Below are 87,294 nucleotides of genomic sequence, written 5' to 3'. Positions count from 1 at the left end.
GGTGCGGGTGGGTGGGGGCTGTTCGCGCAGTTCCCCGCGCCCCTGAAAAGCAGGGGCTGCGCCCCTCTGCTTTTCGGCCCGCAGGGGCCGTGTCTTTCAGGGGCGCGGGGAACTGCGCGAGACGCCCCACCGGGCCCGCAGCCGACAACGCACCCCCCGACGGCTACGCCGGTTCGTCGTCCGTGTGTGGGGCGCAGCCCAGGACGTGGGACTTGACCAGGTCGGCGATCCGGGGGTCGCGACGACGGAACGCCGCCACCAACTCCTCGTGCTCCTCCGCATAGGACTGCTGGACCGTGCCCAGCCAGCGGATGCTGAGCGCCGTGAAGACCTCGATGCCCAGCCCCTCCCACGTGTGCAGCAGCACCGAGTTGCCGGCCGCCCGCACCAGCTCACGGTGGAACGCCACCGTGTGCCGCACCTGGGACGTCCCGTCCGCGTTGCGGTCCGCCTCGTAGAGCGCGGCCACATGCGGCTCCAGGGCCGAGCAGTCCTCCGCCAGCCGCTCCGCCGCCAGCTCCGCCGCGATCGCCTCCAGCCCGGCCCGTACGGGGTAGCTCTCCTCCAGGTCCGCCGCGGTCAGATTCCGCACCCGTACGCCCTTGTTCGGCGCGGATTCGATCAACCTCAGCGACTCCAGCTCGCGCAACGCCTCCCGCACGGGAGTCTGGCTGACCTCCAGCTCCGTGGCGATCCGCCGCTCCACGATCCGCTCACCCGGCTTCCAGCGCCCGCTCACGATCCCCTCCACGATGTGCTCGCGGATCTGTTCGCGCAGCGAGTGGACGACGGGCGCGGTGGTCATGCGGGCTCCTTCGGCGGGGGACCGGCGGGGGACGGGACCCGAGGGCGTTGACCTCTAGACAATAAAGCCGTGCCCCTCCCGTGGAGAGGCGCATGAGGGTGCTTTCGCGCAGGTGAGACGAGACTTACACGCTCCCCCGGGGAGCCGGTTTGTAAAGACCCGTACCGGCCAGGCTCAGGGGCCTCGTCCTCGACCCGGCGCGAACACGGCGGTGCCCCGCCCGGAGAACTCCGGACGGGGCACCGCCGTACTGCGTGGAACCCGGGGGTTACAGGCCGAGCTCGACCTCGAACTCGCCCGCCTCCAGGATCGCCTTGACGGCCGTCAGGTAACGGGCCGCGTCGGCGCCGTCGACCAGGCGGTGGTCGTAGGAGAGGGTCAGGTACGTCATGTCGCGGACGCCGATGACCGTGCCCTCCTCCGTCTCGATCACGGCGGGGCGCTTGACCGTGGCGCCGATGCCGAGGATCGCGACCTGGTTCGGCGGCACGATGATCGTGTCGAAGAGCGCGCCGCGCGAACCGGTGTTGGAGATGGTGAAGGTCGCACCGGACAGCTCGTCCGGCGTGATCTTGTTCGCCCGGACCTTGCCCGCCAGGTCGGCGGTGGCCTTGGCGATACCGGCGATGTTGAGGTCGCCCGCGCCCTTGATGACCGGGGTCATCAGGCCCTTCTCGGAGTCCACCGCGATACCGATGTTCTCGGCGTCGAAGTAGGTGATCGTGCCCTCGGCCTCGTTGATCCGGGCGTTGATCGGCGCGTGCGCCTTCAACGCCTGGGCCGCGGCCTTGACGAAGAACGGCATCGGGGAGAGCTTGACGCCCTCACGCGCCGCGAACGAGTCCTTCGCGCGGGCCCGCAGCTTCATCAGACGCGTGACGTCGACCTCGACGACCGACGACAGCTGCGCCTGCTCGTGCAGCGCCTTGACCATGTTGTCGCCGATGACCTTGCGGATGCGCGGCATCTTGATGGTCTGGCCACGCAGGGGCGAGGCCTCCAGCGACGGCGCCTTCTTCGCGGCGGCAGCAGGGGCCGCGGCGGCCGGAGCCGGGGCAGCGGCGGCGGCCTTCGCGGCCTCGGCGGCGGCGATGACGTCCTGCTTGCGGATACGGCCACCGACGCCGGTGCCCTTGACGGAACCCAGATCGACACCGTTCTCGGCGGCGAGCTTGCGCACCAGCGGGGTGACGTACGCACCCTCGTCGGTCGCCTGGGCGGCGGCCGGCGCGGGAGCGGCCGGAGCCGGGGTGACCGGAGCGGGCGCGGGAGCCGGCGCGGCCGGAGCAGCGGCGGCGGGCGCCGGGGCCGGGGCGGCCGGAGCCACCGGCGCGGGGGCCGGAGCCGGAGCCGCGGGGGCGGCCGGGGCGGGCGCGGGGGCCGGCGGGGCCGGGGCAGCGGCGGCGGGCGCCGGAGCCGGGGCGGCCGCCGGAGCGGCACCCGGGGCGCCGATGACGGCCAGCTTGGCGCCGACCTCGGCCGTCTCGTCCTCGGCGACGGTGATCTCCAGGAGCACACCGGAGGTGGGCGCCGGGATCTCGGTGTCGACCTTGTCCGTGGAGACCTCCAGCAGCGGCTCGTCGGCCTCGACGGAGTCGCCGACCTCCTTGAGCCAGCGGGTGACGGTGCCCTCGGTGACGGACTCGCCGAGCGCCGGGAGGACCACGTCGGTGCCCTCGGCGGAGCCGCCGCCGGTGGCCGCCTCGGCGGTCGGGGCGGGCGCGGGGGCCTCCTGCTCGGTGGAGGGCGCGGCCGCGGCGGGCTCGGGGGCCGGGGCCTCTTCGGCGGCGGGGGCCGGGGCGGCGGCGGGCGCACCCGTGCCGTCGTCGATCAGGGCCAGCTCGGCGCCGACCTCGACCGTCTCGTCCTCGGCGACCTTGATGGACGCCAGCACGCCGGCGACCGGGGAGGGGATCTCGGTGTCGACCTTGTCGGTCGACACCTCCAGCAGAGGCTCGTCGGCCTCGACGCGCTCACCCTCGGCCTTCAGCCAGCGGGTGACAGTGCCCTCGGTGACGCTCTCGCCGAGCGCCGGAAGGGTTACGGAAACCGCCATGGTTTCTGTTGCTCCTTAACGATTGCGGAAGTCTGGATCGTCGCTTCGTCGACCGAGGGGTCAGTCGTGCGAGTGCAGCGGCTTGCCCGCGAGGGCCAGGTGGGCCTCGCCGAGCGCCTCGTTCTGCGTCGGGTGGGCGTGGATGAGCTGGGCGACCTCGGCGGGGAGGGCTTCCCAGTTGTAGATCAGCTGGGCCTCGCCCACCTGCTCGCCCATGCGGTCGCCGACCATGTGGACGCCGACCACGGCACCGTCCTTGACCTGGACGAGCTTGATCTCGCCCGAGGTGTTGAGGATCTTGCTCTTGCCGTTGCCCGCGAGGTTGTACTTCAGAGCGACGACCTTGTCCGCGCCGTAGATCTCCTTGGCCTTGGCCTCGGTGATGCCCACGGAGGCGACCTCGGGGTGGCAGTACGTCACCCGCGGGACACCGTCGTAGTCGATCGGCACGGCCTTCAGGCCGGCCAGACGCTCCGCCACCAGGATGCCCTCGGCGAAGCCGACGTGCGCGAGCTGGAGCGTCGGGACCAGGTCACCGACGGCGGAGACGGTCGGGACGTTGGTGCGCATGTACTCGTCGACGAGGACGTAGCCGCGGTCCATGGCGACGCCCTGCTCCTCGTAGCCGAGACCGGCGGAGACGGGCCCGCGGCCGACGGCCACCAGCAGCAGCTCGGCCTCGAACTCCTTGCCGTCGGCGAGGGTGACCTTGACACCGTCCTGGGTGTACTCGGCCTTCGAGAAGAAGGTGCCCAGGTTGAACTTGATGCCGCGCTTGCGGAACGCGCGCTCAAGAAGCTTGGAGGAGTTCTCGTCCTCGAGGGGGGCCAGGTGCTTCAGGCCCTCGATGATCGTGATGTCGGTCCCGAAGGACTTCCAGGCGGAGGCGAACTCGACGCCGATGACACCGCCGCCGAGGACGATCGCGGACTTCGGCACACGGTTCAGGACCAGGGCGTGGTCCGAGGAGATGATGCGGTTGCCGTCGATCTCCAGGCCCGGCAGCGACTTCGGCACGGAGCCGGTCGCCAGCAGGACGTGACGGCCCTGGACACGCTGGCCGTTGACGTCGACGGAGGTCGGGGAGGACAGCCGGCCCTCACCCTCGATGTAGGTGACCTTGCGGGAGGCGATGAGCCCCTGCAGACCCTTGTACAGGCCCGCGATCACGCCGTCCTTGTACTTGTGCACGGCGGGCACGTCGATGCCCTCGAAGGTGGCCTTCACACCGAACTGCTCGCTCTCGCGGGCCTGGTCGGCGATCTCGCCCGCGTGGAGCAGGGCCTTCGTGGGAATGCATCCCCGGTGCAGGCAGGTGCCGCCGACCTTGTCCTTCTCGATCAGGGCGACGTCCAGGCCCAGCTGAGCCCCGCGCAGGGCCGCGGCGTAACCACCGCTACCACCGCCGAGGATCACTAGGTCGAAAACGGTGCTGGCGTCGTTCGCCACGTCACGTCCTCCATGCATGTGCGCCGTACGCCGGTCGTCCATGACCGCGCGGCGGCTGGGTCCGGCCGCTCTTCTTCGGCCCTGTGGTGGGGGCCCTGTCCTGCCGAGCCCCATCTTCGCACTTGTCGGGAAGGAACGAGACGCCGGGCCGGGGTGTGAGACACCACACGCTCAGATGTGACGGACCCGGGCCCCGAGGGGCGCGGGGAACTGCGCGACGAGCCCCACGGACCCGCAGCCGCCCACGCCCCTCAGGCATCGAGCTCTTAGGCGGACATCACCCCAGGTCGCCGGAGGCAGCCCGCTCGGCCAGCCGCACCAGCGTCCGCACCGCCGTCCCGGTCCCACCCTTGGGCGTGTACCCGAAGGGACCGGACTCGTTGAACGCCGGGCCCGCGATGTCCAGGTGCGCCCAGGTGATCCCCTCGCCCACGAACTCCTTCAGGAAGAGCCCGGCGACGAGCCCGCCGCCGTACCGCTCGCCCATGTTCGCGATGTCGGCGGTGGGGGAGTCCATCCCCTTGCGCAGGTGGTCCGGCAGCGGCATCGGCCACGCCGGCTCGCCCGACTCCTCCGCCGCCTCGTGCACCGCGGAGCGGAACGCGTCGTCGTTGGCCATGATCCCGAACGTCCGGTTGCCCAGCGCCAGCATCATCGCGCCGGTCAGCGTCGCCACGTCGACGATCGCGTCCGGCTTGTCCTCGGAGGCCTTGGCGAGTGCGTCGGCGAGGACGAGGCGGCCCTCCGCGTCGGTGTTCAGCACCTCGACCGTCTTGCCGCTGTACATGCGCAGCACGTCACCCGGGCGGGTGGCGGAGCCGGACGGCATGTTCTCGGCGAGGGCGAGCCAGCCCGTGATGTTGACCTCCAGGCCGAGGCGCGCGGCGGCGACGACCGCGGCGAACACGGCGGCGGCACCGCTCATGTCGCACTTCATCGTCTCGTTGTGCCCGGCGGGCTTGAGGGAGATACCGCCCGAGTCGTAGGTGATGCCCTTGCCGACGAACGCCAGGTGCTTCTTCGCCTTGGAGTGGGTGTACGACAGCTGCACCAGCCGGGGCGTGGCCGCGGAGCCCGCGCCGACGCCGAGGATGCCGCCGTAGCCGCCCTTGGCGAGCGCCTTCTCGTCGAGGACCGTCACCTTGACGCCGTGTTCCTTGCCCGCGGTCTGCGCGACGGCGGCGAAGGCCTCCGGGTCGAGGTCGTTCGGCGGGGTGTTGATGAGGTCGCGGGCGCGGTTCAGCTCCTCGGTCACCGCGATCGCGCGCTCGACGGCCGCCTTGTGGGCCTTGTCGCGGGGCTTCGCGCCGAGCAGGGTGACCTCGGCGAGCGGCGCCTTGCCGTTCTTCGCCTTCGCGTTCTTGCCCTGCTCCTTGTAGGCGTCGAAGGAGTACGCGCCGAGCAGCGCGCCCTCGGCGACGGCGGCCACGGCGTCGGCGGTCTCGACGGGCAGCGCGAACGCGGCCTTCTTCGTCCCGGACAGGGCGCGGGCGGCGGCACCGGCCGCGCGGCGCAGCGCCTCCGCGCCGAACGAGCCGTCCTTCTCGGGCACCGCGCCCAGGCCCACCGCCACCACGAGCGGCGCCTTGAAGCCGGACGGCGCGGGCAGCTTCGTCACCTCGCCCTCGGCGCCCGAGGCACCGAGGGTCGTGAGGAGGCCGGCCAGCCTGCCGTCGTACGCCTTGTCCACGGCCTCGGCACCCGGCGCTACGACCGGTGCCTCGGCGCCCTTCGCGACACCGACCACGATCGCGTCGGCCCTGAGGCCCGGCGCGGCGGCGGTACTGAGAGTGAGAGCAGTCACGGTGGTGAAATCTCGCTTCCGATTGAGTTTCGGTGGCCGAACGGATGGGTCGACGTGCCGAGAACGAGCCTAGGCCCTTGTTCGGCCCATCGGACCTGGGGCGTCGGCCGGTTGCGCTCCCGCCGTCCGTACACCGTCCGCGCGGTGTCCGCTGCGACCAGCCTCCCCGACTTTCCGCTCCGGCCGTGCAGGGAGATCCCCATGTCTTCGGCATAGGGGGATCCCTTATCGCCGGATGGGGCGCCGCGCCTCCGGTGGGTCCGCGCGCGGGGCGCCATGGTCTCCGCGCGTAGCGTGCCCGCCGGATTTCGCTCACTCCTGCGGGCATTCACCCCTATGTGGCTTCATGGTCATTTTCGTGCTTCGGCTGCCCTGACCTGGGCCACACTCGTCCCGCCGGTGAGTGATCAACTCATCGGTCCTCATCTATTTCCACGGATTCCCCCCGGCATGCGCTCCGGTCCTGCCGCGGGACATCTTTTTCGGAAAGGGCGAACATGACGCACAGCGTGCCCGGATGGAGAAGCGCCGCCGCGGTCGTGGCGAGCGCGAGCCTGCTGGCGGCGGGCGTCGGCATACCCGAAGCGTCGGCCGCCGCCGCACCGCGCGTCGACCTCAGGGTCCTGGTGCTGGACAACGGCGACAGTCCCGTACAGGCCATCGCCGAGGAACTGAAGAGCACCGGCGTCCCGTACACCCGCGTGAACCTGAACGACACGAACCGCCCGACGATCGACGCCGCCTTCCTGAGCGACACGGCCGGCGGCACCCCGCGCGCCAAATACCAGGGAGTGGTCCTGCCCAACGAGGCCCCGTTCGGCGCGGGTTCGGCCGAGCAGACCGCCCTGGAGACGTACGAGCGGACGTACGGCATCCCGCAGGTCGACGCCTACACCTGGGCGCACCCCGGGGTCGGGCTCGACTACACCAGCGAGGGCGGCTGGGCGGGCTCCCTCGACGGCCGCGAGGCCACGGTGACCGCCGCCGGGAAGGCCGGCCGCTTCGGCTATCTGGACGGAATGTTCACCTTCGAGGACAACTCCGCGTCCACGCAGGAGAGTTACGGCTTCGTCGCCCGGCCCCGCGCGGGCTACACCAGTTACGTCGACCTTCCGGTGCCCGGCGGCAGCGGCCGGGGCAGCCTGGTCGGCGAGTACGCCCACGACGGGCGCCGCGAACTGGTCGTCACCTTCGCCTACAACCAGCACCAGCGGCAGTTCCGGGTGCTGGCCCGGGGCATCGTCGAATGGCTGACCGACGGGGTGCACCTCGGGCGCAACCGGAACTACTTCGCCGTCCACGTCGACGACGTCTTCGCGCCCGACAGCCGCTGGGACACCGAGCGCGACTGCACGCCCGGCAGCTTCAACTGCGGTGAAGGGGAGGGCGCCGGGACCGAGCCGATCCGGATGACCGCCGCCGACGCCGAGTACGCCGGGCAGTGGCAGCAGTCCAGCGGCTTCACCCTCGACATGGTCTACAACGGGGGCAGCGGCGAGGAGTGGAAGGCGGCGAACGGCAACGCCGACGCCCTCACCGACCGGCTGGTCGCCGACCGGGCCGCGTACCGCTGGATCAACCACACCCACACCCACCAGTACCTCGGCTGCGTCCAGGACACCTCGACCGTCCCGTGGAGCTGCGCGAAGAACGCGAACGGCACCACCCGCTATCTGAGCCGCGCCGAGATCGCCCGGCAGATCCGCGACAACCACGACTGGGCCGTCGCCCGTGGCCTCGCGGTACGGCGCGACGAACTGGTGACCGGCGAGCACTCGGGTCTGCGGACGCTGCCGCAGCAGCCGGACGACAACCCGAACCTCGCGGGCGCCCTCGCCGACAACGGTGTCAAATGGATCGCCTCCGACAACTCCCGTGAGCCCGCCCAGCGTCCGGTGGGCGCCGCGCTGACCGTGCCCCGGCATCCGATGAACGTCTACTACAACGTGGGCACGGCCGCCGAGATGGTCGACGAGTACAACTGGGTCTACACCTCGGCGGCCGACGGCGGCAGCGGGATCTGCGAGAACAACGCGACCTCCACCTGTCTGGCCGCCCCGCTGGACCCGGCCACGGGGTACGCGGCGCACATCGTCCCGCAGGAGGTCCGTACCGCCCTGCTGCACGTCGTCGGCAACGACCCGCGACCGCACTACGCCCACCAGTCCAACCTGGCCGAGGAGCGCCTGCTCTACCCGGTCCTGGACCAGGTGCTCGCCGACTACCGGGCCCTGTTCGCCTCCGACACCCCGCTGGAGAGCCCCCGGCAGAGCGCGGTCGGCACCGAACTGAAGCGCCGGACCGCCTGGCAGACCGCCGTCGCGAACGGCACGGTCACGGCGTACCGGATCGGCACGACGGTGACGGTGACGGCCCCCAAGGGGATCGAGATCCCGCTGACGGCCCCGAAGGGCACAGTCCAGCAACTCCCGCTCGGCACCACCACGTTCGGCACCCCGTACGCGGGAGCCCGCTCGACCTGGATGACGCCGGCACCACTCCAGTCGGCCGTAAAACTCAAGTTGCCGTAGAGCGCCCCTGAAAGGGGCGCGGGGCTGTATCAGATATGCGGCTCCGCCGCGGGGCGCGATCAACCCCCACCGACCCGCGGTCGGCGTCCGGGCCCGCAGTTCCCCGCACATCATCCGCGTAACAGCAACAGGGGGGAGCGGCGCAGCCATGCGCACCGGCAGTCATGTCACCATGCTCACCGAAGGCACCTACCCGCATGTCCACGGAGGGGTCAGCACCTGGTGCGACCAACTCGTCCGCGGCATGCCCGACATCGAGTTCCACCTCGTGTCGCTCACCGGAACCGGCCGCGAACCCGTGACCTGGGAACTGCCGCCGAACGTGTACCGGCACACCTGCGTACCGACCTGGGGCCCGCGCCCCGGCCGCGCCCGCGCCCCGTACGGCGCGGCCCGCCGCCGCTTCACCGACGCCTACGAACGGCTCCTGCTCTCCGTCCTCGACCCCCGAGCGCCCCGCGACTTCGGCACGGCCCTGTACGAGCTGGCCGGACTCGCCCGCGACGGACACCTGTCGGCGGCCCTGCGCACCGAGTCGGCACTGCGTTCGCTGATGTGGATCTGGACGATGCCGCACCTGCCGACCGCCGCCGCGCACCCCACGGTCCACGACGCGCTCACCGCCACCGACCTGCTGGAACACGCCCTGCGGCCGCTCGGCGCCCGCATCCCGGAGGACTGCGTGGCCCACGCGGTCAGCGGCGGCCTGGCCACCCTGCCCGCGCTCGCCGCCCGTGAGCTGGACGGCGTACCGTTCCTGCTCACCGAGCACGGCATCTACCTCCGTGAGCGCTACCTCGGCCACCGGGGCAGCGACCAGCGCTGGCCGGTGAAGGCGTTCATGCTCGGCTTCCACCGCGAGCTGACCCGGCTCGGCTACCGCGCCGCCGACCTCATCACCCCCTGCAACCAGTACAACCGCCGCTGGGAGGAGCGCGGCGGCGCCGACGCCGAGAAGATCCGTACGGTCTACAACGGCGTCGACCCGGCCGCCTTCCCGCACGCCGGCCCCGAACCCGAGGTGCCCACCCTCACCTGGTGCGGGCGCGTCGACCCCATCAAGGACCTGGAGACGCTGCTGCACGCGTACGCCCTGGTCCGCGCCGAGATCCCGCGGGCCCGGCTCCGGCTGTTCGGGCCCGTGCCGCCCGGCGGCGAGGAGTACCGGACCGAGCTGGAGAAACTCGCCGCCGAACTGGGCGTCACGGACGGGCTCACCTTCGAGGGCCGGATCACCGAGGTCCGGCGGGCCTACGCCGCCGGGCACATCGTGATGCTCTCCTCCATCTCCGAGGGCTTCCCGTTCTCCCTCATCGAGGCCATGTCCTGCGGCCGTACGACCGTGTCGACCGATGTCGGCGGGGTCCGCGAGGCCGTCGGCGACACCGGGATCGTCGTCCCGCCGCGCGAGCCGGAGACGATGGCCGCCGCCGCGCTCACCCTCCTCCGCGACGACGAACTCCGCCTGGGACTGGGCGAGTCGGCGCGCCGACGGGTGATCGACCGGTTCACCCTGCGCCGGTCCGTGGACGCCTTCCGCACGATCTACCGGGAGCTGGCGGGCCGGGACGAGACCGTGTACGAGCCCGCCGTGGAGACGGTCGCCGACTGGACCGTCGAACTGCGCGACCCCTGGTACCGGTCCGGGGCGACGGACGGATCCGACTGGTGAGCCGCGACCTGCCCCCGCCCCCCTCCGCCCGGCCGGGCGCCCTCCCCGCCGTCCCCCGGCAGCGCAGACCGCGCTGGGCCGAGCCCGACCCCGTCGACCAACTGGCCGAGCGACACCGGGAGTTCGTGGCCGCGGCCGTCCACCCGGACGAGATAGCGGCCCTGCTGGAGTCCGACGGCATGTCGGACGACCGGACCCGTCAGCGCTACGGCTGCCGCAACTCCTTCGCGCTGGCCGAGGAGTTGTACGACCGCGTCGAGCGCGCCCACCCCGAACCGCCGGGCCCCGCGCCCGACCCCTGGCGGATCGGTCTGCTGGGCTGTCTGCTGCGCGGCGTGGTCTTCGCCCTCCCCGGCCTCGCCTACGTCCTCGGCGCCCCCCTCCTGGCAGGCCCCCGGGACGGCTCCGGCCTGCCCGCCGGTACGGTCCCGCTGCTGGCCGGTGCCCTGTGCGGCTGGATGTGGAACCAGGGGCTCGCCCACCGGGCGTACTCCTGGCTGGGGTTGGGCGACCGGGACGCGTGCCTCCGCTCGCTGGCCGTCGGGGCGCCGGTGGGCGCGCTGCTCTGCACGGCGGTCGCCTCTCTGGCGGCGGGTGACGGCGCCCCGGGCCCGGTGCTCTTCGCCGCCGGGGAGGCCTGCTATCTGGGCGCCGCGACCGTGCTGCTCGTCCTGGGCCGCGAACGGGCGCTGCTGCACAGCCTGACGCCGATGGCCCTGGGCGCGCTGTTCGCCCTCGCCCAGCCGGTGCCCGTCTGGGCGAGGCTCACCCTGCTGGCCGGCTCCCTGGTGGCGGTCGTGCTCCTCGCGACCCACGAAGTGGCGCCCGTCGTAGGGCAGTTGCGGTTCCGAGGAGCCACCCTCCGCAGCGCCTCCGGTGGTGGCAGGGAGACAAACCCGGCCTCGCCCCGGCTCGCCGCCTCCCTCCCGTACGCCTTCTTCGGCCTCGGCATCGGGGTGCTGGTGCTGTACGCGGCCGTCGGGGACGTGCTCGCCCACGAGGGACGCGGCTCGGTCGCGACCCCCGCCGCCGTGGCGCTCACGCTCAGCATGGGCCCCGCCGAATGGCTGCTGTACCGCTTCCGCAGCGGAGGCCTCACCGGACTGCGCTCCACCAGCACCCCGGGCGCCTTCTGGCGGGCCACCACGGTGACCCTGGTCCAGTGCCTGGCCGGCTACCTCGCCTCCCTGCTGGTCCTGGCGCACGCCACGGCCGCGCTGTGGCCCGGGGCCCCACGCCTCGACGCCGTCCACTTCGCGGGCCTGCTCCTGCTGGGCGCGGTGCTCTGGACGGGCCTGCTGCTCCAGTCGTTCGGCGCGGTCCTGGGCGCCGCCGCCGTCTGCTGCGCCTCGGCCCTCGCCCAGACCCTGGCCCTGGCGGCACACCCGGGCGACCCGCACGGCGTCGGGCTGCTCGTGTACGGCGGCACGGCGGCCCTCCAGGCCTGCCTGGTCTGCGGACTGCTGGGGAGGGCGACGGCACACCGATGATCACAACGACCCCACTGCCCCGTTCCCGCCCCTCCCTTCTGGTCCCCTACTACGAGCACCCCCGCGACCGCCCCGCCGAATGGGACGCCCTCGTCGCGGCGGCGCCCCACCTCTACGGCGTCGTCCTCAACCCGGCCTCCGGCCCGGGCGACGCCCCCGACCCGGCGTTCCTGCGCATCGCGGGCCGGCTGCGGACGGCCGGCGTACGCCTCCTCGGCTACGCGGACACCGGCTACGGCCGCCGGCCCGTCGCGGAGGTCGTCCGCGAACTGACGCGCTACCACGCCTGGTACGGCACCGACGGCGCGTTCCTCGACCAAGTGGCCGCCGAACTCGGCGAGTTCGACTACTACCGGCGGCTCGCGGCAGCCGTCTGGGGCGCCGGCCCCGCCACCCTCGCCCTCAACCACGGCACCCCGCCGCACCCCGCGTACGCCAGGATCGCCGACCTCGTCGTCACCTTCGAGGGCACCTGGGAGACGTACCGGGACCAGCCGTCCGAGCCCTGGCCCGGCGGCACCGGCGGCCTCGGCGCACGGGTCTGCCATCTGGTGCACGGAGTGCCGCCGGACATCGACGTCGGCGCCCTGGCCCGGGCCCGGGGCGCCTCCGTGCACTGTGCGGTGCCCGGGGTGGGGGATCATCCCTGGGGTACGTTGCCGCACGCTTTGGAGCCCGTCCGATGAGCCGCGCCCTCGCCCGTAGCGCCCTGTTGTCCCTGCTCCTGCTGATCGCGGGGTGCACCAACGCCTCCGACGACGAGCCGGACACCGGCGGCGGGACGGGCGGGGGCGGTGGTGCGGCCCGCTGGCGGCCGGAGCCCGGCACCGCGTGGCAGTGGCAGCTCAGCGGGCGCCTGGACACCTCCGTCGACGTGCCCGTCTACGACATCGACGGCTTCGACCAGTCCGCCGACACCGTCGCCGACCTGCACGACGACGGCCGCAAGGTCATCTGCTACCTCTCCACCGGCGCCTGGGAGGACTGGCGCCCGGACGCCGACGACTTCCCGAAGTCGGTGATAGGCCGGACCAACGGCTGGGAGGGCGAGTACTGGCTCGACATCCGCGAGTTGGACGTCCTCGAACCCCTGATGGCCGCCCGGATCGACATGTGCGCGGAGAAGGGCTTCGACGCCGTCGAGCCCGACAACATGGACGGCTACCGCAACAGGACCGGCTTCCCCCTGAAGGCCGCCGACCAGCTCCGCTACAACCGCCTCGTCGCCCGCCTCGCCCACGAACGCGGCCTCGCGGTCGGCCTGAAGAACGACCTCGACCAGATCCCCGAACTCGTCGACGACTTCGACTTCGCGGTCAACGAACAGTGCGCCCAGTACGAGGAGTGCGAGGAGCTGACCCCGTTCATCGAGGCCGGCAAGGCCGTCTTCCACGTCGAGTACGAGTTGCCGACGGGCGACTTCTGCCCCGAGGCCCGGCGCCTGGAACTCAGCTCGCTGCTGAAGAAGTGGGAGCTGGGGGTGTGGCGGAAGGCCTGCTGAGCACCCCGGGCGGCAGGTCCGGGATCACCCCAGGGTGAACACGACGAGGGCCGCCGTCGCCGCCGTCTCCGCCAGACCGCCGAACACATCACCGGTGACGCCGCCGAACCGCCGTACGCAGTGGCGCAGCAGGAGTTCGGCGGCACCGCAGCCGAGGACGATCGCGAGGACCGCACGGGCGAGGTCGTACGGCCCGAAGAGCGCCCCCGCGCCCGCCGCCGCGCCCCCGACCACGACGGCCGCGAGCAGCGCGCCCCGGACCGGCACCACCCCCGCCACCGCCGCCCCCAGCCCCTCCGGCCGGGCGGCGGGTACGTCGGCGCGCGCGGCCAGGGTCAGGGCCAGCCGGGCGGCGGTCGCCGAGACGGCCGCCGCGAGCACGCCCAGCGCCCAGGACTCGCCGTACGCCTCGGCGAGCGCGGCGACCTGGGCCAGCAGCACCAGGACGAGGGTGACGACCCCGAACGGCCCGATGTCCGACTGCTTCATGATCCGCAGGGCGTCCTCGGCGGGCCTGCCGCTGCCCAGCCCGTCGGCGGTGTCGGCGAGCCCGTCCAGGTGCAGGCCCCGGGTGAGCGCGGCCGGTACGGCGACGGAGGCCACGGCGGCGAGCAGCGGCCCGGCGCCCAGGAGCAGCAGCAGCCCGCCGAGCGCCGCCGAGGCCAGGCCGACGACCAGCCCGGCGACGGGCGCGCACAGCATCCCGGCGCGCGCCGCCCCGCGGTCCCAGCGGCGCACGGTCACCGGCAGCACGGTCAGGGTGCCGAAGGCGAAACGCAGACCGTCGGTGACGGTGGCCGTGGCGGGGGGAGCGGGATCGGGAGCGGGATCGGGGGTCGTGGACACCGGCGCAGGCTACCCGGCGGAGCCGAGGGGCTCGGCGGCGGCCGGGGGGCGGTCGGCGGCGGGCCGGGGGCGGCCTGGGGCAGCGCTGGATAAAGTTCGCATATGGGTCACTGGTGGGAGCGGAACATCATCGAGCCGGGCAAACTGCCCCTGCTGCTCGCGCTCACCGCGTTCATACTGACGTTCCTGATCACCCGGGTCATCACCCGCCTCATCCGCGCGGGCAAGGGCCCCTTCCGCAACATCAGCGGCAGCGGCGGCGTCCACATCCACCACGTCGTGCCCGGCGTCGTCCTCACCGTCGCCGGCGGCTTCGGCTCGGTCGCGGGCGACGGGCACGGCTTCGGCGCGCTGATCTCCGCCGTGCTGTTCGGCATGGGCGTGGGCCTGGTGCTGGACGAGTTCGCGCTGATCCTGCACCTCGACGACGTGTACTGGAGCGAGGCCGGCCGGCAGAGCGTCGAGGTGGTGGTGCTGACGGCCGCCCTGGTGGGCCTGATGCTGATCGGGTTCCTCCCCTTCGGCGTCAACGACCTCGACGACGAGGAACTCCAGGACCGGGGCGCCCTCATGGCCACCATGGGCTCGAACTTCCTCATCGCCCTGATCGCCCTGGCCAAGGGCAAGGCCCGCACCGCGATCTTCGGCGTGATCATCCCGTTCATCGCCGTCGTCGGCGCCATTCGTCTGGCCCGCCCCACCTCCACCTGGGCCCGCCGCTTCTACCGCCGCCGGCCCCGCGCCCGGGCCCGCTCCTGGAAGCGCGCCTACCGCCACGACCGCCGCTGGACGGGCCCCAGCCGCCGCCTTCAGGACTGGATCGGCGGCACCCCGGACCCGCCCCCCGCACTGCGACCGGCGACCCGCCCCTCGCTGCCCCCGGGGCCGTCCGGCCCCTCCGCTCCGGCCGGCCGACCGGGTCCGCCCGACCCGCCGGAGCACCGCTGACGTACGGCCTCGGCCCCGCACACCACCAGCACCGCCGCGATCGCCGCCAGATGCTCCTTGCCCGCGAGGTTCTCCTTCACCAGCACCTCGACGGCCATCGCCACGACGACCGCGCCCGCGGTGACGTACGCCCGGCAGCGCCACCCCAGATACACGGCGAGCCCCACCACGGCCGCCGAGGGCCCGGTGTCCACGACCCGCGCGTCCGAGGCGGGCAGCCCGACGAGGAACACGTCCGGGCCGAGCGCGATGCCCACGCGCGCGTACAGCGTGCCGGCCAGCGTGGCGACGTACGCGAGCGCCAGGGTCCGCCGCAGTCCCAGACAGATCTCCGCGATCCCGAACACGACCAAAATCTGTGCCAGCGCACCCCACACGGGCAGATCCAGCGCCGGTACGAAGAGGGAGAGCGGGGTGCGCAGGAGCGCGAGCCAGAGCGGCTCCCCGGCGCGCACGGCACCGGCGTTCTCGATGAAGCGGTAGCCCCAGGACTGGCCGTGCACGAAGTGGACGCCGGCCGCGAGGCAGACCGCGGCGAGCGTCATGGGGACCGCCCGCAGCCGGCGGCGTACGAGCACCGGGCGCACGGTGTCGTACAGGAGCCCCCATTCGGCACGGGCCCAGCGGGCGGCCCTGTTCATGCTGCTCGTGTCCTCATGCTGCTCGTGTTTTCATGCCGCGTCCGTCCTCATCCTGCTGATGCCCTCATCCGTGCGACTCCAGGTGCCTGCGGTGCAGCCACTTCGGCAGTCCCGGTGCCTCCAGGAAGCCTTCCGCGCGGGCCGAGGCGATGGCGATGCGCGGCAGGTCCGCGCTCTTCTCGAAGAGCAGGAACCGCGGCTCCCAGATGGGCCGGTACTTGGCGTTGGCCCGGTACAGCGACTCGATTTGCCACCAGCGCGAGAAGAAGCTGAGCAGCGACCGCCACAGCCGCAGTACCGGCCCGGCGCCGAGGCGCCCGCCACGTTCGAAGACCGAGCGGAACATGGCGAAGTTGAGCGAGACCTGCGTGATCCCGATCTCTCCGGCCCGCTGGAGGAGTTCGATCACCATGAACTCCGTCAGCCCGTTCTCCGCGTCGCGGTCCCGCCGCATGAGGTCGAGCGAGAGCCCGTGCGGCCCCCAGGGCACGAAGGACAGCAGCGCCCGCAACTCCCCCTCGCCGTCGGTGCATTCGAGCATCACGCACTGCCCGTCCCCCGGATCGCCGAGCCGCCCGAGGGCCATGCTGAACCCGCGCTCGGTCTCCCCGTCCCGCCAGTCGTCGGCCCGCCGCAGGAGATGCGCCATCTCGTCGTCCGCGATGTCCGCGTGCCGCCGGATCCGGACGGTGTACCCGGCCCGCTTCACCCGGTTGTAGGCCTGCCGGACGGTCCGCATGGCCCGTCCGTCCAGGGTGAACTCGGCGGTCTCGACGATCGCCTCGTCGCCCAGCTCCAGCGCGTCCAGCCCGTGCCGCGCGTACACGGTCCCGGCCTCCTCGCCCGCGCCCATCACCGCCGGGATCCAGCCGTGCGCCCGTGCCTCGGCGAGCCAGGGCTCGATGGCGCCGGGCCAGGCCTCGGGATCGCCGATGGGGTCACCGGAGGCGAGCGAGACCCCGCCCAGCACGCGATAGGCGATGCCCGCCTTCCCGGTGGGCGACCACACGACGCTCTTCTCCCGCCGCAGGGCGAAGTACCCGAGGGAGTCCCGGGCGCCGTTCCGCTCCAGCAGCGCCCGCAGCCTCGCCTCGTCGTCCCCGGTGAGCGGGTCGACGGCGCGGCGGGAGCGGAAGGCCGCGTAGAACACGGCGAGGACCAGCAGGGTGCTGAGGATGTTGATGACGACGTTCACCCAGGTGGGCGTGGTGATCCCGACGAATCCGGAGTCGTCGGCGGCGACCGAGATCAGCCGCAGGGCGCCGTACCCCCAGCGGTCCCAGAACGACGAGCGGTGCGCGTCGTCGGCCTCGTTGGTGACGGTGACGAGGAGGGCGGCGAGCAGGGAGCAGACGAGCAGCCCGCCGAGCGCGACGGCGGTGGCGAGCCGGGGGTTGGACCGGTCGCCCTTGGCGTAGAACTCCCGGCGCCCCACCAGCAGAGCGACCACGAAGGCGGCCGTCAGCGCGGTGGACACCCAGTTCTGCGCGTGCTGCCGGATCTCCTCGAACGCCATCGCGAACAGGAACAGCAGCAGGAACAGGCCGCCCAGCACCACGTTCAGGATCCACGCCGCGCGCTTCCGGCGCCGCATAGTGATCGCCAGGAACGTCGTGAACACGCCCGTCGCGAATCCCGCCGTCAGCAGGTACGGCGTGAAGTAGTCCTCCGTGTTGTGCCGCCGCAGATCCTGCCCCAGCGACACCCACACGGCCCCGAGGAAGTTGACGAACGCGACGACCCGCAGATACCAGACGACGAAGCCGGCGGCCCGCCGGGACCGGACATTTCCCATGGAAAGGGATATTAGGGCGTGAGGTGGGTTGTCGGGTGCGGGCCCGGTGGGGCTTCTCGCGCAGTTCCCCGCGCCCCTGAAAGACACGGCCCCTGCGGGCCGAAAAGCATAGGGGCGCAGCCCCTGCTTTTCAGGGGCGCGGGGAACTGCGCGACCAGCCCCCACGCACCCGCACCCGACAACGCACCCGGGCCCCGAGGCCTACGTCGCGTCGTACTCCGCGGCGAGATCCTTCTCCTCGGTCACCGCCGGCTTCGCCGGTTCCGTCGGCTCCCCTTCGGGCAGCTCCGCCGACAGGCCCGCCGCCGCCCGCACCAACGGCAGCGCCAACAGCGCACCCGCGCCCTCGCCGACCTTCACCCCATGGTCGAGCAGCGGCTCGATGGCCATCCGGTCGAGCGCCTTGGCCTGCGCCGGCTCCCCACTGTTGTGCCCGGCCAGCCACCAGTCCGGCGCCCGGAACGCGACCCGCTGGGCGACCAGCGCACACGCCGCCGACACCACACCGTCCAGAATCACCGGCGTCTTCCGCACCGCGCTCTGCAACAGGAACCCGGTCATCGCGGCGAGATCCGCCCCGCCCACCGTCGCCAGCAACTGCAACTGGTCCCCGAGCACCGGCCGGGCCCGCCGCAGCGAGTCCCGCACGGCCGCGCACTTGCGCATCCACGCCAGATCGTCGATCGCCCGCCCACCGCGACCGGTGACCACGGACGCGTCGGTCCCGCACAGCCCGGCCACGAGCACGGCCGCCGCCGTCGTCCCGCCGACGCTCACATCGCCGAGGACGACGAGATCGGTCCCGGAGTCCGCCTCCTCGTCCGCGAGGGCGACGCCCACCCGGAACGCCGCCTCCGCCTCCTCGGCCGTCAGCGCGTCCTCGACATCGATACGCCCCGACCCGCGCCGCACCCGATGCCGTACGACCTCGGCGGGCAGCGCCTCGGGGTCGCAGTCGAGCGCGAGATCCACCACGCGTACGGGCACATCGAGCTGCCGGGCCAGCACCGCCACCGGGCTGCTGCCGTCCAGGACGCCCCGCACCAGCTGGTCCGCGGTGCCCGCGGCTCGCGCGGAGACGCCCAGTTCGGCGATCCCGTGGTCGCCCGCGAACAGGACCGCGCGGGCCTGCCGGATCGGCCGCACCGGCACGGCCGCCTGCGCCGCCGCCAGCCACTCACCCAGTTCGTCGAGGCGGCCCAGCGCCCCGGCCGGCACGATCTGCCTCTCCCGCCGCGCCTCGGCGTCGCGGCGCACCCCACCGTCGGGGCGCTCGATCAGATCGGTGAAGTCGTCGAGATTAAGCGAGCTCATTCGCCGAACAGTACCGGCAGCGATCGAACACGACCGCGCCACACCGTGACCCCGGGACGTACGGACGTGCCCCCGCGCCACCGGCACGTCATTGCGACCGGCACAGCGACCGGCTACGTACCTTTTTGAGGCGAATGTCCCAGGGGTGTCCACAGGTCCCGCCCCGCTGTCCCAGGAGCCGCCATGCCCCCCACCCCGCGGCCGGAGCCCGGCCCCCTCACCGGAGAACCGGGAGTCGACCCCTTCCACGAACCACGCCGGACCGACTGCCCGTGGTGCGGCTCGCGGCAGTTGCGTACGCGGGTGCGCGCGCCGGAGGGACGGCGGCGCACGCCGGGCACGTTCGTGGTGGACGAGTGCCGGGACTGCGCGCACGCCTTCCAGAACCCCCCGCCCACGACGGACGGACTCCTGCTCCGGCACCACCAGTACGCCGCCGAGGACCACGTGGGCCCGAGTTCCGTCGGACGACGCCGCCGCCGGCACCTCCGGGGCGCGGCCCGCGCCCTGCTGCCGTACCCCGAACCGGAGAGCTGGCTCGACGTCGGCACCGGCCACGGCCACTTCCCGGAGGCCGCACGGGCGATCCACCCGTACACCTCCTTCGACGGCCTCGACCCGACGCCGCGCGTCGAACGGGCGTGGGAGGCCGGGCGCGTGGAGGAGGCGCATCAGGGCCTGCTCACCGACCCGGAGATCACCGCGCGGCTGCGCGCCCGCTACGACGTGGTCAGCATGTTCCACCACCTCGAACACACCACCGACCCCCGCGCGGAACTCCGCGCCGCCCGCGCGGTCCTGCGCCCCGGCGGCCACCTCCTCCTCGAAGTCCCGGACCCGGCCCGCCCGTTGGGCGTACTGCCCGGCCGCCGTCGGCGGCTGTGGAAGCCGTCCGACCGCCCGCGCCCGCTCCACCTCATGCCCCTGCGCAATCTGCTCGCCGAGCTGGAGGCCCTGGGCTACGAGGTGCTGTCCCGCCGCGCCTGCGCCCCCCTCCCGCCCCGCGCGCACCGCATCATCGCGCGCCGCACCACGCACCCGACCGCCCCCGCGACCCCACGGGAGTCCCCCCTGCTCTCACCCCCGTAGCGACAGGGCCTGCCCCGCCACCACCAGCAGCACGTGCTCGCACTCGTTCGCGAAGGCCGCGTTCAGGCGCCCGAGTTCATCGCGGTAGCGGCGGCCGGAGGCGGTGGCGGGGACGATGCCGGAGCCGACCTCGTTGGAGACGGCGACCACCGTGCGGCGCGTGCGCCGTACGGCGTCGGTCAGTTCGGTGACCCGCGCCCGGAGCGCGCGCTCCCCACCGCCGGCCCACTCCGCGTCGTCCCACGCCCCCACCGCGTCCATCGCGTCGGTCAGCCACAGCGACAGACAGTCGATGAGCAGCGGCGCCCCCTCGTCGTCCTTCAGCAACGGGACGAGATCACAGGTCTCGGCCGTGCGCCAGGTCCCCGGCCGCCGCTCCCGGTGGACGGCGACCCGCTCGGCCCACTCCCCGTCCCCGCCCCGCGTCCCACCGGTCGCCACGTACAGCACGTCCGGGAACGCCTCCAGCCGCCGCTCGGCCTCCACCGACTTCCCCGACCGCGCCCCGCCGAGCACCAGCGTGCGGCGCGGTACGTCGGGCACGTCCTGGTAGGCGCCCACCGCCAGCGTCGTCCCGTCCGGCACGGCGCGCGCCCCCGCCGCCGCGAGCCGGCGCGGCAACTCGCCGTCCGGCGGCACGTCGTGGTCGAGGTGCACGGCGACCACATCGGTCGTCGGCCCCACGGCCCCCACCGCCCGCAGCCGCGCCAACGCGTCCGGCCGCCCCAGCACATCGAGGACCACCATGTCGTACGGCTGCGCCCGCTCCTCCACCCCGGCGAGCGCGCCCCTCGGCGGCAGATACAGCAGCCGCTGCCCGCCCGGCCCGGTGACCGCGTACCCCGTCCCCGGCGCGTCCAGGGCCAGCGCCCGCACCCGGTGCCCGGTCAGCAGCGCCAGCTCCCGCCCGTCCGGCACCCGCCCCGGCTGCGGCAGCCCCGCCGGCACCTCCACGGCGGGCCCGTCGTGCGGATGCGACAGCAGGACCTGCCGTACACCGGTCAGCGAGTGCCCGGCGCGCGCGGCCGCGAGGGCGGCGCCCGGAGTGAGGTCGAGCAGCAGTGTGCCGTCCACGAGCAGCGCGGTCGCCCCGCGCGCGGCATCCCCGAGCGCGGTCGCGCACGCCGCGCACGGACAGTCGGGGCGGGGCAGCCCCGCGGGAGCGCCGGTGCCGAGCAATGTCAGTTCCACACCCCCGAGTCTCCCGCGCCCTGATGAACACCCGCAGGTCTTGTGCGTCCGACTAGGCTCAGGGAGGAACCGGATCTTGCCCGATGTCGCGTGTGCGGTGTCGGGCCGGTACTTACGGAGGCTCACATGGCGGCATGGCTGTGGCGGTTCGAGAAGGCCGACGGGGCGGAGGTCCAGCCCGCGGTCCAGCCCGAGGAGTTCACGACCCAGGGGGATGCCGAGTCGTGGATCGGCGAGCACTGGAAAGCGCTGCTGGAGGGTGGCGCCGACCAGGTCCGTCTCTTCGAGGACACGACGGAGATCTACGGCCCGATGAGCCTGAACGCGTAGCGCTCCGCGGCGGGCGGGGTCCCTGTACGGGGCTCCGCCCCGATCCCGCCGAGGGGTTGGGTGGGATGGGTGTGTGAGCGACCGCGGGCCCGGTGGGGCTTCTCGCGCAGTTCCCCGCGCCCCTTAAGGGCCTACGGCCCTTTCGGGCCGAAAAAGCAGGGCGCAGCCCGCTTTTTCAGGGGCGCGGGGAACTGCGCGACCAGCCCCCACCGGACCCGCACCCGCCAAAGCGACCCGCACCCCCACCCCAGAAGGCGCCCTCAGCCCCGAACCCCGCACAGATGCAACAACGCGGCCACCTGCCGATAGGGATCCGTCCGCCCCGCCCGCTCCTCCGCGGCGAGGAGCACCTCAAGATCCCCCACCCCTTCAGGCAGCCCCGCGTCATCCGCGGCGAGGTCCGTGAACACCCGCACCCCGTACCACGCGTGCAACGGCGCCCCGATCCCCCCGAGCGCGTCCGTCAACGCGTCCAGCCGATCCGCCCGCACATCCAGCCCGAGCCGATTCCGGTACGCGGTGGTGTCGAACGCGGCCACCGCCCCCGCCCAGTCCCCGGCCAGCCCCGCCCGCATCGCGAGCGCGTCGCCGTTGCGGACGAGCAGCGACAGCAGCCCCCCGGGCGCCAGCATCCGCGCCAGCCCCGCCAGCAGGGCGTCCGGCTCCTCGACGTACATCAGCACCCCGTGACAGAGCACCACGTCGAAGCTGCCCGGCAGGAAGTGCACACCCGTGTCCCGGCCGTCGCCCTCGACGATCCGCACCCGCCCCCGGATGCCCTCGGGCTCGGCGGCCAGCGCCTCCCGGGCCACGGCGATGAGCTTCGTCTCGCGCTCGATCCCGGTCACCGCGTGCCCGGCCCGGGCCAGCCGCAGCGCCTGCGTGCCCTGTCCCATGCCCACGTCCAGCACCCGCAGCCGCTGCCCGACGGGGAAGCGGCCGGCTATCTGCTCGTCGAGCTGCCGGGACACCAGCTCCTGTCGGACGACCTCACGCAGCGTGCCCAGCCGGTTCAGCCAGGCCTCGGCCGCACCCCCGGAGAAAGCGGTCGTGCTCAGGGCCGCTCTCCGCGCTTGACCTGCGGCTTCGGCAGCCGGAGGCGACGCATCTGGAGCGTGCGCATCAGGGCGTAGGCCACGGCGCCCTTCTTGTTCGCGTCGGGGAAGCGCTCGTTCAGCTGCTTCTTCAGACGGAACCCGAGGCTGATCGAGTCGACCACGATCAGCACGATCACGAAGAGCCACAGCAGCAGCGCGATGTTCTGCAGCGACGCCACCTGCACCATGCTCAGCACCAGGATGATCACGGCCAGCGGCAGGAAGAACTCCGCGATGTGGAAGCGCGAATCCACGAAGTCACGGGCGAACCTGCGCACCGGGCCCTTGTCCCGGGCGGGCAGATAGCGCTCGTCGCCGGTGGCCAGCGCCTGACGCTGCTTCTCCATCGCGGAGCGGCGCTCGTCGCGGGAGCGCTTGGCGGCCTCCCTGCGCGTCGTCGGCGTATGGGCGACGCTACGGCGCTGCCCCTGGGCCTCACTCCGCTTGGGAGTGGGACGCCCCTTGGGGGCCTGCGGGTCACGGGTCTGCTTGGAGTCGGTCACCAGCGCCTTGTCGGCGGCCGATTCCTTGTCGCTCTTGGCGCGGCTACGAAACACAAAACCCAAGGGTACGGGGTGCCGGGGCATGGACCCCAGCCGAGTGGGGAACGATCCGGCAACACCCGACGTCCTTGCTGGAGACAGAGCTGGGGCGAAAGTGTTCGGGGAAACCCGAAAAGCCGGAAAAGGGGGAAGTGTGGTGGCGGTCCACCCGTAGGACGGCTGAGGTATTCCAGGGAGCGGCCCGTACGTAACCCCGGGAGACACCTACTCCCTACGCCGGAGCGGCGCCGTACACAGTCGTCCTTGGGGATGAGCGCATCCGTCCCCGAACAGTGCGGTAATAGAAGCAGGGCCCGTACTGTGGGTTCTGTCGCAGACCTGTGAGCTGGAGTCCGTCAGAAGGGGGCGCGCGAAGCCCATGAGCGGTGTCATGAAGCGTATGGGGATGATCTTCCGCGCGAAGGCGAACAAGGCCCTTGACCGGGCCGAGGACCCGCGCGAGACCCTTGATTACTCGTATCAGAAGCAGCTGGAGCTGCTCCAGAAGGTGCGCCGGGGCGTGGCCGATGTCGCCACCTCCCGCAAGCGCCTGGAGCTTCAGCTCAACCAGCTCCAGTCCCAGTCCTCGAAGCTGGAGGACCAGGGCCGCAAGGCGCTCGCGCTCGGCCGCGAGGACCTGGCCCGCGAGGCGCTCTCGCGTCGCGCCGCGCTCCAGCAGCAGGTGACGGACCTGGAGACGCAGCACTCCACCCTCCAGGGCGAGGAGGAGAAGCTCACCCTCGCCGCGCAGCGCCTGCAGGCCAAGGTCGACGCCTTCCGTACGAAGAAGGAGACGATCAAGGCCACGTACACCGCCGCCCAGGCGCAGACCCGGATCGGCGAGGCGTTCTCCGGCATCTCCGAGGAGATGGGCGACGTCGGTCTCGCGATCCAGCGCGCCGAGGACAAGACCGCGCAGCTCCAGGCCCGCGCCGGCGCCATCGACGAACTGCTCGCCTCCGGTGCCCTCGACGACCCGTCCGGGATGCACAAGGACGACATCCAGGCCGAGCTGGACCGTCTCTCCGGCGGTACGGACGTCGAGCTGGAGCTCCAGCGCATGAAGGCCGAGCTGGCGGGCGGCCCGTCCGCGCAGCAGCAGGCCCTCGAGGGCGGCACCGGCCAGGCGGCCCCGCAGCAGCAGTCCCAGCAGCAGGACACTCCGCGCTTCGACAAGCAGTAGCCGTCTCTCGTCCCGGAGGAGGGCGACATGATCGTACGGATCATGGGGGAGGGCCAGGTGAGGCTGGACGACGTCCACTTCGCCGAGCTGAACAAGCTGGACGACGTACTCCTGGCGGAAATGGAGGTCGGCGACGGCTCGGGCTTCCGCCACACCCTCCACGCCCTCCTGGACAAGGTCCGCGAACTGGGCACCCCCTCCCCGACGACTCCCTGGAGCCCTCGGAACTGATCCTCCCGTCCCCGGACGCGACCCTGGAGGAGGTCCGGGAAATGCTGAGCGACGACGGCCTGATCCCGGGGTGAGGACCGATGGACAGGCCCGAAGGGCCGTGTCCTTCAGGGGCGCGGGGAACTGCGCGAGAAGCCCCACCGGACCCGCACGTACCCACTCACCTCGAACAGCCCCCACAGGTACCGCCCCCACAGGTACCGCCCCCACAGGTACCGCCCCCACAGGTACCGCCACCACCGATTCCGCCCCCGACAACCGCCCCGTACCGTAATCAATCGTGAGCACCCTCCACCGAGCCAGAACCTGGCTGACAGCGCACCCCCTCGCGCTGGACGCCGCCCTGGCCCTCGGCGTCCTCGTCACGATGGTGGCCGCCTCCTTCGTCGACCCCCACGCCGAGCACGGCGACAGATGGGGCGCCCGCACCCCCGGCGGACTCAGCATCGCGCTCATGGTGACGGCCGCCGCCGTCCTGGTCGCCCGCCGCCGCGCCCCCATGGCCGTCCTCGCCGCCACCTCCGCGCTCACCCTCGCCGAACTGGTGACCGGCGACCCGCGCGCCCCCGTCGCGATGTCCGCCGTGATCGCCCTCTACACGGTCGCCTCCACCACCGACCGCCCCACCACCTGGCGCGTCGGCCCGCTCACGATGACCGTGCTGACCGGTACGGCCATGCTCGCCGGCCCCATGCCCTGGTACGACCAGGAGAACATCGGCATCTTCGCCTGGACCGGCATGGCCGCGACGGCCGGCGACGCGGTGCGCAGCCGCCGCGCCTTCGTGCACGCCATAAGGGAGCGCGCCGAACGCGCGGAGCGCACCCGTGAGGAGGAGGCCCGCCGCCGGGTCGCCGAGGAGCGGCTGCGGATCGCCCGCGATCTGCACGACGTCGTCGCCCACCACATCGCCCTGGTCAACGTCCAGGCCGGGGTCGCCGCGCACGTCATGGACAAGCGGCCCGACCAGGCCAAGGAGGCCCTCGCCCACGTCCGCGAGGCCAGCCGCTCCGCGCTCAACGAACTCCGCGCCACGGTCGGCCTGCTCCGCCAGTCCGGCGACCCCGAGGCCCCCACCGAACCCGCCCCGGGCCTGGTCCGGCTCGGTGAACTCGTCGGCACCTTCCACAGCGCGGGCCTCGCCGTCGAGGTGGTCCGCGCCGACGAGGGCGTGACCCTCCCGGCCGCCGTCGACCTCGCCGCGTACCGGGTCATCCAGGAAGCCCTCACCAATGTGCACAAGCACGCGGGCGAGGCGGCGAAGGCCGAGGTCAGCGTCGTACGCGTCGGCCCGAACGTGGAGATCACCGTCCTCGACAACGGCACCGGGCAGACGGGACCGGACACCCAGGGCGACGGGGTCGGCGGCCACGGCCTCCTCGGCATGCGGGAACGCGTCGCCGCGCTCGGCGGCGCCCTCACCACCGGCCCCCGCTACGGCGGCGGTTTCCGCGTCCATGCGATCCTGCCGCTCAAGACCCGCACGACCACCGCGGAAGCCGTACGACCGTGAACGGCACCGTCGCGGCGGCGGCCGTACGACCGTGACCAGTGCCCCGGGGGACCCCGTATGACGATCCGTGTCCTGCTCGCCGACGACCAGGCGCTGCTGCGCAGTGCCTTCCGGGTGCTCGTCGACTCGGAGCCGGACATGGAGGTGGTGGGGGAGGCGTCGGACGGGGCGGAGGCGGTGCGGCTCGCGAAGGAGGAGCGGGCGGACGTCGTGCTGATGGACATCCGGATGCCCGGCACGGACGGACTGGCCGCCACCCGGCTGATCAGCGCCGATCCGACGCTCGCCCATGTCCGGGTCGTCATCCTCACCACCTTCGAGGTCGACGACTACGTGGTGCGGTCGTTGCGCGCCGGCGCCTCCGGCTTCCTCGGCAAGGGCTCCGAGCCGGACGAACTGCTGAACGCGATCCGGGTCGCCGCCGGCGGCGAGGCGCTGCTGTCGCCGACCGCCACCAAGGGCCTGATCGCCCGGTTCCTCGCACAGCCCGACGACTCCGGCGACGGCGAGGGCGGGGCCGCCGCCCGCTCGGCCCGGCTCGCCACCCTCACCAGCCGCGAGCGCGAGGTGCTCGTCCAGGTCGCCGGCGGACTCTCCAACGACGAGATCGCCGAGCGGCTGGAGGTCAGCCCGCTGACCGTGAAGACCCACGTCAACCGGGCCATGGCCAAGCTCGGCGCCCGGGACCGGGCCCAGCTGGTGGTCTTCGCGTACGAGTCGGGCCTGGTACGACCGAGGGTGGACTGACAGCCACCGGGGACTACTCCACTCGGAGTATGCGCCGGATAAGGAAATGGCCCTGGGGAGCGAGGGAACCGGGGTCCGCGATGGCGCAGGGTATGAGGTGAGCGCTCACATCCGCTTCACAGGGGCGACACATGGGGGATCGAAGCCGCATGTGGCATGGGCGTTCGTCCGCCGCTCACGCCACAGAAGAGAGACCCTGACCCATGTCCTGGCTGTCTCGGTTCAGCCTCGCACAGCGGGCCCTCGTCGGTCTGATGTCGATCATCGCGCTCGTCTTCGGGGCGATCGCGATACCCCAGCTCAAGCAGCAGCTGCTGCCCACCATCGCACTGCCCATGGTGTCCGTGCTCGCGCCCTACCAGGGCGCGTCCCCGGACGTGGTCGAGAAGCAGGTCGTCGAACCCATCGAGGCCGGCCTCGAAGGGGTCGACGGCATCACGGGCGTCACCTCGACCGCCAGTGAGGGCAACGCCCTGATCATGGCGTCCTTCGACTACGGACCGGGCACCGACCAGCTCGTCGCCGATGTCCAGCAGGCCGTCAACCGGGTCCGGGCGCAGCTCCCGGACGACGTGGACCCGCAGGTGATCGCGGGCTCCACGGACGACATGCCGACCGTCGTCCTCGCCGTCTCCTCCGACCAGGACCAGCAGGCCCTCGCGGACCAGCTCGACCGGACCGTGGTGCCGACCGTCGAGGCCATCGACGGCGTCGGCCAGGTCACCGTCGACGGCGTACGGGACGTCCAGGTCACCGTCACCCCCGACGACGCGAAGCTCGCCAAGGCGGGCCTGACCACCATGGCCCTCTCGCAGGCACTCCAGGCGGGCGGCGTCACGATGCCCGCGGGCTCCTTCGACGAGGACGGCGCCAACCGCACCGTCCAGGTCGGCGGCGGCTACACCTCGCTGGAGCAGATCGAGAACGTGATGGTGCGCGGCGAGGGCGCCAAGAAGCCCGTACGCCTCGCGGATGTCGCCGCGGTCAAGGAGGAGCAGGCCAGGGCCGACTCCATCACCCGCACCAATGGCGAGCCGAGCCTCGCGGTCATGGTCACCATGGACCGTAACGGCAGCGCGGTCGCCATCTCCGACGCCGTCGAGGACAAGCTCGCGGACATGCGGCGGGACCTGGGCTCCGGCGCCACCGTCACCGTGGTCAGCGACCAGGGTCCGGCGGTCGCCAAGTCCATCGAGGGCCTGACCACCGAGGGCGCGCTCGGCCTGGTCTTCGCGGTCCTGGTCATCCTGGTCTTCCTGGCGTCGATCCGCTCGACCCTCGTCACCGCGGTCTCCATCCCGCTGTCGGTGGTCCTGGCGCTGATCGTGCTGTGGACCCGCGACCTCTCCCTCAACATGCTCACCCTCGGCGCGCTCACCATCGCCATCGGCCGGGTCGTCGACGACTCGATCGTGGTGCTGGAGAACATCAAGCGGCACCTCGGCTACGGCGAGGAGCGCGAGGAGGCCATCCTCAAGGCGGTCCGCGAGGTCGCCGGAGCGGTCACCTCCTCCACCCTGACGACGGTCGCCGTCTTCCTCCCGATCGGCCTCACCGGCGGTATGGTCGGCGAGCTGTTCGGCAGCTTCTCGCTCACCGTGACGGCGGCCCTGCTCGCCTCCCTCGTGGTCTCCCTGACCGTGGTCCCGGTGCTGTCGTACTGGTTCCTGCGCGCCCCGAAGGGCACGCCCGAGGACGCCGAGGAAGCCCGCCGCAAGGCCGAGGAGAAGGAGGCGAAGAGCCGCCTCCAGCGCTTCTACGTCCCGGTCCTGCGCTTCGCCACCCGCCGCCGGCTGACCAGTGTGGCCATCGCGGCCGTCGTGCTGATCGGCACGTTCGGCATGGCCCCGCTGCTGAAGACGAACTTCTTCGACCCGGGCGACCAGGAAGTCCTCAGCCTCAAGCAGGAGTTGAAGCCCGGCACCAGCCTCACGGCGACCGACGAGCAGACGAAGAAGGTCGAGAAGCTGCTCGCCGGGACCAAGGGCGTCAAGGACTACCAGGTCACCATCGGCTCCTCCGGCTTCCTGGCCGCGTTCGGCGGTGGCACCGACTCCAACCAGGCCTCGTACAGCGTCATGCTGGACGACTCGGCCGACGCCGCCGGTGTCCAGGACACCATCGAGAAGGGCCTCGCCGGGCTCTCCGGCATCGGTACGACCACCGTGGCGGTCGGCGACGCCTTCGGCAGCCAGGACCTCAGCGTGGTGGTGAAGGCCGCCGACGGCGATGTCCTGCGCAAGGCCGCGGAGCAGGTCCGGGACGCCGTCTCCACGATGGACAACGTCACCGACGTCACCAGCGACCTCTCGCAGAGCGTGCCCCGGATCTCGGTCAGGGCCACCGACAAGGCGGCCGCGGCCGGCTTCGACGAGCAGACCCTCGGCGCGGCCGTCTCCCAGGCCGTGCGCGGGACGACCAGCGGCCGGGCGATCCTCGACGACACCGAGCGGGACGTCGTCATCAAGTCGGCGAAGCCCGCCGACACCCTGAAGGAGCTGCGGGACCTGCCGCTGGGCGCGGTGAAGCTGGGTGACATCGCGGACGTCGAGCTGGTGGACGGCCCGGTCGCCATGACCCGGATCGACGGCCAGCGGGCCGCGACGATCACGGCGAAGCCCAAGGGCGACAACACCGGCGCGGTCAGCACCGACCTCACCGCCAAGCTGGACGCCCTGAAGCTGCCCGAGGGCGCCACCGCCTCCATCGGCGGTGTCTCCGAGGACCAGGACGAGGCCTTCGCCTCGCTCGGCCTCGCGATGCTCGCGGCGATCGCGATCGTCTTCATGCTGCTGGTCGCGACCTTCCGGTCGCTCATCCAGCCGCTGATCCTGCTGGTCTCCATCCCGTTCGCGGCCACCGGCGCGATCGGCCTGCTGATCGTCACCGGTACGCCGATGGGTGTCCCCGCGATGATCGGCATGCTGATGCTGATCGGCATCGTGGTGACCAACGCGATCGTGCTGATCGACCTGATCAACCAGTACCGCCGCCAGGGCTACGGCACCGTCGAGGCGGTCATCGAGGGCGGCCGTCACCGGCTCCGCCCGATCCTGATGACGGCCCTGGCGACGATCTTCGCGCTGCTGCCCATGGCCCTCGGCATCACCGGCGAGGGCGGCTTCATCGCCCAGCCGCTGGCCGTGGTCGTCATCGGCGGTCTGATCACGTCGACGCTGCTGACCCTGCTGCTGGTCCCGACCCTCTACACGATGATCGAGATCCGCAAGGAGCGCCGGGCCAAGAAGAAGGCCCTGAAGCGGGGCGGTGCGGCACCCGCCGCCACCGAGCAGTCGGACGAGCAGTCGGAGGAGCCGGAGCCCGCCGGGGTCTGACACCACCGTCACCGAGAGGCCGACGGCGGCCGGGTCCCGAACGCACACGTTCGGGACCCGGCCGTCCGCGTATCCCCGTCCGCACGGCGCCGCCCGTGCCTCGCCCTTACGTATCCTGTGCATCGAACTGGTACGCGGGGGAGGGACCCGGGCGTGGCTCTGCACAGCGACGACCCGAGATCGGTCGGCGGGTACAAGGTGGTCGACCGGCTCGGCAACGGCGGGATGGGCGTCGTCTACCGGGCGAGAGCACGTTCCGGCCGCGAGGTCGCCGTGAAGGTGGTGCACGCCCAGTACGCGCAGGACACCGTCTTCCGGGCCCGGTTCCGCCAGGAGATCGAGGCCGTCCGCAAGGTCAGCGGCGCCTTCACCGCCCCCGTCGTCGACGCCGACCCGGAGGCCGTACGCCCCTGGATGGCGACCCAGTATGTGCCCGGCCGCTCCCTCGCCCAGCTGATCCGCGACCGGGGCCCGCTCCGCGTCACCCAGCTGCGCTCCCTGGCCCTGGGCCTCGTCGAGGCGCTGCGGGAGATCCACCGGGCCGGTGTGGTGCACCGGGACCTGAAGCCGGCCAACGTCCTGATCGCGGACGACGGCCCCCGCGTCATCGACTTCGGCATCTCCCGCGCGGCGGAGAACCTCCACCTGACCGAGACCGGGCAGATGATCGGCACCCCGCCGTTCATGTCCCCGGAACAGCTCACCGACGCCCGCACGGCAGGCCCGGCCTCGGACGTCTTCTCGCTCGGCACCCTGCTGGTCTACGCCGTCACCGGCCGGGGCCCCTTCGACGCGGACAGCCCCTATCTGACGGCCTACCGGGTGATCCACGACGAACCCGTGCTGGACGGGGTGGACGCGCCGCTGCGCGCCGTCCTGGCACGCTGTCTGGCCAAGGAGGCCGCCGACCGGCCCCCACTCGACGAACTGGCCCAGGAGTTCGCGGCCCTCCTGCCCGAACCGGACCCGGACGACCTCCCGGCGGCGACACCACGCACGGACACCCAGGACGTCGCGACGGAGCCCCGCCCGGGCCCCGCGACGGAGTCCCGCCCGGCTACCGCGACCGACCCCGGACCGGCTCCCACGACCGACCGCGACCCGGCCCCGCGGCCCGCCCGCCGGCGCCGGGTCCGGCCCCTGCTCGCCGTCACCGGCACCGTGGGCGCGCTCGCCCTCGGGCTGACCGCCTATGTGCTGGGACCGGGCGGCTCGGACACCACCGACACGGCGGCACCGAAGCCGTCCCCGACCAGCCGCTGGACGGCCCCGCAGAGCGGCTGGCGGCCCTGGCAGACGACGGTGTTCGCGAAGGCCTCGGCGGGCTCCCGGCAGCCGCTGACCGTGCAGGACGGCAACGCGGGCGGCGCGCCCGCCTGCCAGGCGGACGGGGACGCCGTCTACTGCGGGGGCGAGGGAGTCCTCCCCGTCCGCGTCGACGGCAGGACCGGGAAGACCGTCTGGCGGGCCGACCTCGCACCGGCCGGCCACCACCGGGACCGGTACTACGCCGCCGTCCTCGGCGTCCGGGACGGCACCGTCCTCGTGCGGCAGACCGTCTTCAGCGGCGAACCCGTGGTGGACCCGGTCGATCTCGTCGCCCTCGACGCGGACACCGGCGAGCGGCTGTGGACCCGGCGGACGAACACCGACGAGACCGTCCCGGCCCTGACCGGCGACCTCGTCCTCACCCCCGAAGCCGACGGCGTGACGGTCACGGCCCGTTCACCGCGCACGGGCGCCGAGCGCTGGTCCCTGCCGATGCCGGTCGGCCACAGCTGCGCGTTCACCACCGCCGGAGCGGGCACCTACGCCCACTGCCGACCGGTGACCCGGGACGCCAAGGCGGCGAACCCGGAATCCCGGGTCCTGATCGTGGACCGCGCCGACGGCTCGGCCAGGACCGTGAAGGTGCCGCTGAACAGCGACCTCCTCGGCGTGAAGCAGGGAGACCTGGTCCTGGTCGAGGACGACACCGAGTACACCGACGCGACCCGCGGCAGCGACCCGACGTACGACACGATCCTGCTCGTGGACCTGGAGACCGGGAACCGGGTGGTGACGAAGCCGGGCGAGAACGACGAGGACGGGCGGGGCCGGGCGGCCCTGACGGGCGGCGTGCTGCTGTTCACCCGCTCCGGCGGCCAGGTGACCGCCGTGTCCCCGCACACGGGTGAACTGTTGTGGCGGACCAGGACCAGCCTGGAACGGCCGGGCGAGCCCGGGTACGACGCCGTGTCGGACACCGTCTACCTGGCCAGCACCACCGGCAGGGTCGCGGCGCTCGACCGGCGCAAGGGCACCCTGCTGTGGGAGACGCTGCCCCGTGCCACGCCGACCTGGTCCCTCCAGGGCGACCCCTGGGTGCTGCCCCACGAGGGAGCGCTGTTCGTGGCCGTCACCGACGGCACCCTCTTCTCCCTCGACCCCGCCCACCCCGACCGGGAGCCCGAGTCGGGGTGAGCGCGGGACGTGGGTGAGGGCTACGGCAGCGCCAGCATCCGCTCCAGCGCCAGCTTCGCGAACGCCTCGGTCTCCTTGTCGACCTCGATGCGGTTGACCAGGTTGCCCTCGGCCAGGGACTCCAGGGTCCAGACGAGGTGCGGGAGGTCGATGCGGTTCATCGTGGAGCAGAAGCAGACCGTGCGGTCGAGGAAGACGATCTCCTTGCCCTCGGGCGCGAAACGGTTCGCCAGCCGCCGGACCAGGTTCAGCTCGGTGCCGATGGCCCACTTGGAACCGGCCGGCGCGGCCTCCAGCGCCTTGATGATGTACTCGGTCGACCCGACGTAATCTGCCGCCGCCACGACCTCGTGCTTGCACTCCGGGTGCACGAGGACGTTGACGCCCGGGATCCGCTCCCGTACGTCGTTCACGGACTGCAGGCTGAAGCGGCCGTGCACCGAGCAGTGGCCCCGCCACAGGATCATCTTCGCGTCGCGCAGCTGCTCGACGGTGAGACCGCCGTTCGGCTTGTGCGGGTTGTAGAGGACACAGTCGTCGAGCGACATGCCCATGTCCCGCACGGCGGTGTTGCGCCCGAGGTGCTGGTCCGGCAGGAACAGGACCTTCTCACCCTGCTCGAATGCCCAGTCCAGGGCGCGTTTCGCGTTCGACGAGGTGCAGATGGTGCCGCCGTGCTTGCCGGTGAAGGCCTTGATGTCGGCGGAGGAGTTCATGTACGAGACGGGCACGACCTGCTCGGCTATGCCGGCCTCGGTCAGCACGTCCCAGCACTCGGCGACCTGCTCGGCGGTGGCCATGTCGGCCATCGAACAGCCGGCGGCCAGGTCCGGCAGGACGACCTTCTGCTCGTCGCCGGTCAGGATGTCCGCCGACTCGGCCATGAAGTGCACACCGCAGAACACGATGTACTCGGCCTCGGGCCGCGCCGCCGCGTCCCGGGCCAGCTTGAAGGAGTCGCCCGTGACGTCCGCGAACTGGATGACCTCGTCGCGCTGGTAGTGGTGGCCGAGCACGAAGACCTTGTCCCCGAGCTTCTCCTTGGCCGCGCGGGCGCGCTCCACCAGGTCCGGGTCGGACGGGGAGGGGAGGTCGCCCGGGCACTCGACACCCCGCTCGCTCCTCGGGTCGGCCTCGCGGCCGAGCAGCAGCAGGGCGAGGGGCGTCGGCTGTACGTCGAGCTCCTGGGTCTGGGACATTCGGGCTATCCTTTTCGTCGAATTGACGTTATCTATGATAACCGCTTCACGTCATATTGACGATGCCCATAGCGTCGATGTGACGTGAATCCCGGCGGCGGAGTCCGGTGTGGGTTCCACCGCACATGGCCGGGTTCCACCGGCCATGTGCGAGCATGAAGAGAGACGCGGAGGACGGACACGACCGATTTCCGCGCGGCCCGGAATGAATCCGGGACTCCGGCGGTTGCACTCGTCGGCAAGCAGTCTCCGTACAACCCGGGAGAGATGTAGATGTCCGTATCGGACGAGACCGGCACCGTCACCGACGGCATCATCGTGACCGACGCCGCCGCGGCCAAGGTCAGGGCCCTGCTCGACCAGGAAGGCCGTGACGACCTGGCGCTGCGCGTCGCCGTTCAGCCCGGCGGCTGCTCCGGCCTGCGCTACCAGCTCTTCTTCGACGAGCGCTCGCTCGACGGCGACGTGGAGAAGGACTTCGACGGTGTGAAGGTCGTCACCGACCGTATGAGCGCCCCGTACCTGGGCGGCGCCACCATCGACTTCGTCGACACCATCGAGAAGCAGGGCTTCACCATCGACAACCCGAACGCGACGGGCTCCTGCGCCTGCGGCGACTCCTTCAACTAGAGTCCCCGCGCGCCGGCGCCACGCGTCCGGGCGACACACGGGTACGACGAAGGCGGCGTCCCCCTCCGAGGGGGACGCCGCCTTCGTGTGTCCGGGCGCCTACCGCGGTTCCAGCTCCGCGATCCCGCCCTCCGGGATCGCCTTGCCGTCCGACCCGACCACCTTCCGGTCACCCAGCGGCTCGTCCAGCTGAACCGTCCGCTCCAACGCCTTGGCGATCATGATGCAGACCTTGCCCTCGTGCGGGGTGTCGGTGACGGTGACCTTCACCTCGCCCGACCCCTCGCTCACCGAAGCCTTGTAGTCGCTGCACACCCCGCCCCAGAAGGTCACGGTCAGCTCGTCGCCGTCGACCGTGTAGCCCTCCACCGTCACCTTCTGCGAGTCGGAGTCGGTGGACGGGGTGTCACCCGGCCCGCCGGGCTTCTCGGTCGGCTCCGAGCGGGGCTCGGGGGAGACCAGATACTCCGGGTCGACCGCAGGGTGCGTCACCGTGTAGGTGTCCCCGGCCCCCGTCGGCCGCACCTCGAACATCCAGGACGGCACCAGTGCCGGCCGGCCGCCCACATGGTGCGAGGCCAGCCCGAACACCGCCCTCTCGACGGTGACCGGCTCCGCCTTCGGCAGCGCGGTCATCCGCTCGCACGGCGTCTCCTCCGCCCCGGCCGTCCCGCTCTCACCGATCCCGCTCTCACCAGTCCCGTTCTTGCCCTCCAGCGGTACGGGGCCCGTGCAGCCGCCGATGCCGCCGCGCTCGGTGCCGACGCCCTGACCCGAGCCGTTCAGCAGCTCCAGCGCCCGTGCCGCGTCCACGACGGGATACGTGTCGCTCTTCACCGGCGCCTTCAGGCTGCCGCTGCCGCCGACCACCTGGCCGTCGGCGCCGATCTGGACGCCGGTCGACCAGCCGTACGTGGGCAGCCCACCGACCTCGGGGTCCACGTTCACCACCCGGACGGCGCCCATGAGCTGCCCGGCGTCGAGCTTGGCGTCGTCCTGGCCGACCACCTTGAGCACCGGGGCCGCTGCCTTCTTCGCCGCCGCCTCGCTCACCGGGTCGCCGCCCTCGGCCGTACCGGAGGCGCAGACGTCCACCTTCTGGCAGTTGTCGGTGCCCGGCGTGTACCGGTTGAACGTCCAGGTCCCCGGCGACTGCCGGGTGACGCGCAGCACCGGTCCCGAACCGTCCCCGACCGCCCCCACCTGCCAGGCGTCGCTCTCGGCCGTGGGGGTGCCCTCCACCCCGAGCGCCTTCGCGAGCCGCGCGACCTCGGCGGCCGTCACCTGGCCCTCGGCGGCGTAGACGGGAGCGGAACCGGGGCCCTCGGGCAGCTCGCCGTCCGCGCGGTAGGTCACCCCGGCGGGGTCCGGCTCACCGGGCGCGATGCCGTTCGAACCGCCGTCGGTATAGCCGTCCAGCGCGAGCGGCGGGGGAGTGCCGTCGCCACCGGGCGCGGCCGATCCCCCTCCGCCACCGGATCCGCCGGACCCACCGGACGAGGTCGAGGCGAGCAGCGCCCCGCCGCCCCCGACCAGCAGTACGGCGGCGGCCACGGAGGCGACGGCCACCCGGGAGCGCCGCCGACGCGGACGCTCGGCCCCGCCGACATCCACGACCTGACCGGCGTCGGCACCCTCGTCGCTGTCACCGGCCGCGGCCTCGGTCTCCGCTTCGGCCTCCGCTTCGGCTTCGGCCTCGGCGGGCTCATCGGCTGCGGCCTCCGCCTCAGCGGGCTCATCGGCCGCGACCGCAGCCTCCGCCTCGCCGGGCTCACTCGCCTCGTCGGCCTCGGCCTCGCCGGCCTGGTCGGCCGAGTCGGCCCCGGTGACGTCATCCCCGGCAGCCCCGAGCTCCTCGGCGGCCTCGGGCTCGGGGCCCTCGTCCGGGTTCTCGGGGTTGTCGGGTCGCTCGGGGTTCACCGCATCGCTCCTTCGGCAGGTCGTACACCGCCTCCCCTATACGGGGGACAGCGATGGGACGCGGCGGAGGAGCCGACGGTTCCCTCAGTCGCCGTACTCCGGCATCGCGTCCACCAGCCGCGCGGACGTCACCGGCACCTTCACCCCATGAATGAGCGAAGGGGACACCGGAGCCGTACTGACCTTCGCGGGGGCCGCCCAGTGCGGAGCCATCCGGGCGCAGTCGCCGCGCAGCGCCGCGAGGCCGCCGTCCGGGTCGAACGGTACGGTGCCGTGGATCTTGGGGTTCGTCATAACGGCACCGTACGCACCGTGAACCCCGCGAAGAAAGACCTACTATCGGGTAGTTTTGCCTGCTTCAGAGCAGGTGGGCGACCCGGTAGCGTGAACTGTCAATCCCCTCTCCCTTCGCAGGAGCGTGTCCTCGCCGTGCGTATCGCAGTCTCCGGCTCCATCGCCACCGACCATCTGATGACCTTCCCGGGCCGCTTCGCCGACCAACTCGTCGCGGACCAGCTGCACACGGTCTCCCTCTCCTTCCTCGTGGACCAGCTCGACGTACGCCGGGGCGGTGTCGGCGCCAACATCGCGTTCGGCATGGGACAGCTCGGCACCCGCCCGATCCTGGTCGGCGCGGCGGGCTCCGACTTCCACGAGTACCGTGCGTGGCTCGACCGGCACGGGGTGGACACCGCCTCCGTGCGCATCTCCGAGACGCTGCACACGGCCCGTTTCGTGTGCACCACGGACGCCGACCACAACCAGATCGGCTCCTTCTACACCGGCGCGATGAGCGAGGCCCGCCTCATCGAGCTGAAGACCGTCGCCGACCGCGTCGGCGGCCTCGACCTCGTCCTCATCGGCGCGGACGACCCGGAGGGGATGCTCCGCCACACCGAGGAGTGCCGCTCCCGGGGCATCCCGTTCGCCGCGGACTTCTCGCAGCAGATCGCCCGCATGGACGGCGACGAGATCCGGATACTGCTGGACGGCGCGACGTACCTCTTCTCCAACGAGTACGAGAAGGGCCTCATCGAGTCCAAGACCGGCTGGTCCGACGAGGAGATCCTCGGCCGGGTCGGCCACCGGGTCACCACCCTCGGCGCGCGGGGCGTCCGGATCGAGCGGGCCGGCGAGGACCCGATCGAGGTCGGCTGCCCCGAGGAGGAGCGCAAGGCCGAGCCCACGGGCGTCGGCGACGCGTTCCGCGCGGGGTTCCTCTCGGGGCTGGTCTGGGGGGTCTCGCTGGAGCGCGCGGCGCAGGTCGGCTGCATGCTCGCCACGCTGGTCATCGAGACGGTGGGGACGCAGGAGTACGCGTTGCGCCGGGCGCACTTCATGGACCGGTTCCAGAAGGCGTACGGGGAAGAGGCGGCGGCGGAAGTGAAGAAGCACCTGGGCTGAGCGGGCGGGCGGCGACTACTCGTCTGCCGGGTTCGGTGCGTTGTCGGCCGCGGGTTCGGTGTGGCTGGTCGCGCAGTTCCCCGCGCCCCTTGAAAAACCAAGGGGTGCGGGACCCCCGCTTCAGCTCACCCGGCGTACCACGTACGCCGAACCCCGTTCCGCCGACTCCTCGCCCACGTACTCCTGGCCGCGCATCTCGCACCACGCCGGGATGTCCAGGCGGGCCGCCTCGTCGTCGGAGAGGACGCGGACCGTGCCGCCGACCGGGACGTCCCCGATGACCTTGGCCAGCTCGATGACGGGGATCGGGCAGCGCCTGCCGAGGGCGTCCACGACGAGGACGTCGTCCTCCACCACGGACACCTCGGCGGCGGACACGGGCGCCCCCAGCTTCTCCCGCACCGCGGCGACCGCCCCCGGCAGCACCGACAGGAACCGCTCGACGTCCTCCGCCGGGGCCCCCATCGGCAGGGACACCCGCACGTTCCCCTCGCTCAGCACCCCCATGGCCCGCAGCACATGGCTGGGCGTCAGCGTGCTGCTCGTACAGGAGGAACCGGAGGAGACGGAGAAGCCCTCGCGGTCCAGCTCGTGGAGCAGTGTCTCCCCGTCGACATAGAGACAGGAGAAGGTGACGATCCCCGGCAGCCGGCGCTCCGGGTCGCCCACCACCTCCACATCGGGCACCAGCGACGGCACCCGCGCCCGGATCCGCTCCGTCAACTCCCGCAGCCGTACCGCCTCCGCGTCCGCCTCGGCCCGTACGGCCCGCAGCGAGGCGGCGGCCGCCACGACCGCCGGGATGTTCTCGAAGCCGGCGGCCCGCCCGGACTCCCGCTCGTCGGCGGGCCCTTGCGCCGCGAACCGCACACCCTTCCGTACGACGAGCAGCCCGACCCCGGACGGGCCACCCCATTTATGGGCACTGGCGGTCAACACCGACCAGTCGCCGTTCACCCGGCCCCACCCGAGCGACTGCGCCGCGTCCACCAGCAGCGGCACCCCGGCCGCCCGGCACACCTCCGCCACCTCGGCCACCGGCTGTTCGGTCCCCACCTCGTGGTTGGCCGACTGCAGACACGCGAGCGCGGTGTCGTCCCGCAGGGCCTCGGCGTACGAGGGCGCGGACACCGAGCCCGTGCGGGCCACCGCCACCCGGGTGACCGTCCCGCCGTCGGCCTCGTGTGCCTCCGCCGCGTGCAGCACCGAAGAGTGTTCGACGGCTGACACGATCAGGTGACGCCCCACCCGCCGCCGCCCGGCCAGCACCCCCGCGACGCCGGAGTGCACGGCCCGCGTCCCCGACGAGGTGAAGACCAACTCGTCCGGACGGCACCCCACGGCCTCGGCCGCGGCCTCCCGGGCCGCGTCCAACAACAGCCGAGCCCGCCGCCCTTCCCGATACAACCGCGCCGGATCGCCCCACCCCTCGTCCAGCGAAGCCACCAGCGCCTGCCGGGCGACGGGATGAAGGGGAGCGGAGGAAGCGGAGTCGAAGTAAGCCACAGGTCAACGCTAAAGCCTCGGGCCGACGACAAAGGGGCGCGGGGAACTGCGCGAACGGCCACAACGTGCGCGCACCCGCCAAATCACCCGAACCCCCGAGCTATTAGGCGCCCGGCGTGACCCCCGGCGAGTTGGTACCCCCTCCCCGCGCGACCCCAAATCGCGTCCAGTAGGGTTTGGTCCGCATAAACATCCAAACCCCTGCCCGACGCAGGGCGGCGACCGACCAGCGAGAAGGCCGCAGCCATACCGCGCGGGCGAGACTCTCGGGAAGGCGCTACGTGAGTCCCAACGGCTCCGACCGCTCGCCGCGGCGCCCGATGCGGCGGAAGCTGCTGCAGGCAATGACTGCGGGCCTGGTCCTGGCGACCGCCACCGGTTGCACATACAAGGACTTTCCCCGCCTTGGTATGCCCACCCCGACCACGGAAGAGGCTCCGCGGATCCTCTCCCTGTGGCAGGGCTCCTGGGCCGCCGCGCTCGCCACGGGCGTATTGGTCTGGGGCTTGATCTGCTGGAGTGCTTTCTTCCACCGGCGCAGCCGCACCAAGGTCGAAGTTCCCCCACAGACCCGGTACAACATGCCCATCGAGGCGCTGTACACGGTCGTCCCGCTGATCATCGTCTCGGTGCTCTTCTACTTCACCGCCCGCGACGAGTCGAAGCTCCTCGACACGTCGAAGAAGCCCGACCTCACGGTCAACGTGGTCGGCTTCCAGTGGAGCTGGTGCTTCAACTACATCGAGAACGTCGACGGCTCGACCGGTGACGCGAAGACCGACGAGAACCTGGACGCGATTCCGACCAAGTGGAAGAACCAGTTCCCGGACAACGCGGGCGGCGTGTACACCTGCGGCACCCCCGGTGACAAGAACCCGCAGACCGGCAACCCCGGCCCGACCCTCTGGCTGCCGGAAGGCAAGACGGTCCGCTTCGTCCTCACCTCGCGTGACGTCATCCACTCCTTCTGGGTGGTGCCGTTCCTCATGAAGCAGGACGTCATCCCGGGCCACACCAACGTCTTCCAGGTGACGCCCAACCAGGAGGGCACCTTCCTCGGCAAGTGCGCCGAGCTGTGCGGCGTCGACCACTCCCGGATGCTCTTCAACGTGAAGGTCGTCTCCCAGGAGCGGTACGAGCAGCACCTCAAGGAGCTGGCCGAGAAGGGCCAGACGGGTTACGTCCCGGCGGGCATCGAGCAGACGCAGCACGAGAAGGACCGGGAGGTGAACCAGCTGTGAGCATCATCAACGAACCTCAGGGTGCTGCCGCCGCGGAGGGCTCGTACGAAGACGAGCTGCCGGTACGGCGCAAGCAGCCCGGCAACGTGGTGGTGAAGTGGCTGACGACCACCGACCACAAGACGATCGGCACGCTGTACCTGGTCACGTCGTTCGCGTTCTTCTGCATCGGCGGCGTCATGGCGCTCTTCATGCGCGCCGAGCTCGCCCGCCCGGGCACGCAGATCATGTCGAACGAGCAGTTCAACCAGGCGTTCACGATGCACGGCACGATCATGCTGCTGATGTTCGCGACGCCGCTGTTCGCCGGTTTCACCAACTGGATCATGCCGCTGCAGATCGGCGCGCCCGACGTGGCGTTCCCGCGGCTGAACATGTTCGCGTACTGGCTGTACCTCTTCGGCTCGCTCATCGCGGTCGGTGGCTTCCTCACCCCGCAGGGCGCGGCCGACTTCGGCTGGTTCGCCTACAGCCCGCTGTCGGACGCGGTCCGCAGCCCGGGCATCGGCGCCGACATGTGGATCATGGGTCTGGCCTTCTCCGGCTTCGGCACCATCCTCGGCGCGGTCAACTTCATCACCACGATCATCTGCATGCGCGCACCCGGCATGACCATGTTCCGCATGCCGATCTTCGTGTGGAACGTGCTGCTGACCGCCGTCCTGGTCCTGCTCGCCTTCCCGGTCCTCGCGGCCGCGCTGTTCGCCCTGGAGGCGGACCGCAAGTTCGGTGCGCACGTCTTCGACGCGGCCAACGGCGGAGCCTTGCTCTGGCAACACCTCTTCTGGTTCTTCGGCCATCCAGAGGTGTACATCATCGCGCTGCCGTTCTTCGGCATCATCTCCGAGGTCATCCCGGTCTTCTCCCGCAAGCCGATGTTCGGCTACATGGGCCTGATCGGCGCGACCATCGCGATCGCCGGCCTCTCGGTGACGGTGTGGGCGCACCACATGTACGTCACCGGCGGTGTGCTCCTACCGTTCTTCTCCTTCATGACGTTCCTCATCGCCGTACCGACCGGCGTGAAGTTCTTCAACTGGATCGGAACGATGTGGAAGGGGTCCTTGAGTTTCGAGACCCCGATGCTCTGGGCGACCGGCTTCCTGATCACCTTCACCTTCGGTGGTCTGACCGGTGTCATCCTGGCCTCGCCCCCGATGGACTTCCACGTCTCGGACTCGTACTTCGTGGTGGCGCACTTCCACTACGTGGTGTTCGGCACCGTCGTCTTCGCGATGTTCTCCGGCTTCCACTTCTGGTGGCCGAAGATGACGGGCAAGATGCTCGACGAGCGCCTCGGCAAGATCACCTTCTGGACGCTGTTCATCGGCTTCCACGGCACGTTCCTCGTCCAGCACTGGCTGGGCGCCGAGGGCATGCCGCGCCGGTACGCGGACTATCTCGCGGCCGACGGCTTCACCGCGCTCAACACCATCTCCACGATCGCCTCGTTCGTCCTCGGTCTGTCGATCCTGCCGTTCCTCTACAACGTGTGGAAGACGGCCAAGTACGGCAAGAAGGTCGAGGTCGACGACCCGTGGGGCTACGGCCGTTCGCTGGAGTGGGCGACCTCCTGCCCGCCGCCGCGGCACAACTTCCTCACCCTGCCGCGGATCCGCAGTGAATCCCCGGCGTTCGACCTGCACCACCCGGAGATCGCCGCGCTCGAACAGCTCGCGCACGGCGGCCCGGCGGCGGGCGAGCTCGCGGCCAGCGGCAAGGAGGCCGGCAAGTGAAGGTCCAAGGCAAGATGTTCATCTGGTTGGCAGTCTTCGTGCTGGCCATGGCGATCGTCTACGGCGTCTGGTCGAAGGAGCCCGCCGGCACCACGGCGCTCTTCCTGGCCTTCGGCCTGTGCATCATGGTCGGCTACTACCTGGCCTTCACGGCCCGGCGGGTCGACGTGGGCGCACAGGACAACAAGGAGGCAGACGTCGCGGACGACGCCGGTGAGCTGGGCTTCTTCAGCCCGCACAGCTGGCAGCCCCTCGCCCTCGGCGTGGGTGGCGCGCTCGCCTTCATGGGCGTCGTCTTCGGCTGGTGGCTGCTGTACTTCTCCGCCCCGATCCTTCTGATCGGCCTCTGGGGCTGGGTCTTCGAGTACTACCGCGGTGAGAACCAGAACCAGTAGCTCGCGCCGATAGCACGCGCCGAGCACACGGAAGCCCGGACACTCCGACAGGAGGTCCGGGCTTCCCCCGTTCGCCACGCGGTACGTCCCTCACTCGGCCCACCCGACGCGCCCCGCCCGACGGGCGTTCCTACGTTGAACCCATGAGCACATCACCCCGTAACCGCACGGTCGTCGGCTGCACGCTGCTGGTGGTCTCCCTGGGAGCGGGCTTCACCGCCTGCGGTTCCGGGGGCCACCCGCTCTCGGGCACGCCCTACGACGCGGCCGACCACGTCTCCTTCAACACCCCCACCGGGGACGGCGAGAAGGCCGACCCCGACAAGCCGCTGGAAGTCACCGCCGAGGACGACGGACGCATCACCGACGTCACCGCCGTGGACGCCGCAGGACGGTTCGTGGCGGGCGAACTCTCCGCCGACGGAGACCGCTGGCACTCCACCTCGCCGCTCGCCGCCAACGCCCGCTACACGGTCCGGGTGAGCACCGAGGACGAGGACGGCGCCCCCGGCCGTGAGACCGTCGCCTTCGACACCGGCCGCCCCCTCACCAAGAAGCGCCTGAACGTCACCTTCGGCCCCGAGAAGGGCAGATACGGCGTCGGCCAGCCCGTCACCGCCGAACTGAGCCGGCCGGTCAAGGACAAGGCGTCCCGGGCCGTCGTCGAACGGGCCCTCAAGGTGGACTCCACCCCCGCCGCGGAAGGCGCCTGGCACTGGGTGGACGACAAGAAGCTCCACTACCGCCCGAAGGAGTACTGGCCCGCCGACGCCACGATCCGGGTGCACAGCAACCTGGAGGGCCTGAAGATAGGCGACCGGCTCTGGGGCGGGAAGGCCGAACCCATCGAGCTGACGACCGGCGCCAAGATAGTCGCCGTCACGGACGCCGCCGCGCACCGGATGACCGTGTACAAGAACGACGAGGTCGTCAAGCAGATACCGGTCACCACCGGCATGCCCGGCTACGACACCCGCAACGGGGTCAAGGTGGTGCTGGCCAAGGAAGGCACCGTTCGCATGACCAGCGCCAGCATAGGCGCGTCGGACTTCTACGACCTGACCGTGCACCACTCCGTCAGGGTCACCAACAGCGGCGAGTACGTCCACGCCGCCCCCTGGTCCACCGGCTCCCAGGGTTACGCCAACGTCAGCCACGGCTGCACCGGCATGAGCATGGGCAACGCCGCCTGGTTCTACGACACCATCAACGAGGGCGACATCGTCGAGGTCGTCAACTCGGCCGGCGACACCATGGCCCCCTTCGGCAACGGCTACGGCGACTGGAACCTCGACTGGAAGAACTGGCGCGACGGCAGCGCCCTGGTCGGTGGCACCGAGGAAGTACCGGGGCCCCAGGTACAGGCTCGCCTGAGGCCGGAGTCGGTCTAGGGCCTAGGCGCTCAGCGCCTGCCTGGCACGGAGCAGGGAGGCCAGGGCCGCCGCGAACTCCACCGGCTCCACCGGCAGGGTCACCGCCGCGTCGGCCCGGCTCCAGGTGGCCAGCCACGCGTCCTGCGGCCGCCCGATCAGCACCAGCGCGGGCGGGCACTCGAAGATCTCGTCCTTGATCTGCCGGCACACCCCCATGCCCCCCATGGGCACGGCCTCGCCGTCGAGGACACAGACGTCGATGCCGCCCCGGTCCAGCTCCTTGATGACGGCGGCGGGGGTCGCGCACTCCAGGAACTCCACCTGGGGAACATCCGGTGCCGGACGGCGCCCCGTCGCCAACCGAACTTGTTCGCGGGTGTTGGAGTCGTCGCTGTAGACCAGCACCGTGGCGGTCGGCTGCATTGTTCCTCCGTGACGTCAGCGTCTTAAGGACAGGCCCGATGCGCGGATGCTACTCCCTCGAACACCACGTCAGCACCGGTACGGAAGGCAGCAACACTCCGAACGGCACCCCCCGGAGTGAGGGCGGGATAAGCGACCGACATAATGTCGGTCGTGGCGACAGCAACGACAGTAGAAACCGGGCACGCGCACCCGTCGGTCAACCGGCCGAACCTCACCAGCGTCGGAACCATCATCTGGTTGAGTTCCGAGTTGATGTTCTTCGCGGCCCTCTTCGCGATGTACTTCACCCTGCGATCGGTGACCGGTCCGGAGTTCTGGCACGAGAAGGCCAGCACCCTGAACTTCCCGTTCTCGGCGACCAACACCACGATCCTGGTGCTCTCCTCCCTGACCTGCCAGCTCGGTGTGTTCGCCGCCGAGCGCGGGGACGTGAAGAAGCTCCGGATGTGGTTCATCGTCACGTTCGTGATGGGTGCGATCTTCATCGGCGGCCAGGTCTTCGAGTACACCGAGCTGGTCAAGCACGAGGGCCTCTCGCTCTCGTCCGACCCGTACGGCTCGGTGTTCTACCTGACCACCGGCTTCCACGGCCTGCACGTGACGGGCGGTCTCATCGCCTTCCTGCTGGTCCTCGGACGCACCTACGCGGCCAAGAGGTTCACCCACGAGCAGGCGACCGCGGCCATCGTCGTGTCCTACTACTGGCACTTCGTCGATGTCGTCTGGATCGGCCTCTTCGCCACGATCTACATGATCAAGTAGACCGGGCGGCCGGGCCGGGCGGACCGTACGCCCGCCTCGCACCGAGAACGACCCTTCCAGAAGCACCGACGCAGAAGATCCTGACACCGGGGTAATCCGTGAAAAAGCTCTCCGCACGACGACGCCATCCGCTGGCGGCGGTCGTCGTCCTATTCATCGCGCTGGCGGCCTGCGCGGGGCTCTACACCGCCTTCGCCCCCGCGGAAAAGGCGCAGGCCGATGAAACCGCCCAGACCCTCACCATCGAGGAGGGCAAGAAGCTCTACGCCGTAGGCTGCGCGAGCTGCCACGGCACCGGCGGTCAGGGCACCTCCGACGGTCCGCCCCTGACGGGTGTGGGCGCCGCGGCCGTCGACTTCCAGGTCGGCACCGGCCGGATGCCGGCCCAGCAGCCGGGCGCGCAGATCCCGAAGAAGAAGGTCGTCTACTCGCAGGCCGAGATCGACCAGCTCGCGGCGTACATCTCCTCCCTGGGCGCAGGCCCGGAGATCCCGACGGAGAACGAGTACAACCCCGAGGGTGCGGACATCGCCGAGGGCGGCGAGCTGTTCCGGACCAACTGCGCTCAGTGCCACAACTTCACCGGCAAGGGTGGTGCGCTGTCCGAGGGCAAGTACGCGCCGTCTCTCGAAGGTGTCGACCCGAAGCACATCTACGAGGCCATGCAGACCGGCCCGCAGAACATGCCGTCCTTCCCCGACACGACGCTGACGGAAGAGAACAAGAAGGACATCATCGCGTACCTCGACGCGGTCAACGGTGACGAGACCGTGGAGCCCGGTGGCCTCAGCCTCGGTGGACTCGGTCCGGTCAGCGAGGGTCTGTTCGGCTGGGTCTTCGGACTCGGTTCGCTGATCGCCGTCGCCGTGTGGGTCGCCGCTCGGACCGCAAAGGCCAAGAAGTCATGAGTAGCCAAGAGATTCCAGAAGAGAACCTGCCCGCAGCGCAGGACGACGCGCACGACGCGCACGGCGCGGTGAAGGTCGCGGACGAGAAGAACCCCTTCGCGGACCCCGGCCTCCCGCCCCACGAGCACCGTGTCCAGGACATCGACGAGCGGGCCGCCAAGCGGTCCGAGCGCACGGTCGCCCTGCTGTTCACGGTGTCGATGCTGGCCACCGTCGCGTTCATCGCCGCCTACCTGGTGATCGACGTCGACAAGTCGATCTACGTCTGGCCGATCGGTCACATCAGCGCGCTGAACTTCGCGCTGGGCATGACGCTGGGCCTGTCGCTGTTCTGCATCGGCGCCGGCGCGGTCCACTGGGCCCGCACGCTGATGTCGGACGTGGAGGTCGCCGACGAGCGTCACCCGATCGAGGCCGCGCCCGAGGTCAAGGCCAAGGTCCTGGCCGACTTCAAGGCCGGCGCCGAGGAGTCGGTGATCGGCCGTCGCAAGCTGATCCGCACCACGATGTTCGGCGCGCTGGCCCTGTTCCCGCTCTCCGGTGTCTTCCTGCTCGGCGGCCTCGGCCCCGCGCCCGGCACCAAGCTGCGGCACACCACCTGGGCCAAGGGCAAGAAGCTCGTCAACATGAACACCAACGAGCCGCTGCGTCCCTCGGACGTCGCGGTCGGGTCGCTGACCTTCGCCATGCCGGACGGCCTCAGCGAGCACGACCACGACTTCCAGAAGAACATCGCCAAGGACGCCCTGATGATCGTCCGGATCCAGCCGGACGACATCAAGGACAAGCGCGAGCTGGAGTGGTCCCACGAGGGCATCGTGGCGTTCTCGAAGATCTGCACCCACGTGGGCTGCCCGATCTCCCTGTACGAGCAGCAGACGCACCACGTGCTCTGCCCCTGCCACCAGTCCACCTTCGACCTCGCCGACGGCGGCCGGGTCATCTTCGGCCCCGCGGGTCACGCCCTTCCGCAGCTGAGGATCACCGTCGGTGAAGACGGTTACCTCCAAGCGGTCGGCGACTTCGAAGAGCCCGTCGGTCCTGCCTTCTGGGAGCGCGGATGAGTACTACAACGACCACCGACTCGCGCGACAAGCGCGAGAAGGCACCGGCCGGCGAGCGCGTCGCCGACTGGGCCGACGGCCGGCTCGGGATCTACTCCCTGGCCAAGGCCAACATGCGCAAGATCTTCCCCGACCACTGGTCGTTCATGCTGGGCGAGATCTGCCTGTACAGCTTCATCATCATCATCCTCACGGGTGTGTATCTGACGCTGTTCTTCCACCCGTCGATGAACGAGGTGGAGTACCACGGCAGCTACGTCCCGCTGCAGGGACAGCTGATGTCCGAGGCGTTCAACTCGACCATGCACATCTCCTTCGAGGTGCGCGGTGGTCTGCTGATCCGGCAGATCCACCACTGGGCGGCGCTGATCTTCCTCGCCGGCATGTTCGTGCACATGATGCGGGTGTTCTTCACGGGCGCGTTCCGCAAGCCGCGTGAGGTCAACTGGCTGTTCGGCTTCCTGCTGTTCGTCCTCGGCATGTTCACCGGCTTCACCGGTTACTCGCTCCCGGACGACCTGCTCTCCGGCACCGGTGTCCGCTTCATGGAGGGCGCGGTCCTGTCCGTGCCGATCGTCGGCACGTACCTGTCGTTCTTCCTCTTCGGCGGCGAGTTCCCGGGCGGCGACTTCGTGGCCCGCTTCTACTCGGTCCACATCCTGCTGCTGCCGGGCATCATGCTCGGCCTGCTGGTGGCGCACCTGATCCTGGTCTTCTACCACAAGCACACGCAGTTCGCGGGCCCCGGCAAGACGAACAACAACGTCGTCGGCATGCCGCTGCTCCCCGTGTACATGGCGAAGGCGGGCGGCTTCTTCTTCCTGGTCTTCGGCGTCATCGCGGTCATCTCGGCGATCGCCACGATCAACCCGATCTGGACCATGGGCCCCTACCGCCCGGACCAGGTCTCCACCGGCGCGCAGCCCGACTGGTACATGGGCTTCTCCGAGGGTCTGATCCGTGTCATGCCGGGCTGGGAGATCAACTTCTGGGGCCACACGCTCGTCCTGGGCGTGTTCATCCCGCTGATCATCTTCCCGCTGGTCCTGGTCGCGATCGCGGTCTACCCGTTCATCGAGTCCTGGGTCACCGGCGACAAGCGCGAGCACCACATCCTGGACCGCCCGCGCAACGCCCCGACCCGTACGGCCTTCGGCGTCGCGTGGATCACCTGGTACATGGTGCTGCTGATCGGTGGTGGAAACGACCTCTGGGCGACCCACTTCCACCTGTCGATCAACTCGATCACCTGGTTCGTCCGGATCGCGTTCTTCGTGGCCCCGGTCATCGCGTTCATCGTCACCAAGCGCATCTGCCTCGGCCTGCAGCGCCGGGACAAGGACAAGATCCTGCACGGTCGCGAGACCGGCATCATCAAGCGCCTGCCGCACGGTGAGTTCATCGAGGTCCACGAGCCGCTCAGCCAGGAGCAGCTGCACACGCTCACGGCGCACGAGCAGTACGTGCCGGCCCAGATCGGTGCCGCGGTCGACGAGAACGGTGTCGCCCGCAAGGTCGGCCGCCTGGAGAAGCTCCGCGCCAAGATGAGCAAGGGCTACTACGGCGAGGACAGCCAGATCGCCAAGCCGACCGTCGAGGAGTACAAGGAGATCACGAGCGGCCACGGCCACCACTGATCGCTTCGCTTCGCCACACCACGGTCGAAGGGCCCCCGTCCGATCTTCGGACGGGGGCCCTTCGCCGTGCTCGTGGCTGGATAGGGTGGGGTTGACCTTCCACTACGTCTCGTCTACGACACCCAGGAGCGGCTATGAGCGCTGTGACCCCCGCTGGAGGCGACACCGCGGCGGGCCGTTCCTGGCCCGCCGTGCTGAACGCGCTGCTGTCCGGGCACGACCAGGACGCCGGCGCCACGTTCTGGGCGATGGACCAGATCATGCGCGGGGAGGCGACGGACGCGCAGATCGCCGGGTTCGTGGTGGCGCTGCGGGCCAAGGGGGAGACCGTCGACGAGATCACCGGTCTCGTCGACGCGCTGTACGAGCACGCCAATCTGATCGAGGTGGCCGGGCGGACCGTCGACATCGTCGGTACGGGCGGGGACGGCGCCAAGACGGTCAACATCTCCACGATGTCCTCGATCGTGGTCGCCGGCACGGGCGCGAAGGTCGTCAAGCACGGCAACCGGGCCGCGTCCTCGGCGTCCGGGGCATCCGACGTCCTGGAGAAGCTGGGCGTCAATCTGGAGCTGACGCCGAAGCGGGTCGCCGAGGTCGCCGAGGAGGCCGGGATCACCTTCTGCTTCGCGGTGAAGTTCCATCCGGCGCTGCGTCATGTGGCCGCCGCGCGCGGACAGTTGGGCATCCGTACGGTCTTCAACGCGCTCGGGCCGCTGGCGAACCCGGCGAAGGTGCGGGCCCAGGCGGTCGGGGTCGCCGACCCCCGGATGGCGCCCATCATGGCCGGTGTCTTCGCCGGGCGCGGCAACTCCTCGCTGGTCTTCCGCGGCGACGACGGGCTCGACGAGCTGACGACCACGGCGACGTCCCGGGTCTGGGTGGTCCGGGACGGCAAGGTGACCGAGGAGGCCTTCGACCCGCGTGACGTCGGCCTCGACCTGGTGCCGGTGGAGGCGCTGCGGGGGGCCGACGCCTCGTACAACGCGGATGTCGCGCGGCGGCTGCTGGGCGGGGAGACCGGGCCCGTGCGGGACGCGGTGCTGCTCAACTCGGCCGCGGCGCTGGTGGCTCTTGAACCGACGTCCGCGTCGCTGGCGGAGCAGTTGCGGGGCGGGATGGAGCGGGCTGCGGAGTCCATCGACTCGGGGGCGGCGCGGGGAGTTCTCGAGCGGTGGGTCGCGGCGACGAACCGGTAGTTCGTCGGGTGCGGGTGCGTGGGGCTTCTCGCGCAGTTCCCCGCGCCCCTAAAGAATCGCAGGCCCCCGTGGCCCTGAAAGGCGACCGGCTGCGCCCCTGAAGAGCATGGGGCGCAGCCCCTGCTTTCAGGGGCGCGGGGAACTGCGCGAGAAGCCCCACCGGGCCGGCAGCCGCCCACCATCCGGACACGAGTTGCGGCGCGACGATCACTTCACGTACGTTTTTCGGCAGGTCATGAGTGACAGCCCATAGCCCCGGCTGGCTGTCCGGCAACCCTCCTTCCGTGGCGGGGTGCCCCGGGTGAAGACCGGGCCGTAGGCAGCGAGGTCTACGGCAAGCGCGGTTTCGAGGGAGTCTTCCGTTGAGCAAGCGAATGCGATAGGGCCGCCGAGCCCCGCCTCCGCGCACCCTTCTCTCTTTCCTCCACATGCGCCCTTCCCTTCCTTCGCGCATGCCTCTCACGGGAGCCCCCATGTCTGTTTCCACCCTTGCCGCCGCCCAGTCCGTTTGTGCCCCGCTGCCCGTTCTGGGGCGAGATGTCACCGTCCCGCTCGTCACCGGCGGCGAGGTCACCTACGCCGCCCTCGACTACGCGGCCAGCGCCCCCGCCCTGCAGCGCGTGTGGGACGACGTGGCGGCGTACGCGCCGTACTACGGGAGCGTGCACCGGGGCGCCGGCTACCTCTCCCAGCTGTCGACGGATCTCTTCGAGAACGCCCGGAAGACCGTCGCCGAGTTCCTCGACTGCCGGGACGGCGACCAGGTCGTGTTCACCCGGTCGACCACCGACTCGCTGAACCTTCTCGCCGCCGCACTCCCCGCCGACTGCCAGGTCTTCGTCTTCGAGACCGAGCACCACGCCTCGCTGCTGCCCTGGCGGGACGCGCGGGTCACGTACCTGGACGCCCCCCGGACGCCGGAGCAGGCCGTCGCCACCCTGGAGACCGCCCTCGCCGGACGCGACCCGCACGGGCCGGCGCTGGTGTGCGTCACCGGTGCCTCCAATGTCACCGGGGAGATCTGGCCGGTGCGTGAGCTGGCCGCCGCCGCGCACGCGCACGGCGCGCGGATCGTGCTCGACGCGGCCCAGCTGGCGCCCCACCACCCCGTCTTCGTGCAGGAGTTGGACGTCGACTGGGTCGCCTTCTCCGGCCACAAGCTGTACGCGCCCTTCGGGTCGGGGGTCCTCGCCGGCCGTGCCGACTGGCTCACCGCGGCCGAGCCGTACCTCGCCGGCGGCGGTGCCTCCCGCAAGGTGACCCGGCGTACCGACGGCGGTGTGGACGTCGAGTGGCACGAGAGCGCCGCCCGCCACGAGGCCGGCTCGCCCAACGTCATCGGCGCCTACTCCATCGCCTCCGCCTGCAAGGCCCTCACCGAGGCCGGGTTCGACACGCTGGTCGCCCGCGAGCGGTATCTGATCGACGCCGTACGGGCCGGGCTCGCCGATGTGCCCGAGGTACGGATCCTGTCCCTCTTCGGGGACGACGCCCCGCGTGTCGGCGTCATCTCCTTCGTCGTCGACGGCTGGAACAGCTCCCACTTCGCCGCCGCGCTCTCCGCCGAGTACGGCATCGGCGTCCGCGACGGCCTCTTCTGCGCCCACCCCCTCGTCCGCACCCTGCTCGGCAGCGACCCGCAGGTCCAGGGCGAGTGCGGCGCCCCCGAGGCCGCGCCCGGCGAGCGGTCCCTCAACGCGATCCGGGTGAGCTTCGGCGCGGGCACCCCCGACGAGCACGTGGAGCGGTTCGTGGGCGCGGTCAAGGAGCTGGTGAGCGACGGCGCGCAGTGGAACTACCGTACGGAGGACGGCCGTTGCGTCCCGGCCGTCTGACCGGCCGTCTGACCGGCCGTCTGACCGGCCGTCTGCCCCGCACCGGTTGAGCCCGCCGTCACCCGGGCGCCCAGCACGATCATCCGCAGGGCCCGTTCCGTGGCGTCCGTGAGGAGTTCGCTCGCGCGGACCAGGGCCTCGGCGAGCGCCATCGGGGCGGGCAGGATGCCGGTGCAGGCGTCCACGCCCGGCACCTCGTGCGCGCCCTCGCCCAGGGTGCCCGCGAGGGCCAGCACCGGGCGGCCGTGCAGCTTGGCGCGGCGGGCGACCTCGGCGGGGACCTTGCCGCGCGGCGTCTGGTGGTCGAGGGCGCCCTCGGCCGTGATGACCAGATCGGCGCGGGCCAGCCGGGCGTCGAGGTCCAGATGGCCCAGCAGCACCTCGAAGCGGGGGAGCAGCCGGGCGCCCAGGGCGGCCAGCCCGGCGCCGAGCCCGCCGGAGGCGCCGGTGCCGGGGCCGGTGCGGAGGTCCGCCCGCTGCGGGGCGAGGTCGCGGGTGAGGACGTACGCCCAGGTCTCCAGCGCGGCCGACAGTTCCTCGACCTGCTCCGGTGTCGCCCCTTTCTGCGGGCCGAAGACCCGGGCGACGCCCCGTTCGCCGCACAGCACGTTGAACGGGTTGCAGGCGACGAGCAGGTCGACGTCCTTGAGGCGTGCGTCCAGGCCGGCCGGGTCGATCCGGTCCAGGCGGCCCAACTCCCGTCCTCCCGGCGGGAGTTCGACGCCGTCCGCGTCCAGGAGCCGCGCGCCCAGGGCCTGGAGGGCACCGGCCCCGCCGTCCGACGTACCGGAGTCCCCGCAGCCGATCAGGATGCGCCGTACGCCGGTGTCGAGCGCGGCGCGGATCAGTTCGCCGACGCCGTACGTGGTGGTGGCGCCGGGGTCGCGGAGGGCGCGCGGGACGAGGGAGAGGCCGGCGACGGCGGCCATCTCGACCACGGCTGTCCCCGTCGTCGCCGGGCCGGGGGAGCCGACGAGGGCGAAGTGGGTGTCGACCGGGTCGCCGACCGGGCCCGTGGCCAGGAGGGGGACCAGTCGTCCCCCGGTGGCGGCGGCCAGCGCGGCGGCCGTGCCCTCGCCGCCGTCCACCAGCGGGATCAGATCCAGCTCCGCGTCGGGCAGGACCCGGCGGACGCCCTCCGCGATGGCCTCGGCGGCGGCCTCGGCGGACAGGGACTCCTTGAAGCCACTGGGGGCTACGGCGACTCGGTTCAGCATGGTCTCAGGGCTCCTGGAGAGTGGTTACGGGACGAGCGGGACGCCCAGCGCCGGCCACACCACCGCCGCGAAGAGCACCACCAGGGCGGCGGTCAGCGGGGCCAGCACGGCGGAGAGGCGCAGCAGGTCGCGGGGGGTGTAGGTGGGGGTGCCGGGCAGGTCGGCGAAGAGCGCGACCGGCTTGGCGGAGGCCGGGAGGGTGTGGCAGAAGCCCGCCGCGGCGGTGGAGGCGAGCGCGGCGGCGACCGGGCTGACCCCGGCGCCCACGGCCGCCGCGACGACCAGCGGGACCAGCACCGACGAGCGGGCCGACCGGGACTGCAGGACCAGATGCGCGGCCGTGCTGACCACCACGACCACCACCAGGAACACCAGCGGCGTGACCCCCGAGGGCAGCCCGGAGACCAGCCACGTCGCCGCTCCCGAGTCGCTGAGCGCGACGCCCATCGCCATCGTCGCGGCCATGAAGAGCAGCATCGACCAGGGCACGGTCCGCAACGCGTCCTTCAGCCGTACGGTGCCCAGCGCCGGTGAGGAGGCGACGACCGCGCCGATCAGCGCGACCACCGCCGGGGAGACCCGGTGCAGCGGCTCGCTGCACCACAGGACCACGACCGTGGCCAGCAGCAGGGCGCAGCGCGACTCGGCGGGGGACCAGGGCCCGGTCACCGGCCGCTCACTGTGCAGCTGGATCTCCTCCGCCGTGATCCGCACCGGGCCGCGGCGGTCCGCGCGCCGGGTCGTCGTCAGCAGCACGGCCTCGGCGGCCAGATGGGACGACACGATCGCCAGCGGCAGGCCCAGCAGCAGCCACTCGGTGAAGCCGATCCGGTCGCCGGTCGCCTCCCACAGCACCGACACGGTGATCAGATGCGCTCCCGCGCCGATCAGGGTCGCCACCGCCGACAGAAGGATCACGGTCGGGAACAGCAGCGCCAGCATCACGACCAGTCGTCTCCGGTCGGCCAGCGCCTTGGCGAGGGCCAGGAACACGGGGAGCGCGAGGGCGGCGCGGCCCGAGGTGGCCGGCACGGCGAAGGCGGTCACCACGAGGGCGGCGGTGGTGAGGTGCGTCAGCTGCCGTACGGTGCGGGCGCCGCTCACCAGGAACGTCGCGGCCCGGCCCGCGAGCCCCGTCCGGGTCACCGCGGCGGCCAGGACGAACGCACAGATCAGCAGCCATACGGTGTCGTTCCCGAGGGTGCCGAAGAGCGTGTCGTCGCTGATGACCCCGGTGACGGTGAGGGCGAGGCCCGCGCCCAGCGCGATGTACGTGTCGTCGACGGGGGTGCCGATCCAGGCGGCCGTCGCCAGCGTGAAGACCGTGAGGGTGAGGCGGGCCTCTCCGCCGAGACCGGGGAAGTTGCCGGGGACGGCGAGCAGCGCGCAGAGGGAGAGGGCTACGCAGAGGGTGGTGGCGAGGCGGAGATTCAGGGGCACGTCATCAAGGGTTCATTTCGGGGGTGAGTCCTTGATGAGGCGTTTATGAAGGGGGCTTCACGTCGTTCTTCGGGCGCGAGTCCGTGAGGGCTGGTCGCGCAGTTCCCCGCGCCCCTATCGGGGCGCGGCTGTCGGCAGCCGGTAGCCCATGCCCCTTACCGTCTCCAGTTGTGCGGCCCCGAGCTTCTTTCGTAGCGCCCGCACGTACACGTCCACGATGTTCGAGCCCGGGTCGAAGTCGTAGCCCCAGACGTGGGACAGGATCTGTTCGCGGGAGAGGACCTGGCCGGGGTGGCGCAGGAAGAGTTCCAGGAGGACGAACTCCCTTGCGGTCAGGTCCACCAGACGCTCCCCGGCGCGCGCCCGTCGGGTCCGGAGGTCCAGGGTCAGGTCGCCGCTGCGGAGCATCGTCACCTCGGGGGCCCTGGCCGCCGTACGCAGCCGGAGGCGGACCCTCGCCAACAGCTCCTCGAAGCGGAACGGCTTGGTCATCCAGTCGTCGGCGCCGCCCTCCAGGCCGGCCACGGTGTCGCGTACCGAGTCGCGGGCGGTCAGCACGATGACCGGGACGGTGACGCGGGCCTCGCGCAGCTCGCGCAGGACGGTGAAGCCGTCGCGGCCGGGCAGGCCGATGTCGAGGACGATCAGGTCGAAGCCGCCGGTGAGGGCGTACTCGTAGGCCGCGTCGCCGTCGCCGACCACGGTCGTGGTGAAGCCGCCCGCGCGCAGGCCCTTCTCGACGAAGGAGGCGATGCGTTCCTCGTCCTCGACGATGAGAATGCGGTTCACGGGCGGGCCCCTTCCAGGGTCAGGGTCAGGACGAAGGTCGCGCCGCCGCCCTCGGTGTCGTGCAGCCGTACCCGGCCGCCGTGCGCCTCGGCGATCGCGCGGACGATGGCCAGGCCGAGCCCGGCACCGGAGCCGCGGGCGCCGCGTCGGGCCGTGCCGCGCCGGAACCGTTCGAAGACGACCTCGGCGTCCTGCGGCTGCACCCCGGGCCCCGAGTCGACGACGTACAGCTCGACCGTCGTGCCCTCGGCGCGGGAGCCGACCCGGATGGTCTGGCCGGTGGTGGTGTGCTGCACCGCGTTCTGGGCGAGCTGGACCATCGCCTGGGTGATCCGCTGGGGGTCCAACTCGGCCTCAAGGTCGGCGACTTCGGCGAGCTGCCAGTCGCGGTCGCCCAGGGTGCGGGCCTTGACGTAGACATCGGCGGTGAGTTCGGCGAGCTGGACCGGCTCGGGGCGGACGAAGTCGGGCCGCTCGGCCTTGGCGAGTAGCAGCAGGTCCTCGACGATGCGGCTCATCCGGTCCAGTTCGTCGGTGACCAGCCGGACCGTCTCCTCGCGCTCGGCGGGATCGTCGCCCATCAGCTCCAGATGGCCGCGCACGATGGTGATGGGGGTGCGCAGCTCGTGGCCCGCGTCGTCGGCGAACTCCCGCTGCGCGGCGAACGCCCGCTCCAGCCGGTCCAGCATCGCGTTGAACGTCTCGGCGAGCGCGGCCACGTCGTCCCGGCCGTGCACCGGGATGCGCCGGGTGAGGTCCTGCTCGGTGAGCTGGGCGGCGGCCGCCCGCACCAGCCGTACGGGTTTGAGGATGCGGCCCGCGACCACCCAGGCGATCCCGGTGGTCATCAGCAGGGCGACCCCGGAGATGGCGAGCAGCACCCGGAACACCTCGTCGGCGCGGGCCTGTTCGCTCGCCGGGTGGAAGGCGACCACGAACGCCGCGTCCGCCTCGGAGCCGTACCGGGCCACCTCCACCTTCGCCCAGCGGATCTCCCCGGCCGCCCGCTCCAGCGTGCCCGTGGACGCGGTCGACTCGAAGATCCGCCGTCGGGCGTCGGTGTCCTGGTGCAGGGGCAGCGGGACGGGGATATCGCGTTGCTGGAAGAGCTGTGAGGGGGCGCGTCCGCCGCGGCCGACGAGGCCGATCAGCTCCTCGTCGAGGTCGGCGTTCTGCCGTTCCAGGAAGACCTTCAGCAGCCGGGACGGCTCGGTGAAGGGTTCACCGGTCTGCGGATCGACGCCGTGCGCCTGGAGGTTGGTGAACTCCCCGGCCTCCTGTGCGAGCAGCTCGTCGATGCGCTGGTCCACGTCCCGCAGCAGGATCGACCGCGTGGTCGTCGCGACCGAGGCCAGCGCCACGGTCATCACGAGCAGCAGCCACAGCAGGATCCGGACCCGGGCGGAGACCCGCCCGAGGGGTCGGTCAGCCGTCGTCACCGGGGCCGTCGTCGGCGTCGTCCCGGCCGTCCTGTCCGTTCTGCCCGGCGTCGTCGTCATCGTCATCACTCGCGGAGCCGTCGGTCACCGGAGGCCGCGACACGGCCTCGTCACCGGGCGTCGCCGTCGGCCGGGTGGGTGTGGGACTCGGCGACCCGCTCTCCAACTCCACCTTCGGCGGCACCTTCGGCGCCTGCGGGCTGTCGGTCAGGGCGAAACTGGTCGCGGCGATCCCGAGCGGAATCGCCACGACGGCGGCGAGAGCCGCGATCCGGCGGGAGAAGACCATGGGGACGATCCTGCGGAGCGGACCGGTCGGTGCGGATGAGGCCGGGATGAGGATTTCTTCATCAGGGCCCCCGAAGGCGCGCTCAGCCGTCCAGACCGATGGAGAACGCGGCGTCCAGGTCGTGCTGCGAGTACGCCCGGAACGCGACATGCGTGTCTGTGCCCAGCACCCCGGGGATCTTGCTGATACGGCCGGGGATCACGTCCGCGAGGTCCTCGTGCTCCTTCACCCGCACCATGGCGACCAGATCGTAGGTACCGGTCACGGAGAACACCTCGGTCACGGAATCGATCGCGGCGATGGACTCCGCGATCTCCGGAATCCGGTCCACGCTGGTCTTGATGAGCACGATCGCGGTGATCACGGCTGTTTCTCTCCCTCAAGGACATCGACGGGCGCCTTCACTCTAGCCCTCCGCCCATAACGCCCCCACGCGTAACAGAACCCCAGTCCGAAGCCCACCAGATGCGCCAGATAGGCCACCCCCGGCCCGGCCGTCTGCCGCCCCGCCGCCAGCCACTGCAGGGTCACCCAGAACGGCAGGGTCACCCACGCCGGGAACCGCAGCGGGAGGAAGAAAAGGAACGGCAGCAGGCTCGTCACCCGCGCCCGGGGGAACAGGAAGAGAAAGGCGCCGAGGACCGCGGAGATCGCCCCGGACGCGCCGACCAGCGACTGCGGCGACCCGGCGTGCGCCGCCGCGTACGCCACCAGCGCGAGGTAGCCGCAGGCCACGTAGAAGAGGGCGAACCGCAGACGGCCCATGCGTTCCTCGGCCATCGCACCGAAGACGAAGAGGAAGAGCATGTTGCCGAGCAGGTGCAGCCAGCTGCCGTGCACGAAGAGCGCGGTCAGCGGGGTGAGCGCCGCGCCCGGGGAACCGTCGAACAGCTCGACGGGGACGACGCCCCAGCGCCGGAAGTACGCCCGCTGCGCGGCGATCAGCTCGTCCCCGGTGCCGTACCCGGGGTTGAGTCCGGCCGCCGGCCCGATCAGGAAGAGCGCACAGCAGAAGGCGATCAGCCCGTACGTCACCGGCGCCGACTCGTTTCGTACGGCCCGGGCGGCCGAGGTGCTCCACTTGCCGATCATGAACAGAGCATGACGTAACGGGACCCACCCGCACAGACCGCCTCGCCGCCCACGGGGATCGGCGGTGCCGCCGGAGGCAATCCGCGCCGCCGCCACAGGTGAACGGGCGTCGAGTACCGGTCAGGCCGTAGGGTTACGAGCCACACGCACCGGGACGCCGGCGCTTCACGGAGACTGGAAGAAGGAAGAGCAGCCACGATGACGGTTCCCCTGCCGACGGACACGACCCGCTGGCGCTGCACGCTCTGTGGCAACCTCACACGGTTCGACGTGACCCGCTCGTCGAAGGTCGTCGAGTACGTCCACCTCGACCTCGCCGGAGAGCCCAAGGTCGAGGAGCGCGACGTGGTCAGTGAGAACATCGAGTCGGTGCGCTGCCGCTGGTGCAACGCCGTGGACCAGGTGGAACTCGTGGACAGGCCGGGCGCCGGCTCCTGAGGGAGCGGACCCGCACAGACATTGGGGTGACGGATGGTGGAGAGCTCAGGCGGGGGGCCGGGCGACGGCGCCGCTGAGGTGCTCGACCGTCCGCTGCCCGAGGGCGTCCGCAAGCGCGTCGTGCAGATCGTCTCCGACGGCTTCGGCGGACTCACCGTCGCCGAACTGCCCGCACAGCTCAGGCAGTACGCCCGTTTCACCCCGACCCGCCGGGTGAAGTTCGCGGGCAACGCGATGGCCGCCGCCGTGGAGGGCGACACGCTCTTCAGACAGCGGATCGGGGAGCGGTTCCGGGAGGCCCACCCGGAGCTGGCCGGTGCCCTCGACACGGGCGCGCCGCCCCCGGCCGCGGATCCGCTGGACGTGGCGGCCGCGGCCTACGTACTGCGCCCCACGGGCTGGGTGAAGCTGGTCGCGGCGGCCGGTGAGGAGGCCCTGCGGGCGGACGCCGAGCGCGCCGACGAGGAGAGCCGGGCCGAGCTGGAGCGGCTGCGCGAGCAGCTCGCCGAGGCCCGCGGCCACACCAAGGCCGAGACGGAACGGCTGCGCGCGGAGCTGGAGTCGGCGAAGAAGGAGGCCGACTCGATGCACCGCAAGCTCCGGGCCGCCCTCAGCGACGTCAAGCGCGGCGAGGCCGCCCTGCGCAAGCTGCACGCCGAGATGGAGACCGTACGCGCCGAGGGGCACTCCCAGGTGTCCGCCGCCGAGAGCGAGAGCCGGCGGCTCAAAGCCCGGCTGGGGGAGGCGGAGGCCGCTCTGGAGGCCGCCCGGCGGGCCGCCCGCGAGGGCCGCAGCGTCGAGGACATGCGGGTACGGCTGCTGCTCGACACCGTGCTGGACGCGGCCCAGGGGCTCCGGCGGGAGCTGGCGCTGCCGCCGGTCTCCGTACGGCCCGCGGAGACCGTCGACGCGGTCGAGCCGGGGCGGATGACCCCGAAGGACATCGCCGCCCGCGCGCTGTCGGAGAACGACCCGGCGATCCTGGACCAGTTGCTGGCGCTGCCGCAGGCGCATCTCGTCGTCGACGGCTACAACGTCACCAAGACCGGCTATCCGCAGATGCCGCTGGAGAAGCAGCGCCTCAGGCTCCTCGGGCAGTTGTCCCAGCTCGCCGCGCAGACCGGCGCCGAGGTCACCTGTGTCTTCGACGGGGCCGAGCTGGCCGCGCCGGTGCTGCTCGCGCCGCCGCGCGGGGTGCGGGTGCTGTTCTCCAAGCCCGGGGTCACCGCCGACGAGTTGATCCGGCAACTGGTGCGCGCCGAGCCGCCCGGCCGGCCCGTCATCGTCGCCTCCACCGACCGTGAGGTGGCCGACGGCATCGCGAAGGCGGGGGCGCGTCCGGTTGCCTCCGCCGTGCTCCTCAAGCGGCTTTCCTGACCTTTCGATCACGTCCGCCCCAACGGCAACGAACAGGCGCTATGCCCGAATTGATCGAAATGTTGCGCAACGTAGCGTCAACCGAGCGCTACCGCATGTGTGTTGAGTGTAAATTGTGCGCCGTGGGACGGGATTTTTCCTGTGGGGGATTTGAAGTGATCACCATTGGGTCACTAGGGTCTGGGCTCAAACCTCTGAACGGGTGATCGTCGCCGGAGTCCTGGCCGGCCGGTCGCTCACATGAAGGAGTTCCCTACCGTGGCGTCCCACCGTCGACCGAAGCAGCCGAGCCGTACGCGTGTGACCGTGCTCACCACCGCCGCCGCCGCTGCCGTGGCCCTCACCTCGCAGGCCGCCAACGCCGCGCCCGCCGAGAAGCCGAGCAAGGACGACGTCCAGGCCAAGGTCCACAAGCTCTACGAGGACGCCGGGCGGGCCACCGACAAGCTCAACGGGGCCGAGGAGAAGCAGGAGAAGCTCGAGAAGGAGATCTCCACGATCCAGGACAACGTCGCCAAGGGTCAGGAAGAACTCAACGAGCTGCGGGAGGGCATAGGCCTCGCGGCCAGCGCCCAGTACCGCTCGGGCGGCATCGACTCCTCGATCCAGCTCTTCCTCTCCGCCGACCCGGACGACTACCTGGACAAGGCCGCCACGCTCGACCAGCTGACCAGCCAGCAGGTCGAGGCGCTGAAGAAGATCCAGGACAAGCAGCGCACGCTCGCGCAGCAGCGCCAGGAGGCCACGGAGAAGCTGGAGGACCTCGCCGAGACCCGCGAGACCCTGGCCGACAAGAAGAAGGAAGTCCAGACCAAGCTGGCCGCCGCGCAGAAGCTCCTCAACACCCTGACGGCCGAGGAGAAGGCCGCCCTGGACGAGCAGGAGACCCGCGCCAGCCGCGACGCCGGGGACCGTGTCGAACTCGGCGACGAGGCGCCCGCCTCCGACCGCGGCGCGGCCGCCCTCGCCGCCGCCGGCACCCAGGTCGGCAAGCCCTACGTCTCCGGCGGCAGCGGCCCCAACTCCTACGACTGCTCCGGGCTGACCCAGTGGGCCTACGCCCAGGCCGGTGTCTCGATCACCCGGACCACGTACACCCAGCAGAACGACGGCACGAAGATCGGCCGTGACGCGCTCAAGCCGGGCGACCTGGTCTTCTTCAACGACCTGGGCCACGTCGGCCTCTACGCGGGCAACGGCATGGTCCTGCACGCCCCGTACCCGGGCAAGGTCGTCCGCTACGAGTCGATGAGCACCATCGGCTCCTTCCAGTTCGGTGTGCGCGTCGCCTGACCGCACCCGCGACACCTGAAACAGGCCGATCGTCACACCGTGTGACGGTCGGCCTTGTTTTCCTTCAAGATCAGGACACAGCACCGCCCGAACGGGCGAATTCCCGCACCTCGCGCTGACCCCTTCACCCGCTGGTGACCTGGGTCCCAGGCCGGACGTCACGCTCCGTGCCCGCGAAGGTCTTTGGCTGGGACGCGGTCGCGCGGCTACTGTCGGCCGCGCTTCCCTCACCCGCCGTGAGCGCACCCCCTGCAGGGGACGCCCTCCGGCCCGGGGGAGGGCCCCTGTCCACCGTCGAAGGGAGTGCGGCTTCCCGTGGTGTCCCACAGTCGCCTTGTACCGTCCGGGTTCGACCGGGGCGCGGCCGCCGCCCTCGGTGTGCTGTCCGCCGCGGCCGCCGCCCTCGGCGCCATCCCCGTCCAGCCGGCCGCCGCCGCGCCGCACGACAACACCCGGGCCGAGGTGGACCGGCTGTACGAGGAGGCCGAGCGGGCCACCGAGGCCTACAACAAGGCCGACGAGCGCGCCGACGAGTTGCGCGAGCAGGTCGGCACCGCGCAGGACTCGATCGCCCGGCAGCAGGACCGCATCAACGTCATGCGGGAGTCGCTGGGTTCGCTGGCCGGCGCGCAGTACCGCTCCGGCGCCGTCGACCCGTCGATCGCCCTGCTGTTCTCCGACGACCCGGACGACTACCTCGACACGGCAGCCGCCCTGGACCGCATCAGCGCCCACCAGGCGGGCGAACTCCACGACCTCCAGCAGGCCATGCGCGAGCTCTCCCAGAACCGCGCGGAGGCCGGGGAGAAGCTCACCGAGCTGGAGAAGAGCCGCAAGGCCGTCGCCCAGCACAAGCGGTCCGTCGAGGGGAAGCTCGCGGCGGCCCGGCGGCTGCTCAACTCCCTCCCGGACGAGGAGCGCGCCGAGTACGACCGCGCCTCCCGCTCCACCACCGCCGGCCGCACCGAGGTGCCGGACCTCTCCGGCGCCGTCGCCCCCAACGGCCGCGCGGCCGCCGCCGTCGCCGCCGCCCGCTCCGCCCTCGGCAAGCCGTACGTATGGGGCTCCACCGGGCCGCACGGCTTCGACTGCTCCGGCCTCATGGTCTGGTCGTACGGACAGGCCGGCGTCGGTCTGCCGCGCACCTCGCAGGCCCAGCGGTACGCCGGCACCCAGGTCCCGCTCTCCCAGGCCCAGCCCGGCGACCTCGTCACCTACCGGCCCGACGCCAGCCATGTCGGCATGTACGTCGGCAACGGCCAGGTCATCCACGCCCCCTACCCGGGCGCCCCGGTCCGCTACGACCCCGTGGGCATGATGCCGATTGCCTCGGTCACCCGCCCCTGACCGCCCTGGGCCCCTTCGGCGGGCCACCGTACGATCGGGGACGTGGCTGGCAGAAGGCGCTCGTTCCCGGGAGTCGCGGGAGTCTGTCTCGCCCTCGCCCTCCTCGTCGGGTGCGGGGGCGACACCTCCCCCGACACCGCCCGCGTCGAGGTGGAGCGCATGCTCGACCGGCGGGCCGCGGCCGTCCTGGAACGGGACGGGACGGCCTACCGGGCCACCGAGGCGACCAGCACCTCCGTCCCCGGCCAACTCGCCACCGGCACAGCCGAGTTCGTCAACCTCCGCGCACTGCCGCTGGCCTCCTGGTCGTACGGCCTCACCTCCTTCCACCGCTCCGGCGACCGGGCCACGGCCGAGGCGGCCCTGCGCTACCGGATCCGCGGCTACGACGGGGCGCCCGTCACCGCCGTACGGACCCTGACCCTCGTCCGCGGCGGTGACGGGGCGTGGCGGGTTGCCGCCGACGAGCCCTCGGACAAGGGCACCGAACAGCTGTGGGAGCAGGGCCCGATCGTCGCCGTCCGGGGGGAGCGGAGCCTCGTGCTCGGCGTCGGGCGGTCGGCGAAGACCCTGCGCACGTACACCGTGCTGGCGGACCGGGCCGTGCCGACCGTGACGGAGGCGTGGGGCGAGGACTGGGCGCGGCGGGTCGTGGTCGTCGTACCGGAGTCGCTGGACGAGATGGCGGGGCTGCTGGGGGCGCCCGCGTCCGGGTACCGGGGGATCGCGGCGGTCACCACGGGCGAGGCGGGCGGCGCGGCGAAGGCGCCCGCGGACCGGATCGTCGTCAACCCCGACGCGTACGCCGTCCTCGGTGACTTCGGCCGGCAGGTCGTCCTCACCCACGAGACGACCCATGTCGCCACCCGCGCCCACACCAACGCCGCGACCCCCCTCTGGCTCTCCGAGGGCTACGCGGACTGGGTCGGCTACCGCGGCACCGGCCGTACGGCCGCCGAGGTCGCCCCCGAGCTGCAGCGGGCGGTGGCGGAGGGCCGCGTCCCGGCCGCCCTCCCCGCCGACTCCGCCTTCGCCTTCTCCGACGACTCCGGGCGGCTGGCCCAGGCGTACGAGGGGGGCTGGCTGGCCTGCCGCATGATCGCCGACCGGTGGGGTGAGGTGCGGCTCGACGAGTTCTACCGGGCGGTGGGGGAGCACGGGGAGCGGGAGGGGGCGGTGGAGGGGGCCCTGAAGGAGGTGCTGGGGACGACGGTGCGGGACTTCACGGCGCGGTGGCGGGAGTATGTGCGGGCTCAGCTGGGGTGAGGGTGGGGGTGGGTGGGGCGCGTTGTCGGGTGCGGGTGCGTGGGGCTTCTCGCGCAGTTCCCCGCGCCCCTGAAAAGCAGGGGCTGCGCCCCATGCTTTTCAGCCCCGCCGCCGATCGCTTTCAGCCCCGCCGCCGGTCGCTTTCAGCCCCGCCGCCGGTCGCCTTTCAGACTGCGGAGGGCTGGTCTTCCAGGCCCGCAGGGGCCTGGGCTTTTAGGGGCGCGGGGAACTGCGCGAGAAGCCCCACCGGGCCCGCACCCGACAACGCACCCCCACCCGCTCAAGCTGCACCCGACAACGCACCCCCGCTCAAGACCCCAGCCGCTCCTTCGCGCGGGCGCTACGCCCCGGGAGGGGCGCCGGGGCGGGCGGCACCGTACCCCGCCACAGTTCGAACGCGGCGACCAGCCCGGCCAGCACCAGCAACCCGTTGCGGACGAAGAGGAGGGTGACCCCCAGCCAGTCGCTGGCGACGACGTGGCCGAACCAGATCGGGAACTCCAGGACGGTCACGAAGGACGCCACGAGGACCATGACCGTCGGCCCACCCATGCGGCTCGCCCGGAAGCAGAGACAGACGGCCGCGAGCCCCACCAGCCACACCATGTACTGCGGACTGATCACCCGGCTCGTGGCCGTGAACATCAGCACCCCCACGAACGCCGCCTCCGCGAGCGTGTGCGGAGCGAACCGCCGCGCCCGCACCCGCCACAGCAGCAGCCAGGCGAAGGCCACCCCGCTGAGCAGCAGCGCCGCGTCGCTCACGGTGTCCACGTACTCCCCGAGGAACTCCACCGAGCCGTAGTTCAGCAGCACCTGCCCGTCCCAGCCGAACTGCCGGGCCACATGGAAGACGAGCGCGCCCAGCGACTCCACCTCGGTGCCCCGGTCCCGCTGGAACGTCAGGAAGGCGAAGGCCCCAGGCATGGAGACGGCGAACAGCCCGGCCACGGCGACCCCCGTGCCCACCGCCCACGCCCAGGCCGTACGCCCCCGCGCGCCCAGGAGCAGCAGCGCGGGCCACACCTTCAGCAGGGCCGCGAACGCCGTCAGTGCCCCCATCGCGCGCGGATGGCGGCTGCCGGCCAGGAGCGCCGCGACCGCCACCGCCGTCACCATCACGTCGTAGCGGGCGTACACGGTCGGGCCCAGCAGCGGCAGGCCCACCGTCCACACCCACGCCCCGCGCCAGGACTTCCCGGGGCGCCCGCCCGCGTACAGCAGCAGTGTGAGCACCGCCAGGTCGGCGAGGAGGGCGAGGACGAAGAACGCCGACGCGTAGTCCAGGAACGGCAGCAGGGCGGGGGAGAGGATCGCCAGCGCGGCGGCGGGCGGGTACTGCCAGGTGACGTCGTCCTGGGGATACGTTCCGTCGCGCAGGACCTCGTACCAGCCGTGGTAGATGGACGAGACGTCGGTGGTGACGTCCGGGCCCGGGAACACGTACACCTTGAAGACGAACAGCAGCAGGAGCAGCCGGGTGACGCCCCAGAGCGCGAGCAGGCCGAGCGGGAGCCGTCGAGAGCCCGTCGAGCCCGTCATGTCCGTCTGAGCCACGTGATCCCTGTCCGTCCCTGTCCGTCCGCGCTCCGGTTCGTGTGCGTGAGGGACATGATCCCCTGTCGGCCTGTGAAGCGGCCGTGAAGCACGGCCGGGCCGGGTGCGGAGGTGCGTGGGGCGGTGTGGAGGCGCCTGACGGCGGCGCGCCGGGGCCCGTTCGGTAGGGTCGGCGGCGATGCACAAGACCCTGATCGTGACCAACGACTTCCCGCCCCGGCCCGGCGGTATCCAGGCGTTTCTGCACAACATGGCGCTGCGTCTGGACCCCGAGCGGATCGTCGTCTACGCGTCGACGTGGAAGCGCAGCCGGGAGGGCGTCGAGGCGACGGCCGCCTTCGACGCCGAGCAGCCCTTCACCGTCGTCCGCGACCGGACGACCATGCTGCTGCCGACGCCCGCCGTCACCCGCCGCGCGGTCTCACTGCTGCGCGAGCACGGCTGTACGTCGGTGTGGTTCGGCGCGGCGGCCCCGCTCGGCCTGATGGCCCCCGCGCTGCGCAGGGCGGGCGCGACGCGGCTGGTGGCCACCACGCACGGCCACGAGGCGGGCTGGGCGCAGCTGCCCGCCGCCCGGCAGCTGCTGCGGCGGATCGGCGAGGGCACGAACACGATCACCTACCTGGGCGAGTACACCCGCTCCCGGATCGCCACCGCCCTCACCCCCGAGGCGGCCGGACGGATGGTCCAACTGCCGCCCGGCGTCGACGAGAAGACCTTCCACCCGGGCTCCGGCGGCGACGAGGTCCGGGCCCAGCTCGGGCTCACCGACCGCCCGGTCGTCGTCTGCGTCTCCCGCCTCGTGCCGCGCAAGGGACAGGACACGCTGATCCGGGCGATGCCCGGCATCCTCGCCAGGGAGCCGGAGGCGGTGCTGCTGATCGTCGGCGGCGGCCCGTACGAGAAGGAGCTGCGCCGGCTCGCCCAGGAGACCGGGGTCGCCGGGTCCGTCCGCTTCACCGGTGCCGTCCCGTGGTCCGAGCTGCCCGCCCACTACGGCGCCGGTGACGTCTTCGCCATGCCGTGCCGCACCCGTCGGGGCGGCCTGGACGTCGAGGGGCTCGGCATCGTCTATCTGGAGGCCTCCGCGACCGGCCTGCCCGTCGTCGCGGGCGACTCCGGCGGCGCCCCTGACGCCGTCCTCGACGGCGAGACCGGCTGGGTCGTCCGCGGCACCTCCCCGACCGACACCGCCGAACGCGTCACCACCCTCCTCGGCGACCCGGAACTACGGACCCGCATGGGACAGCGGGGACGGGAGTGGGTCGAGGAGAAGTGGCGCTGGGACCTGTTGGCAGAAACTTTGAAAACGCTGCTGTAGCCCCGCAAGGGGCGCGGGGAACCGCACGACCAGCCACAAGACGACCGGAAGTCGCCTACCGGGAGCACCCGGCACCCCGGTAGGCGCCACCCGGCTCGGCGGAGCCCCTAGCCGGAGCCGAATAATCCGCACATGCTGCGCACATGACAGCAAAACTGATGCAGCGTCAGCTGACGAGACGTCACATCCTTGGTATGGCCGCCCTCCAGACGGCGGCCACCCTCGGCCTCACCCGCATCGACCTCCGGTCCGCACAGGCCGCCGAGCCCGCCGCCGTCGACAACGCCCCGGCGATCGTCATCGGCTCCGGCTACGGCGCCGCCGTCGCCGCCCTCCGCCTCGGCCAGGCCGGTATCCGCACCCTCGTCCTGGAGATGGGCCGGGCCTGGACCACCCCCGGCTCCGACGGCAAGATCTTCTGTTCCACCAGGGAACCGGACGAGCGGTCGATGTGGTTCAAGACCCGCACCGAGGCCCCGCTCGCCACCTTCCTCTGGCTGGACGTCGTCAACAAGGACATCAGCCCCTACCCCGGCGTCCTCGACCGCGTCCGCTACGCCAACATGTCCGTCTTTCTCGGCCGCGGCGTCGGCGGCGGCTCCCTGGTCAACGGCAGCATGGCCGTCACCCCCCTCCAGTCGTACTTCGCCGAGCAGTTCCCGACCGTCGACACCGCCGAGATGTACGGCACGTACTTCCCGCGCGCCCGCGCCATGCTCGGCGTCAACACCGTCGACCCCGCCTGGTTCGAGTCCACGGAGTGGTACCGCTTCAGCCGGATCTCCCGCGCACATGCCCAGAAGACCGGCCTGAAGACCACCTTCGTGCCCAGCGTCTACGACTTCGACTACATGCAGCGCGAGGCCGCGGGCACCGCGACCAAGTCAGCCCTCGCCGGGGAGGTCATCTACGGCAACAACCACGGCAAGAAGAGCCTCGACAAGACCTACCTCGCCGCCGCCCTCGGCACCGGCAACGTCACCATCCACACCATGGAACGGGCCCGGGGCATCCGCAGGCTGAGCGACGGCACGTACGTCGTCACCGTCGACCGCGTCGACGGCACGGGCACGGTCGTCGAGACCAAGGAGTACGGCTGCACCTACCTCTTCCTCGGCGCCGGCAGCGTCGGCACCACCGAACTCCTCGTCCGCGCCCGGGCGAAGGGCACGCTCCCCGCACTGAACGCCAGTGTCGGAGCGGGCTGGGGCCCCAACGGCAACACGATGCTCGGCCGGGCCAACCACCTCTGGGACACGGTCGGGGCGAACCAGTCGACCATGCCGGTCATGGGCATCGACGACTGGGCCAACACCGCCAACCCCGTCTTCGCCGAGATCGCCCCGCTCCCCACGGGACTCGAACACTGGGTCAGCCTCTATCTGGCGATCACCAAGAACACCGAGCGCGCCTCCTTCACCTACGACGCGGCCAGCGACTCGGCCAAGCTCGGCTGGAGCGCCGCCCAGAGCGCGGTCTCCTCCGCCATGGCCAAGAAGCTCTTCGACCGGATCAACTCCGCCAACAGCACCATCTACCGGTACGACCTGTTCGGCTCGTCCAACAAGGTGTTCGCCGACGACTTCACGTACCACCCGCTGGGCGGCTGCGTCCTGGGGAAGGCGACCGACGACTACGGGAGGGTGAAGGGGTATTCGAAGCTGTACGTCACCGACGGTTCGCTGGTGCCCGGCTCGATCGGGGTGAACCCGTTCGTCACGATCACCGCGCTCGCCGAACGCACGATGGCGCGGGTCCTCGTGGAGGACACCGCGCCATGACGCTCTCCCGGAGAGCCTGCTACTTCTGGTAGATCGCCTCGATCTCGTCCGCGTAGTCCTTCGCCACCACGTTCCGTTTCAGCTTCAGCGACGGCGTCAGGTGGCCCGACTCCTCCGTGAACTGGGAGGACAGAATGCGGAACTTCCGCACCGATTCCGCCTTCGACACCGCGGCGTTGCCGTCGTCGATCGCGGCCTGCACGGCCGCGTTCAGATCGGCGTCCGCGCTCAGCGACGCCGCGGTGGAGCCCGCCGGCTTGCCGTGCTCGGCGGCCCAACGGCCCAGGAACTCCTCGTCGATGGTGACCAGCGCGCCCACGAACGGCCGCCCGTCACCCACGACCATGCACTCCGCGACCAGGGCGTGCGCCCGGATACGGTCCTCGATCACGGCCGGGGCGACGTTCTTGCCGCCCGCGGTGACGATGATCTCCTTCTTGCGGCCGGTGATGCTGAGATAGCCGTCCTCGTCGAGGGTGCCGATGTCACCGGTGTGGAACCAGCCGTCGGCCAGCGCCTCCTCGGTCGCGCCCGGGTTGTTCCAGTACTCTTTGAACAGGTGCTCGCCGTGCAGCAGCACCTCCCCGTCGTCCGCGATCCGGATCACCGAACCCGGCAGCGGCTGCCCGACCGTACCGATCTTCTGCCGGTCCCAGGGGTTGAACGCGGTCGCCGCACAGGACTCGGTCAGGCCGTAGCCCTCCAGGACCGTGAAGCCGATACCCCGGAAGAAGTGGCCCAGGCGCTCGCCCAGCGGGGCGCCGCCCGAGATCGCGTACTCGCCCTTGCCGCCGAGCACCGCGCGTAGCTTGCTGTAGACGAGCTTGTCGAACACCTTGTGCTTGACCTTCAGCCCGAGCGCCGGGCCCGACGCGGTGTCCAGCGCCCGGCTGTACGCGATCGCCGTGTCCGCGGCCTTGTCGAAGATCTTGCCCTTGCCGTCCGCCTGCGCCTTGGCCCGCGCCGAGTTGTAGACCTTCTCGAACACCCGCGGCACACCGAGGATCAGCGTCGGCCGGAAGGAGGCCAGCTCGTCGGTGAGGTTCTTGATGTCCGGTACGGTGCCCAGCTTGATCGGCGCCATCATCGGCGCGACCTGCACGAGCCGCCCGAAGACATGCGCGAGCGGGAGGAAGAGCAGGACCGAGCACTCGCCCGTACGGAACAGGGGCCGCAGCCGCTCCACCACGTTCCCGCACTCGGCGAAGAAGCTGCGGTGGGTGAGCACGCAGCCCTTCGGGCGGCCGGTGGTGCCGGAGGTGTAGACGATGGTCGCCGGGTCGTCGGCCTTCGCCAGCGAGCTGCGCTCCTCCACGGCCGCGTCGGTGACGTCCTGGCCGAGGCGGCCCAGCTCCTCCACCCCACCGCCCTCGATCTGCCACACGTGCTTCAGCGCGGGCAGCCGGTCGCGCACCGACTCGACGGCGGCCGAGTGCCCGTCCAGCTCCACGATCATGGCGGTGGCGCCCGAGTCGGCGAGGATCCACTGCACCTGCTCCGGCGAGCTGGTCTCGTACACGGGTACGGTGACCGCGCCGGCCGACCAGATCGCGAAGTCCAGCAGCGTCCACTCGTACCGGGTGCGGGACATCAGCGCGACCCGGTCGCCCGGCTGGACCCCGGCGGCGATCAGCCCCTTCGCGGCCGTCCGCACCTCGGCGAGGAACTGGACCGCGTTCACGTCCTGCCAGGCGCCGCCCACCTTGCGGGCGATGACGGCCACATCGGGATGCTGCGCGGCGTTTCTGCGGACGATGTCGGTCAGATTGCCGTCCGTCGGGACCTCGTACAAAGCCGGAAGGCTGAACTCGCGCAAGACTGCTGCTCCTCATAGGGCGCCGGCGCCACGACTCTGTGTTGCTGCGACGGTGCGGTCCAAGGCTGGGCGAGCGCTCAGGTCCCAGGCGATCCCTCGGGCCTCACTGGTTGAAATCCTGAGCACAACTGGACTGCCCGGACGTTACCCGTCGGTATGGCATCTCCGCGAGGGGGGTCCGGTGAGATGTTCTCCGCGTCACACAAGTGGGGTTCTCCCGGGAAGAATAATCCCCTCACTTGCTGACTGGCCAGTAACCGCACGTCCGGACGGCACTGTTCACGTATGCCGCACACGCCTACGCTTGATCGCCATGGCACGCACACCGGGCGGTAACGGCAGAACGCGCATCCATGTGGTCAGCGACGTGCACGGCAACGCACGCGACCTGACCCGGGCGGGTGAGGGCGCCGACGCCCTGGTGTGCCTGGGCGACCTGGTCCTCTTCCTCGACTACGCCGACCACTCCCGTGGCATCTTCCCCGACCTCTTCGGCGCGGAGAACGCCACCCGGCTCGTCGAACTGCGCACCGCCCGCCGCTTCGAGGAGGCCCGCGAACACGGGGCCCGGCTGTGGGCGGGCGTCGGCGAGGACCGCGCCACCGTGATCGAGAAGGCCGTCCGCAAGCAGTACGCCGAGATGTTCGCGGCCTTCCCGACACCGACGTACGCCACCTACGGCAATGTCGATATGCCGAAGCTGTGGCCGGAGTTCGCGGGACCGGGGACGACCGTGCTGGACGGTGAGCGGGTGGAGATCGGCGGGTGGGTCTTCGGCTTCGTGGGCGGCGGTCTGCGCACGCCGATGCGGACGCCGTACGAGATCAGCGACGAGGAGTACGCCGCCAAGATCGAGGCGGTGGGGGAGGTGGACGTGCTCTGCACCCACATCCCGCCGGAGGTGCCCGAGCTGGTGTACGACACGGTGGCGCGCCGCTTCGAGCGGGGGAGCGGGGCGCTGCTGGACGCGATCCGTCGCACCCGGCCCCGGTACTCGCTGTTCGGCCACGTCCACCAGCCCTTGGCGCGGCGGATGCGGATCGGGGCGACCGAGTGTGTGAACGTGGGGCACTTCGCGGGGAGCGGGAAGCCGTGGGCGCTGGAATGGTGAGGTCCCGCAAGCGGTAGCCTTCACGCTGCACATACGTGCGCACCCACCTCCCTCACCGGACAGTCTCTGGAGGAGCCACGGCGATGGCGGAATTCACCAGTTCGAGCATCACGATCGAGGCTGCGGCGGCCGACGTCATGGGAGTGATCGCCGACTTCGCCCGCTACCCGGACTGGACGGGAGAGGTGAAGGAGGCGGAGGTCCTCCGGACGGACGAGCAGGGGCGGGCCGAGCAGGTCCGGCTGGTCATGGACGCCGGCGCGATCAAGGACGACCAGACGCTGGGGTACACCTGGACCGGGGCGAACGAGGTGTCCTGGACGCTGGTCAAGTCCCAGATGCTGCGCTCCCTCGACGGCTCCTACCTCCTCAAGCCGGTGAGCGCCTCGGTGACCGAGGTGACCTACCAGCTCACCGTCGACGTCAAGATCCCCATGCTCGGCATGATCAAGCGCAAGGCGGAGAAGGTCATCATCGACCGGGCCCTGGCGGGCCTGAAGAAGCGGGTGGAGTCGGGCGCGTAGCCGACGGCCACCCCGGGCCGTCCCCCCCAGCTGCGGGCAATCGTGCCGCTGGGGCGGCACGGGTGGGCGCAGGCGGCACCCTGTGAGCGCCGGCAAGCGCCCCCACGCCGCGCTCAGCCCGGCGCCGGGTGCCGACGCGGCTTCGGGGTGCCCGGCACTGGGTTACCGTTCACCCCCATGCGCACCATCCTGATCACCGGGCAAGGCGGCAGCGGCCGTACGACGGTCGCCGCGGCCACGGCCGTGGAGGCGGCCCGCGAGGGCACGCGGACGCTCGTGCTGAGCGCGGACCGCACCGACAGCCTGGGAGCGGTGCTCGGGGTGGCGACCGGCGCGGAACCCGTCCGGGCCGCGCCGAACCTCACCGCCTGGCGCCCCGACGCCGCGGCCGGCTTCCGCGAGGACCTCGTCGCCTTCCAGCAGCGCGCCACCTCCGTCCTCGACCTGCTCGGCGCGGGCCGCCTGGACGCCGAGGAACTCACCCCCCTCCCCGGCGCCGAGGAACTCGCCCTGCTCCGGGCCCTGCGCGACGCCGCCCTGTCGGAGGCGTACGACCTGCTCGTCGTCGATCTGCCGCCCGCCCCCCAGGCCCTCGCCCTGCTCGGCCTCCCGGAGGAGCTGCGCCGCTATCTGCGCCGCCTGCTCCCGCCCGAGCGCCAGGCGGCCCGCGCCCTGCGGCCGGTCCTCGGACGGCTCGCCGGAGTACCGATGCCCGCCGAGTGGCTGTACGAGACGGCCGCCCGCTGGGACGTGGAACTGGCCGCCGTCGCGGCCGTCGTCGAGGACCCGGGCACCAGCGTGCGCCTGGTCGCCGAACCGGGCCCGGCCGGCGCCGACCACGTACGCCTCGCCGGCGTCGGACTCGCCCTGCGGGCCCTCCCCGTGGACCTGCTGATCGCCAACCGCGTCCTGCCCGAGGGCGCCGACGGCACCTGGCTGGCCGGCCTCGTCGCCCAGCAGCGCAAGACGCTGGACGAGTGGAGGGAATCGGGGGAGACCCGCCCCGTACGGGGCGTCGCCCACCTGGGCCACGACCCCCGCGGCGTCGACGACCTCACCGCTCTCCACGTCCCCGGTACGGGTGACGCCCCCGCCCGCGTCGAGTGGGCCGTCACCGACAACCTCGGCGACGAGGGCGTGCTCGTCTGGCACATCCCGCTGCCCGGCGCGATACGGGACGAGCTGGATCTCGTGCGGCGCGGCGACGAGTTGGTCGTCACGGCCGGGCAGTTCCGCCGTATCGTTCCGCTGCCGTCCGCACTGCGCCGCTGCACGGTCGACGGCGCGGCCCTGCGCGACGGCGAGCTGAGGGTCCGTTTCGCGCCGGACCCCCGGTTGTGGCCCCGGACACGGTGAACCGCATACCCCCGTTCGGGTAACGTCGAAGGTACGAACCGTAGGCAGGAGCCCGCCATGAGCGAAGAGCGCCCCACGTCCGACGCCGCTCACGAGGACGCGGCCGCTCGCAAGGACGCGGCCGAGGCGCCGACGGCCGAGTCGGTACGCGAGAGCGATCGCGTGCGCGCCACCGATTCCGACGCCTGGGCGACGGCGTGCGAGGAGGATCTCGCCGCCGAGAAGGCCCGCCGCCGGGCGAAGTACGGGCCGCCGCCGGGCTCGGCCGCCGAGGAACTGCGCAAGCTGGTCGACACCGTCGCGGACAAGCTGTCCGGGCTGCAGTCGCCGTTGCTCGGCGCGGTCGCCGGGGGCGCGGCCCAGCAGATGGTCCGGCAGGTCGTCCGCCAGGCCAAGGACGCCGTCGAACCCGTCATCGAACGCAACCCGGACGTCTTCGACCATCTCGCCGCCGCCGGCGGCGAACTGCTCGCCGCGTACCGCTCCGCCGTCGAGGCCCAGGAACGCCGCTGGACGAACCGGGACACCTCCCACCGGGGAGATCGCGACCAGGGCGACGATCCGGGCCCCGGAGAACGCATCGACCTGGACTGACGGCGGGCCCGTCCGCCCGCCGGACGTCAGGAGTCCCGGGGCAGGGCCTCGGGTACGGTTGGCCGTAGCGGGGCTCGACCGAAACTGAGGGATTCATGGGACTCACCATCGGCGTCGACATCGGCGGTACCAAGATCGCGGCCGGTGTGGTCGACGAGGAAGGCAACATCCTCTCGACCCACAAGGTGCCGACCCCGGGCACGCCCGAGGGGATCGTGGACGCCATCGCCGCCGCCGTCGAGGGCGCGCGAGCCGGACACGAGATCGTCGGTGTCGGTATCGGCGCGGCCGGTTACGTCAACCGCGAGCGGTCGATGGTCTACTTCGCCCCCAACATCGACTGGCGCAACGAGCCGCTCAAGGAGAAGGTCGAGGCCCGTGTGGGCCTGCCGGTCGTCGTGGAGAACGACGCCAACGCCGCCGCGTGGGGCGAGTACAAATTCGGCGCGGGCAAGGGCCACCGCAACGTCATCTGCATCACCCTCGGCACCGGCCTCGGCGGCGGGATCATCATCGGCAACAAGCTGCGCCGCGGCCACTTCGGTGTCGCCGCCGAGTTCGGCCACATCCGCATGGTCCCCGACGGGCTGCTGTGCGGCTGCGGTTCACAGGGCTGCTGGGAGCAGTACGCGTCCGGCCGCGCCCTCGTCCGGTACGCCAAGCAGCGCGCCAACGCCACCCCGGAGAACGCGGAGCTGCTCCTCGGCCTCGGCGACGGCAGCCCCGACGGCATCGAGGGCAAGCACATCTCCATGGCCGCCCGCCAGGGCGACCCGGTCGCCGTCGACTCCTACCGCGAACTCGCCCGCTGGGCCGGCGCCGGCCTCGCCGACCTGGCCTCCCTCTTCGACCCCTCCGCCTTCATCGTCGGCGGCGGCCTCTCCGACGAGGGCGAACTGGTCCTCGACCCCATCCGCAAGTCCTACAAGCGCTGGCTCGTAGGCGGCAACTGGCGCCCCGTCGCCGAGGTCATCGCCGCCCAACTCGGCAACGAGGCAGGCCTGGTGGGCGCCGCGGACCTGGCAAGAGAACCCGACCCGATCATGTAGACACCGCCCGGCGGCACCCCCGCGCCCCTTTTTGTCTTTGTCTTTTAGGGGCGCGGGGAACTGCGCGAGAAACCACGACGCACCGGCACTCGCAAACGGACAATTGCACCCGAGTTATTAGGCGTACATTGATCCACATGCCGCCGCTCCCCAACTCCCGCACGAACCCCGACGGTTCGGCAACCATCCGCGTCCTCAGCTACAACATCCGCTCCATGCGCGACGACACCGCCGCCCTCGCCCGAGTGATCACCGCCTGCGCCCCCGACCTGGTCCTCGTCCAGGAAGCCCCCCGCTTCTTCCGCTGGCGCAAGAAACTGGCGCGGCTGGCCGCGGCCTCGAACCTCGTCACCCTCTCCGGCGGCGCCACCGCCTCCGGCCCCGCGCTGCTGTGCAACCTCCGCGCCACGGTCGAACACACCGAGGACATCCTGCTGCCGCTCACCCCCGGCCTGCACCGACGCGGCTTCGCCACGGCCGTGGTCCGCTTCGGCCGCGCCCGCCTCGGCGTCCTGTCCTGCCATCTCTCCCTGCAGAAGGACGAACGGTACGAGCAGGGCGGCCTGCTGCTCGACCACCTGGCCGGCCTGGGCGTGCCCCACGCGGTCGCGGGCGGCGACCTCAACGAGCGCCCCGGCGGCCGTACGTTCCGCCGCCTCTCCGGTGAACTGCAGGACTGCTGGGCCACCACCCCCTGGGGCGGCGAGTACAGCTCCACCCCCACCGACCCCCACCAGCGCATCGACGCGATCCTGGCGACCCCCGGCATCGAGGTCCTCGGCTGCGGCGTCCCCCTCGACCAGCCGGGGATCACGGAGAACGACCTGAGGGCGGCCACGGACCACCTCCCGGTCCTGGCCGCCCTCAGAGTGCCCGCCGCGTCGGCCTAGCCAAAGGCTTGGGCTCGGGCGGTGACGGTGGCGGTGGGTCAGACGACCGCGCCCCGCCCCGGATCGTCGTCGTCCTCGTCGCCGTGCTGCATGCGCATCACCAGCGTGGCGAAGCCGCCGAGGAAGCCGCCGATGCCCAGGGTGGTGAGCCACCAGGTCATCTCCCAGCCGAGCAGTACGGCGAGCAGCAGCAGGACGGGGCCGCCGGCCACCCCCAGCCAGGCGAACTTGGCGGTGGCGTCGGCCTCGGGAAGCGGGGGCGGCTCGGGCGGCACGAAGTGGCCCTCGTCGTCCTCGTCGGCGGCCTCGTCACCCTTGTCCGGGTCCTCGCCCACCGGATCGGGCACGCTGTAGTCCCGCGGGCCCCCGCCGACGCCGGGGGCGAAGGCGACCGAGCTGCCCAGCGGCTTGGGGGCGGCGGGGCCGGCGGCATCGGGGGACTTGTCCGGGGAGTCCTCCGGCTCGGCCTCCATCAGGGCCAGGTCCTCCACCGACCTGAACGGCTTGGCGCCCGGCGGGTCCGGCGGCTCGTCCCCGAACCCGGCGACGATGGCCTGCCACGCCGCGTCCTCGTCGAACGGCACGTGCTGCTCCTCGCCCAGGTGCTGCTCCTCGGACGGCGGCCCGCCCGATGACCCGCCCGGCGTCTCGCCGGACGAGGCACCCGCGGAACCGCCCGGGGAGTCACCGGGCGAGGCGCCGAGGGGCGCTCCCTGCTCCTCCGGCTCACGCTCGGAGTCGTGCTCAGCCACCAGTGGCCGTCCCTTCCCTCTGCTCCAAGGATCCCGGACCGCTTCGCTCCGCGGACCCCGAACCAGACTGCTGTACGGATTCCGCGTCGGACTCCTTCACCCGTGCCGCCCCGGACTCGGCGACGAGCCGGGTGACGAACGCGTGGCTCTCGGCGAAGATGCGGTCCGCGTCGTGGTCCAACGTCGCGACATGATGGCTCTGTTCCAGCAGGATCTCCGTGACGTCCGTCGACGACACCCGGCCGAGGACACGCTCGGAGTCGACGGGCGGGACCACATGGTCCCGCGTGCTGTGCAGCAGCAGCAACGGCTGGGTGACCTGGGGCAGTTCGCCGTCGACGAGGCGCAGGAAGGTACGCAGGGAGTGCGCCGCGTGCAGCGGCACATGGCTGTACCCCACCTCCTCGACGCCCTCCTTGGCTATGTCGCTGGTGATCCCCTTGGTGGTGGGGACGAAGTGCCGCAGCAGAGGAAGGGCGTGCGCGGCCGGGCCGTGCACCTTGTTCGCCGGGTTGACGACCATCACGCCGTCGACCGCGTCCCCGTGCTTCGCGGCCAGCCGCAGCGCCAGCGCACCGCCCATGGACAGCCCCGCGACGAAGACGTGCGCACAGCGCTCGCGCAGGACCCGCAGCTCGCGGTCCACCTCCGCGTACCAGTCCTGCCAGCCCGTCGGGCGCAGATCCTCCCAGCGGGTGCCGTGTCCCGGCAGCAGGGGCAGCGCGACGGTCAGCTCCCGCGCGGCGAGATACTCCGCCCAGGGGCGCAGCGACTGCGGGGACCCGGTGAAGCCATGGCAGAGGAGGACTCCGACCTCCCCGCCCTCGTGGTGGTACGGCTCGGCTCCAGGAAGGACCGGCACGGTTCGGTCTCCTGTTCATGAGAAGGGTGTGAATGAAGTCCGGATGTGGTTCACCGTACGCGACCGCACTGACACCGACCAGGGGCTTCGCTCGGTGGGGGCCGACACCGGCCAGGGGCGCGGGACGCGTGCTCCGGCGTCCGGGTTAAGGTCTGATCCACGGATCACAGAGAGGCACTCGGGTGTTGTACGGCGCGATGAAGGTCGCAATCGGGGGACCGCTCAAGGTCACCTTCAGGCCCTGGGTGGAAGGCCTGGAGAACATTCCGGCCGAGGGCGCCGCGATCCTCGCGAGCAACCACCTCTCCTTCTCGGACTCCTTCTTCCTCCCCGCGGTCCTCGACCGCAAGGTCACCTTCATCGCGAAAGCCGAGTACTTCACCACCCCCGGGATCAAGGGCAAGCTGACGGCCGCCTTCTTCAAGGGCGTCGGCCAGCTCCCCGTGGACCGCTCCGGCGCGCGCGGTGCGGGTGAGGCCGCGATCAGGAGCGGGATAGAGGTCATCGAGAGCGGCGAGCTGTTCGGCATCTACCCCGAGGGCACCCGCTCGCCCGACGGCCGCCTTTACCGCGGTAAACCCGGCGGCCTGGCCCGCGTGGCCCTCGCCACCGGCGCGCCCGTGATCCCCGTCGCCATGATCGACACGGAGAAGATCCAGCCCCCCGGCAAGGTCCTTCCGAAGGTGATGCGCCCCGGCATCCGGATCGGCAAGCCCCTCGACTTCAGCCGCTACCAGGGCATGGAGCACGACCGCTTCGTCCTGCGGGCCCTGACCGACGAGGTCATGTACGAGATCATGAAGCTCTCCGGCCAGGAGTACGTCGACATCTACGCGACCGCCGCCAAGCGGCAGCTCGCGGACGCGGCCAAGGCCGAGAAGGAGGCCGACAAGGCCGCCAGGGCCGCCCTCGCCAAGGCGGAGAAGGACCGGGCGGCTTCGTAACGGCCGGGTTCCCGGGTACGGTCGCGTTCCCGGACACGACCGTCGTGGGCGGGGTGGGGTGGGGGCATGCCGAAGCGCGAGCGGGTCATGACGATGTCGGTCGAGCAGCCGCTGTGGCGCGCGCTCACCGGCTACCGGATCCTGACGATGATCTACGCGGTCGGTCTCTTCGTCAGCGCCTACGACAAGTTCGAGCGCCCCTGGCTGGCCGTCGCCTACTTCGCGGTGCTGGCCGGCTGGACGCTGGTGACCCTGCCCAAGGTCGCCAACGCCGCGAGCTGCACCAAGCGGTTCCTGGCGGCCGACCTCACCGTCGCGATCGTCGGCATCCTGCTCACCCGGCTCGCCGACTCGACCGCGCGGGTGGAGGCCGGGGGCCCCACGCTGCCGTCGATCTGGACCGCCGGCGCCGTGCTGGCGTTCGCCGTCAAGGGCGGCTGGCGCTGGGCAGCCTTCGCCTCCACACTCGTCGCCGTCGCCAACCTGATCCACCGGGGCGCCCCCACCCGCGACACCGTCCACAACGTGCTGCTGGTCTGGGTCGCCTCCATCGCCATCGGGTACGTCGTCGAGGTCGCCCGCGCCTCCGAGCGCACCCTCGCCCGTGCCCTGGAGATCGAGGCCGCCACCCGCGAACGGGAACGCCTCGCCCGGGACATCCACGACAGCGTCCTGCAGGTCCTCGCCATGGTCCAGCGGCGCGGCACCGCCCTCGGCGGCGAGGCCGCGGAGCTGGGCCGGATGGCCGGCGAGCAGGAGGTCGCCCTGCGCACCCTGGTCTCCGGCGGCCTGGTCCCCGTCTCCCGGGTCTCGGAGGACGCGGCGCGGGGAGCGCTCGTACGGGCGGTGGACGAACCCGACACGGACGACGGTGCCGCCTCGGACCCCGTGGACCTGCGCGCCCTCCTCGCCCCGTACGCCGGCGCGACGGTCACCTTCTCCGAACCCGGCGGTCCGGTACCGCTCGCCCCGGGGGCCGCGCGGGAGCTGGCGGCGGCCGTCGGCGCGGCCCTGGACAATGTGCGCGAGCACGCGGGCGACGGGGCCCGCGCCTGGATCCTGGTCGAGGACTGGCCGGACGAGATCATCGTGACCGTACGGGACGACGGCCCCGGCATCCCCGACGGCCGGCTCGCCCAGGCCGAGGGCGAGGGCCGGCTCGGCGTCGCCCTCTCCATCCGGGGACGGCTGCGCGACATCGGCGGTACGGCCGAACTGATCTCGGTGCCCGGACAGGGCACGGAAGTGGAACTGAAGGTGCCCAGGGCCGTGGAGGGCCCGAAGGGCGTACGGGGGAAGGCGGAGCAGCGATGACGGAGCGAGTGGAGAGCGTGCAGGGCGTGGCGAGCGGGGAGAGCGTGCGCGACGGCGGCGCGGCGGACGCACCGGGAGCGGGACAGTCCGGCGGACGCGGACCGGTCAGGGTCATGGTGGTCGACGACCACCCCATGTGGCGCGACGCCGTCGCCCGCGACCTGGCCGAGGCCGGTTTCGACGTGGTCGCCACGGCGGGCGACGGCGAGCAGGCGGTCCGGCGCGCCCACGCCGTCGTGCCGGACGTCCTCGTCCTGGACCTCAACCTGCCCGTGAAGCCGGGCGTGCGGGTCTGCAAGGAACTGGTCGGCGCCAACCCGGCGCTGCGGGTGCTCGTCCTCTCGGCGAGCGGGGAGCACGCGGACGTCCTGGAGGCGGTGAAGTCCGGCGCGACGGGCTATCTACTCAAGTCCGCCTCGACGGAGGAGCTCATCGACGCGGTCCGCCGCACGGCCGTGGGCGACCCCGTCTTCACGCCGGGCCTCGCGGGCCTGGTCCTCGGCGAGTACCGCCGGCTCGCCTCCGAGCCCGCCCCCGCGCCGGGCGCCGACGAGCCCAAGGCCCCGCAGCTCACCGACCGCGAGACCGAGGTGCTGCGGCTGGTCGCCAAGGGCCTGAGCTACAAGCAGATCGCCGAACGCCTCGTCATCTCGCACCGCACGGTCCAGAACCACGTCCAGAACACCCTGGGCAAGCTCCAGCTCCACAACCGGGTGGAGCTGGTCCGCTATGCCATAGAGCGCGGTCTCGACGACGAGTAAACGCGACGAATCACCCCAAGGGGTGAGGGTGAGTTGATCATCTCCGATCAACTCACCCTCAATCGGCCCCAATTCGCCGGAACGCGCCGGAATTGACCTCCCGTTCATGCCGAAGTGACCTGGATCACTATTAGCGTGGCCCTCGTCAGGCAACCGCGGCGAAGGGACATTTCCATGCGCGTCGGAGTACTCACCGGAGGCGGCGACTGCCCCGGGCTCAACGCCGTCATCCGGGGCGTCGTCCGCAAGGGCGTCCAGGAGTACGGCTACGACTTCGTCGGCTTCCGGGACGGCTGGCGGGGGCCGCTGGAGAACGACACCGTCCGCCTCGACATCCCCGCCGTACGCGGCATCCTGCCCCGCGGCGGCACGATCCTCGGCTCCTCGCGCACCAACCCGCTCAAGCAGGAGAACGGCATCCGCCGGATCAAGGACAACCTCGCCAAGCAGGAGGTCGAGGCGCTCATCGCCATCGGCGGCGAGGACACGCTCGGGGTGGCGGCGCGGCTGTCGGACGAGTACGGCGTGCCGTGCGTGGGCGTCCCGAAGACGATCGACAACGACCTCTCCGCCACGGACTACACCTTCGGCTTCGACACGGCGGTGGGTATCGCCACGGAGGCCATCGACCGCCTCCACACGACCGCCGAGTCGCACATGCGGGTCCTGGTGGTGGAGGTGATGGGCCGGCACGCCGGCTGGATCGCCATCCACTCCGGCCTCGCCGGCGGCGCCAACGTCATCCTCATCCCCGAGCAGCGCTTCGACGTCGACAAGGTGTGCGCCTGGGTGACGTCCCGCTTCAAAGCCTCGTACGCGCCGATCGTGGTCGTCGCGGAGGGGGCCATGCCGAAGGACGGCGAGATGGTCCTCAAGGACGGCTCGCTCGACTCCTTCGGCCATGTCCGCCTCTCCGGTGTGGGCGAATGGCTGGCAAAGGAGATCGAGCGGCGTACGGGCAAGGAGGCCCGGACGACCGTCCTCGGCCACGTCCAGCGCGGCGGGACGCCCTCCGCGTTCGACCGCTGGCTCGCGACGCGGTTCGGTCTGCACGCCATCGACGCGGTCCGCGACCGTGACTTCGGCAAGATGGTCGCCCTCCGTGGCACCGACATCGTCCGCGTCCCCATCGCCGACGCGACGGCCCGCTTGAAGACGGTCGACCCGAAGCTGTACGAGGAGGTCGGGGTGTTCTTCGGCTGAGGGGCGCCTGAGAGCGCGGGGGGCGCGGTTTCGTCGGCGGGTGCGGGTGGGTGGGGGCTTCTCGCGCAGTTCCCCGCGCCCCTGAAAAGCCGGGGCTGCGCCCCGCGCTTTTCAGGCCCGCCGCCGGTCGCCTTTCAGACCGCGGAAGGCTGGTCTTCCGGGCTGCGGAGGGCTGGTCTTCCAGGCCCGCAGGGGCCTGGCTTTTCAGGCCCGCGGGGGCCTGGGCTTTCAGGCCCGCAGGGGCCTGGGCTTTTAGGGGCGCGGGGAACTGCGCGAGAAGCCCCACCGGCCCGCACCCGAACGCCGACCTAAATCGCCCGCAACGACCGAACCCCCGCCACCAACTCCCGCACCACACCCACCCCGTCCAACGTCAGCACCGACTCCGGATGGAACTGCACCCCCGCGAACCCGGGCCCCCGCAGCGCATGCACCTCCCCGCTCCCGCTCCGGCTCACCTCCACCCCGCGCGCCGCCAACTCCCCGGCCGTCTCGTCGTCGCAGTGGGCCACGAAGCTGTTGTAGAACCCGACGGTCTCGGCCCGCCCGAACAGATCGATCCCGGTCTGCGCCCCCTGATACGGCACCTCCTTGCGCACGATCTCCAACCCCAGCTCCAGCGCGATCAGTTCGTGCCCGAGACACACCCCGAGCACCCCGTACCGATGCCCCCGCAACACCTCGGCGGTCAACGCCCGCAGCCCCCGCATCCTGGGGTCGTCGAGGTCACCGGGATCCCCGGGACCGGGCCCCAGCACCACCACCCCCTCGTGCGCGAGCACCCCCTCCCGCAGCCCCGGCTCGTCGTACCGCCGTACCGTCACCTCCAGCCCCGACGACCGCAGCAGATGCGCCAGCATCGCGGTGAACGTGTCCTCGGCGTCCACGACGAGCGCGTGCCCGGTCAGCTCGCCCGTCCGCTCCCGCATCCGCAGCCAGAACGGCGCCAGCGAGGCCCGCCGCCCGTCCAGCGCCGCCCGCACCCGCGGGTCGTCCGCCAGGGCCGGCCGCTCCGGCGCGGAGCCGGGCCGCCCCGGCCGTACCCCGAGCGCCGCCAGCACCCCCGCCGCCTTCGCGTGCGTCTCGGCGACCTCGCCCGCCGGATCCGAGCCCCGGACGAGCGTGGCCCCCACCGGCACCCGCAGCCGCCCGTCCGCCGCGATGTCGGCCGTACGGATCAGGATCGGCGAGTCCAGAGTCTGCGCACCGCCGGCGTCCCGGCCCAGCAGCGCCAGGGCGCCCGCGTAGTAGCCGCGCCCACCCACCTCGTGCCGCTCGATCACCCGGCACGCGTTCTGCACCGGCGACCCGGTGACGGTCGCCGCGAACATCGTCTCCCGCAGCACCTCCCGCACATCCAGCGAGGACCGCCCGCGCAGTTCGTACTCGGTGTGCGCGAGGTGCGCCATCTCCTTGAGCCGGGGCCCGACCACGACCCCGCCCATGTCGCCGACCGTGCACATCATCTTGAGCTCCTCGTCGACGACCATCGAGAGCTCCTCGATCTCCTTGCCGTCGGCGAGGAAGGCCAGCAGATCCTCCGGCGTCGGCCCGTCCGCCGGGTAGCGGTAGGTCCCGCTGATCGGGTTCATCACCACCGTCCCGCCGGACATCCGCACATGCACCTCGGGGCTCGCGCCGACGAGCGTGCGCTCCCCGGTGTGCACGACGAACGTCCAGTACGCGCCCCGCTCCCCCTCCAGTAGCCGCCGGAACAGCGCGAGCGCGTCCGCGCGGCCGAAGCCCGGGATCATGCCCTCGTACGTCCGCCGGATCACGAAGTTGGCGCCCTCGCCCCGCCCGATCTCCTCGCGCAGCACCCGGCCGACGATCTCCGCGTACGCCTCGTCGTCCACGTCGAAGCCACCGTCCTCGACCCGGACGTCATGGGTGGGCAGCTGCCCGAGGGCACGGTCCAGCGGCAGTTCGTAGGACTCCTCGGGGGTCAGCACCGCCAGGGGCGTGCCGTCGTCGCGGACGTCGAAGCCGCGTTCGCGGATCTGCCGGAAGGGGATGAGCGCCAGCCCCTCGTCGGGGAGGTCGGCGAGCCGTTCGCAGTCGGTCACCGGGCCGATCAGCAGCTCCACCGTGTCGTGGTCGTGGAGGCCGGGCGTGCGCCGGCGCAGCAGGGCGAACGGGCGGTCGTCGGACAGGAGCCGGGTCAGGTCCATGGGTTCCTCTTCCCTGGGGATCACCGTCGTCGCGTTGATCGTGATGGTGATCGTGATCGTGATCGGGGAGGAGCGGCCGGGCCCGGAAACGCCGAAGGCCGCCCCTCGGGCGGCCTTCGCGAAGTCTTGCGTACGCGCAGTCAGTGGGCCGCCGGATGAGCGGTCCACCACCAGTTCTGGGTCGAGTGCGCGAACATGCGCCGCACCTTACCGGACGTCTCACGGGAACTCACGTGATCCCCACCCGTCATTCAACTTATGATCATCGCTGCTTCTGTTCTTTGACATGTTCTAGTCGATTTATGATCACGGAAGGGCGAGTGTGTCACTCCAACGGAGAATGAGGCCCCTGGCCTTCGTCGCGGCGGCGGCCGCACTGTTCGCCGGGCTCACCGCACAGCCCGCGGCGGCCGCGGACGAGCCGGTGATGACGAAGCTGTCGCTGAACGGCGACCGGTTCAAGATGACCGACACCAGCACCGTGTCGGCGGCCACCACCCTCGACGGCAAGCTGGCGGACGCCGACCTCGCGGACGTCGTCACCACCAACTACACGACGGACTCCTCCGGGGCGAGCGACCCCTGGATGAACCTGCGCACCATGCGCGCGTGCGCCGGGAACGAGACGAAGGCCCTGCCGCCGGTGAGCACGAAGGTCGCCTGGTGCTGGTCCTCCGCGCACGGCGACGACACCACCCCGCGCTGGTGGCCGCAGGGCATGAGCAGCACCGGTACCGCCGACGGGGCCGACGGCGCCATCCAGGACAAGCGGGTCACGGCGGTCGCCTGGCACTACGAGACGTTCAAGACGAACGCGGCCGGCGACTACGAGGCCAACGACAAGTGCCGCACCAACAACCTGCTCAAGCTCACCCTCATCGACCGTGACACCAAGAAGTACCGCCACATCCTGCTCGCCGAGCCCACGGAGGGCGGCGCCGACTTCAAGTTCGTCACCGGCCACGGCGGCGGCATCGTCTGGTACGGCAACTACCTCTACGTCACGGACACCTCCAACGGCATCCGTGTCTTCGACATCAACAAGCTCGGCAAGGTCGACACCTACGGCTCCGGCCTCAACTCCTACGGCATCGACAGCGCCGGGAAGTCCAGCGCCTGCGGCTACCCGTACGTGCTGCCGCAGGTCCACTACTACAAGCAGGCCTCCCCGCCGCCCTCGGGCGCGTGCGACACGGACGCCGTCAACGGCACGCCCGACGCCGACTCCCTCTGCTACTCCTGGCTCTCCCTCGACAAGTCCGGCGGCAGCCCGTACAAGCTGGTCACCGGTGAGTGGTTCGGCACCGCCGCGGGCGGCCGGGTGGTGCGCTACCAGCTCAATCCGACGAGCGCCTCGACCTATCCGGGGCTGCTCAACATGTCCGGCGGCAAGACCGTGATCCAGGACGCGTACACCGCCGACCGCTATGTGGGACTCCAGGGCGGCATGACCTGGACCGACAGCGCCGGACTGCTGAACTTCGCCTTCCACAAGGGCTGCGCCCTCCAGCCCGCCGTGTTCTCGCACACCTGGGTCGGCGACACCCGGGCCACCACGGCCTGCAACCGCACGGTCGGCGACACGGTCTACGCCAACGGCAACTGGGCCGTCGGCACGCCCCAGGCGCTGAGCTACTGGCCGAAGCTCGGCACGGAACAGGTGGAGGAGCTGTGGGGGCTGACCGAGCACATCTGCGCCGGTACGTCGCTGCGCGCGAGCTACCCCCACGAGTTCAAGGCCGTCGAGGAGCCCGACGAGAAGCAGAACGCCTGTGACAGCTACAACAGCGCGGCGAACCTGTCGCTGCGCACGGTGTTCGCGGTCGGCTTCGACGACAGCGCGGTCATGAACCTGCACTGACACCGGCGGCCCGGGGCCACCCGGCCCCAGGCCACCGTCCCGACGGACCCCGCTCCAGTCGAGCGGGGTTCGTCTCACTTGATGAGCAGCGGGATGGACGCCCGACATGACCCCGTAATGTGGGGGTCGTGACCGTGAACGCTAAGTCCAGCGCGAGCGCTGGCAACACCTGGCGAGACCTGCCCGCGGCGCAGCAGCCCGAGTACCCCGACACCGAGGCTCTGCGCGCAGTCGTTGCGGAGCTCGAGTCGTATCCGCCGCTCGTCTTCGCGGGCGAGTGCGACCAGCTGCGCGCCCGGATGGCGTCCGTCGCCAAGGGAGAGGCGTTCCTCCTCCAGGGCGGCGACTGCGCCGAGGCCTTCGACGCCGTGTCGGCCGACCACATCCGCAACAAGCTGAAGACACTGCTCCAGATGGGCGCGGTCCTCACGTACGCGGCCTCCGTGCCGGTCGTGAAGGTCGGCCGGATCGCCGGGCAGTACTCCAAGCCCCGCTCCAAGGGCACCGAGACCCGCGACGGCGTGACGCTGCCGACCTACCGCGGCGACTCGGTCAACGGCTTCGACTTCAACGAGGCCGCCCGCATCCCGGACCCCGAGCGCCTGAAGCGGATGTACAACGCCTCCGCCTCCACGCTCAACCTGGTGCGCGCCTTCACCACCGGCGGTTACGCCGACCTGCGCCAGGTGCACGCCTGGAACCAGGACTTCGTGAAGTCGTCCCCGTCCGGCCAGCGCTACGAGCAGCTCGCCCGCGAGATCGACCAGGCGCTGAACTTCATGCACGCCTGCGGGGCCGACCCGGAGGAGTTCCGCACCGTCGAGTTCTTCTCCTCGCACGAGGCGCTGCTGCTCGACTACGAGTCGGCGCTGACCCGCGTGGACTCGCGCACGGGCCACCTGTACGACGTCTCCGCGCACATGGTGTGGATCGGTGAGCGCACCCGGCAGCTGGACCACGCGCACATCGAGTTCGCCTCGCAGATCCGCAACCCGATCGGGATCAAGCTCGGCCCGACGACCACGGCCGAGGACGCCCTGCAGTACATCGAGCGCCTCGACCCGCACCGCGAGCCGGGCCGCCTCACCTTCATCGTGCGCATGGGCGCGGACAAGGTCCGCGACAAGCTGCCCGAGCTGGTCGAGAAGGTCACCGCCTCCGGCGCGACCGTGGCCTGGGTGACCGACCCGATGCACGGCAACACCTTCGAGGCGGCCTCGGGCCACAAGACCCGCCGCTTCGACGACGTGCTCGACGAGGTCAAGGGCTTCTTCGAGGTCCACAAGGGCCTCGGCACCCACCCGGGCGGCATCCACGTGGAGCTGACCGGCGACGACGTCACCGAGTGCGTGGGCGGCGGCGACGAGATCTTCGTCGACGACCTGCACCAGCGCTACGAGACCGCCTGCGACCCCCGGCTCAACCGCAGCCAGTCGCTGGACCTGGCGTTCCTGGTGGCGGAGCTGTACCGGGACTAGTGCCGGCTGTGACAGCGGTGTGGAGTGGGGGGGGGGGGCAGGGCGGGGCCCCGCCCCCCCCCACCTTTGGGGTTCCGGGGTGCCGGGGCAGGGTGGGTGGGCGCCCCGGGTCATGGGGGGGGGGGAACGGATGGACGCAGGGGGGGGGTGAAAC

General features: G+C 71.5%; 72 protein-coding genes, 1 pseudogene and 1 riboswitch. Of the genes and pseudogenes, 45 read left to right on the top strand and 28 right to left on the bottom strand.

Translation table 11 applies throughout. The annotated features are described in order from the left end of the window. Positions 1–163: 163 nt before the first annotated feature. The 4 genes from ACZ7MG_RS33585 to ACZ7MG_RS33570 form a co-directional block, all read right to left on the bottom strand. Positions 164–805 carry a GntR family transcriptional regulator gene (locus ACZ7MG_RS33585; protein ID WP_005478380.1) on the bottom strand — a complete coding sequence of 214 codons (642 nt, stop codon included), beginning with the start codon at positions 803–805 and terminating at the stop codon, positions 164–166. Positions 806–1,073: 268 nt separating this feature from the next. Beyond that, a complete protein-coding gene (gene sucB / locus ACZ7MG_RS33580; protein WP_471395839.1) occupies positions 1,074–2,861 on the bottom strand; it encodes a 2-oxoglutarate dehydrogenase, E2 component, dihydrolipoamide succinyltransferase in 1,788 nt (595 codons plus the stop codon). A 60-nt stretch (positions 2,862–2,921) separates the two neighbouring features. After that, entirely contained in the window at positions 2,922–4,310 is a 1,389-nt protein-coding gene (lpdA, locus tag ACZ7MG_RS33575) for a dihydrolipoyl dehydrogenase (protein ID WP_471395838.1), read from the bottom strand. Positions 4,311–4,587: 277 nt separating this feature from the next. Then, on the bottom strand, positions 4,588–6,114 hold the full coding sequence (locus ACZ7MG_RS33570) for a leucyl aminopeptidase (protein ID WP_471395837.1): 1,527 nt from the start codon (positions 6,112–6,114) through the stop codon (positions 4,588–4,590). A gap of 497 nt (positions 6,115–6,611) precedes the next feature. On the opposite strand from ACZ7MG_RS33570, the gene ACZ7MG_RS33565 reads away from it, so the two are divergent. From ACZ7MG_RS33565 to ACZ7MG_RS33545, 5 genes are all read left to right on the top strand, one after another. Continuing rightward, complete coding sequence (locus tag ACZ7MG_RS33565; RefSeq protein ID WP_471395836.1) at positions 6,612–8,645, top strand: hypothetical protein; 2,034 nt, start codon at positions 6,612–6,614, stop codon at positions 8,643–8,645. A gap of 148 nt (positions 8,646–8,793) precedes the next feature. Further along, positions 8,794–10,317, top strand: a complete 1,524-nt coding sequence (gene pelF, locus ACZ7MG_RS33560) for a GT4 family glycosyltransferase PelF (RefSeq protein ID WP_471395835.1) — start codon at positions 8,794–8,796, stop codon at positions 10,315–10,317. Then, entirely contained in the window at positions 10,314–11,807 is a 1,494-nt protein-coding gene (locus ACZ7MG_RS33555; protein WP_471395834.1) for a hypothetical protein, read from the top strand. Before pelF ends, ACZ7MG_RS33555 begins: the two co-directional genes overlap by 4 nt. Then, positions 11,804–12,493: a spherulation-specific family 4 protein gene (locus ACZ7MG_RS33550; RefSeq protein WP_471395833.1), complete on the top strand. Its 690-nt coding sequence runs from the start codon at positions 11,804–11,806 to the stop codon at positions 12,491–12,493. The genes ACZ7MG_RS33555 and ACZ7MG_RS33550 overlap by 4 nt, the downstream gene beginning before the upstream one ends. After that, a complete protein-coding gene (locus ACZ7MG_RS33545; protein ID WP_471395832.1) occupies positions 12,490–13,308 on the top strand; it encodes an endo alpha-1,4 polygalactosaminidase in 819 nt (272 codons plus the stop codon). The genes ACZ7MG_RS33550 and ACZ7MG_RS33545 overlap by 4 nt, the downstream gene beginning before the upstream one ends. A 24-nt stretch (positions 13,309–13,332) precedes the next feature. Here ACZ7MG_RS33545 and ACZ7MG_RS33540 read toward each other — a convergent pair whose 3' ends face one another. Beyond that, positions 13,333–14,154 carry an adenosylcobinamide-GDP ribazoletransferase gene (locus tag ACZ7MG_RS33540; protein ID WP_471395831.1) on the bottom strand — a complete coding sequence of 274 codons (822 nt, stop codon included), beginning with the start codon at positions 14,152–14,154 and terminating at the stop codon, positions 13,333–13,335. Positions 14,155–14,256: 102 nt separating this feature from the next. Between ACZ7MG_RS33540 and ACZ7MG_RS33535 the strand changes: the two genes are divergently transcribed. After that, entirely contained in the window at positions 14,257–15,102 is an 846-nt protein-coding gene (locus ACZ7MG_RS33535) for a hypothetical protein (RefSeq protein ID WP_471395830.1), read from the top strand. Positions 15,103–15,807: 705 nt separating this feature from the next. Here ACZ7MG_RS33535 and ACZ7MG_RS33530 read toward each other — a convergent pair. Together ACZ7MG_RS33530 and cobT are read right to left on the bottom strand one after the other, a co-directional pair. Further along, a complete protein-coding gene (locus ACZ7MG_RS33530; protein ID WP_471395829.1) occupies positions 15,808–17,538 on the bottom strand; it encodes a phosphatidylglycerol lysyltransferase domain-containing protein in 1,731 nt (576 codons plus the stop codon). A gap of 201 nt (positions 17,539–17,739) precedes the next feature. After that, positions 17,740–18,852 carry a nicotinate-nucleotide--dimethylbenzimidazole phosphoribosyltransferase gene (gene cobT / locus ACZ7MG_RS33525; protein WP_471397036.1) on the bottom strand — a complete coding sequence of 371 codons (1,113 nt, stop codon included), beginning with the start codon at positions 18,850–18,852 and terminating at the stop codon, positions 17,740–17,742. A 183-nt stretch (positions 18,853–19,035) separates the two neighbouring features. Here cobT and ACZ7MG_RS33520 point away from each other — a divergent pair, with 183 nt between their 5' ends. Next, a complete protein-coding gene (locus tag ACZ7MG_RS33520) occupies positions 19,036–19,941 on the top strand; it encodes a class I SAM-dependent methyltransferase (protein ID WP_471397033.1) in 906 nt (301 codons plus the stop codon). Here ACZ7MG_RS33520 and ACZ7MG_RS33515 read toward each other — a convergent pair. Then, positions 19,930–21,132: a bifunctional adenosylcobinamide kinase/adenosylcobinamide-phosphate guanylyltransferase gene (locus ACZ7MG_RS33515; protein WP_471397031.1), complete on the bottom strand. Its 1,203-nt coding sequence runs from the start codon at positions 21,130–21,132 to the stop codon at positions 19,930–19,932. The two genes, ACZ7MG_RS33520 and ACZ7MG_RS33515, sit on opposite strands and share 12 nt — an antisense overlap. A gap of 126 nt (positions 21,133–21,258) precedes the next feature. On the opposite strand from ACZ7MG_RS33515, the gene ACZ7MG_RS33510 reads away from it, so the two are divergent. Beyond that, a complete protein-coding gene (locus tag ACZ7MG_RS33510) occupies positions 21,259–21,462 on the top strand; it encodes a hypothetical protein (protein ID WP_336536299.1) in 204 nt (67 codons plus the stop codon). A 260-nt stretch (positions 21,463–21,722) separates the two neighbouring features. On the opposite strand, the gene ACZ7MG_RS33505 is transcribed toward ACZ7MG_RS33510, so the two are convergent. Both ACZ7MG_RS33505 and ACZ7MG_RS33500 read right to left on the bottom strand, forming a co-directional pair. Then, entirely contained in the window at positions 21,723–22,433 is a 711-nt protein-coding gene (locus ACZ7MG_RS33505) for a class I SAM-dependent methyltransferase (RefSeq protein WP_471396320.1), read from the bottom strand. Between the two features lie 83 nt (positions 22,434–22,516). Next, positions 22,517–23,146 carry a DUF3043 domain-containing protein gene (locus ACZ7MG_RS33500; RefSeq protein WP_471396322.1) on the bottom strand — a complete coding sequence of 210 codons (630 nt, stop codon included), beginning with the start codon at positions 23,144–23,146 and terminating at the stop codon, positions 22,517–22,519. A 334-nt stretch (positions 23,147–23,480) separates the two neighbouring features. Here ACZ7MG_RS33500 and ACZ7MG_RS33495 point away from each other — a divergent pair, with 334 nt between their 5' ends. The 6 genes and pseudogenes from ACZ7MG_RS33495 to ACZ7MG_RS33470 all read left to right on the top strand — a co-directional run bounded on the left by ACZ7MG_RS33495 (position 23,481) and on the right by ACZ7MG_RS33470 (position 32,573). Further along, a complete protein-coding gene (locus ACZ7MG_RS33495; protein WP_471396324.1) occupies positions 23,481–24,284 on the top strand; it encodes a PspA/IM30 family protein in 804 nt (267 codons plus the stop codon). Positions 24,285–24,311: 27 nt separating this feature from the next. Continuing rightward, positions 24,312–24,589: pseudogene (pspAA, locus tag ACZ7MG_RS33490) on the top strand (PspA-associated protein PspAA). 206 nt (positions 24,590–24,795) lie between these two features. Then, a complete protein-coding gene (locus tag ACZ7MG_RS33485) occupies positions 24,796–26,028 on the top strand; it encodes a sensor histidine kinase (protein WP_471396326.1) in 1,233 nt (410 codons plus the stop codon). A 57-nt stretch (positions 26,029–26,085) separates the two neighbouring features. Next, the gene (locus tag ACZ7MG_RS33480) at positions 26,086–26,775 is read left to right on the top strand and encodes a response regulator (RefSeq protein WP_471396328.1); all 690 of its coding nucleotides are present in this window, start codon (positions 26,086–26,088) and stop codon (positions 26,773–26,775) included. Positions 26,776–26,978: 203 nt separating this feature from the next. Then, on the top strand, positions 26,979–30,110 hold the full coding sequence (locus ACZ7MG_RS33475) for an efflux RND transporter permease subunit (protein WP_471396329.1): 3,132 nt from the start codon (positions 26,979–26,981) through the stop codon (positions 30,108–30,110). A gap of 153 nt (positions 30,111–30,263) precedes the next feature. After that, positions 30,264–32,573 (top strand): protein kinase domain-containing protein, encoded by a 2,310-nt coding sequence (locus ACZ7MG_RS33470; protein ID WP_471396331.1) that lies wholly within the window; start codon positions 30,264–30,266, stop codon positions 32,571–32,573. 20 nt (positions 32,574–32,593) lie between these two features. On the opposite strand, the gene nadA is transcribed toward ACZ7MG_RS33470, so the two are convergent. Then, positions 32,594–33,772: a quinolinate synthase NadA gene (gene nadA / locus ACZ7MG_RS33465; protein WP_471396333.1), complete on the bottom strand. Its 1,179-nt coding sequence runs from the start codon at positions 33,770–33,772 to the stop codon at positions 32,594–32,596. A gap of 273 nt (positions 33,773–34,045) precedes the next feature. Here nadA and ACZ7MG_RS33460 point away from each other — a divergent pair, with 273 nt between their 5' ends. Beyond that, positions 34,046–34,402 carry a HesB/IscA family protein gene (locus tag ACZ7MG_RS33460; RefSeq protein ID WP_086754482.1) on the top strand — a complete coding sequence of 119 codons (357 nt, stop codon included), beginning with the start codon at positions 34,046–34,048 and terminating at the stop codon, positions 34,400–34,402. A 99-nt stretch (positions 34,403–34,501) separates the two neighbouring features. Here ACZ7MG_RS33460 and ACZ7MG_RS33455 read toward each other — a convergent pair whose 3' ends face one another. Then, the gene (locus ACZ7MG_RS33455) at positions 34,502–36,322 is read right to left on the bottom strand and encodes a hypothetical protein (RefSeq protein WP_471396335.1); all 1,821 of its coding nucleotides are present in this window, start codon (positions 36,320–36,322) and stop codon (positions 34,502–34,504) included. An 84-nt stretch (positions 36,323–36,406) separates the two neighbouring features. Then, positions 36,407–36,616 (bottom strand): hypothetical protein, encoded by a 210-nt coding sequence (locus tag ACZ7MG_RS33450; protein ID WP_471396338.1) that lies wholly within the window; start codon positions 36,614–36,616, stop codon positions 36,407–36,409. A 135-nt stretch (positions 36,617–36,751) separates the two neighbouring features. On the opposite strand from ACZ7MG_RS33450, the gene ACZ7MG_RS33445 reads away from it, so the two are divergent. Then, positions 36,752–37,726 (top strand): carbohydrate kinase family protein, encoded by a 975-nt coding sequence (locus tag ACZ7MG_RS33445; RefSeq protein ID WP_471396340.1) that lies wholly within the window; start codon positions 36,752–36,754, stop codon positions 37,724–37,726. A gap of 120 nt (positions 37,727–37,846) precedes the next feature. Here the strand turns inward: ACZ7MG_RS33445 and ACZ7MG_RS33440 are convergent, their stop codons facing one another. After that, complete coding sequence (locus ACZ7MG_RS33440) at positions 37,847–39,232, bottom strand: aminotransferase class V-fold PLP-dependent enzyme (protein ID WP_471396343.1); 1,386 nt, start codon at positions 39,230–39,232, stop codon at positions 37,847–37,849. Between the two features lie 281 nt (positions 39,233–39,513). Between ACZ7MG_RS33440 and ctaC the strand changes: the two genes are divergently transcribed. The 4 genes from ctaC (at position 39,514) to ACZ7MG_RS33420 (ending at position 43,995) form a co-directional block, all read left to right on the top strand. After that, positions 39,514–40,473, top strand: coding sequence for an aa3-type cytochrome oxidase subunit II (gene ctaC / locus ACZ7MG_RS33435; RefSeq protein WP_471396346.1), 960 nt, complete (start codon positions 39,514–39,516; stop codon positions 40,471–40,473). Then, positions 40,470–42,209, top strand: a complete 1,740-nt coding sequence (ctaD, locus tag ACZ7MG_RS33430; RefSeq protein WP_471396348.1) for an aa3-type cytochrome oxidase subunit I — start codon at positions 40,470–40,472, stop codon at positions 42,207–42,209. The genes ctaC and ctaD overlap by 4 nt, the downstream gene beginning before the upstream one ends. After that, positions 42,206–42,604, top strand: coding sequence for a cytochrome c oxidase subunit 4 (locus ACZ7MG_RS33425; RefSeq protein ID WP_471396351.1), 399 nt, complete (start codon positions 42,206–42,208; stop codon positions 42,602–42,604). The genes ctaD and ACZ7MG_RS33425 overlap by 4 nt, the downstream gene beginning before the upstream one ends. 143 nt (positions 42,605–42,747) lie before the next feature. Next, positions 42,748–43,995, top strand: coding sequence for a L,D-transpeptidase (locus tag ACZ7MG_RS33420; RefSeq protein ID WP_471396353.1), 1,248 nt, complete (start codon positions 42,748–42,750; stop codon positions 43,993–43,995). Positions 43,996–43,998: 3 nt separating this feature from the next. Here ACZ7MG_RS33420 and ACZ7MG_RS33415 read toward each other — a convergent pair whose 3' ends face one another. Continuing rightward, on the bottom strand, positions 43,999–44,400 hold the full coding sequence (locus tag ACZ7MG_RS33415; protein ID WP_471396355.1) for a response regulator: 402 nt from the start codon (positions 44,398–44,400) through the stop codon (positions 43,999–44,001). 144 nt (positions 44,401–44,544) lie between these two features. On the opposite strand from ACZ7MG_RS33415, the gene ctaE reads away from it, so the two are divergent. The 6 genes from ctaE (at position 44,545) to ACZ7MG_RS33385 (ending at position 51,808) form a co-directional block, all read left to right on the top strand. Next, the gene (ctaE, locus tag ACZ7MG_RS33410; protein ID WP_037727920.1) at positions 44,545–45,165 is read left to right on the top strand and encodes an aa3-type cytochrome oxidase subunit III; all 621 of its coding nucleotides are present in this window, start codon (positions 44,545–44,547) and stop codon (positions 45,163–45,165) included. 98 nt (positions 45,166–45,263) lie between these two features. Further along, positions 45,264–46,073: a cytochrome bc1 complex diheme cytochrome c subunit gene (gene qcrC, locus ACZ7MG_RS33405; protein WP_471396358.1), complete on the top strand. Its 810-nt coding sequence runs from the start codon at positions 45,264–45,266 to the stop codon at positions 46,071–46,073. After that, positions 46,070–47,137: a cytochrome bc1 complex Rieske iron-sulfur subunit gene (qcrA, locus tag ACZ7MG_RS33400; protein WP_471396361.1), complete on the top strand. Its 1,068-nt coding sequence runs from the start codon at positions 46,070–46,072 to the stop codon at positions 47,135–47,137. Before qcrC ends, qcrA begins: the two co-directional genes overlap by 4 nt. After that, on the top strand, positions 47,134–48,774 hold the full coding sequence (gene qcrB, locus ACZ7MG_RS33395) for a cytochrome bc1 complex cytochrome b subunit (RefSeq protein ID WP_471396364.1): 1,641 nt from the start codon (positions 47,134–47,136) through the stop codon (positions 48,772–48,774). Before qcrA ends, qcrB begins: the two co-directional genes overlap by 4 nt. A 134-nt stretch (positions 48,775–48,908) precedes the next feature. Beyond that, complete coding sequence (trpD, locus tag ACZ7MG_RS33390) at positions 48,909–49,973, top strand: anthranilate phosphoribosyltransferase (RefSeq protein ID WP_471396367.1); 1,065 nt, start codon at positions 48,909–48,911, stop codon at positions 49,971–49,973. A 231-nt stretch (positions 49,974–50,204) separates the two neighbouring features. Continuing rightward, positions 50,205–50,320: riboswitch (SAM riboswitch) on the top strand. Positions 50,321–50,446: 126 nt separating this feature from the next. Continuing rightward, on the top strand, positions 50,447–51,808 hold the full coding sequence (locus ACZ7MG_RS33385) for an aminotransferase class V-fold PLP-dependent enzyme (RefSeq protein WP_471396369.1): 1,362 nt from the start codon (positions 50,447–50,449) through the stop codon (positions 51,806–51,808). Here the strand turns inward: ACZ7MG_RS33385 and ACZ7MG_RS33380 are convergent. The 7 genes from ACZ7MG_RS33380 to ACZ7MG_RS33350 all read right to left on the bottom strand — a co-directional run bounded on the left by ACZ7MG_RS33380 (position 51,769) and on the right by ACZ7MG_RS33350 (position 58,074). Beyond that, positions 51,769–53,025 carry a glycerate kinase family protein gene (locus ACZ7MG_RS33380; protein WP_471396372.1) on the bottom strand — a complete coding sequence of 419 codons (1,257 nt, stop codon included), beginning with the start codon at positions 53,023–53,025 and terminating at the stop codon, positions 51,769–51,771. The genes ACZ7MG_RS33385 and ACZ7MG_RS33380 overlap by 40 nt on opposite strands. A gap of 24 nt (positions 53,026–53,049) precedes the next feature. Further along, positions 53,050–54,465 (bottom strand): SLC13 family permease, encoded by a 1,416-nt coding sequence (locus ACZ7MG_RS33375; protein WP_471396375.1) that lies wholly within the window; start codon positions 54,463–54,465, stop codon positions 53,050–53,052. 114 nt (positions 54,466–54,579) lie between these two features. Continuing rightward, complete coding sequence (locus ACZ7MG_RS33370; RefSeq protein WP_471396378.1) at positions 54,580–55,254, bottom strand: response regulator transcription factor; 675 nt, start codon at positions 55,252–55,254, stop codon at positions 54,580–54,582. Continuing rightward, entirely contained in the window at positions 55,251–56,753 is a 1,503-nt protein-coding gene (locus ACZ7MG_RS33365) for a sensor histidine kinase (RefSeq protein ID WP_471396381.1), read from the bottom strand. The genes ACZ7MG_RS33370 and ACZ7MG_RS33365 overlap by 4 nt, the downstream gene beginning before the upstream one ends. After that, positions 56,680–56,982, bottom strand: a complete 303-nt coding sequence (locus ACZ7MG_RS33360; protein WP_471396383.1) for a small secreted hydrophilic protein — start codon at positions 56,980–56,982, stop codon at positions 56,680–56,682. The genes ACZ7MG_RS33365 and ACZ7MG_RS33360 overlap by 74 nt, the downstream gene beginning before the upstream one ends. A gap of 82 nt (positions 56,983–57,064) precedes the next feature. Further along, positions 57,065–57,346, bottom strand: a complete 282-nt coding sequence (locus tag ACZ7MG_RS33355; protein ID WP_471396385.1) for an Lrp/AsnC family transcriptional regulator — start codon at positions 57,344–57,346, stop codon at positions 57,065–57,067. Next, complete coding sequence (locus ACZ7MG_RS33350) at positions 57,343–58,074, bottom strand: rhomboid family intramembrane serine protease (RefSeq protein ID WP_471396387.1); 732 nt, start codon at positions 58,072–58,074, stop codon at positions 57,343–57,345. The genes ACZ7MG_RS33355 and ACZ7MG_RS33350 overlap by 4 nt, the downstream gene beginning before the upstream one ends. Positions 58,075–58,272: 198 nt before the next feature. On the opposite strand from ACZ7MG_RS33350, the gene ACZ7MG_RS33345 reads away from it, so the two are divergent. The 5 genes from ACZ7MG_RS33345 (at position 58,273) to ACZ7MG_RS33325 (ending at position 63,795) form a co-directional block, all read left to right on the top strand. Then, positions 58,273–58,512 carry a hypothetical protein gene (locus ACZ7MG_RS33345; protein ID WP_086760482.1) on the top strand — a complete coding sequence of 80 codons (240 nt, stop codon included), beginning with the start codon at positions 58,273–58,275 and terminating at the stop codon, positions 58,510–58,512. A 33-nt stretch (positions 58,513–58,545) separates the two neighbouring features. Next, entirely contained in the window at positions 58,546–59,889 is a 1,344-nt protein-coding gene (locus tag ACZ7MG_RS33340; protein ID WP_471396389.1) for an NYN domain-containing protein, read from the top strand. A 258-nt stretch (positions 59,890–60,147) separates the two neighbouring features. Then, entirely contained in the window at positions 60,148–61,182 is a 1,035-nt protein-coding gene (locus ACZ7MG_RS33335) for a C40 family peptidase (protein ID WP_471396392.1), read from the top strand. Positions 61,183–61,497: 315 nt separating this feature from the next. After that, positions 61,498–62,529 carry a C40 family peptidase gene (locus tag ACZ7MG_RS33330; RefSeq protein WP_471396394.1) on the top strand — a complete coding sequence of 344 codons (1,032 nt, stop codon included), beginning with the start codon at positions 61,498–61,500 and terminating at the stop codon, positions 62,527–62,529. 42 nt (positions 62,530–62,571) lie between these two features. Further along, entirely contained in the window at positions 62,572–63,795 is a 1,224-nt protein-coding gene (locus ACZ7MG_RS33325; protein WP_471396396.1) for a hypothetical protein, read from the top strand. A 309-nt stretch (positions 63,796–64,104) separates the two neighbouring features. On the opposite strand, the gene ACZ7MG_RS33320 is transcribed toward ACZ7MG_RS33325, so the two are convergent. After that, positions 64,105–65,337 carry a glycosyltransferase 87 family protein gene (locus tag ACZ7MG_RS33320; RefSeq protein ID WP_471394694.1) on the bottom strand — a complete coding sequence of 411 codons (1,233 nt, stop codon included), beginning with the start codon at positions 65,335–65,337 and terminating at the stop codon, positions 64,105–64,107. A gap of 193 nt (positions 65,338–65,530) precedes the next feature. On the opposite strand from ACZ7MG_RS33320, the gene ACZ7MG_RS33315 reads away from it, so the two are divergent. Beyond that, entirely contained in the window at positions 65,531–66,673 is a 1,143-nt protein-coding gene (locus ACZ7MG_RS33315; RefSeq protein ID WP_471394319.1) for a glycosyltransferase family 4 protein, read from the top strand. Positions 66,674–66,831: 158 nt separating this feature from the next. Further along, complete coding sequence (locus ACZ7MG_RS33310; protein ID WP_471394697.1) at positions 66,832–68,454, top strand: GMC oxidoreductase; 1,623 nt, start codon at positions 66,832–66,834, stop codon at positions 68,452–68,454. 19 nt (positions 68,455–68,473) lie between these two features. On the opposite strand, the gene ACZ7MG_RS33305 is transcribed toward ACZ7MG_RS33310, so the two are convergent. Then, the gene (locus ACZ7MG_RS33305) at positions 68,474–70,270 is read right to left on the bottom strand and encodes an AMP-dependent synthetase/ligase (RefSeq protein WP_471394322.1); all 1,797 of its coding nucleotides are present in this window, start codon (positions 70,268–70,270) and stop codon (positions 68,474–68,476) included. 313 nt (positions 70,271–70,583) lie between these two features. On the opposite strand from ACZ7MG_RS33305, the gene ACZ7MG_RS33300 reads away from it, so the two are divergent. The 6 genes from ACZ7MG_RS33300 (at position 70,584) to ACZ7MG_RS33275 (ending at position 75,794) form a co-directional block, all read left to right on the top strand. After that, entirely contained in the window at positions 70,584–71,381 is a 798-nt protein-coding gene (locus tag ACZ7MG_RS33300) for a metallophosphoesterase family protein (protein WP_471394324.1), read from the top strand. Positions 71,382–71,464: 83 nt separating this feature from the next. Beyond that, positions 71,465–71,905, top strand: a complete 441-nt coding sequence (locus ACZ7MG_RS33295; RefSeq protein ID WP_471394326.1) for an SRPBCC family protein — start codon at positions 71,465–71,467, stop codon at positions 71,903–71,905. Between the two features lie 177 nt (positions 71,906–72,082). After that, on the top strand, positions 72,083–73,261 hold the full coding sequence (locus ACZ7MG_RS33290; RefSeq protein WP_471394329.1) for an ArsA family ATPase: 1,179 nt from the start codon (positions 72,083–72,085) through the stop codon (positions 73,259–73,261). A 57-nt stretch (positions 73,262–73,318) separates the two neighbouring features. Next, on the top strand, positions 73,319–73,855 hold the full coding sequence (locus ACZ7MG_RS33285; RefSeq protein WP_471394331.1) for a DUF5304 domain-containing protein: 537 nt from the start codon (positions 73,319–73,321) through the stop codon (positions 73,853–73,855). Between the two features lie 95 nt (positions 73,856–73,950). Continuing rightward, positions 73,951–74,904, top strand: coding sequence for an ROK family glucokinase (locus ACZ7MG_RS33280; RefSeq protein WP_471394334.1), 954 nt, complete (start codon positions 73,951–73,953; stop codon positions 74,902–74,904). A 137-nt stretch (positions 74,905–75,041) separates the two neighbouring features. Next, a complete protein-coding gene (locus ACZ7MG_RS33275) occupies positions 75,042–75,794 on the top strand; it encodes an endonuclease/exonuclease/phosphatase family protein (protein ID WP_471394336.1) in 753 nt (250 codons plus the stop codon). Between the two features lie 38 nt (positions 75,795–75,832). Here the strand turns inward: ACZ7MG_RS33275 and ACZ7MG_RS33270 are convergent, their stop codons facing one another. Continuing rightward, entirely contained in the window at positions 75,833–76,546 is a 714-nt protein-coding gene (locus ACZ7MG_RS33270) for a hypothetical protein (protein ID WP_471394339.1), read from the bottom strand. Further along, positions 76,539–77,408, bottom strand: coding sequence for an alpha/beta hydrolase (locus ACZ7MG_RS33265; RefSeq protein ID WP_471394342.1), 870 nt, complete (start codon positions 77,406–77,408; stop codon positions 76,539–76,541). The genes ACZ7MG_RS33270 and ACZ7MG_RS33265 overlap by 8 nt, the downstream gene beginning before the upstream one ends. Before the next feature lie 197 nt (positions 77,409–77,605). Between ACZ7MG_RS33265 and ACZ7MG_RS33260 the strand changes: the two genes are divergently transcribed. From ACZ7MG_RS33260 to ACZ7MG_RS33245, 4 genes are all read left to right on the top strand, one after another. Beyond that, positions 77,606–78,352 (top strand): lysophospholipid acyltransferase family protein, encoded by a 747-nt coding sequence (locus tag ACZ7MG_RS33260; RefSeq protein ID WP_471394345.1) that lies wholly within the window; start codon positions 77,606–77,608, stop codon positions 78,350–78,352. Positions 78,353–78,418: 66 nt separating this feature from the next. Beyond that, entirely contained in the window at positions 78,419–79,666 is a 1,248-nt protein-coding gene (macS, locus tag ACZ7MG_RS33255; RefSeq protein WP_471394348.1) for a MacS family sensor histidine kinase, read from the top strand. A gap of 113 nt (positions 79,667–79,779) precedes the next feature. Then, positions 79,780–80,427 (top strand): response regulator, encoded by a 648-nt coding sequence (locus ACZ7MG_RS33250; RefSeq protein ID WP_471394700.1) that lies wholly within the window; start codon positions 79,780–79,782, stop codon positions 80,425–80,427. Positions 80,428–80,601: 174 nt separating this feature from the next. Then, on the top strand, positions 80,602–81,630 hold the full coding sequence (locus ACZ7MG_RS33245) for a 6-phosphofructokinase (protein WP_471394351.1): 1,029 nt from the start codon (positions 80,602–80,604) through the stop codon (positions 81,628–81,630). Positions 81,631–81,938: 308 nt separating this feature from the next. On the opposite strand, the gene ACZ7MG_RS33240 is transcribed toward ACZ7MG_RS33245, so the two are convergent. Further along, on the bottom strand, positions 81,939–83,801 hold the full coding sequence (locus ACZ7MG_RS33240; protein WP_471394354.1) for an anthranilate synthase family protein: 1,863 nt from the start codon (positions 83,799–83,801) through the stop codon (positions 81,939–81,941). Positions 83,802–83,941: 140 nt separating this feature from the next. Continuing rightward, positions 83,942–83,998 (bottom strand): trp operon leader peptide, encoded by a 57-nt coding sequence (locus ACZ7MG_RS33235; protein WP_071528813.1) that lies wholly within the window; start codon positions 83,996–83,998, stop codon positions 83,942–83,944. Positions 83,999–84,141: 143 nt separating this feature from the next. On the opposite strand from ACZ7MG_RS33235, the gene ACZ7MG_RS33230 reads away from it, so the two are divergent. Continuing rightward, positions 84,142–85,662, top strand: coding sequence for a hypothetical protein (locus tag ACZ7MG_RS33230; protein WP_471394360.1), 1,521 nt, complete (start codon positions 84,142–84,144; stop codon positions 85,660–85,662). A 128-nt stretch (positions 85,663–85,790) separates the two neighbouring features. Beyond that, positions 85,791–87,140 carry a class II 3-deoxy-7-phosphoheptulonate synthase gene (locus ACZ7MG_RS33225; RefSeq protein WP_471394363.1) on the top strand — a complete coding sequence of 450 codons (1,350 nt, stop codon included), beginning with the start codon at positions 85,791–85,793 and terminating at the stop codon, positions 87,138–87,140. Positions 87,141–87,294: the final 154 nt, after the last annotated feature.

Source organism: Streptomyces sp. NPDC107538 (genome assembly GCF_055657445.1).
Note: the sequence above shows the minus strand (reverse complement) of the source record. Positions and strands in the feature narration are given on the sequence as shown.

Excerpts from the sequence above, each read along its gene's own strand:
- ACZ7MG_RS33585 (WP_005478380.1), bottom strand. The coding sequence starts at position 805 with ATGACCACCGCGCCCGTCGTCCACTCGCTGCGCGAACAGATCCGCGAG.
- sucB (WP_471395839.1), bottom strand. The coding sequence starts at position 2,861 with ATGGCGGTTTCCGTAACCCTTCCGGCGCTCGGCGAGAGCGTCACCGAG.
- ACZ7MG_RS33565 (WP_471395836.1), top strand. The coding sequence starts at position 6,612 with ATGACGCACAGCGTGCCCGGATGGAGAAGCGCCGCCGCGGTCGTGGCG.
- pelF (WP_471395835.1), top strand. The coding sequence starts at position 8,794 with ATGCGCACCGGCAGTCATGTCACCATGCTCACCGAAGGCACCTACCCG.
- ACZ7MG_RS33550 (WP_471395833.1), top strand. The coding sequence starts at position 11,804 with ATGATCACAACGACCCCACTGCCCCGTTCCCGCCCCTCCCTTCTGGTC.
- ACZ7MG_RS33545 (WP_471395832.1), top strand. The coding sequence starts at position 12,490 with ATGAGCCGCGCCCTCGCCCGTAGCGCCCTGTTGTCCCTGCTCCTGCTG.
- ACZ7MG_RS33535 (WP_471395830.1), top strand. The coding sequence starts at position 14,257 with ATGGGTCACTGGTGGGAGCGGAACATCATCGAGCCGGGCAAACTGCCC.
- ACZ7MG_RS33530 (WP_471395829.1), bottom strand. The coding sequence starts at position 17,538 with ATGGGAAATGTCCGGTCCCGGCGGGCCGCCGGCTTCGTCGTCTGGTAT.
- cobT (WP_471397036.1), bottom strand. The coding sequence starts at position 18,852 with ATGAGCTCGCTTAATCTCGACGACTTCACCGATCTGATCGAGCGCCCC.
- ACZ7MG_RS33520 (WP_471397033.1), top strand. The coding sequence starts at position 19,036 with ATGCCCCCCACCCCGCGGCCGGAGCCCGGCCCCCTCACCGGAGAACCG.
- ACZ7MG_RS33510 (WP_336536299.1), top strand. The coding sequence starts at position 21,259 with ATGGCGGCATGGCTGTGGCGGTTCGAGAAGGCCGACGGGGCGGAGGTC.
- ACZ7MG_RS33500 (WP_471396322.1), bottom strand. The coding sequence starts at position 23,146 with ATGCCCCGGCACCCCGTACCCTTGGGTTTTGTGTTTCGTAGCCGCGCC.
- ACZ7MG_RS33495 (WP_471396324.1), top strand. The coding sequence starts at position 23,481 with ATGAGCGGTGTCATGAAGCGTATGGGGATGATCTTCCGCGCGAAGGCG.
- ACZ7MG_RS33480 (WP_471396328.1), top strand. The coding sequence starts at position 26,086 with ATGACGATCCGTGTCCTGCTCGCCGACGACCAGGCGCTGCTGCGCAGT.
- ACZ7MG_RS33475 (WP_471396329.1), top strand. The coding sequence starts at position 26,979 with ATGTCCTGGCTGTCTCGGTTCAGCCTCGCACAGCGGGCCCTCGTCGGT.
- nadA (WP_471396333.1), bottom strand. The coding sequence starts at position 33,772 with ATGTCCCAGACCCAGGAGCTCGACGTACAGCCGACGCCCCTCGCCCTG.
- ACZ7MG_RS33460 (WP_086754482.1), top strand. The coding sequence starts at position 34,046 with ATGTCCGTATCGGACGAGACCGGCACCGTCACCGACGGCATCATCGTG.
- ACZ7MG_RS33450 (WP_471396338.1), bottom strand. The coding sequence starts at position 36,616 with ATGACGAACCCCAAGATCCACGGCACCGTACCGTTCGACCCGGACGGC.
- ACZ7MG_RS33420 (WP_471396353.1), top strand. The coding sequence starts at position 42,748 with ATGAGCACATCACCCCGTAACCGCACGGTCGTCGGCTGCACGCTGCTG.
- ACZ7MG_RS33415 (WP_471396355.1), bottom strand. The coding sequence starts at position 44,400 with ATGCAGCCGACCGCCACGGTGCTGGTCTACAGCGACGACTCCAACACC.
- ctaE (WP_037727920.1), top strand. The coding sequence starts at position 44,545 with ATGTCGGTCGTGGCGACAGCAACGACAGTAGAAACCGGGCACGCGCAC.
- qcrA (WP_471396361.1), top strand. The coding sequence starts at position 46,070 with ATGAGTAGCCAAGAGATTCCAGAAGAGAACCTGCCCGCAGCGCAGGAC.
- qcrB (WP_471396364.1), top strand. The coding sequence starts at position 47,134 with ATGAGTACTACAACGACCACCGACTCGCGCGACAAGCGCGAGAAGGCA.
- trpD (WP_471396367.1), top strand. The coding sequence starts at position 48,909 with ATGAGCGCTGTGACCCCCGCTGGAGGCGACACCGCGGCGGGCCGTTCC.
- ACZ7MG_RS33385 (WP_471396369.1), top strand. The coding sequence starts at position 50,447 with ATGTCTGTTTCCACCCTTGCCGCCGCCCAGTCCGTTTGTGCCCCGCTG.
- ACZ7MG_RS33380 (WP_471396372.1), bottom strand. The coding sequence starts at position 53,025 with ATGCTGAACCGAGTCGCCGTAGCCCCCAGTGGCTTCAAGGAGTCCCTG.
- ACZ7MG_RS33365 (WP_471396381.1), bottom strand. The coding sequence starts at position 56,753 with ATGACGACGACGCCGGGCAGAACGGACAGGACGGCCGGGACGACGCCG.
- ACZ7MG_RS33360 (WP_471396383.1), bottom strand. The coding sequence starts at position 56,982 with ATGGTCTTCTCCCGCCGGATCGCGGCTCTCGCCGCCGTCGTGGCGATT.
- ACZ7MG_RS33350 (WP_471396387.1), bottom strand. The coding sequence starts at position 58,074 with ATGATCGGCAAGTGGAGCACCTCGGCCGCCCGGGCCGTACGAAACGAG.
- ACZ7MG_RS33345 (WP_086760482.1), top strand. The coding sequence starts at position 58,273 with ATGACGGTTCCCCTGCCGACGGACACGACCCGCTGGCGCTGCACGCTC.
- ACZ7MG_RS33340 (WP_471396389.1), top strand. The coding sequence starts at position 58,546 with ATGGTGGAGAGCTCAGGCGGGGGGCCGGGCGACGGCGCCGCTGAGGTG.
- ACZ7MG_RS33320 (WP_471394694.1), bottom strand. The coding sequence starts at position 65,337 with ATGACGGGCTCGACGGGCTCTCGACGGCTCCCGCTCGGCCTGCTCGCG.
- ACZ7MG_RS33315 (WP_471394319.1), top strand. The coding sequence starts at position 65,531 with ATGCACAAGACCCTGATCGTGACCAACGACTTCCCGCCCCGGCCCGGC.
- ACZ7MG_RS33310 (WP_471394697.1), top strand. The coding sequence starts at position 66,832 with ATGCAGCGTCAGCTGACGAGACGTCACATCCTTGGTATGGCCGCCCTC.
- ACZ7MG_RS33300 (WP_471394324.1), top strand. The coding sequence starts at position 70,584 with ATGGCACGCACACCGGGCGGTAACGGCAGAACGCGCATCCATGTGGTC.
- ACZ7MG_RS33295 (WP_471394326.1), top strand. The coding sequence starts at position 71,465 with ATGGCGGAATTCACCAGTTCGAGCATCACGATCGAGGCTGCGGCGGCC.
- ACZ7MG_RS33290 (WP_471394329.1), top strand. The coding sequence starts at position 72,083 with ATGCGCACCATCCTGATCACCGGGCAAGGCGGCAGCGGCCGTACGACG.
- ACZ7MG_RS33285 (WP_471394331.1), top strand. The coding sequence starts at position 73,319 with ATGAGCGAAGAGCGCCCCACGTCCGACGCCGCTCACGAGGACGCGGCC.
- ACZ7MG_RS33280 (WP_471394334.1), top strand. The coding sequence starts at position 73,951 with ATGGGACTCACCATCGGCGTCGACATCGGCGGTACCAAGATCGCGGCC.
- ACZ7MG_RS33275 (WP_471394336.1), top strand. The coding sequence starts at position 75,042 with ATGCCGCCGCTCCCCAACTCCCGCACGAACCCCGACGGTTCGGCAACC.
- ACZ7MG_RS33260 (WP_471394345.1), top strand. The coding sequence starts at position 77,606 with ATGAAGGTCGCAATCGGGGGACCGCTCAAGGTCACCTTCAGGCCCTGG.
- macS (WP_471394348.1), top strand. The coding sequence starts at position 78,419 with ATGCCGAAGCGCGAGCGGGTCATGACGATGTCGGTCGAGCAGCCGCTG.
- ACZ7MG_RS33250 (WP_471394700.1), top strand. The coding sequence starts at position 79,780 with ATGGTGGTCGACGACCACCCCATGTGGCGCGACGCCGTCGCCCGCGAC.
- ACZ7MG_RS33245 (WP_471394351.1), top strand. The coding sequence starts at position 80,602 with ATGCGCGTCGGAGTACTCACCGGAGGCGGCGACTGCCCCGGGCTCAAC.
- ACZ7MG_RS33240 (WP_471394354.1), bottom strand. The coding sequence starts at position 83,801 with ATGGACCTGACCCGGCTCCTGTCCGACGACCGCCCGTTCGCCCTGCTG.
- ACZ7MG_RS33230 (WP_471394360.1), top strand. The coding sequence starts at position 84,142 with ATGAGGCCCCTGGCCTTCGTCGCGGCGGCGGCCGCACTGTTCGCCGGG.